83 protein-coding genes and 1 other RNA gene (1 of these 84 running past the window's edge) are annotated in these 115,343 nt (G+C 52.6%); 18 read left to right on the top strand and 66 right to left on the bottom strand.

The features are described 5' to 3' along the window. The 12 genes from ACTQ1N_RS00420 to ACTQ1N_RS00365 all read right to left on the bottom strand — a co-directional run. A protein-coding gene (locus tag ACTQ1N_RS00420; RefSeq protein ID WP_441953542.1) for an elongation factor G crosses the window boundary here: on the bottom strand, positions 1 to 1,150 show its 5' portion. It extends 929 nt beyond the left edge of the window; 1,150 of the gene's 2,079 nt are visible here — the first part of the coding sequence; it begins with the start codon at positions 1,148 to 1,150; its stop codon lies beyond the left edge, outside the window. A 215-nt stretch (positions 1,151 to 1,365) separates the two neighbouring features. Continuing rightward, positions 1,366 to 1,806, bottom strand: coding sequence for a 3-hydroxyacyl-ACP dehydratase FabZ (gene fabZ, locus ACTQ1N_RS00415; protein WP_441953540.1), 441 nt, complete (start codon positions 1,804 to 1,806; stop codon positions 1,366 to 1,368). A 67-nt stretch (positions 1,807 to 1,873) separates the two neighbouring features. Continuing rightward, entirely contained in the window at positions 1,874 to 3,115 is a 1,242-nt protein-coding gene (gene fabF, locus ACTQ1N_RS00410; RefSeq protein WP_441953538.1) for a beta-ketoacyl-ACP synthase II, read from the bottom strand. A gap of 78 nt (positions 3,116 to 3,193) precedes the next feature. Beyond that, entirely contained in the window at positions 3,194 to 4,036 is an 843-nt protein-coding gene (gene fabG / locus ACTQ1N_RS00405; RefSeq protein WP_441953536.1) for a 3-oxoacyl-[acyl-carrier-protein] reductase, read from the bottom strand. Positions 4,037 to 4,122: 86 nt separating this feature from the next. Then, positions 4,123 to 5,082 (bottom strand): ACP S-malonyltransferase, encoded by a 960-nt coding sequence (fabD, locus tag ACTQ1N_RS00400; RefSeq protein ID WP_441953534.1) that lies wholly within the window; start codon positions 5,080 to 5,082, stop codon positions 4,123 to 4,125. After that, complete coding sequence (locus ACTQ1N_RS00395; RefSeq protein WP_441953532.1) at positions 5,079 to 6,038, bottom strand: nitronate monooxygenase; 960 nt, start codon at positions 6,036 to 6,038, stop codon at positions 5,079 to 5,081. The genes fabD and ACTQ1N_RS00395 overlap by 4 nt, the downstream gene beginning before the upstream one ends. 110 nt (positions 6,039 to 6,148) lie before the next feature. Next, positions 6,149 to 7,132: a beta-ketoacyl-ACP synthase 3 gene (locus tag ACTQ1N_RS00390; protein WP_441953530.1), complete on the bottom strand. Its 984-nt coding sequence runs from the start codon at positions 7,130 to 7,132 to the stop codon at positions 6,149 to 6,151. After that, on the bottom strand, positions 7,129 to 8,829 hold the full coding sequence (locus ACTQ1N_RS00385) for an acetyl-CoA carboxylase carboxyltransferase subunit alpha (protein WP_441953528.1): 1,701 nt from the start codon (positions 8,827 to 8,829) through the stop codon (positions 7,129 to 7,131). The genes ACTQ1N_RS00390 and ACTQ1N_RS00385 overlap by 4 nt, the downstream gene beginning before the upstream one ends. A 44-nt stretch (positions 8,830 to 8,873) precedes the next feature. Then, positions 8,874 to 10,265, bottom strand: coding sequence for an acetyl-CoA carboxylase biotin carboxylase subunit (accC, locus tag ACTQ1N_RS00380; RefSeq protein WP_441953526.1), 1,392 nt, complete (start codon positions 10,263 to 10,265; stop codon positions 8,874 to 8,876). Continuing rightward, positions 10,265 to 10,783 carry an acetyl-CoA carboxylase biotin carboxyl carrier protein gene (locus ACTQ1N_RS00375; protein ID WP_441953524.1) on the bottom strand — a complete coding sequence of 173 codons (519 nt, stop codon included), beginning with the start codon at positions 10,781 to 10,783 and terminating at the stop codon, positions 10,265 to 10,267. Before ACTQ1N_RS00375 ends, accC begins: the two co-directional genes overlap by 1 nt. Before the next feature lie 13 nt (positions 10,784 to 10,796). Further along, positions 10,797 to 11,045 (bottom strand): acyl carrier protein, encoded by a 249-nt coding sequence (gene acpP / locus ACTQ1N_RS00370; protein ID WP_441953522.1) that lies wholly within the window; start codon positions 11,043 to 11,045, stop codon positions 10,797 to 10,799. 192 nt (positions 11,046 to 11,237) lie between these two features. Next, positions 11,238 to 11,714, bottom strand: coding sequence for a MarR family winged helix-turn-helix transcriptional regulator (locus ACTQ1N_RS00365; protein WP_441953520.1), 477 nt, complete (start codon positions 11,712 to 11,714; stop codon positions 11,238 to 11,240). Positions 11,715 to 11,949: 235 nt separating this feature from the next. Here ACTQ1N_RS00365 and ACTQ1N_RS00360 point away from each other — a divergent pair, with 235 nt between their 5' ends. Continuing rightward, complete coding sequence (locus tag ACTQ1N_RS00360) at positions 11,950 to 13,044, top strand: prephenate dehydrogenase/arogenate dehydrogenase family protein (RefSeq protein ID WP_441953518.1); 1,095 nt, start codon at positions 11,950 to 11,952, stop codon at positions 13,042 to 13,044. Positions 13,045 to 13,201: 157 nt separating this feature from the next. After that, a complete protein-coding gene (gene aroA / locus ACTQ1N_RS00355; protein WP_441953516.1) occupies positions 13,202 to 14,563 on the top strand; it encodes a 3-phosphoshikimate 1-carboxyvinyltransferase in 1,362 nt (453 codons plus the stop codon). 7 nt (positions 14,564 to 14,570) lie between these two features. Here aroA and ACTQ1N_RS00350 read toward each other — a convergent pair whose 3' ends face one another. The 25 genes from ACTQ1N_RS00350 to ACTQ1N_RS00230 all read right to left on the bottom strand — a co-directional run bounded on the left by ACTQ1N_RS00350 (position 14,571) and on the right by ACTQ1N_RS00230 (position 43,453). Beyond that, complete coding sequence (locus ACTQ1N_RS00350; protein WP_441953514.1) at positions 14,571 to 15,632, bottom strand: metallophosphoesterase family protein; 1,062 nt, start codon at positions 15,630 to 15,632, stop codon at positions 14,571 to 14,573. 18 nt (positions 15,633 to 15,650) lie between these two features. After that, entirely contained in the window at positions 15,651 to 16,466 is an 816-nt protein-coding gene (locus ACTQ1N_RS00345; protein ID WP_441953825.1) for an ABC transporter ATP-binding protein, read from the bottom strand. Positions 16,467 to 16,566: 100 nt separating this feature from the next. Then, positions 16,567 to 17,496: an ABC transporter permease gene (locus tag ACTQ1N_RS00340; protein WP_441953512.1), complete on the bottom strand. Its 930-nt coding sequence runs from the start codon at positions 17,494 to 17,496 to the stop codon at positions 16,567 to 16,569. Positions 17,497 to 17,722: 226 nt separating this feature from the next. Continuing rightward, positions 17,723 to 18,784, bottom strand: coding sequence for an ABC transporter substrate-binding protein (locus ACTQ1N_RS00335; RefSeq protein ID WP_441953510.1), 1,062 nt, complete (start codon positions 18,782 to 18,784; stop codon positions 17,723 to 17,725). A 293-nt stretch (positions 18,785 to 19,077) separates the two neighbouring features. Beyond that, entirely contained in the window at positions 19,078 to 21,189 is a 2,112-nt protein-coding gene (locus tag ACTQ1N_RS00330) for a polyribonucleotide nucleotidyltransferase (protein ID WP_441953508.1), read from the bottom strand. 218 nt (positions 21,190 to 21,407) lie between these two features. Further along, positions 21,408 to 21,674: a 30S ribosomal protein S15 gene (gene rpsO, locus ACTQ1N_RS00325; RefSeq protein WP_154525070.1), complete on the bottom strand. Its 267-nt coding sequence runs from the start codon at positions 21,672 to 21,674 to the stop codon at positions 21,408 to 21,410. A 192-nt stretch (positions 21,675 to 21,866) separates the two neighbouring features. After that, positions 21,867 to 22,751: a bifunctional riboflavin kinase/FAD synthetase gene (locus tag ACTQ1N_RS00320; protein WP_441953505.1), complete on the bottom strand. Its 885-nt coding sequence runs from the start codon at positions 22,749 to 22,751 to the stop codon at positions 21,867 to 21,869. Between the two features lie 67 nt (positions 22,752 to 22,818). Further along, entirely contained in the window at positions 22,819 to 23,736 is a 918-nt protein-coding gene (truB, locus tag ACTQ1N_RS00315) for a tRNA pseudouridine(55) synthase TruB (protein WP_441953503.1), read from the bottom strand. Beyond that, positions 23,736 to 24,722: a DHH family phosphoesterase gene (locus ACTQ1N_RS00310; RefSeq protein ID WP_441953501.1), complete on the bottom strand. Its 987-nt coding sequence runs from the start codon at positions 24,720 to 24,722 to the stop codon at positions 23,736 to 23,738. The genes truB and ACTQ1N_RS00310 overlap by 1 nt, the downstream gene beginning before the upstream one ends. Further along, positions 24,719 to 25,180 (bottom strand): 30S ribosome-binding factor RbfA, encoded by a 462-nt coding sequence (rbfA, locus tag ACTQ1N_RS00305; RefSeq protein ID WP_441953499.1) that lies wholly within the window; start codon positions 25,178 to 25,180, stop codon positions 24,719 to 24,721. Before rbfA ends, ACTQ1N_RS00310 begins: the two co-directional genes overlap by 4 nt. Before the next feature lie 27 nt (positions 25,181 to 25,207). After that, complete coding sequence (infB, locus tag ACTQ1N_RS00300; RefSeq protein ID WP_441953497.1) at positions 25,208 to 28,327, bottom strand: translation initiation factor IF-2; 3,120 nt, start codon at positions 28,325 to 28,327, stop codon at positions 25,208 to 25,210. 1 nt (position 28,328) lies between these two features. Further along, positions 28,329 to 28,664, bottom strand: a complete 336-nt coding sequence (locus tag ACTQ1N_RS00295; RefSeq protein WP_441953495.1) for a L7Ae/L30e/S12e/Gadd45 family ribosomal protein — start codon at positions 28,662 to 28,664, stop codon at positions 28,329 to 28,331. Further along, a complete protein-coding gene (gene rnpM / locus ACTQ1N_RS00290) occupies positions 28,654 to 28,923 on the bottom strand; it encodes an RNase P modulator RnpM (protein ID WP_441953493.1) in 270 nt (89 codons plus the stop codon). Before rnpM ends, ACTQ1N_RS00295 begins: the two co-directional genes overlap by 11 nt. Before the next feature lie 67 nt (positions 28,924 to 28,990). Next, positions 28,991 to 30,316, bottom strand: a complete 1,326-nt coding sequence (gene nusA / locus ACTQ1N_RS00285) for a transcription termination factor NusA (protein WP_441953491.1) — start codon at positions 30,314 to 30,316, stop codon at positions 28,991 to 28,993. 23 nt (positions 30,317 to 30,339) lie between these two features. After that, positions 30,340 to 30,816 (bottom strand): ribosome maturation factor RimP, encoded by a 477-nt coding sequence (rimP, locus tag ACTQ1N_RS00280; RefSeq protein ID WP_441953489.1) that lies wholly within the window; start codon positions 30,814 to 30,816, stop codon positions 30,340 to 30,342. A gap of 135 nt (positions 30,817 to 30,951) precedes the next feature. Next, positions 30,952 to 33,192 (bottom strand): DNA gyrase/topoisomerase IV subunit A, encoded by a 2,241-nt coding sequence (locus tag ACTQ1N_RS00275; protein ID WP_441953487.1) that lies wholly within the window; start codon positions 33,190 to 33,192, stop codon positions 30,952 to 30,954. Positions 33,193 to 33,272: 80 nt separating this feature from the next. Next, a complete protein-coding gene (locus ACTQ1N_RS00270; RefSeq protein ID WP_441953485.1) occupies positions 33,273 to 35,192 on the bottom strand; it encodes a DNA gyrase/topoisomerase IV subunit B in 1,920 nt (639 codons plus the stop codon). Beyond that, a complete protein-coding gene (locus ACTQ1N_RS00265; RefSeq protein WP_441953483.1) occupies positions 35,189 to 35,866 on the bottom strand; it encodes a UDP-N-acetylglucosamine pyrophosphorylase in 678 nt (225 codons plus the stop codon). The genes ACTQ1N_RS00270 and ACTQ1N_RS00265 overlap by 4 nt, the downstream gene beginning before the upstream one ends. 5 nt (positions 35,867 to 35,871) lie before the next feature. Then, positions 35,872 to 38,073 (bottom strand): DNA topoisomerase, encoded by a 2,202-nt coding sequence (locus ACTQ1N_RS00260; protein ID WP_441953481.1) that lies wholly within the window; start codon positions 38,071 to 38,073, stop codon positions 35,872 to 35,874. A gap of 25 nt (positions 38,074 to 38,098) precedes the next feature. Next, entirely contained in the window at positions 38,099 to 39,193 is a 1,095-nt protein-coding gene (asd, locus tag ACTQ1N_RS00255; RefSeq protein WP_441953479.1) for an aspartate-semialdehyde dehydrogenase, read from the bottom strand. A 97-nt stretch (positions 39,194 to 39,290) separates the two neighbouring features. Then, entirely contained in the window at positions 39,291 to 40,691 is a 1,401-nt protein-coding gene (gene argH / locus ACTQ1N_RS00250; protein ID WP_441953477.1) for an argininosuccinate lyase, read from the bottom strand. A 15-nt stretch (positions 40,692 to 40,706) separates the two neighbouring features. Next, complete coding sequence (locus tag ACTQ1N_RS00245) at positions 40,707 to 41,360, bottom strand: epoxyqueuosine reductase QueH (protein ID WP_441953823.1); 654 nt, start codon at positions 41,358 to 41,360, stop codon at positions 40,707 to 40,709. A gap of 4 nt (positions 41,361 to 41,364) precedes the next feature. Next, the gene (dut, locus tag ACTQ1N_RS00240; RefSeq protein WP_441953475.1) at positions 41,365 to 41,805 is read right to left on the bottom strand and encodes a dUTP diphosphatase; all 441 of its coding nucleotides are present in this window, start codon (positions 41,803 to 41,805) and stop codon (positions 41,365 to 41,367) included. 88 nt (positions 41,806 to 41,893) lie between these two features. Continuing rightward, the gene (locus ACTQ1N_RS00235) at positions 41,894 to 42,757 is read right to left on the bottom strand and encodes a YitT family protein (protein WP_441953473.1); all 864 of its coding nucleotides are present in this window, start codon (positions 42,755 to 42,757) and stop codon (positions 41,894 to 41,896) included. A gap of 102 nt (positions 42,758 to 42,859) precedes the next feature. Beyond that, entirely contained in the window at positions 42,860 to 43,453 is a 594-nt protein-coding gene (locus ACTQ1N_RS00230; protein ID WP_441953471.1) for a TetR/AcrR family transcriptional regulator, read from the bottom strand. Positions 43,454 to 43,653: 200 nt separating this feature from the next. Here ACTQ1N_RS00230 and ACTQ1N_RS00225 point away from each other — a divergent pair, with 200 nt between their 5' ends. The 6 genes from ACTQ1N_RS00225 to ACTQ1N_RS00200 all read left to right on the top strand — a co-directional run bounded on the left by ACTQ1N_RS00225 (position 43,654) and on the right by ACTQ1N_RS00200 (position 51,220). After that, positions 43,654 to 45,366 (top strand): L-lactate permease, encoded by a 1,713-nt coding sequence (locus tag ACTQ1N_RS00225; RefSeq protein ID WP_441953469.1) that lies wholly within the window; start codon positions 43,654 to 43,656, stop codon positions 45,364 to 45,366. Between the two features lie 142 nt (positions 45,367 to 45,508). Beyond that, complete coding sequence (gene deoD, locus ACTQ1N_RS00220; protein ID WP_441953467.1) at positions 45,509 to 46,216, top strand: purine-nucleoside phosphorylase; 708 nt, start codon at positions 45,509 to 45,511, stop codon at positions 46,214 to 46,216. Positions 46,217 to 46,394: 178 nt separating this feature from the next. Continuing rightward, the gene (locus tag ACTQ1N_RS00215; protein ID WP_441953465.1) at positions 46,395 to 47,507 is read left to right on the top strand and encodes a BMP family ABC transporter substrate-binding protein; all 1,113 of its coding nucleotides are present in this window, start codon (positions 46,395 to 46,397) and stop codon (positions 47,505 to 47,507) included. 148 nt (positions 47,508 to 47,655) lie between these two features. Next, positions 47,656 to 49,200, top strand: coding sequence for an ABC transporter ATP-binding protein (locus tag ACTQ1N_RS00210; protein ID WP_441953463.1), 1,545 nt, complete (start codon positions 47,656 to 47,658; stop codon positions 49,198 to 49,200). Then, on the top strand, positions 49,197 to 50,288 hold the full coding sequence (locus ACTQ1N_RS00205) for an ABC transporter permease (RefSeq protein ID WP_441953461.1): 1,092 nt from the start codon (positions 49,197 to 49,199) through the stop codon (positions 50,286 to 50,288). Before ACTQ1N_RS00210 ends, ACTQ1N_RS00205 begins: the two co-directional genes overlap by 4 nt. Then, positions 50,285 to 51,220, top strand: coding sequence for an ABC transporter permease (locus tag ACTQ1N_RS00200; protein WP_441953459.1), 936 nt, complete (start codon positions 50,285 to 50,287; stop codon positions 51,218 to 51,220). The genes ACTQ1N_RS00205 and ACTQ1N_RS00200 overlap by 4 nt, the downstream gene beginning before the upstream one ends. A 140-nt stretch (positions 51,221 to 51,360) precedes the next feature. Here ACTQ1N_RS00200 and ACTQ1N_RS00195 read toward each other — a convergent pair whose 3' ends face one another. From ACTQ1N_RS00195 to ACTQ1N_RS00185, 3 genes are all read right to left on the bottom strand, one after another. Beyond that, complete coding sequence (locus ACTQ1N_RS00195) at positions 51,361 to 52,302, bottom strand: PfkB family carbohydrate kinase (RefSeq protein ID WP_441953457.1); 942 nt, start codon at positions 52,300 to 52,302, stop codon at positions 51,361 to 51,363. A 169-nt stretch (positions 52,303 to 52,471) separates the two neighbouring features. Beyond that, positions 52,472 to 53,266, bottom strand: a complete 795-nt coding sequence (locus ACTQ1N_RS00190) for an SDR family NAD(P)-dependent oxidoreductase (protein WP_441953455.1) — start codon at positions 53,264 to 53,266, stop codon at positions 52,472 to 52,474. 6 nt (positions 53,267 to 53,272) lie between these two features. After that, entirely contained in the window at positions 53,273 to 54,949 is a 1,677-nt protein-coding gene (locus ACTQ1N_RS00185) for a M3 family oligoendopeptidase (protein ID WP_441953453.1), read from the bottom strand. A 274-nt stretch (positions 54,950 to 55,223) separates the two neighbouring features. Between ACTQ1N_RS00185 and ssrS the strand changes: the two genes are divergently transcribed. Further along, a non-coding RNA gene (gene ssrS / locus ACTQ1N_RS00180) (6S RNA) lies at positions 55,224 to 55,409 on the top strand. 135 nt (positions 55,410 to 55,544) lie between these two features. After that, a complete protein-coding gene (queA, locus tag ACTQ1N_RS00175; protein WP_441953821.1) occupies positions 55,545 to 56,576 on the top strand; it encodes a tRNA preQ1(34) S-adenosylmethionine ribosyltransferase-isomerase QueA in 1,032 nt (343 codons plus the stop codon). Positions 56,577 to 56,893: 317 nt separating this feature from the next. Here the strand turns inward: queA and vapC are convergent, their stop codons facing one another. After that, the gene (gene vapC, locus ACTQ1N_RS00170) at positions 56,894 to 57,292 is read right to left on the bottom strand and encodes a type II toxin-antitoxin system tRNA(fMet)-specific endonuclease VapC (RefSeq protein WP_441953819.1); all 399 of its coding nucleotides are present in this window, start codon (positions 57,290 to 57,292) and stop codon (positions 56,894 to 56,896) included. Between the two features lie 2 nt (positions 57,293 to 57,294). Next, entirely contained in the window at positions 57,295 to 57,528 is a 234-nt protein-coding gene (vapB, locus tag ACTQ1N_RS00165) for a type II toxin-antitoxin system antitoxin VapB (protein WP_441953451.1), read from the bottom strand. 241 nt (positions 57,529 to 57,769) lie between these two features. Here vapB and ACTQ1N_RS00160 point away from each other — a divergent pair, with 241 nt between their 5' ends. Then, positions 57,770 to 59,158, top strand: coding sequence for an MATE family efflux transporter (locus ACTQ1N_RS00160; RefSeq protein WP_441953449.1), 1,389 nt, complete (start codon positions 57,770 to 57,772; stop codon positions 59,156 to 59,158). 208 nt (positions 59,159 to 59,366) lie between these two features. On the opposite strand, the gene ACTQ1N_RS00155 is transcribed toward ACTQ1N_RS00160, so the two are convergent. The 3 genes from ACTQ1N_RS00155 to ACTQ1N_RS00145 all read right to left on the bottom strand — a co-directional run bounded on the left by ACTQ1N_RS00155 (position 59,367) and on the right by ACTQ1N_RS00145 (position 65,081). Continuing rightward, a complete protein-coding gene (locus ACTQ1N_RS00155) occupies positions 59,367 to 60,380 on the bottom strand; it encodes a glycoside hydrolase family 5 protein (protein WP_441953447.1) in 1,014 nt (337 codons plus the stop codon). An 85-nt stretch (positions 60,381 to 60,465) separates the two neighbouring features. After that, positions 60,466 to 63,321, bottom strand: coding sequence for an EAL domain-containing protein (locus tag ACTQ1N_RS00150; protein WP_441953445.1), 2,856 nt, complete (start codon positions 63,319 to 63,321; stop codon positions 60,466 to 60,468). 119 nt (positions 63,322 to 63,440) lie between these two features. Beyond that, a complete protein-coding gene (locus ACTQ1N_RS00145) occupies positions 63,441 to 65,081 on the bottom strand; it encodes an EAL domain-containing protein (RefSeq protein ID WP_441953443.1) in 1,641 nt (546 codons plus the stop codon). Positions 65,082 to 65,402: 321 nt separating this feature from the next. Between ACTQ1N_RS00145 and ACTQ1N_RS00140 the strand changes: the two genes are divergently transcribed. Together ACTQ1N_RS00140 and ACTQ1N_RS00135 are read left to right on the top strand one after the other, a co-directional pair. After that, positions 65,403 to 66,764 carry a sensor domain-containing diguanylate cyclase gene (locus ACTQ1N_RS00140; RefSeq protein WP_441953441.1) on the top strand — a complete coding sequence of 454 codons (1,362 nt, stop codon included), beginning with the start codon at positions 65,403 to 65,405 and terminating at the stop codon, positions 66,762 to 66,764. Beyond that, entirely contained in the window at positions 66,761 to 68,083 is a 1,323-nt protein-coding gene (locus ACTQ1N_RS00135; RefSeq protein ID WP_441953439.1) for an ABC transporter substrate-binding protein, read from the top strand. Before ACTQ1N_RS00140 ends, ACTQ1N_RS00135 begins: the two co-directional genes overlap by 4 nt. 86 nt (positions 68,084 to 68,169) lie before the next feature. Here the strand turns inward: ACTQ1N_RS00135 and ACTQ1N_RS00130 are convergent, their stop codons facing one another. The 9 genes from ACTQ1N_RS00130 to ACTQ1N_RS00090 all read right to left on the bottom strand — a co-directional run bounded on the left by ACTQ1N_RS00130 (position 68,170) and on the right by ACTQ1N_RS00090 (position 90,030). Continuing rightward, the gene (locus ACTQ1N_RS00130; protein ID WP_441953437.1) at positions 68,170 to 70,035 is read right to left on the bottom strand and encodes an EAL domain-containing protein; all 1,866 of its coding nucleotides are present in this window, start codon (positions 70,033 to 70,035) and stop codon (positions 68,170 to 68,172) included. A 277-nt stretch (positions 70,036 to 70,312) separates the two neighbouring features. Further along, positions 70,313 to 71,431, bottom strand: coding sequence for a diguanylate cyclase domain-containing protein (locus ACTQ1N_RS00125; RefSeq protein WP_441953435.1), 1,119 nt, complete (start codon positions 71,429 to 71,431; stop codon positions 70,313 to 70,315). 54 nt (positions 71,432 to 71,485) lie between these two features. Continuing rightward, a complete protein-coding gene (locus tag ACTQ1N_RS00120) occupies positions 71,486 to 72,637 on the bottom strand; it encodes a GGDEF domain-containing protein (RefSeq protein WP_441953433.1) in 1,152 nt (383 codons plus the stop codon). A 96-nt stretch (positions 72,638 to 72,733) separates the two neighbouring features. Then, positions 72,734 to 76,156 carry an EAL domain-containing protein gene (locus ACTQ1N_RS00115; RefSeq protein WP_441953431.1) on the bottom strand — a complete coding sequence of 1,141 codons (3,423 nt, stop codon included), beginning with the start codon at positions 76,154 to 76,156 and terminating at the stop codon, positions 72,734 to 72,736. Further along, the gene (locus tag ACTQ1N_RS00110) at positions 76,143 to 81,182 is read right to left on the bottom strand and encodes a diguanylate cyclase domain-containing protein (protein ID WP_441953429.1); all 5,040 of its coding nucleotides are present in this window, start codon (positions 81,180 to 81,182) and stop codon (positions 76,143 to 76,145) included. The genes ACTQ1N_RS00115 and ACTQ1N_RS00110 overlap by 14 nt, the downstream gene beginning before the upstream one ends. A gap of 145 nt (positions 81,183 to 81,327) precedes the next feature. Next, entirely contained in the window at positions 81,328 to 84,318 is a 2,991-nt protein-coding gene (locus ACTQ1N_RS00105; protein ID WP_441953427.1) for an EAL domain-containing protein, read from the bottom strand. Positions 84,319 to 84,615: 297 nt separating this feature from the next. After that, complete coding sequence (locus ACTQ1N_RS00100; RefSeq protein WP_441953425.1) at positions 84,616 to 89,307, bottom strand: EAL domain-containing protein; 4,692 nt, start codon at positions 89,305 to 89,307, stop codon at positions 84,616 to 84,618. After that, positions 89,307 to 89,489: a hypothetical protein gene (locus tag ACTQ1N_RS00095; protein WP_441953423.1), complete on the bottom strand. Its 183-nt coding sequence runs from the start codon at positions 89,487 to 89,489 to the stop codon at positions 89,307 to 89,309. The genes ACTQ1N_RS00100 and ACTQ1N_RS00095 overlap by 1 nt, the downstream gene beginning before the upstream one ends. Continuing rightward, a complete protein-coding gene (locus tag ACTQ1N_RS00090) occupies positions 89,479 to 90,030 on the bottom strand; it encodes a hypothetical protein (RefSeq protein WP_441953421.1) in 552 nt (183 codons plus the stop codon). The genes ACTQ1N_RS00095 and ACTQ1N_RS00090 overlap by 11 nt, the downstream gene beginning before the upstream one ends. Positions 90,031 to 90,331: 301 nt before the next feature. On the opposite strand from ACTQ1N_RS00090, the gene ACTQ1N_RS00085 reads away from it, so the two are divergent. The 5 genes from ACTQ1N_RS00085 to ACTQ1N_RS00065 all read left to right on the top strand — a co-directional run bounded on the left by ACTQ1N_RS00085 (position 90,332) and on the right by ACTQ1N_RS00065 (position 94,279). Continuing rightward, complete coding sequence (locus tag ACTQ1N_RS00085) at positions 90,332 to 90,874, top strand: helix-turn-helix domain-containing protein (protein ID WP_441953419.1); 543 nt, start codon at positions 90,332 to 90,334, stop codon at positions 90,872 to 90,874. Positions 90,875 to 90,909: 35 nt separating this feature from the next. Beyond that, complete coding sequence (locus tag ACTQ1N_RS00080) at positions 90,910 to 91,650, top strand: hypothetical protein (protein ID WP_441953417.1); 741 nt, start codon at positions 90,910 to 90,912, stop codon at positions 91,648 to 91,650. Positions 91,651 to 91,706: 56 nt separating this feature from the next. Further along, positions 91,707 to 93,113 (top strand): Y-family DNA polymerase, encoded by a 1,407-nt coding sequence (locus tag ACTQ1N_RS00075; RefSeq protein ID WP_441953415.1) that lies wholly within the window; start codon positions 91,707 to 91,709, stop codon positions 93,111 to 93,113. 71 nt (positions 93,114 to 93,184) lie between these two features. Further along, the gene (locus tag ACTQ1N_RS00070; protein WP_441953413.1) at positions 93,185 to 93,649 is read left to right on the top strand and encodes a hypothetical protein; all 465 of its coding nucleotides are present in this window, start codon (positions 93,185 to 93,187) and stop codon (positions 93,647 to 93,649) included. Continuing rightward, positions 93,650 to 94,279 carry an SOS response-associated peptidase gene (locus ACTQ1N_RS00065; protein ID WP_441953411.1) on the top strand — a complete coding sequence of 210 codons (630 nt, stop codon included), beginning with the start codon at positions 93,650 to 93,652 and terminating at the stop codon, positions 94,277 to 94,279. A 61-nt stretch (positions 94,280 to 94,340) separates the two neighbouring features. On the opposite strand, the gene ACTQ1N_RS00060 is transcribed toward ACTQ1N_RS00065, so the two are convergent. From ACTQ1N_RS00060 to ACTQ1N_RS00005, 12 genes are all read right to left on the bottom strand, one after another. Further along, on the bottom strand, positions 94,341 to 99,143 hold the full coding sequence (locus ACTQ1N_RS00060) for an EAL domain-containing protein (protein WP_441953409.1): 4,803 nt from the start codon (positions 99,141 to 99,143) through the stop codon (positions 94,341 to 94,343). A gap of 40 nt (positions 99,144 to 99,183) precedes the next feature. Further along, the gene (locus ACTQ1N_RS00055) at positions 99,184 to 100,701 is read right to left on the bottom strand and encodes an AAA family ATPase (protein WP_441953407.1); all 1,518 of its coding nucleotides are present in this window, start codon (positions 100,699 to 100,701) and stop codon (positions 99,184 to 99,186) included. After that, entirely contained in the window at positions 100,698 to 102,140 is a 1,443-nt protein-coding gene (locus ACTQ1N_RS00050) for an MSCRAMM family protein (protein ID WP_441953405.1), read from the bottom strand. The genes ACTQ1N_RS00055 and ACTQ1N_RS00050 overlap by 4 nt, the downstream gene beginning before the upstream one ends. After that, entirely contained in the window at positions 102,137 to 103,138 is a 1,002-nt protein-coding gene (locus ACTQ1N_RS00045; protein ID WP_441953403.1) for a MotA/TolQ/ExbB proton channel family protein, read from the bottom strand. Before ACTQ1N_RS00045 ends, ACTQ1N_RS00050 begins: the two co-directional genes overlap by 4 nt. 696 nt (positions 103,139 to 103,834) lie before the next feature. Further along, positions 103,835 to 104,290, bottom strand: a complete 456-nt coding sequence (locus ACTQ1N_RS00040; RefSeq protein ID WP_441953817.1) for a GGDEF domain-containing protein — start codon at positions 104,288 to 104,290, stop codon at positions 103,835 to 103,837. A gap of 134 nt (positions 104,291 to 104,424) precedes the next feature. Continuing rightward, positions 104,425 to 105,453, bottom strand: a complete 1,029-nt coding sequence (locus ACTQ1N_RS00035; protein WP_441953401.1) for a hypothetical protein — start codon at positions 105,451 to 105,453, stop codon at positions 104,425 to 104,427. Positions 105,454 to 105,473: 20 nt separating this feature from the next. After that, positions 105,474 to 107,360, bottom strand: coding sequence for a glycoside hydrolase (locus ACTQ1N_RS00030; RefSeq protein WP_441953399.1), 1,887 nt, complete (start codon positions 107,358 to 107,360; stop codon positions 105,474 to 105,476). A gap of 39 nt (positions 107,361 to 107,399) precedes the next feature. Further along, a complete protein-coding gene (locus ACTQ1N_RS00025; protein WP_441953397.1) occupies positions 107,400 to 109,238 on the bottom strand; it encodes a glycosyltransferase family 2 protein in 1,839 nt (612 codons plus the stop codon). Next, positions 109,235 to 112,414, bottom strand: coding sequence for a polysaccharide deacetylase family protein (locus ACTQ1N_RS00020; protein ID WP_441953395.1), 3,180 nt, complete (start codon positions 112,412 to 112,414; stop codon positions 109,235 to 109,237). The genes ACTQ1N_RS00025 and ACTQ1N_RS00020 overlap by 4 nt, the downstream gene beginning before the upstream one ends. A gap of 37 nt (positions 112,415 to 112,451) precedes the next feature. Further along, a complete protein-coding gene (locus ACTQ1N_RS00015; RefSeq protein WP_441953393.1) occupies positions 112,452 to 113,774 on the bottom strand; it encodes a nucleotide sugar dehydrogenase in 1,323 nt (440 codons plus the stop codon). Positions 113,775 to 114,128: 354 nt separating this feature from the next. After that, complete coding sequence (locus ACTQ1N_RS00010) at positions 114,129 to 114,470, bottom strand: diguanylate cyclase domain-containing protein (protein WP_441953391.1); 342 nt, start codon at positions 114,468 to 114,470, stop codon at positions 114,129 to 114,131. Positions 114,471 to 114,509: 39 nt separating this feature from the next. Then, complete coding sequence (locus tag ACTQ1N_RS00005) at positions 114,510 to 114,824, bottom strand: type II toxin-antitoxin system RelB/DinJ family antitoxin (protein ID WP_441953389.1); 315 nt, start codon at positions 114,822 to 114,824, stop codon at positions 114,510 to 114,512. Positions 114,825 to 115,343: the final 519 nt, after the last annotated feature.

The raw sequence follows: 115,343 nt of genomic DNA, 5'->3' as shown, positions 1-115,343 counted from the left end.
AAATGCTGTCACGGGTGTCGACATCGAGCTTGGAGAGCGCGCCGATGTCCCCGGCCATCAGCTCGGATACCTCGACCGGCCTGCTGCCCTCAAACACATAGAGCTTGCCGGCGCGGAATTCGTTCTGATTCTCCGTATCGAACAGCATATCGTCCGGGCGGATCGATCCGGAGGCCACCTTGATCATCGAATACTTGCCGATGAACGGATCGACGATTGTCTTCCAGACAAATGCACTCTTTGCCTTCGAGAAGTCGTAGTCCGCCTGGAAAACCTCATTCGATTTCAGGCTGACTCCGGCGATCTGGCGCTCCAGAGGACTCGGGAAATAGCTGATGATATCGTCAAGAAGAATCATGATGCCCTGAAGATTGACACTGGCACCCATAGTGACAGGCACCATGTCACAGGTAGAGACATTCGCCTTGAGCGCGGACACGATCTCTGCCTCCGTGAATTCTTCTCCGTTGAAATAGCGGTCCATGAAAGCCTCGCTCGTCTCGGCGACGGATTCCAGCATCGTGTCACGGTAGTTTGCGAGATAATCCTTCAGATAGTCTGGGATCTCACACTCTACCTTGTTCTGCTTGTCCACGTAGCGGCGCGCGCGCTGCTTGACAACGTTGACGTAGCCGACAAACTTCTCATTCTCACGAATCGGAAGGTACATCGGCGCGATCTTCTTGCCGTAAAGGTCGGTCAGCGTCTCGACGATCTTTCTGTATGAGGCATTGTCAAAGTCCATGTTGGATACGTAGAACATACGCGGAAGATGGTACTTTTCACAGAGCTCCCATGCCTTCTGTGTGCCGACCTCGACACCATTCTTGCCGTTTACAACGATGATCGCCGCGTCAGCCGCCGCGACCGCCTCCTCCACCTCTCCGATGAAGTCAAAATAGCCGGGGGTATCAAGAACATTGATCTTGCAGTCATTCCAGATGATCGGAGCCATCGAGGTATTGATTGAGAACTTACGGTTCTGCTCTTCTTTATCGAAATCGCTCAGGGTGGTGCCGTCCGCGACAGAGCCGAGCCTGGAAGTAATACCGGTCAGGTATGCCATCGCTTCCAGAAGGCTTGTCTTCCCTGCTCCACCGTGACCTAACAGAACAACGTTGCGTATTTTGTCAGTGGTGTAAACATTCATAAGTTTTTCCTCCGTGCTCGTATTGTGGGATGGTACCCATATGAACACATTGTACTAAAGCATATGGCTGTTTGCAAGCATTTCTATCCAATATTTACAGTATTGAACAAGGAATAAACAAGAAAAACGCATTCTCTGTTCGGCAACATGCCCATCAGAAGCAGATACAGGCTATTCTGTCTGCTGATAAGCAGCTGGCTTTCTGGCCTTCAGGGTCAGACCGAGGGGGTGTCTCCCACGATAAAGGAAAGCTCAGCTTCTGCTGCCCGCTCGCCGTTTACCGTTGCGGCGGCTGTCCCGAAGCCGACAGGACCTCTCATCTTTGTCAGCTCACAGTGAATGCTGAGGACATCTCCCGGCACGACCTGCCGCCGGAACCTGGCGTTTTTTATGCCGCCGAAGAAGACGAGCTTTCCGGCATTCTCCGGCATCGTGAGAAGCGCGACCGCTCCGGTCTGCGCCATCGCCTCGATGATCAGGACGCCCGGCATGACCGGATAGGACGGAAAATGTCCCATGAACTGCATCTCATTGGCGCTGACGCAGCGGACGGCATCCGCACTCTTCCCGGGCTGGCAGTCCGTTACTTTGTCAATCATAAGAAATGGATAACGATGTGGAAGGATCTGCTGAATCTGTCTGATGTCAAACTGCATCGGAAGACCTCCTTGTTTCTGATAATCATGCGTCTGCCCGGCATATGACGAAAGCGGCGGGACGGCTTCATGCTTTGTCCGCCCTGTGGAACGCCAGGCAGACATTATGTCCTCCGAATCCGAAAGATTCTGACAGCGCGTTGCGAATCGGGCAGGAACGGCCTGTCTCCGGGACATAATCCAGGTCGCATTCCGGATCCGGGACCCTCAGACCGATGGTCGGCGGGACAAAACCCTCCTCCATCGCAAGCAGCGTGATGACAGCCTCAACCGCTGCCGCCGCACCAAGCATATGTCCGGTCATGGACTTGGTCGAGCTGACCTTCAGATGGTCTGCGGCATCGCCGAAGACTGCCCGGATCGCCTTCGTTTCACAGGAATCGTTCATGTGGGTGGAGGTCCCGTGTGCATTGATGTAATCGACATCCTCCGGCGAAAGGTCTGCTTCCTCCATCGCCAGGCGGATGCATTCCGAGGCTTCCTCTGCGTCGGGATCCGGGGATGTGATGTGGTAGGCATCGCAGGTTGCACCATAGCCGGTGATTTCTCCGTAGAGGTGCGCGCCTCGCTTTCTGGCGTGTTCATAGTCCTCAAGGACAAGTACGGCGCCGCCCTCTCCCATCACAAAGCCATTGCGCTCCTTGTCGAAGGGGATGGAGGCCCGAGCCGGATCCTGCGAAAGAGAGAGCGCCTGAAGGGAGGTGAATCCGCCGATGCTCAGCGGCGTGACGGCAGCTTCCGAGCCTCCGGTCAGGCAGATGTCCGCGCGGCCTTCCTTCACCTTGAGATACGCTTCGCCGATGGCATTTGCGGAGCTTGCGCAGGCGCTCACGGTTGTCTCGCAGACGCCTCTGAGCCCGAAGCGCAGCGCGACATGACCGGCAGACATATTGCTGATGGCTCTTGGAATAAAAAAGGGATTGACCCTGTCAAAGCCGTGCTTTTCGCCCCGGACCTGCTGCTGCTCGATGGTCTCGATTCCGCCGATTCCGGTACCGAGGATCACGCCGCATCTTCGTCTGTCCTCCTGATCAAAGGAAAGGCCGCTGTCTCTTACAGCCTGGATAGCCGCACACAGCGCATACTGCGTGTAAAGATCCATTTTTCTGCCCTCGGACGGGTCAATGTAGGCATCGATCTTCAGGCCTTTCACCTCACCGGCAAGCTTCACCTTCTGATGAGAGGTGTCGTACCGCGTGATCGGAGCGATCCCGCAGCGTCCGTTCCGGACGCTGTCCATCACCTCCTCCGTTGAATTGCCGATCGGGCACACGATTCCGAGTCCCGTGACAGCCACCCTTCTGCTCATCCTGATTCTCCTTCCTAAGCTGACCTGTTTCCAAAAGTCCCGCAGTTCTGAATGCCCGAATTCAGATGCTTCCCTCTATCATGCGCCCATTCCGCCGTCTACACCGAGTACCTGTCCTGTAATATAGCCGGCCTGAGGGAGTGCCAGAAAATGGACGGCGGCGGCGACATCCTCGGGTCTTCCAGCGTATCCGGCTGGAATCCGGGCTTTCATGACAGACTGTGCCATCCCGGACATCGCCTCCGTCATCTGCGTATCGATCATGCCCGGGGCGACGGCATTGACGGTGATGTTCCGGGAGGCCAGTTCTTTTGCAAGTGATTTCGTCATGCCGATGATACCGGCCTTACTTGCGGCGTAGTTGGCCTGTCCGGCATTGCCGTGGAGCCCGACGATGCTCGAGATGCTGATGATCCGGCCGTACCGGGCTTTCAGCATATATTTCGCGGCTGCCTGGGAACAGTAAAATGCTCCGTACAGATTGACCTTCAGCACACGGTCAAAGTCCTCCACCTTCATTGTGAGGGCGAGGGTGTCCTTGGTGATCCCGGCGTTGTTGACCAGAATATCCAGCTGGCCCCAGACCTTGAAGGCCTCATCCACCAGTCTCTTCGAGGAAGACAGATCTGAAACATCCGCCTCCACGATCCTTGCGTCCGGACCAAGTCTGCGGCAGGCATCCGCCGTCTCCTCGGCTTCCTGCCGGTTGTGCCCGTAACCGATGACAACATGGGCGCCTGCCTTTGCAAGCTCCAGGCAGATGGCTCTTCCGATTCCGCGGCCGCCTCCTGTGACAACAGCTGTCTGGCCTTTCAGGCTGCCGAAGCTGTCCGGCAGCGTTTCCTGCCTGCCGTCGGCAGATGTCTGACCATTCAGACGGCTGGATTCTTCAGTCATTTCATCCAGATGATGATTCGCCATGATTCTGATTCTCCTCTCACTGACCCCGCTGTTTTCCCGTCCGCACATGGTTTTGCCGATGCATCCGAAGGGACGGCAGCCTTCCTTCATGAACGCCGGAAGGTTTCCAGTACCTGCCCAAGGTCTGCGGCGCTGTCGACTGTCATGGTTGTGACCCCGCTGACGGTCTTTCTGACAAAACCGGACAAGACCCTGCCGGGACCGATTTCGATGACGGTGTCGACCCCCTCCGAGGCCAGATAAAGGATGGACTGGGCCATCCGGACACCGTTTGTCACCTGCCGTGTCATCATCTCCTTCAGCTGGCTGTTCTGCTGCAGGGGTTTTCCTGTTACATTCAAGACAACCGGAATGCGCATCGGATGAAGGCTGACCGTCCAGAGATACTCAGACAGGGCTTCTGCAGCCGGCTTCATGAAATGGGTGTGGAACGCGCCGGAGACTCTCAGCTCCATGCATCGTCCCAGTCCTTCGCTGCGTATCAGCTCCTCGGCGCGCGTGACAGCCGCCGCATCCCCTGAGATCACGTTCTGGACGGGGGTATTGTAGTTGGAGATTTCAACCGTTCCGTTATTCTCATCACACACGCGCGCGCAGATCTTCTGCACGGTGTCAGAATCCGAACCGATGACCGCACACATCTTCGTCTTCTGGCCGGCTCCTGCCAGCTCCATCGCACTGCCGCGGAAGGAAGTCAGACGGATCAGTGTATCCAGATCCAGGACACCGGAGGCATAGAGTGCGCTGTACTCACCGAGCGAGAGACCTGCCAGATAAGAAGGGGTGATGCCGGCCTCCGAAAGCACGGCATACACGCCGGCGGCGTAGGCTGCAAGCGCAGGCTGCGTGTTCTGCGTCCGGGACAATTCCTCCAGGGGTGCCCTGAACATCAGATCCCTGAGGTCTCTTCTGTCAGGGTATTCTGCATGGTAGACATCGGCTGCCCGGTCAAGGGTTTTCCGGAATGCCGGATAGGCCTCATAAAGGTCGGCGCCCATGCCTTCGCGCTGGCTTCCCTGGCCGGCAAACAGAAAAGCTGATTTCATGATTTATATCCTCCAAGGCAGCGGAGCGTTTCCTGCTGCTTCATGATGACAGCCGATGCCTCCTCGGCAAGAGACCGGAAGATTTCTTTGAGCGGCCGGATTTCCTTCAGCTGTCCGCAGTCCTGGCCCGCCATCAGGGAGCCTTCATCGACATTGCCGTCAAAGACAGCCTTTCGAAGCGAGCCGAGGGTAAACTTCTCCAGCTCCATCTTATCGGCGCCCTGTCTTTCCAGCCGGATATAGTCCCTTGCCATCTTGTTCTTCAGAATCCGGGTCGGCGAACCGTTGATCCGCCCCGTCACGCACGTCCCATTGTCCTTTGCCTTCAGGAGGGCATTTTTATAATTTTCATGAATCGGGCATTCCTCGCTTACAAGCAGACAGGTTCCCATCTGAACGCCGATCGCGCCGAGCGCATAGGCGGCGGCAAGCTGCCGTCCGTCTGCAATTCCGCCTGCGGCGATCACGGGGACATCCACTCCGTCCACCATCTGCGGGACCAACGTCAGTGTCGTCATCTCCCCGACATGCCCGCCGCTCTCCGTCCCCTCGGCGATGATCATGTCGGCGCCTGCCCGGACAAGCTGCTGCGCCAGAAGGACGCTCGCGCAGACCGGAATGACCAGAATACCGGCCTCTTTCCACATCGGCACATATTTCTGCGGACTGCCCGCTCCTGTCGTCACCACCCTGACGCCGCTTCTGGCAACAAGCTCAGCCATCCTGGGGGTATCCGGGTTCATTAGCATGAGGTTGACGCCGAAGGGCTTGTCCGTCAGGGACTTGCAGATCCGGATATGTTCCTCAAGTTTCTCTACATTCATACCGCCTGAGCCGATGATTCCAAGCGCGCCGGCATTGGATACGGCGGCTGCGAAGGCGCCGGTCGCGACATTCGCCATTCCGCCCTGTATAAATGGATATTTGATTCCGAGTCGTTCATTCAGATACTGCATGCAGACCTCCTTCTATCCGGCATGCGAAACGGCTCCTGCTGGCGGCCGCGCGGACAGCGTCCGAAACCATCGTCATAGGTCTGTCGAGACGCTGCTGCAGCAGGAGCTGCTTACACCTTCAGATACATGCTGCCCCAGGTCAGGCCTCCGCCAAAGCCGACAAGAAGCAGCGAATCACCGGCCTTCAGCCTGCCCTGCCGGTTCATATCAGCCAGGGCGATCGGAACGCTTGCCGCCCCGGTGTTCCCGAACCGGTCAAGATCCATGAACAGCTGATCCTCTCTGAGATGGCGGGCCCTTTTCACATAATCCAGGATCCGGCTGTTTGCCTGATGGCAGAGGATATGTGTGATTTCATCCGGTTTGATGCCGGCTGCCTGATCCAGCTGCTCCATTTCCCCGAGAATTTTCGAGACGGCAAACCGAAAAACGGCCTTGCCATCCATTCTGAGTTTTCCGCCTTCGCACAAGAGCGCCTCGTCATTGCCTTCTGCGCCCAGGTGGAAATGACAGGGATAGCGGTCCTCATTGTCCAGCTTCATCACCGCAGCCCCTGCCCCGTCTCCGAACAGGACACAGGTGCTGCGATCACGGAAATCCAGGATGTCTGACATCGCATCTGCCCCGATGACGAGTGCGTACATTCTGCCGGCGGCAGCGCCCGACTGCAGGAGACTGAAGGCTGCAGACATGGCATAGATGAAGCCTGTGCAGGCGGCGTTCAGGTCGAGTGCGGGGGTTCCGGATGGGATGCCGAGGCGTTTCTGAACAAGACAGGCGGTCGACGGCATCGCCTCTTGGGGCGTCGAGGTCGCGCAGATGATCAGGCCGATGTCACAAGGAGAGATGCCCGCATCCTTCAGTGCGGCCTCTCCGGCCGATGCAGCCAGGGTCACCGTGCAATCCTCTGAAACCTCTGCCCCCTCCCCGCACCGGATCGATTCCTGCGGCTTATGGCAGAAATATCGGGACCGGATTCCTGTGCGGGGCCTGATCCAGGCATCTGATGTGTCAAGCCAGCCTGAAAAATCATCATTTGAAAAACGGATTCCCGGAACCGACATTCCGGTTCCAACCAATCTGAATCCTCTCATATGTCTGACTCCTGTTTCCGCAGGGATGCGGCAGAATTCTCCTCCGGCCCGGATGCAGCATCGTCTGCAGCCTTGCAGACGGGACGAAGGGTGCCTTCAAATGAGCGGTACTTCTGGTACCTGCGCTCTGTCAGTTCAGCTGCATCTGTTTTGCACATGTCAGACAGAAAGCTGCCGATCGCCTTTTTCATCCTGCTGTAGCAATAAGCCGGATCCTTCTGGATGCCGCCCTCCGGCTCCCCGATGATTCCGTCGATCAGGCCGCATTCATAGAGCTCCGGCGCCGTCATCTGCATGATTTCGCTGGCCTCGGCCGCCCGTTTGGAATCCTTCCAGAGGATGCTTGCGAAGCCCTCAGGGGAGAGGACGGAATAGACCGCGTTCTCCAGCATCAGGATGCGGTCGCCTGCCCCGATCCCGAGAGCGCCTCCGCTGCTGCCCTCCCCCGTGACGATCGACAGAATCGGAACGCGCAGCTCCGCCATCGCGGCCAGGTTCTCCGCAATCGCACTGCTGATGCCGTTCTCCTCGGCTTCCTTTCCGGGATAGGCACCGGGCGTGTCGATCAGGGTAATGACAGGCCGGCCAAACTTCTCAGCCTCCCGCATCAGGCGAAGGGCCTTCCGGTATCCGCCCGGTCCGGGCATCCCGAAATTATACCGCAGACTGTCCCTGAGGTTCTTCCCCTTCCGGTGGCCGATCACGGTGACCGGCTGTGAGCCAAAGAAGGCCAGGCCGCACAGAATGGCCGGATCCTCCGTTCCGCATCGGTCGCCGCAAAGCTCCGTGAAATCGGTGAAAAGGGCGTCTGTATAGTCGGTGATTTTCGGGCGGTCCTCCGCGCGGACAAGCCGGACACGCTCGTAGGCAGACAGCTGCCTGTCCGGCAGACCGGATGCCTGCTGGGGACATGCGGCGTCCGGCAGATCCTCCTGCAGCTGCGCTTGTCCCCCTTTTGCATGAAACCGGAGAAGCTGCAGGACTTCCTCCCGCATCTTCTCCGGCGCTGCGATGCGGTCGGCAAATCCGTGTTCCAGCTGAAACTGCGCCTTCTGGAATCCCTTCGGAAGCTTCTCATGAATGGTCTGGGCGATGACCCTTGGCCCGGCAAAACCAATCAGCGCATCCGGCTCCGCGAGGATCAGATCTCCGAGGCTTGCAAAGCTGGCAATCACCCCGCCCATCGTCGGATCTGTCAGAATCGATATGAACAGGCCCCCGTGCCTTTGGAAACGGCGGATGGAAGCCGCCGTCTTCTCCATTTGATAAAGAGCATACATGCCCTCCTGCATGCGGGCGCCGCCGCTTGCGGATATGATGATCAGCGGACACCCGTCCTGATCGGCTTTTTCCGCCGCCCGCGCAATCTTCTCTCCGACAACGCTCCCCATGCTTCCCATCAGAAAGGACGCTGAAAGCTCGCAGCAGATCACGGGAAAGGAGCCGATCGTGCCCTGTACGCACATCAGAGCGTCCCTGGCTCCTGTCCGCTGCTGGTTGTCTGCCAGCTTCTCCCGATATCCGGGAAAATGGAGCGGATCCTGCGTCTCCAGATCCTGCCACAGTTCCGTGACAGACTCCGGATCCATGAGTCGTCTGAGTTTTACCCCCACGTGAGCGTATTTCCGGCCGCGGGCACGCTGCTCCTTGTATGCGAGCAGGACGGCCCTCTTTCGTTCAAACGGATTTTCTCCCATGAGCCACGCCTCCTTTCAGACGGTGGACTGATCTGTCAGGCGGGTCAGCTGACCAGTCCCGCTTTTTTCCGGCATGCCTTCTCCCACCTCAGAATTTTCTCTGTGTTCTCTTCGATGAATGAAGTATCAAACTGGCCAAGCAGATAGTCTCGCTGAAACATCATCAGGTACAGATAGGCGATGTTTGTGCGGACGCCTTCTATGGTCAGTTCCTCGAGCGCCGCCCGCATCTTGTGGATGGCCTCCCGGCGGCCGGAAGCGTGTACAATCAGCTTTGCGATCATCGAATCATAGAACGGGCTGACACGTGAGCCGCAGTAGACGGCACTCTCAATCCGTACGCCTCCTCCACCCGGAAAATGCGCAAACGAAATGATACCCGGGGACGGTGCAAATGCCTGCTGCGGGTCCTCTGCATTGATCCGGACCTCGATCGTGTGTCCCGCCGGATGAATGTCCTGCTGCCGGATCGAAAGCTTCATTCCGGCCGCAATGCGGATCTGTTCCCGCACAAGGTCAATCCCCGTCTCCATCTCTGTCACGCAGTGCTCAACCTGGATGCGGGTGTTCATTTCAATGAAGTAGAAGTTTCCCTTCTGATTCACGACAAACTCGACCGTTCCGGCGCTGACGTACCCGGATGCCTTTGCGGCCGCGACGGCAGCTCTGGCCATCTTTGCCCGAAGCTTTGGTGTCAGAAAGCTCGCCGGGGCCTCCTCAATCATCTTCTGGCGGCGGCGCTGCATGGAACAGTCCCGCTCTCCAAGCTGGACAATGCTGCCATACCGGTCTGCAAGAATCTGAAACTCGATGTGGTGCGGGTGGACGATTTCCTTCTCAAGATACACAGAGCTGTCGCCGAAGGCAGCCTGAGCTTCTGCGCGGGCATCCTGATAGGCCGCCATGACTTCGTCCCTGCAGGAAGCACGCCGCATGCCCCGGCCGCCGCCTCCAGCCGATGCCTTGACCAGCACCGGATAGCCAAGGCTGTCTGCCACCCGGACGGCCTCTTCAGCTGTATCAACCAGACCGTCGGATCCAGGAACGGTCGGGATGCCGTTTTTTTTCATCAGCTCCCTGGCTTTTTCCTTGTCTCCCATCAGACGGATGGTTTCAGGATCCGGACCGATGAAGGCCAAGCCGTTTTCCCGGACAAGTGCCGCGAAATCTGCATTCTCAGACAGAAATCCGTATCCCGGATGAACCGCGTCACAGCAAGCAGCCTTCGCGGCCTCCACAAGGGGGGCCTGGTTCAGGTAGCTTGCCGAGGCCGCGGCAGGTCCGATGCAGACTGCTTCCGTTGCCATCTGGACTGGAAGAGAATCGGCATCCTCTGAAGAATAGGCCAGAACACTCTCGATTCCCATTTCCTTCATGCAGCGGATCAGTCTCATGGCGATTTCGCCTCTGTTTGCAATCAGAATTCTCCGGAACATCACATGCCCTCATCTGGCTGAATCAACATCAGAACCTTCCCGTACTCGCAGAAATCAGCGTCCCCGACTTCGACTGATACAATCCTGCCGCTTACGGGCGCTTTGATTTCGCTCATCATCTTCATGGCTTCCATCAGCCCGACAGTCTCTCCCTCCTGCACCTTTTTCCCTGGCTCGGCATAGATCAGTCCTCCATCCGGATTTTTCGCATGAAAGACGCCTGTGAGCGGGGCCTTCAGCGGAAGCGCCGACGCCCCATCCGCAGGCACATCCGGCTGGCTGGCTGTTTCAATGCAGCCGGCTTCATGCGTATGATTCGTCGTCTTCCCTGCACAGACCGCTTCAGATTCACTTGCGGAGTTCGAAGAACCTCCTGCCGCCGCCTGATGATTGACTGCGGTTCCGCCGGCTTTCTTCAGACGGAGCCGCTGACCGTTGTTCTTCAGGTCCAGCTCGGCAAGATCTGAACGCTCAAACAGGGCTATGATTTGTTTGATTTCTGTCAGTTCCAGTTCCATCGCGGCTCTCTTTTCAATTCTTCTGTAACTTCTTGTCAATGTATGTGACGATATCACCGACTGTCTCAAGGTTTGCCATGTCTTCGTTTGGAATCTCGACTCCGAACTTCTCCTCAAGTGCCATGACAAACTCCACACCGTCCAGCGAGTCCATGATCAGATCGCCCTTCAGCTTTGTATCCGTCGTCACATCCCCGCTGTATTTCAGCGTTTCATCGATGACTTCCTTCACTCCATCCAGCGTCATAACGGTACCCTCCATGAAAAATCCTCTGTGATAAGTCTTTATCTAAATATATTTATCTAAATACGCTGCTAATCATAATTCAATGAATCAGGTCTGTCAATCCGCGTACCTCAAAAAGTGCATGAAAAAAGCTCCAGTGCCATGCACCAGAGCATTCAAAAGGCCCGCCTGCCAGAAGGGATCCTGAAATCCGAATCTGTAAAACGGTCACTCATCTGATATGGAGGCCGGCAGATGTCCGTCCGGAAGCGGGGTCTCTTCCATCTGCTCGGCGTAGATCACCTCAAGGCTTCTGTCAAAGCCGTGGATCTCCTCAGGGGTCATCTTCTCCTGAACATGACCGATGACGTTGTTCATATAGGAAGTGCTGATATTGTAGTAATCCATGTAGCGCTGCGTCACCTCCAGCCGGTATTCCCGCTTGTCATCCGGACACTGAACCTTCTTCAGGTATCCTTTTTTGACCAGGTTCGCGATTTTGTAGGCCGTGTTCGGGGTCGAGAGCCCGATGAACGAGCCGAACTCGCTGATGGTCGGACGGCCAAGCGCATAGATGACTTCCATACAGAACGACTCCACTGTCGTGAGGGAGGTCTCCCGCCCCTGGATCTTGTGGAAGATTTCTCTGTAAAAGTGAAGTTTGAAGTTGTTGTAGACAAGTTCAAATTTTTCCTGAGTATTCATACGTCGTCTCCCTGTCTGATTTCCAAAGCATGTATGACGCGGAGATCGATAGGTCTCCATCTCAGCCGCTCCGGGTGCAATGAATTGCAGGATGCGGCTTATGGAAGATTCGATCTTTTTCTGCCTATTATACGCCTGAAGGGACCTTTTCAGAAGAGCCAACTTGATTGATTCCTCCGCCTGATTATGGCATACTAAGCGGGACACAGAATCATCTGACAGGAGTGATGATGCGATGAAGTACGGGTTTATCGGCCTGGGCCTGATTGGTGGGTCGCTTGCTAGGAATCTGAAGAAACTGGATCCGGCGTGCACAGTCTGCGCCTACACAAGGACACAGAAAACCTCCATGGAGGCGCGGGAGGCCGGGGTGCTTGATGAGATCTGCACATCGCCGTCCGACGAGCTGTTCCGCGGCTGCGACTATATCTTTCTGTGCGCGCCGGTCATCACAAACATCCGCATGCTTTCTGAGATCCGGACCGTTCTTGGGAAAAAGACCATTCTCACCGATGTCGGCTCCGTCAAGACGGGCATTCATCAGGAAGTCGAGCGGCTTGGGCTGGACAATCAGTTTATCGGCGGCCATCCGATGACCGGCTCCGAGAAAACCGGCTTTGAGAGCGGCAACGACCACCTGTTTGAGAATGCATACTACATCCTGACGCCGGGAAAGCGTGTCCCCGAAGAATGGACAAACCGCTGCTTTCAGCTTGTTCAGTCGCTGAAGGCCCTTCCGCTTGTGCTGGACTACCGGGAGCATGACTACATCACGGCGGCTGTCAGCCATCTTCCGCATGTCATCGCCTCCTCGCTTGTCAACACCGTCCATACGCTCGACGGGCGGGAGGAACATATGAAGATGATCGCTGCAGGCGGTTTCAGGGACATCACGCGGATCGCTTCATCCTCCCCTGAGATGTGGGAGCAGATCTGTGTCGACAATTCCGATAATATCGCGAAGGTCCTTGACGAGTTCATCCGGGAGATGGAGGAGGCGAGGGATCATATGGTGGCCGGTGACGGCGTCTACATTAATCAGATGTTTGCGTCCTCCCGGGACTACAGAGATTCCTTCAGCTTCTCTTCCTCAGGGCCGGTCAAAAAGATCTACCGGCTCTACTGCGACCTGATCGACGAAAGCGGAGCCATCGCAACCATCGCGACCATTCTTGCCGTCCATTCAATCTCGATCAAGAACATCGGGATCGTGCATAACCGTGAGTTTGAGGAAGGCGCGCTTTCCATTGAGTTCTATGAGGAAGACGCCTGCCGGCAGGCCGCAGAGCTGCTCAGACACCATCGCTACACAGTATGGGTGAATGAATAAACATTCTGAGGCTGACTTTGCCGCAGCAGGCAGGATGATAAAGCCGGATCAAAAGGCCGGTATGTGGATCAAAGAGAAACCTGACCGTCAGGGCAGATTATGACTGGGAGAATGGCTGTCCTGAGGGCCGGCCGGGCTTAGACGAGGAGAACGGAATATGAGCATCAGAGAAATTGAGAGGGCCGGCGCCCTTCACGGAGAGATAGAGGTTCCGGGAGACAAGTCCATTTCCCACCGCTCCATCATGCTGGGGGCGCTTGCAGAAGGAGATACGCGCGCCTCTCATTTCCTGATGAGCGCGGACTGCCTGTCGACCATCTCCTGCTTTCGTCAGCTTGGAATCGATATTGAGGAGGACCGCGAGGCGGACACCGTCGTCGTGCACGGAAAAGGTCTGCACGGGCTTCAGGCCCCATCAAAGACACTGGATACGGGGAACTCCGGCACGACAACGCGCATTCTTTCCGGGATTCTCGCCGGACAAACCTTCCAAAGCCAGGTCAACGGGGACAGCTCCATCCAGACCAGGCCGATGAAGCGTATCATCCGGCCGCTGACAGAGATGGGGGCCCGGATTATATCCCTGCGGAACAACGACTGTACGCCGCTTTCGATCAGCGGAGGACATCTGCACGGAATCGACTACCTGTCCCCTGTCGCGAGTGCACAGGTCAAGTCCTGCATCCTTCTGGCCGGCCTGTATGCAGACGGCAGGACCTCGGTTACGGAACCTTCTCTTTCCCGCAATCACACAGAGCTGATGCTCAGAGGGTTCGGGGCAGAGATAAGCTCACGGGCGGCTGATGAGTGTGCTGTCTCGGGGACAGCACGTGATGCGGCAGGCAGAAGCCGTATGGCCGGCATGACACCCTGGCGCGCGGAGGTCTGTCCGGAGCCGCGGCTCAGAGGACAGGAGATCATCGTCCCGGGCGATATATCTTCCGCCGCGTATTTTATCGCAGCGGGGCTGATTGTGCCCGGCTCTGAGATTCTGGTGAAGAATGTCGGCATCAACCCGACCAGGGCGGGCATTCTTCAGGCTGCGCGAGACATGGGCGGGCAGATTGAGGTGATCTGCGAATATGACCGGGGCGGCGAGAAGGCTGCCGATCTGCTCGTGAAAAGCTCTTCGCTGCACGGCACAACGATCGAAGGCGCACTGATTCCGACACTGATCGACGAGATTCCGGTGATTGCGGTGATGGCAGCTTATGCGGAAGGAACCACCGTCATCAGGGATGCCGCAGAGCTGAAGGTCAAAGAGTCGGACCGCATTGCGGCCATGACGGAGAATCTGAAGGCGATGGGAGCCGATATCGTGCCGGAAGAAGACGGGATGGTCATCCGTGGCACAGGTTCCCTTCGAGGCGCGAGCGTCAGGTCCTTCCTGGACCACCGCGTCGCCATGAGCATGGCTGTCGCCGCGCTTGCCGCCGAAGGAACAACCACAATCGAAGATGCGGACTGCGTCCTCATCTCCTACCCTTCATTCTATGAGGATCTTGAAAAACTGATCTGAACCGGCTTTACTGTGAATGTCCGGGGACCAGGACAAGCTCGTCGATCTGGTTCTGGAAAGCAGGATCCGCCGTGATGATAGTACTGGTTTCTGTAAGCGGACCGCTGTATGGAAAGTGCAGATGGCCGGAGGCTTCCAGGACAACCGGACTGTCCGCGGCCTGGATCAGATCCAGCGCCTGCTTCGTCGTGTCGTCCGGCCGGTAATAGCAGCCGCCGTCTCCCCACAGAAGCGCTCTTCCATTTTTCTGCTTCGATTCCTGCTCCAGCTTGTCCGTGACCGTTCCCTTCAGCGGGACGTGACAGAGAAAAAGGACCGGACTTTTTTCAGCCTTTGCTTCCTGAAGGTACGCGCTCAGGTCGCGAAGGCCTTTCTTTGTCATCTGCGCTGTGTTGTTGTCCCAGCCGATGATGGTCAGATTCCCGATCTTCTGACGCATCACCTTTTTACGCGGAGCCGTATTCTTCTGAAGCAGGATCGCATCCTTCTGCGTCTCATATGCCTTGCTGTACCATGCAGCGTAGTCATGGTCGCCCCGCACATACATCCATGGCGTTTTCAAAGAATCAAACCCTGCCTTCAGGCTGGCAGTGCTTGCCTTCGTGGCAAAGTCAACCATATCACCCGCAAACAGAATCATGTCTGCCTTCATGCTGTCCAGCTGGGATGGAAGCGTCTGCCAGAGCTGAAAGGCTGATTCCCCTGACGGCGTTCTGAACATCTGATTCAGCCGGCTTTCTGCGATATCCGCGCATTCCGGATCGACCTGCGGGTCGTCCGGAACGATGATGTGAAGGTCTGAGACCAGCAGCAGCCGGTATGTACGGTCCAGCCCATCGATGGAACATGTCTTCTTCGAGACGGAAACCGGCTGGTCCGGTTCCGGTTCGGTCTGTATCATGGAAACCTGTGCAGAATCTGCGGCAGCTTCAAAGAGCGATGCAGACATCCGGTCTCCTGCTGATGTGACAGCGGGGAAGGTCAGAATCACAGTATAGAAAAACAGGACAGCCGGGAAAAGATACCCTGCAGTCCTGTTCTTTTTCTTCCGGAGTGTTCTTTGATTCACGGCATTTTCTCCAATCTTTCAGCCTTCCACCTTTCCGGACAGGAGGATCCGGTCATTGTCCAGCTCCTTCCCTGCCTGGACGCTGAACTGTTCCAGCAGGTCATCGACTGTCATGTGGGAGCGCTCCTCCCCTTCCTTGTCGAGGATGATGGTGCCATTGTACATCATGAGTGTCCGGTTTCCGACGTCCAGCGCCTGGTGCATATTATGGGTCACCATCAGACAGGTGAGGTGGTTGTCCGCCACAACACGCTTCGTCAGATCCAGCACCTTCTCGGCCGTTGCCGGATCCAGGGCAGCCGTATGTTCATCGAGCAGCAGGATCTTCGGAGTGACCATCGTCGCCATCACCAGCGTCAGGGCCTGCCGCTGCCCGCCCGACAGAAGGCCGACCGGATTGTCCATCCGGTCCTCCAGTCCCATATGAAGCTGCGAGAGCTTGCTGCGGAAGAAAGCCTTGTCCTTTTTGGTGATGCTTGAGAACAGGCTCTTTCTGTGGTAGGAAGCCTTCAGGTACGCCAGAGACATGTTTTCCTCGATGGTCATGTGAGGCGCTGTTCCCATCAGCGGATCCTGAAACAGGTGACCGATGTCACGGGAGCGCAGGTGTTCCTTCTTGAATGTGATGTCCTCTCCGTCCAGGCAGATCCGTCCGCTGTCTGTGAAGAACGCACCGGTGATGGCGTTGAACAGGGTGGACTTGCCTGCCCCGTTGCTGCCGACAATCGTTGCGAAATCCCCCCTCTTCAGATTCAGGCTCACATTCCTGAGAGCCGTCTTTTCGTTAACCGTTCCGGGATTGAAGGTTTTTGTAACATGGTCGATCTGAAGCATATATTCCATGATGAATCATCCTATCTTTTACACTGCAATCTTTTTATCTGCGTGAAGCGTGTCTGCATAGTGCGTCTGCGTGAAGCGCCTGAAAAGGCGGTCATTTTCCGGCCAGGTTTCCTCTGCCCATCCGTCTCCTGTAGAAAGCCGCCTTCTCCCTGATGTATGGGATGACGATGGCTGCCGTCACAATCAGAGCAGATGCGAGCTTCAGAAATTCGGCCGGCATGTTAAACTTCATCGCGATGGCGACAATCAGGCGGTACAGGCAGCTTCCCAGGATGACACCGATTGTACGCCTGAATATGGATCCTCTCCGGACGAGCGTCTCACCGATCATCAGGGAAGCCAGCGCAATGGTGACCTGTCCGGTCCCGAAGTTGATGTCGCAGGACTTCTGATACTGCGCAAGAAGGGCACCGGACAAGGCAGTCAGGGAAGAGGAAATGCAGAGGCCGACCGTGATCGTGAACGCAGGGTTGACAGACGAAGCGCGGACCATGTTTTCATTGTCACCGGTCGCCCGGATGGAAAGCCCGAGGGTTGTGTTGAGGAACCAGTGCAGGATGAAGCAGATGACAAGGACGATACACAGAAGGATCAGAAGCGTGAAGAGCTTTCTGTACCATCCGGCAGAGCTGACACCCTTTGCGAGAGAGAATATCGTGTCCGAACCAAAGATATTCAGGTTGGAGGAGGATCCCATCGCCAGAAAGTTGATGGTATAAAGGCCGGTATTGACAATGATACCGGCAAGAATTGACTCCACACCCAGTTTCGTCTGAAGAAAAGCCGTCACATACCCGGAAAGGATCCCTGCCGCCATAGCTGCCGGGAGCGCCAGAAATGGATGTTCCGCGACGGTCATGCTGGCGCCGACGGCGCAGCCGAGCGTAAAGCAGCCGTCCGTTGAAAGGTCGGCGATCTTCAGAAGGCCGAATGATATATAGAGCGCAAGGGCAACCAGACCGTAGAGAAGCCCGAGCTCCATGGATGTCGTGAACTGAGTGCCGGTAAAAAACTGCAGCATATAAAAACCTCTTCAGACAAAAAAAGGCGGGCTGTCATGTGAGTGGTCACAGAACAGCCCGCACAGGATCATGGATTGTTTGAGTTGTTGTGCCGGGGAAGCGTCCCCGACGCCTATTGTACTGAAAACAGACCGATCTGGCAAGTATCGACGGCATCAGCACGCAGCTGCCGTCTCCGTCCGGGCAGGAAGCTTCAGCTCTCCGCCTCCGTCCGGGAACGGAGCCTCAGCTCTCCGCTTCCGTCGCTGCCTCCGTCTGGTCGGAGAACTCCTTCGCGGTCTTTGTCTCGACAACCTTCTCACACATCCCCTTGAACATGCTGTAGTCGATGCCGATGGCCTCGGCGGTCTCCGTGTTGACGGTCGCGATTCCGTTGTTCAGTGTCCGGACAGGTGTCGTTGCCGGGTCAGCGCCGCCTGCGAGAATGTCCGAAACCATGTTCGCCGTCTCAGTGCCAAGCTCTGCGTAGTTGACGCCGTATCCGCAGAACGCACCGTTCAGGGCAAATGAGTCAGCGCCGCAGTACTGCGGAATCTTCGCATCGATGAAGTCTTCGTAGATCGAAAGCTCCGCAGTCATGACGGTGTTGTCGGTCGGGGTAAATGCCGCCTCAACGCCCTCTCCGATCAGCGCCTGAGCCGCCTGGATGATCTCATCTGCTGTCGTGCCGGTCTTCTCGACATACTCCAGACCATTCTTGTCACAGTAAGCCTTTGCCTCCTCGATGGCTTTCTTCGAAGCATCCTCAGACTTATTGTAGAGGAGACCGACCTTCTTCAGATTCGGGTTTGCAGCCTGCATCAGCTTGAAGACAGCTTCTGTGTCCAGTGCATCGGAGGTTCCGGTCACATTCGCCCCGGGAGCATCGTTGCTCTTGACAAGTCCGGCCGACTCAGGGTCTGTGACGGCTGAGAAGACAACCGGAATCCCCGTGTCCTCAGTCGCCGACTGCATGATGACGGCTGCCGGCGTCGCGATCGGGACGATGCAGTCCACCTTCTCGTCGACGAGCTTTGAGGCAAACTGATTCAGTGTCGTGGAATCCGCCTGCCCGTCATACTCCGTGTAGTGGAATGTCACGCCCAGCTCGGCAGACTTCTTGTCGAGCTGCTTTTCAATATTCGCCTCAATCTGGTTGAGGGATGCGTCGTCGACATACTTGACAATGCCGACTTCAAAGGTTTTTCCGGATGCTGCCTCCGTCTCCCCGGCAAACGCCGCAGGAGCAATGACACAGCTGCCTGCCATGAGAACCGCAGAAAGCGCGGCCAGTGTTCTCTTTTTCATGATAAACCCTCCTCCTGGACAACGAATCAACCAGCCCATTTCTTTTGAAATGAAACTTTAGTAATTATAATACAGAAGATCGGACAGATCAAGAAATGATTTTGTGTATATCGGCTGATTGCTTTAATTATTGCGGAATAATCAGATGCAAACAAAAAACAAACAGAAAACCCCCGCCTGGTTTTCTCAAGCCAGGCGGGGGTTCAAACAATCACAATCTTCTGTTGACTGCAGTGTAAATTGCAGCTGCATTCACCTGAATATCTGGCAGCTTCCGGGTGATTCAGACCGTCTCACGCAGACTGGTAAGGTCCCTGCTTGACATCCTTCATGGAGAAGGACATTCTGCCCATCTTGTCCTTACCAAGGCAGACAACCGTCACCTTGTCGCCCAGTGTCAGCACATCCTCAACATGGTCAATTCTGTGCTTTGCGATCTTGGAGATGTGAACCATGCCTTCCTTGCCGGGTGCAAATTCGATGAACGCGCCGAAGTCCTTGATCGAAACAACGGTTCCCTGAAGGATCTGTCCTTCCTCGAAGTCGGTCGTGATGATCCGGATCATGTTGATGGCGCTCGCAATCGCATCCTTGTCATCGCTCGACACAGATACATGGCCGTCATCATCGATGTCGATCTTGGCGCCTGTTCTGGCGATGATCTCATTGATGGTCTTGCCGCGCTGACCGACCACATCTCCGATCTTGTTCGGATCGATCTGGATCTGCTCGATCTTCGGCGCGTACTTCGAGACTTCCGGTCTCGGCTGAGCGATGCACGGCGTCATAATCTCATTGAGGATATACTCCCTTGCCTGCTTCGTGCGGGCAATCGCTTCCTCAACAATCGGACGGGTCAGGCCGTGGATCTTGATATCCATTTGGATCGCCGTGATCCCGTCATGCGTACCTGCGACCTTGAAGTCCATATCCCCGAAGAAGTCCTCAAGACCCTGAATATCGGTCAGGACGATGTAATCGTCATCGGTATCTCCGGTCACGAGTCCGCAGGAAATGCCGGCAACCTGCTTTTTAATCGGAACGCCGGCAGCCATCAGAGACATTGTGGACGCGCAGATGGATGCCTGAGAGGTGGAACCGTTCGACTCAAAGGTTTCGGAGACGCAGCGGATCGTATACGGGAAGTCTTCCTTGGACGGGATCACCGGCAGAAGCGCTCTCTCAGCGAGCGCGCCATGCCCGATCTCACGACGTCCCGGGCCTCTGGACGGCTTTGTCTCACCGACGGAGTAGGACGGGAAGTTGTACTGATGAATATACCGCTTCTCCGTGATGTTCGGATCAAGCCCCTCAATCTTCTGAACCTCGGAGAGTGGTGCCAGTGTTGTGACGGTGCAGATCTGCGTCTGCCCGCGGGTGAACATTGCACTTCCGTGAACCCGCGGAATCAGGTCAATCTCGGCTGAGAGCGGCCGGATCTGATCAATCTTTCTTCCGTCCGGTCTCTTGTGATCCTTCAGGATCATCTTCCGGACCGTTTTCTTCTCGTACTGATACATGGCGTCCGCAAGGTACGCAAGATAATCTTCCTGATCGGCCCATGCTTCCTTCACCCGGTCTGTCAGAACGGCGATGTTGGCCTCACGCTGCTGCTTTTCATCCGTGAAGACAGCCTTTTCCATCTCCTCCTGCGGGACAAGCTCCTTGAGTGCCGCAAAGACTTCATCCGGAACGGCATAGCTCTGATAGGTGAACTTCTGCCTGCCCTCCGCTGCAACGATCTCATTGATAAAACGAATGATTTCCTGGTTGACATCGTGCGCCTTATAGATGGCCTCGATCATCCTGGCTTCCGGAATCTCCTTTGCGCCTGCCTCGATCATGATGACCTTTGTCGAGGTGGATGCGACAGTCAGCTGCAGGTCCCCCTCATCCCACTGCTTCTGGGACGGGTTGATGATGAATTCCCCGTCGATCATGCCGACCTGGGTCATCGCGCATGGTCCGTCAAATGGAATATCGGAGATGCAGGTCGCAATGGAGCTGCCAAGCATGGCGACAAGCTCCGGACGGCACTCCGGGTCGACCGACATGACCAGATTGTTCAGGGTTACATCGTTGCGGAAATCCTTCGGGAAGAGCGGGCGCATCGGACGGTCAATGACACGTGCGGTCAGAACAGAGTTCTCGCTCGCCTTGCCCTCTCTTTTATTGAAGCCGCCCGGAATCTTGCCAACTGCGTAAGCCTTCTCCTCAAACTCCACAGAGAGCGGGAAGAAGTCGATGCCTTCTCTCGGTGCGTCGGAAGCAGTCGCTGTAGAGAGAACCGTCGTATCGCCGTAGTGCATGAATGCAGCACCATTCGCCTGGGCCGCGACCCTGCCGACATCGACGCTGAGCGTGCGGCCGGCCAGTTCCATGGAATATCTTCTGCCTTTTTTCATCTTGGAAACTCCTTTGTACATGCGACCCCATCCCCGAATCAACTGCAAGCATGACCTGCCGTGTCTGCCATCATTCTGCGCGGAACAATCCCCCTGAACCCGGACTGTATCTCTTCACTCAGATCAGTCTTGCAGTTGCCTCGGCATGATGAAAATCGCGTCTTCAATTACACACAAAGCACCCCGGAACCAGTCCAGGGTGCTCTGCAGATGCCTCATTACTTGCGGATTCCGAGCTTTGCGATCAGTTCACGGTAAGCGTTGATATCCTTCTTTGCAAGATAAGCAAGAAGTCCTCTTCTCTGACCTACCATCTTGAACAGACCTCTTCTGGAAGCGTGATCCTTCGGGTTGGCCTTCAGATGCTCGGTCAGCTCAGCGATCCGCTCGGTCAGGATTGCAACCTGAACCTCCGGCGAACCGGTGTCGCCCTCCTTACGGCCATACTTGTTGATCAGCTCTGTCTTCTTTTCCTTCGTAATCATGAGTCAGTCCTCCTGAGACTAATAATGGGCGTGCCGGATCTTCGGCACAGTCATCTGCATCACACCGTTTTGTCATGAGACCGCCCGGCTGATCCAGTCGTATCACCAGATACACGGGATTCGCCGGAGGCGGCGGGATCCTGAGTACCGGTTCAAAACACTTGTGCAGTGTAACATCATTATGAAGACGCGTCAAGTTTTCGAAAGAACACCGCGCGTGGAAAGAAACAAAAGTCCCTGCCTGGCATCATCCTTCATCTGCGTCGTCAGCTCCTCGAGCGAGGAGAATACCTCCTCCCCCCGGATCATATGGTAGAATCTTGTCTGAATATCGGTACCGTACAGATCCTCCGAGAAATCCAGAAGATAGGTTTCGACCGTCCGGTCATTTCCGTCCGAGATGGTCGGATTTGTGCCGATGTTGGTGACACCCGGAACGTATCTTCCATCCTGAAGCTCCGTGACCGTTGCGTAGACCCCATCAGGCGGGAGAAGCTTGCGCGCCTGTGGCAGCGTGTTGACGGTCGGGAAACCGATCGTCGAGCCGAGGTGTCTGCCATGAACAACCCTGCCGGAAACCGGGTAAGGCCGTCCCAGAAGCGCTTCTGTGAGATCCATGTCTCCCGCTTTCAGAGCCGACCGGACCCTTGTAGAGCTGATCTCGCTGCCCTGATAGCATTCCTTCGTCTCGATGACTGCCTGATAGCCATACCGCTTCTGCCTGTCCAGCAGCATCTGCGCACTTCCTGCCCTGCCATAGCCGAAGCGGAAATCCGACCCGACAACCAGGACAGATGCCTGCAGGATTTCCTTCAGCACATGGGCGATGAAAGCCTCCGCCTGCATCGTCATCAGTTCCCTTGAAAATGGGCATTCAATCAGAACGTCTATTCCAAGGGATGCAACGTATGACGCCCGCTCCTGCTGAGTCAGGATCTGCTGCCCGCCGGAATCAATGGCAAACATGATGCCGGTAAGACCATCCTGCTGGCGGCGGAGTACCTCCGACAGCAGCTTCTGGTGACCTCTGTGAACTCCATCGAATTTGCCGAGTGTCACCGCACTTGCATGCAGCAATAGATCGCCTGACAGACATGCACTTTGAAATTCGTGTATTCCGTGATAAATCAACATGCTTTTTCGCTCATTCCCCGGACGGCCGGAGCATTCTGTAGGGACGGTAGGTTCCGGCAGACGGAACCTGTCTGTATACGGCATAGAACGTTCCTTCAGAATCACAGACGCGGATCATCTCCCCGCCGCCGCGCGGCGGCAGGCCAAGCTCTCGCATCGTCAGCTCATTGCCGTTCAGAAGCTTCCGGTCTGCCTCCGGAATTGTCCGGACCCTCAGGCAGTCCAGAAACATCTCCTCGCATGGAATGACATACGGGGCAAGCGCTCCGGATTTGGAGAGTTCCTCGATCTGCCCAAGCGAAAGGCTGTCGCCTATCAGGAAACCGCCGACACGGAGCCGCTCGAGATACTCCATCGCACCGCCTACGCCAAGCCGTTCTCCAATATCCGCACACAGTGTCCGGATATAAGTGCCTTTGGAACAGTCAATCTTCAGGGTCACAAGGGGAAGGGAAATCTCCTCAATCTCAATCTTCGGGATTTCAACGTGGACCGGTTTTCGTTCGACAACCTTCCCTTCCCTCGCCAGGTCATACAGCCTTTTTCCGCCGATCTGCTTGGCGGAATACATCGGTGGCACCTGATCATAGCCACCCTGAAAAAAAAGCGCAGCCTGAGCGATTCCGCGCTCAGACAGTGCCTGAAGCTGCGCCTGCCCGGCTTCATTCAGAACCGTTCCAGTCATGTCCTGCGTGTCAGTTGTGACCCCCAGTCTGAGCACAGCCCGATAGGTTTTATCATGATCCGTCAGATATTCAGAGAGTCTGCAGGCCGTTCCGAGGAGCACCGGGAGAACGCCGACCGCAGCAGGATCCAGGGTTCCGGTATGACCGATCTTTTTCTGCCTCAGGATGCCGCGCAGCCTGGCAACAACATCGTTGCTCGTATAGCCGGCCTCCTTGTAGACATTCAGAAGTCCGTTCCACATCAGGATACTGTCTCCTCTGTTCCTTCGGAAAGTATGTGCAGCTGCTCCGCCACCTTTGCGACAACATTGTTCACTACATCATGAACACCGCCGTTCATCGTACAGCCGGCGGCACTGACATGCCCGCCGCCCTGGAAGAACTGGGCGATCTTTGCCACGTCAACCTTTCCGTTCGAACGCATGCTGACCTTGAACTGCCGGATCCCGCTTTCGTAGAGGAAAATCGCGACCTCCACTCCTTTTGTCTCTTTCAACATAGACGAAATCGGCGAAAGATCCTGGGGACCGACCCCGTAGAAATCCATTTCCTTCTGGTGGATGACAGAAAAGATGACCTTCCCGTCCAGCATCAGCATACTCTCGCTGAGCGCTTTTCCGATCACATGCGTCTGTGCGTAGGTCTTCTGATAAAAGGCCACATCGCATATTTTTGAAAAATCAATTCCGGTATCCATCAGCCATCCTGCAATTTCCATCGTCCGGCTGCTTGTGCAGGAATAGCGGAAGACGCCGGAGTCGTTGATCACACCCAGATACAGGGGTTCGGCGATCTCCTTTGTCAGGCGGTCTTTGCCGATCAGCAGCGTGACCAGCTCACTCGTCGAGCTGGAATCCGGCTGAACTTCATTGACGGCTCCGAAAAGAGGATTGCTGATATGGTGATCGATCACAAGCGTACGCCTTGCCGCATTGAAATACGGCAGGGCACTTCCAAACCTGTCCAGAGCCGAAACATCGAGCGATATGAACAGGTCAACCGGTTCGATCTCCGGATAACTGGTGATGATTTCGTCTGTATGTGCAACGAAGCGGAACGCATCTGAGAAATTACCCTCCAGGTAGACATGTGCATCGATCTGCGGATAATACGTCCGGAGGAACAGGTACATTCCCATACAGCTCCCGAATGCATCTCCGTCCGGCCTCACATGCCCGGCAATGGCGACCGTGCGTACGTCCTTCAGCTGCTCATCCAGATTGATCATATATCTGCTCCTTCCCCGTTGTCCTCATCCGTTCTGATGCTGATATCGTCCGTCTCATCTTCAAAGCCTTCAAACACACGCCCTGTCATCTCACGGGCTTCATCATCATGACGGATGACGTCGTCGATCTTCTTCGACATGCTGACGCCGTACGCGATGGAATCATCCGCGATGAAGCGGATTTCAGGCGTATTTCTCAGGTTCACGGTCCGCGCGAGCTCATGCCGGATGAAGCCTTCGGCTGCCCGGAGCCCTTTGACAGTCTCCTTCAGCGCATCCGCATCGCCAAGAACGGATATATAAGCCTTGCAGGTTTTCAAATCCGGGGCGACCTCGACCCCCGTGACGCTGGTCATCGGATGTACGCGCGGATCTTTGATCTCACGCTGGATGATGGCCTGCATCTCACGGCGGTATTCTTCATTGATTCTGATATTCTTGATACTGTTTTTTCTCATATCCTGTCTGTTCTTTCGCGTGACTGCTCAGGACTGCTTCTTTGCGGCAGCCTTCTTGTCAGCGGCCTTTTTTGCCTCAATCTTATCGCGCGGAACCTCGACCATCTTGTAGACCTCAACCTGGTCGCCCTCGGCGATTTCGTTGAAGTCCTCAAAGACAAGACCGCACTCATACCCAGCCTTGACGGACTTGACATCGTCCTTGAAACGCTTCAGGGATGCAATCTCGCCATCGAAGATCTGCCTGCCCTCCCGGGTGATCCGCGCCTTGCTTCCGCGCTCTACGATGCCGTCCAGGACATACGATCCGGCAATATTGCCGATACCGGAAGCCTTGAAGATCTGACGGACCTCGACATGACCTGTCACCTGTTCCTCGTAAACCGGTTCGAGCATGCCCTTCATCGCGTTCTCAACATCATTGATTGCATCGTAGATGACCTTGTACAGCTTGATCTCGACGCCTTCTCTCTCCGCAGTCGACTTTGCAAGCGCATCCGGTCTGACATTGAAGCCGATGATGATGGCATTCGATGCGCCGGCCAGCGTGACATCGGACTCGTTGATGGCACCGACCCCGCTGTGAATAATCTTGACAACCACCTCGTCGTTAGACAGCTTCAGCAGGCTCTGCTTCAGGGCTTCGACGGAACCCTGGACATCTGCCTTGACAATCAGGTTCAGTTCCTTCAGGCTGCCCTCCTGGATCTGGCTGAAGAGGTCGTCAAGCGACATTCTTGACTTTGTCTCCGCAAGCATCTTCTCGCGTTCCACAGAGATGAAGGTCTCTGCAAATGACTTTGCCTCCTTCTCTGTCTCGGGGGAGACAAGGATCTCGCCTGCCTGAGGGACACTTGAGAATCCGATGATCTCCGCCGGGAAACCTGGGCCTGCTTCCCGGATTTCTCTTCCTCTGGAATCGACCATACCTCTGACTTTGCCGAAGCTGGATCCGGCCGCAACCGGATCTCCGACATGGAGCACGCCCTTCTGTACAAGAACAGAGGCCACAGGTCCTCTTCCCTTGTCAAGCTTTGCCTCGATGATGAGGCCCCGTGCCCGGCGGTTCGGATTGGCCTTGAGTTCAAGGACATCCGCCGTCAGGAGGATCATCTCCAGAAGGTTGTCAATTCCCTCATGCGTCTTGGCGGAGACCGGCACCATGGTCGTGCTGCCGCCCCAGTCCTCTGCGATCAGGCCGTACTCGGTCAGTTCCTGCTTGACGCGGTCAATGTTGGCGCTCGGCTTGTCGATCTTGTTGATCGCCACGATGATCTCGATGCCTGCCGCCTTCGCATGATTGATCGCCTCGATCGTCTGCGGCATGACACCATCGTCCGCAGCGACGACAAGGACCGCGATATCGGTAGAGTTCGCGCCTCTCATACGCATTGCGGTGAAGGCCTCATGGCCCGGCGTGTCGAGGAAGGTGATCTTGCGCCCATTGTAATCGATGACAGACGCACCGATGTGCTGTGTGATGCCCCCCGCCTCGCGGTCGGTGACATGGGTGTTGCGGATTGCGTCCAGAAGGGACGTTTTACCGTGATCGACATGTCCCATCACGCAGACAACCGGCGGACGTGGGACAAGCGAATCTTCCGGATCCTCCGTATCCTTCAGAAGCTCGGCAATCAGATCCTTCTTCTCCTCATGCTCGCACAGGATATCGTAATCCATCGCGATATTCTCTGCTTCCTCGTATGTCAGCTCCTGGTTCAGCGTCACCATCTTCCCCTGCAGGAAGAGCTTCTTGATCAGCGCTGACGGCTGGAGCTTCATCTTGTCGGCAAGATCACGGAGTGTGAGAACGTCCGGCAGGGTGATGGTCTTGATCTGTTCTTCCTGCACGGCAGCAGCCGGCTCCGGCTTGTGGAACGCGCCGGCGCGGTTCGGATCCTTTTTCTTTCTGGATGTGACGACCCTGTCATCCTGGTCAAAACGATTGTACTTGTCCTTGGACTTGTCACGGTCGTTCTTTCCACGGGCGCTTCTCTGCCTGTCCGTGTTTTTGCTGTCAAATGCAGTTTTCTTGTCCGCACCTTTTCTGCCGCCGAAGCTCTTGCCCGGTGCGTCAGAGTGTCCTGCCCCCGGAGCCGCGGCGCCTCTTTGTGAATAACCGCCTCTTGAGCCGGCTCCCTGACCGGAAGGTCTGGACGTGTTCCTGTCGCCTCTTCCGGCTGCCGGCGCCCCATCCCTGCGCGGAGCAGAGGAGCCCTGGCGGGCAGGCGTCCTGCCGGAGGCGTCTTTCCTGTCACCGCCAAACGACTGTCCCTGGCGGGTACGCTGTGTGCTTCTGCCCTGACCGGCGCCGGCGTCACGGCTGCTCTGACCGGCTCTGTGCACAGGAGCCGCGGCCTTCTGCTTTTCAGCTTCAGCCTTTGCCCGCTCCTCATCCGCTTTTCTTGCGGCCTCAGCAGCGGCACGGACAGCCTCCGCCTCCGCAGCCTTTCTTGCCGCTTCCTCCGCCGCCTTTGCGGCAGCCTCCTCGCGTGCCTTCTGGGCTGCGATGCGTGCTTCTTCCTCAGGTTTTCTGGTTGCAGATTCGCTGAGCGGGCGCTCATCCGCCTTCATCTGGGCCCGTGCCTGCTGGGCTGCGATTGAGCTGCCGCCCTCCTTCAGAAGATCCTCTGCGGTTGTCGATCCGGTCAGCGCGCCGCGGAAATGTACCCTCGGCTTTGGTGCCTCCGGTTTTCTGACGGCACCGGAGCGGCTTGCGGCCGGCTTTGCGGCGCTGCCGTGCACAGGAGCTGCCGGTCTGCGCTGCGCTGTTCCGGTTCCCTTCTCAGAAGCGGGTGCTGTCTGCTCAGGCTTTCTGTGCGGACGGGCAGCGTGGTCCCGCTGGCTGTCCGCCGCGCCGGATCTTCCCTTCATCATGCCGCTTCTTGAATTCTGCGGCCGGAAGACTGCGACAATACGTTTCTTCTTCGGAGCGGCCTCCTGACGGGATTCCTGCCCGGGCCTCTGCTCTCCGTCTGAAGCGGGCTGAGCGGAAGGCGAAAACTTTCTGCGGATCTTCGCGCAGGTCTCCTCATCGACCCCGCTCATGTTCGTTGCTTTCACGCCCATGGCTTCCAGTGCCGAGAGAACCTTTGAAGTCTCCACACCAAGCGATTTTGCAAGTTCATGTACTCTGATATTTCCCAATTCAATACCTCCGCTCCCTGTCGGTACCTGCCCCCAGGGTTTTCTCGATGACTGCCGCAAAACCGGTATCCGTCAGCGCCAGGCATGCACGCTCACTGCAGCCGATGCTCAGCCCCAGCGCCGCCCTGTCGGAACAGACAACCATCCGGGCATGATGCCAGTCACACATATTCCTAAATTTTTTCTTTGTATTGTCAGAAGCGTCACCGGCAATCAGCACCAGCTCTGCTCTCCCTCTCTTGATGGCTTCCTCCGTCTGAAATTCCCCGGAGGCAACCTTTCCGGCTCTTTTCGCAAGGCCCAGATAAGCTAAAACTCTTTTGTCTTTATCCGCCATCCAGCTGCCTCCCGATTTCATCATAGACATCAGGCGGGACGGCACACTTCAGGCTCCGCTCAAGAGCCCGGCTTTTCCGCGCCTTCTGCAGACATCCGGTATCCCGGCAGAGATAGACGCCTCGTCCGTTCAGCTTTCCGGTCTGATCGATCCGGACTGTGCCGGCTTCTGTTTTTACGATCCGAACCAGCTCTTTTTTTTCTTTCATAAGTCCGCATCCCGCACACTTACGGAGCGGTTGTTTTCTGACCTGTGCCATATTCCCCCTGTTCCGGAACCCGTTCATCATCTCTCCGGCGCTCTTCAGCCACAGCCTTCAGCAGCCGTCACTCAGCCTCGCCGTTTCCCAGGCTGCCGTCGCTGTTCTCATCCGGTGCCTCGTTTTCAGCCGGCGCCTCGTCCTCATCCGGTATATCCTGTCCGAAAGAATGGTCCTCATCCGCTTCAGAGCTGCCGTACATCGCGTCGTCATAAAGCGCCGCCGCGTCAGCAGAAGCCTCATCGTTGTAGAGATCGTCTGAATCCTCGCCGTAGGAACCGTCATCCTCCGCGGAATAATCTCCGTTCCCATCGTCATAGTACTCGTTCTGGAACTCTTCAAGCTCGCCGGACTCGATTGCCTGTGTCTCGGACTTGATGTCGATCTTGAAGCCGGTCAGCCTTGCGGTCAGCCTTGCATTCTGGCCTTCCTTGCCGATTGCAAGAGAAAGCTGGTAATCCGGAACGACAACCTTCGCGGAGCGCTCATCCTCGTCAACCAGAACGGTGACAACCTTCGCAGGGCTGAGAGCGTTTTCAATAAAGTATGCCGGGTTTTCATCCCACGCGACGATGTCGATCTTCTCTCCGCCCAGTTCGTCGACGACGGCGGCCACACGGCTTCCGTTCTGGCCGACGCAGGCCCCGACAGCATCCACGTTGTCGACATTGGACCAGACCGCCATCTTCGAGCGGGATCCCGCCTCGCGCGCAATCGCCTTGATCTCAACCGTTCCATCCGCGACTTCCGCGACCTCCTCCTCGAAGAGCGCCCGCACAAAATTCGGAGACTTTCTGGAAAGCACGATTCTCGGGCCCTTGGTTCCGTTCTCCACACGAACGATATAAACCTTGACCCGTTCATTCGGATAAAATGTTTCCCCGTGGATCAGCTCGCTTTCCGTCAGCATCGCATCGACCTTGCCCAGATTGATGATCACGTTGCGGCCGACATAACGCTGAACTTTTCCGGTGATGACCTTATTCTCCTTGTCAAAGTAATCCGCATACAGGCTCATGCGCTCAGCCTCGCGCACCTGCTGCATGATGACGTCCTTGGCGCTCTTGACCGCGATGCGGTTGAACCCGCGGGAATTGACTTCCTCCGGAACAATATCTCCAAGCTGGTACTTTCCATTCCGCATCTGCGCGTCGCCAAGGGAGATCTGCGTCAGCGGGTCCTCGACATCTTCCACGACCGTCTTGTCAAGGTAGACACCGAGCGTGCGTTTGACCGGGTCCATCCGGACAGAGACATTCGTCAGCCCCTGCCGTTTGAAATTCTTCTCGCAGGCGATTGTCAGAGAGGATTTGATCGCATCCATCAGCACGTCCGCCTTGATGCCTTTTTCCTTCTCAAGTAACTGCAAGGAATCGAATAATTCGTCGTTCATAATTTTTCCCTCAACCTCCCGGATTACCAGTCAAATGCTTCCCTGATCAGGGCAATATTCTCCCTGCTGAAAGTAACGTCCCGTTCAGAGTCTGTCCCCTGGTCCGTCAGCAGTGTAATGGTTTGTGCATCCCAGTCTGAAAGGGTCCCCTCCCAGTTTTTCTCATGCTCCTGCGGACGGAACAGTCTGATCTCGACGTCCTTCCCCCTGTTTCTCACAAAATCCTTTTCCTTTTTCAGCGGTCTGCCGAGTCCGGGAGAGGAAATCTCCAGGATATAGGGCTCTGCGATGAAATCTTCTCTGTCCAGCTCAGCCTCCAGCGACCGGCTGACACGCTCACAGTCATCCACCGTCACTCCGCCAGGCTTGTCGATGTAACCGCGCAGATACCAGCTGCCGCCTTCCTTCACAAACTCTACATCGACCAGCTCATAGCCTCCGGCCTCTGTAATCGGGAGAAGGAGCTGCTCCGTCTTTTCTTCATAAACGGCCTTGTTCATGTTTCCCCTCTACACGAAAGAAGAACGGGTTTTTTAACCCGTTCTTCGTCGACAGTTATCTGATACTCTCTGTACTCTACCACTACAAGATATAGATTTCAAGTCATTTGGCATCAATTTCATGTAAAATCCGGCTCATTTGCGGAGCTTTGTGCCCTTCGTGCCCCGCTGGGAGATCTTCAGATGGTTCAAAGCAACGGTTTTCTCCTCAATTACAGCCTCCGTCGGCGCCCCTTCCTCCAGATACCAGACATTCTCAACACGGTCGGACTCCCCGAGCAGGATGCCGCGCACACCGCGTGCATTTTTTTTCTGCAGCGGGATATCGTCCTCGTTCATCCGCAGAAGATACTGATTGGCAGTGTGGAGCACCATCGTCGTCTGGAAATGAGCGAGATGGACGGACAGAAGCCGGTCGCCTTCATCCAGCTTTGTTGCCGCAACCGTCTTCTTGGCGACGTCAAATTCCGAGCCCTCCACCTGCTTGACAAAACCTCCCTCCGTCACGAAGATCAGCCGCATGTTGACGATGTCGGAAAGCGGGATCACATCGATGTAGAGTTCGTCCTTCGAATCATAGTTGCAGAGGTTGTCGATCGGTGTTCCCTTGTCGCGGAACTTGCCATGGGGAACATCCTCGACTCTGAGAATATGCTGCCGGCCAGTGTCCGTGTAGATACAGAGCTTCGCGTCACTCATCGTATGCACGACGATCCGGTTCTCGGAATCCGCCGCTTCCCGGTTTTTCTCATATACAGACTCGTCCACCGTCCGGGCATACCCGAAGCGGTCCATCAGGAAGACGCACGGGTATGCCTCCGCCTTCTTCTCCTCGATCACAACCGCACCGGCATTCGTGATGACCGTCCTGCGCGGACGCGCATAGGCCTTCTTATAGGACAGAAGCTCCGAGATGATCACATTGGCCATTGAGTCGTAGCTGTTCAGAATATCGGTGTACGCCGCGATATTCTTCAGCGTCTGATCATAGTCCGCCTGGAGCGAGTCAAGCTCGAGACCGATCAGGCGGTAGAGCTTCATCTCCAGGATTGCGTCTGCCTGCGTCTCTGTAAAGTGCAGCTTTGAAGCCGCCTTCTGTGATTTTACCGTTTTGAAGCGGATTCCCTCTGTCGTTCCTGTCACAAGGCAGTCCTTTGCCATCTTCCGGTCCTTTGAGCCGCGGAGGATCTCGATGATCAGGTCAATCACATCGACCGCACGGATCAGGCCTTCCTGAATCTCCTTCTTCTTCTCCTCGCTTTTCAGCAGGCTGGTATATTTCCGCGTCGCGATATCGAACTGGAAATCGATGTGCGCTTCCAGAATCCGGCGGAGGGAAAGCGTCTCAGGACGTCCGTCCGCGACCGCAAGCATATTGACGCCGAAGGTATCCTCCAGCCGTGTCTTTTTATAGAGAAGCTTTTCGATATAAGACGGATCCGCCCCCTTGCGGAGATCCAGCACGATCCGGATGCCTTCCTTTGAGGACTGGTTTGAAATATCGGCAATCTCGCTTCCAAGCCGGCTGTCGGCAAGCGCCGCACAGTCGTTGAGAAACTTCCCGATTCCCATCCCGATCATTGTGTACGGAATCTGCGTCACAACCAGCCGCTGGCGTTCGGTGCGCGGAATCTTTTCGACCTCGACCTTTCCGCGGATGCGGATCCTGCCGGTTCCGGTTCTGTAGATTTCAGCCAGCTCATCCTGGTTGACGACGATGCCGCCTGTCGGGAAATCTGGTCCCTTCACGATGTCCATCAGCTTTTCATCCGAAAGGTTCTGATCCCGGATCAGGGCGATGGTTGCATCGATGACCTCGCCGAGGTTGTGCGGCGGAATGTTTGTCGCCATGCCGACGGCGATGCCCTCCGAACCGTTCACAAGCAGATTCGGGATCCGCGCAGGCAGCACGACCGGTTCCTTCTCCGTCTCATCGAAGTTCGGAACAAAGTCCACGACATTCCGGTCGAGATCGGAGAGAAAGACCTCCTGCGTCATTTTCTGGAGACGGGCCTCTGTATACCGCATGGCAGCGGCTCCGTCTCCCTCGATCGATCCGAAATTGCCGTGCCCGTCCACAAGCGGCAGTCCCATCTTGAAGTCCTGCGCCATCACGACAAGCGCGCCGTAGATGGACGAATCTCCGTGCGGATGGAATTTACCCATCGTATCTCCGACGATCCTCGCACTTTTTCTGTAGGGCTTGTCGTACCGGGTTCCGAGTTCATACATGTCATACAGCGTCCGGCGCTGGACTGGCTTCAGCCCGTCCCGGACATCCGGAAGCGCCCTCGCCACGATGACGCTCATCGCATAATCGATGTAGGACTTCTGCATAATCTCGCTGTACTCAGTCTGAATGATTTCCTGTGCCATCTGTTTTTATGTTCCTTTTATATTCCTTAACAAGCGTTCAGAGATCTGATGATCTGCTTTTCATGTGCGTGCCGGAAGGCTTACACATCGAGCGCCGCGTCGCGTGCATGCTCATGAATGAATTCCCGTCTGGGCGGGACGTCGTTGCCCATGAGAAGCGCGGTGATATCGGAGGCACTCCGTCCGTCCTCGATCTCGACCCGCCGCATTGTGCGCGTCTCAGGGTTCAGCGTCGTCTCCCAGAGCTGTTCCGGATCCATTTCGCCAAGTCCCTTGTAGCGCTGAAGCGTGAAGCCGGACTTGTGGTGCTTCCTGTAGCGCGCCAGCGCCTCATCATCGAAGAGGTATTCTTCCTTCCCCTTCTGCGGGATCGCCTTGTACAGCGGAGGCATCGCAATATAGACATGTCCCTCGCCGATCAGATCCGGCATGAACCGGTAGAACAGGGTCAGAAGAAGCGTACAGATATGCGCGCCGTCGACATCGGCATCCGCCATGATGATGATTTTGTCGTAGCGCAGCTTTGTGATGTCAAAATCATTCCCGTAGCCTTCTGAAAATCCGCAGCCAAATGAATTGATCATTGTCTTGATCTCTTCGTTCGCCAGCACCTTGTCGATCGAGGCCTTCTCCACGTTCAGGATCTTGCCGCGGATCGGCAGAATCGCCTGGAAATTCCGGTCGCGGGCGGTCTTGGCCGAACCGCCGGCGGAATCTCCCTCGACGATGAAGATCTCGCACTTTGAGGCGTCCCGGCTTTCGCAGTTTGCCAGCTTTCCATTGGAATCGAAGGAATACTTCTGCTTTGTCAGAAGGTTTGTCTTTGCCTTTTCTTCGGTTTTCCGGATCTTCGCCGCCTTCTCCGCACAGCCCAGCACTTCCCTGAGCGCGCCGAGATTCTTGTCGAAGTACCTGGAAAATTCATCTGAAGTAACCTTCGCGACGGCCCGGGCAGCATCGGCATTGTCGAGCTTTGTCTTTGTCTGCCCCTCGAAGCTAGGATCCGGATGACGGATGGAAATGACGGCCGTGCAGCCGTTCCGGATGTCTGCCCCGGTGAAGTTGGCATCCTTCTCCTTCAGGATTCCAAGCTCCCGTGCGTAGGTGTTCATGACGGTGGTAAATGCAGTCTTGAACCCGGTCAGATGGGTACCGCCTTCCGAGTTGAAGATGTTGTTGCAGAAACCCAGAATATTCTCATGGAATTCGTTGATGTACTGGAGCGCAACCTCTACCTGGATTCCGTCGCTGATCCCCCTGACATAGATGGGCTCGCAGACAGCTTCCTTGTTCTTGTTCAGGTCCCGTATAAAGCCCAGAATTCCTTCCGGTTCATGGAAAGTCAGCTCCTCGTCCCGTCCATCCCTCTGATCACGGAACACAATGGTCAGCTCCGGATTCAGATACGTTGTCTCGTGGAGTCTGCTTTTGATCTCGGTGGCGGAAAACCTTGTGGTCTGCTCGAAGATCTCCGGATCCGGCAGGAAGGTGATGGTGGTTCCTGTCTCCTTCGTTTTCCCGATGACCGGGAGGAGACCCTTTTCAAGCGCAAGGTCCGGCTTGCCCCTCCGGTACCGGTCATGGAAAATCTTCCCTTCTCTTTTCACCTGGACATCCATCCACTCCGAGAGGGCATTGACAACAGAGGAGCCGACGCCATGAAGGCCGCCGGAGGTCTTGTAGGCATCGCTGTCGAACTTACCGCCGGCATGGAGCGTCGTGAAGACAACACGCTCCGCCGAAACGCCCTTCTGGTGCATGCCGACCGGAATTCCGCGCCCGTTATCGCCGACCGTGCAGCTGCCATCCGCGTTCAGCGTCACATCGATTCTGGTGCAGTACCCGGCCAGGTGCTCATCGACAGAGTTGTCGACAATTTCATAGACCAGATGATTCAGCCCGCGCCGGGAGGTACTGCCGATATACATGCCAGGTCTCCTCCGGACCGCTTCCAGTCCTTCGATGACCTGTATGGAACTTGCGTCGTAATTTTCTGTCATGCTTCAATCTTCCTGACGATATTTCCGGCCGCCTTGTAGATGCTGTGCGCCGGGATCACTCCTCTGACACTGTTCACCGGATAGATGTTCGTATATCTGCCGACCACGGTCCCAGGATTCAGAACGGTGTTGCAGCCCACCTCGACATGATCTCCCAGAAGGGCTCCGATTTTGCGAAGTCCTGTCACATACTCATGCTCTCCATCCCGGATCACGATATTCTTGCGGTCCGCCTTGATATTGGAGGTGATTGCGCCGGCCCCCATGTGTGCATAGAAGCCAAGGACGGAATCCCCTACATAGTTATAGTGCGGAACCTCCACGTGGTTGAACAGTACGACATTCTTCAGTTCCGTCGAATTGCCGACCGTCGCGTTCTCGCCGACGATCGCACATCCGCGGATGAAAGCACACTGGCGGATCTCCGCATCCCTGCAGATGATCGCAGGCCCGTGAATATAAGCGCTGTCAAAGACGACGGCGCTTTTGTGAATCCAGACATCCTCTCCGTACTGCCTGTGCGTGTATTCCTCCGGGTCCAGCGTTTTCCCGAGCTCGAGAATAAAATCCCTGATCTTCGGGAGAACCTCCCACGGATAGGCTGCCCCCTTAAAAAGGTCCTTTGCAATGGTCTCATTGAGATCATAGAGTTCTTCAATCCTGCACGGTTCCATCCTTGTTAACCTCCATCCTGATCAGATTTCCTGTCTGACTGCCCGGCTGTCCTTCCGGAAGCCTTTCCGGACAGTCCTTTTGCAGCTTTTGCCTTTGTTTTTCCCGACGTCCTGCGTTTTCCGGAGCCGCCTGCATAACCTGTGACCGTTCTTGCCTTGTAGAAAGCGGCCGCTTCATTATACATCGGAACCATCTGTGATTCATTGTGAACACCTTTGACATAGTTTGTCCACTTTGACACATACCCGTCCATCGTCTCCGTATACTGCTCAGGGGTTACCTTTCCGTCGGCTACATAGCCCAGCCCCTTTTCCCAGCTGGCTGTCAGCGCCGGGTCAAGCAGTGACCGGATCGAGCAGCGGACCACATCGTAGATCATCTCGCCGAGGAGCGTCGGTGTCAGAATCTGCGTCTTGCTGCTGAGGGCGATGTAGCGGTTGTTCACGAGCTTTTTGAGAATTTCAGCCCGCGTCGCGCTTGTCCCGATGCCGGTTGAACGGATCTGCTCGCGGAGCTCCTCATCCTCGATCAGCTGACCGGCATTCTCCATCGCGAGGATCATCGATCCCGAATTGTACCGCTTTGGCGGCGAGGTCTTTCCCTCCCGGATCTCATATCTGCTGACGGGAAGCTTCTCTCCCTTCCGGAGCTTCTCCAGAACTTCGCCAAGCGCCTGGTCTGCAGCTTCCTTGTCTGAAGCTTCTTTGTCCGCAGCCTCCTGGACAGAAGCCTCCTCCCTGTCATCTGCCCCTTCCTTCCCGGCAGCGGCCGGATTCCCCTGAGCGTCTTTTTGTTTTTTCATGACGGCCAGATATCCTTCATCCTCCAGCACACGATAAGAGGAGAAAAATTTCTCGCCCTCCGCGTCCAGCGTCAGGGAGATCTTCCGGTATATGGCCGGTGGATAAAAGATCGAGAGAAAGCGTCTTACAATCGCACAGTAGACGCCGTATTCTGTTCCCTTCAGACTCCTCAGCGCCCCGAGCCCCTGCCCGGTTGGAATCAGCGCATAGTGGTCGGTAATCTGCTTGTCATCGACATATTTCGTCTTTGCGATCGTCTTCCACTTTCCGTCATCCAGCGCCTTTTTTGCGTATACAGCTGCCGGCTGAAAATTCAGAAGCCCTTTGATGTTGCGGTCAATTTCCTTTGAGATCGCGGTGGAGAGGACGCGCGCGTCGGTTCTTGGATAGGTGACGAGCTTCTTCTCATACAGATCCTGAACATAATTCAGAGTCTGATCCGGGCTGATGTGGAACATCCGGCTGCAGTCATTCTGAAGCTCTGCCAGATTATACAGAAGGGGCGGGTTCTTCTTCTCCGTCTTCTTCTCGCACTTGTCCACAACGGCTTGAAGAGGCAGGTTTTTTGAAAGATCCCGGACAAAGGCTTCCGCGTCCTCCCGCTTTCTGAAGCCATTTTGTGCGTACAGAAGCGGTGAATTCTCGTACCTGGAGCCTTTGACAGCCCGCCATTCGGCGGAGAATGGAGAACCATTCTTTTCCGTCAGCAGGAAAATGCGGTAGAAGGGCGTTTCCTGAAAGCAGCGGATTTCCCGCTCCCGCTTCACGACCATGCCGAGAACACAGGTCATCACCCGCCCGACAGAGACCACGCAGTATTTTTCACCGAGATAGGCGGCCATTGAGCGGCCGTACCGGAGCGTCAGCGCGCGTGAAAAATTAATTCCCATCAGGTAGTCTTCCTGTGCGCGCAGGTAGGCGGAGGACGCCAGATTGTCGTAGGCACTGAGCGGCTTTGCCTCATGGATCCCGCGCCGGATCTCCTCCTCCGTCTGCGAGTCGATCCAGACGCGGCGCTCATCCTTGCCCCTGACGTCTGCCATCTGACGGACAAGCCGGTAGATGTACTCTCCCTCACGCCCGGAGTCGGTACAGACATAGATCCGCTCCACATCCGGTCGGTTGAGCAGTTTTTTCACCACAGAAAACTGCCTGCGGGCAGAGCCGATGACTTCATATTTGTATGTGCTCGGAATAAAAGGAAGAGTATCCAGGCTCCACTTCTTGTACTTCTGGTCGTAGACCTCCGGATAACTCATGGTGACCAGATGGCCGAGACACCAGGTCACGACAAGATGTTCGGATTCCTGGTATCCATCGCCCTTGGACATGGATTCTCCAAGCGTCGCGGCAAACTGCTGCGCGACGCTTGGCTTTTCAGCGATAAACAGATATTTTCCCATGCTGGTTCTGAACGTTGCCTGAACTTTACTTGCGGGCGATGTAGCCGAGCGAGACAAGCGTCTCTGCACAGAGCACAGCGCCGCCGGCAGCCCCCCTCAGAGTATTGTGCGCCAGGCCGATGAACTTCCAGTCATAGACGGTATCCTCTCTCAGCCTGCCGATCGAGACTCCCATTCCATGCTCATAATCGACATCCAGCGTAACCTGAGGCCGGTTGTCCTCCTCCAGATACTGGATGAACTGCTCCGGCGCAGACGGCAGATGATGCTCCTGCGGATAGCCGGAGAAATGGACGAGCCGGTCGATCAGTTCCTCCTTCGACGGATGCCTGCGCATCTTCAGGAACACAGCCGCCGTGTGGCCATTCAGAACCGGCACGCGGACACACTGACAGGTGATGACCGGTTCCTTTGCCGGGACAATAACGCCATCCTCAAGCCTGCCGAGGATCCGGAGCGGCTCCCGCTCGCTCTTCTCCTCCTCGCCGCCGATGTAAGGGATGATGTTTCCGATCATCTCCGGCCAGTCCTTAAAGGTTTTTCCGGCGCCGGAGATCGCCTGGTAAGTCGTGATGACAGCCTCATAGGGCTCATATTCCTTCCATGCAGCCAGAGCCGGCGCATAGGCCTGTATCGAGCAGTTCGGCTTGACGGCGATGAAGCCTCTCGTGGTTCCGAGCCGCTTTCTCTGGAACGGAATCACATCAAAATGGCTGAGATTGATCTCCGGAATAACCATCGGGACGTCTGGTGTCCAGCGGTGCGCGCTGTTGTTGGAGACGACCGGTGTTTCCGTCTTCGCGTACGCTTCCTCGATCTTCCGGATCTCATCCTTCGTCATATCAACTGCCGAAAAGACCATATCGACCTGCCCTGCGACAGCCTCGACATCCGAAACATTCATGACCTTCATGTTCCGGACAGCATCCGGCATCGGTGTATCCATCTTCCATCTTCCGCCGACTGCTTCCTCATATGTCTTGCCTGCGCTTCTTGCAGAAGCCGCGAGGACTTCGATCTGGAAATACGGATGATCCGAAAGAAGCGTTACAAAACGCTGGCCGACCATGCCGGTCGCTCCGAGAATTCCGACCCTGAGTTTTTCCATCTTCATCTCCATTCCGCCGCCCTCCGGGCAGCATCATCTTTGCTTCCAACCGGTTTTTAAAACTCTAAACCGAATTGTTCATGCTGTCAAGGCTGAGGAGCGGTGCCCGTCAGATCTCCAGACTTTCGTCCGCTTCTCCCGAAAGATACGCACGGCAGGCGGCAATCTCCCTGTCCATTGAGCGGGCGGACGGAGCACCCTCCGTCAGACGCTTTTCCACGCAGGTTCTCAGACTGATGGCCTCGTAGATATCCGCATCAAACCGGTCAGAAAACTGTCTGAATTCCTCCAGAGACAGGTCATCCAGTGCCTTTTTATGATCGATGCAGTACAGAACCATCCGGCCGATGATTCCATGCGCATCGCGGAACGGCACCCCTTTCTCCACCAGATAGTCCGCCGCATCTGTTGCATTTGTAAACCCGTGTTTTGCGGAAGCTTCCATCACATCCGGGCGGAACTGGCAGGTGCGGATCATGTCGTCGAACAGCGGGATCTCGATCTTCAGCGTGTCAATCGCGTCAAAGGTCAGCTCCTTGTCCTCCTGCATGTCCTTGTCATATGCCAGCGGAATACCTTTCATTGTTGTCAGGAGGGAGACGAGGGCCGCATAGACACGTCCCGTCTTCCCGCGGACGAGCTCCGCGATATCCGGATTCTTTTTCTGCGGCATGATCGACGAGCCTGTGGAATACGCGTCGTCCAGCTCCACAAAGCGGTACTCGTTGCTGTTCCAGATGATGATTTCCTCAGCGAAACGGGACAGGTGCATCTGGCAGATTGCCAGCGCATCCAGAAACTCGATCAGGTAATCTCTGTCAGATACGCCATCCATCGAGTTCCGGCAGGGGCCGTCAAAGCCAAGCTCTCTGGCTGTGAAGTTCCGGTCAAGCGGGTAGGTCGTTCCGGCCAGCGCACCGGAGCCAAGCGGACACAGATCCATCCGCTCCCGGATGTCTGAAAGACGCTCGCGGTCACGGCGGAACATCTCAAAGTAGGCCGCCATGTGATGGGCAAGCGTGACCGGCTGCGCCTTCTGGAGGTGCGTAAATCCCGGCATGAAGGTCTCCTTGTTGGCCTCCATCACGGAGAGCAGCGTCTGCAGAAAATGTCTGAGCAGTCTGCTGATTTCCCCGATTTCGTCCCGGATGTACATCTTCATATCCAGCGCGACCTGGTCGTTCCGGGAGCGCCCTGTATGCAGCTTTTTCCCGGCGTCCCCGATCCGGTCAATCAGGTTGGCTTCCACGAAGCTGTGGATATCCTCGTAAGCATCCGAGAACGCAAGCCTGCCGTTTTCGATGTCCTCCAGAATGCCGGAGAGTCCGTCCACAATCTGTCTCATCTCGTCGTCTGTCAGGATGCCCTGCTTCCCGAGCATCGTGGCGTGAACGATGCTGCCCCGGATATCCTGCCTGTAGAGTCTTCTGTCATATGGAAGAGAATCGTTGAATTTCTTTACAAGATCGTCCTGCTGTTTTGTGAATCTTCCGCCCCAAAGCTGTGCCATTGAGATGCTCCTTTCTCAGACCTCTGCCTGCCGCTTTTCCCGCTCACGCTGCGTTTTTGAATATACACAGCCGCAGAAATCCTGCCTGTACAGCTGGTGCTCCTGCGACAGCTGCACAGACCGCAGATAACCGTTTTTCTTTTTAAAATCGGACGGCAGGTGCCGGACACCGTATTCTGCCTCCAGTTCCTGCCCGATCTCGTTGATCTTCTCCGCGTTTTTCAGCGGAGAGATGGAAAGGGTTGTCGTGAAATAATCGTAGCCGCCCGCAGCCGCAAGCTTCGCTGCCTCCTCCATCCGGAGTCTGTAGCAGATGAAGCACCGCTCTCCTCCCTCCGGCAGAGACTCCAGGCCCTTCACCGCACGGTGAAAGATGGAGGGGTCATACCAGCCCGGAAGGAAATCAATCGGATAGCGCGGCTTCATTTCGGAAATGAGGCGCATCAGCTCTTCTTCCCGGAAGCGGTACTCTTCCTTCGGCTCGATATTCGGATTGTAAAAGAAATCTGTAATCTGAAAATAATCGCTCAGATATTCGAGGACATAGCTTGAACACGGAGCGCAGCAGCTGTGAAGAAAGAGCCTTGGCGGCTTCCGCCCGGCTTCATTGTCCGCCTCAATGTGTTTCAGCAGAGCATCCAGCTGCCTCTGGTAATTGATCCTGTTCATCTTCTCAAGCCTTCCCGGTGTGGCCGAAGCCGCCATCCCCGCGTCCTGTCTCATCGAGCGTCCCGGCTTCCTCAAATTCAGGCGCAAGGTACGGCAGAATCACAAGCTGCGCGATGCGCTCTCCCCGCTCGATGACCCGGCTCTGGGATGAGTCATTGTAGAGGGCGACCTTGACCTCCCCCCTGTAGTCCGAATCGACGACGCCGACGCAGTTCGACGGCCGCAGCCCCTCCTTCACAGACAGCCCGGAACGTGCAAAAATCCCGCCGAAATAGCCGGACGGAACGGCCATCGAAAGGCCTGTCCCAATCAGCTTTGTCTCCCCCGGAGCCAGCTCAATGCGTTCCTCATCCATGCAGGCACGCAGGTCCGCCCCTGCAGCCTCTGCGGAACCGCGCGCCGGAAGGACAGCGTCCTCCCTGAGTTTTCTGACTGCAATCTTCATATCCATTTCTCCCAATTCTTCCCGCAGTCCTTCAGTCTCTCCCTGCGCGGGAAAAACTGCAGTCTGCTGTCTCTCAGAACAACCGGCCTTATGCGGACAGGCGCTTTTCAAACTCGCCGAACACACTCGTCCTGGGGTTGCTGAAGATAAATGCGGCCGGATCGATAGTCTCCGCTTCTTTTTCAAGAAGCCCCAGCTCGTATTCGGAGAGAACCGCCACGACAACCTTGCAGGGCTTCCCGGACCAGGCGCCCTTCGCATCGATCACCGTCGCGCCGCGGTCCAGCTTCACATTGATGAACTGTATGAAGGCCTCATTGTGTTCCGAGATGATGTTGACCGTCACCAGGTTGTTCTGCTTGTGATAGCGGTCAATCATAATGGAGGCAAATGCCTCCGCCACCAGGCTGTAGACGGCTGTCTGAAGCGAATACCGAAGACCGGCAAACAGATAGACGCAGGCGTTGACAGCCAGATTGACACGGCCCACCGACAGCTTCCGGTACTTTTCCGTGAGCATCATCCCGAGCAGGTCCGTCCCGCCGGAAGAACCGAAGCCCCGGAACGTGATCGAGGTGCCGATTCCCTCCAGACACCCTCCGACAACCGCCATCGCAAAGACGTTGTCAAGTACCATATGGTCCGGAATCGGAATGAAATTCATGAACAGCGTTTCCACAAGGACAATCAGGAATGTGAACGCGATCGAGGCTTTCCCAAGAATCTTCAGCCCGATCAGAAAAAGCGGAACATCCAGGCAGAAATACACAATCGGCTGCAGATTTATCCGGATATGGAAAACAGACGCAAGCCCGCCGGCCACCAGCTGGGAGATCCCGACAAACCCGCTGGAATACATATGGGCCGGGACGATGAATGTATTGAACGCGATGCAGTAGATGAGCGAGCCCATCAGACAAAGCATCAGATTTTTCGGTGTCAGATGTTTCATACGATCAGAACCTGGCTTTCATCATGTGCAGGAAGTCAGCAGCGCGCAGGGGCGCCGAATGCATTGTATCCCGCCCATCTTAACGCAGATGACCTTCCCCGGTCAACACGGGACATCGGGCTGCGGATTCTGCAGAATATGCTGTACACCGGTAAATGCGATCTTCGATACGCTGTTCGAAAGCTCCTCCAGGGAGCAGGGAATCTTCCCCTGCATCCAGTCCCGGTAGGCGGCGCCCGCCCCACCGACAAAGAACCGCACCTGAATACGGAGATTGCTCACCGGAAGGGAGGAATGTCTCGCATAGATCTCTGTCAGGACATCGACCGCAGTGTCCTGCGCTGTATTCCAGAAAAAATCAAGGTCCGGGCTGCAGGTCACCATCTTCAGAAAATCAAGATTCTCGGAGACGAGCGAAACAGCTTCCTTCGTGAAAATCTGCCTGTCAAATTTCAGCGAGAAAAAACTTCTGAGTGTCAGACGCTTCAGAATGTCCTTCGTCTTTGCCGCCGTGAACTCGCGGATCAGGTCCTGGACAGACGTATAGTGAAGGTAAAAGGTCTTCCGGTCAATGTCCGCCTCGCGCGTGATCTCCGCGACGGTGATCTTCTCGGTTCTTTTTTTCTCCAGAAGCCTGAAGTAGGCCTCCTGGATGGCTTTCTTTGTCTTCCTGACTCTTCTGTCTGTCTGAATCATGCTGTCTGCTTCTCCCCGGTCTGGCTGAATCTGTGGAAAATCATGCTGTTTGCTTCTCCCCAATTTGACTGAATCTGTGGAATAAATCCCGCCTTCGGAATTTCTGACCATTGAAAGAACACGCTCACGCGTGAATAATACCACATGTGTGGATATTTGCACAGAGGTCCAGTCCAATATGATCAGGGAGGGTAAAGCACATGAAAACAGCTCAGATTGTCTGCATTCTGGCCGCGTCAGCGCCGTTTCTGGCCGCGCTGGTCCTGATGGCCTTTTTTAATTTCACATCCGGGAAGGCACTTTTGATTTCTTATCTGATGGCTGTCTTTTCGGCCCTTTTTCTATGGAAGATGGACCTTGCCGGCATCGCTTCCGCAAGCCTGTACGGCGGGCTGAAGGCCCTTGATCTTCTGCTGATAATCGGCGGGGCCATCCTCCTGCTCAATGCGCTCAGGGAAACCGGCCTGATGGCCGTCATCTCCAGTGTCTTTCAGCGGATCAGTCCGGACAGGCGGGTTCAGGCGCTGATCATCGGGTATCTGTTCGGCGCTTTCATCGAGGGAGCCGCCGGATACGGCACACCGGCCGCAATCGCCGCGCCTCTTCTCGTCGGCCTGAGCTTTCCTCCTGTTGCAGCCTGCTCGGTCGCGCTCATATCCAACAGCACCCCTGTCCCATTCGCCGCTGCGGGAACCCCCATGAACAGCGTGATGGTGAATCTGGAAGCGCAGCTGCGTCAGAACGGCGGAACGGTCGCGCGGATGACGCAGGAGACAACGATGAAAACCGTGCTCTACCTCGGCACAGCCGGCATTCTGGTTCCGGTGATGGTTGTCGCCGTTCTTGTACTGTCCTGCTCCAGGCACCGGAGACTGGCATCCATTCTGGAAATGCTTCCGTTCTGCGTCTTTTCCGGACTTGTGTTCATTGTTCCCTACATGCTGCTCGGCTGGTTCGCCGGTCCTGAATTCTGCTCGATTGCGGCCAGCGCGTTCGGGATGGCAGCCGCTTCCCTGGCAGCCCGCAGACATTTTCTGACGCCTCCGTCCGTGTGGACGTTTGAAGAGAACGGGCAGGCCGCAAAACCGGCTTCCGGCTTGCGCGATACACGTTCCGGCCAGCCAGGCCTGCAGAGGCCAGAGCGCCTGACCGGCCAGCCAGACCTGCAGAGGCCAGAGCGCCTGACCATCCGGAAGGCCTTCCTCGCCTGGCTGCCGTACATGGTGATTGGCACTGCCCTCCTCCTGACAAGGATTCCGGCTTTCGGTCTCAGAAAGCTGCTCTCCTCTCTCTCCTTCACCATACGCCATGTCGGCGGCCAGGCAGATCTGGACTATCAGTTTGCACCACTCTATAACCCCGGTATCTTTCCGTTTCTTGCGACGGCCCTGGGAACAATCTTCGCCTGCCGGAAAAAACTGAAACGGTCGGCCACAGCGCGCATCTTCTCGGGTACCGGAAGGCAGCTTCTGAAAATTGCGATTCCGCTTGTCTGCGGGATGTCGATGGTCCAGATTATGACCGGATCCTCGGACAACGCAGCAGGACTTCCCGGAATGCTGACGCTGATCTCACAGACGCTTGTGAATCTGTTTGGAAAAGCCTTTCCTGTGCTGTCTCCGGCGCTTGGTGTTTTCGGCGCATTTGTCTCAGGCTCCTGCACGGTATCCGGCATTCTGTTCGGACCGCTTCAGTATGAAACGGCGCTGGCCCTGAACCTTTCGGCCCCCTCGATCCTGGGCCTTCAGATGGCCGGCGGGGCGATCGGGAATATGGTCTGCATCCACAATGTCGTGGCTGTCTCCTCCACAGCCGGCGTAACCGGGAAAGAAGGGGCGATCATTCGGAAAAACCTTCTGCCCTGCGCGGTCTACACCGCTGCCGTTCTGCTTGTCTACGTCCTGCTGTCCTGATCAGGCGGCTCCTCTGCATGCCATTTGTGTGAATCTGACAGATTTTTATTCATGCATCCTTTCTGTATGGTTGATTCTGTTTATAAGTATGCTATAATTTAAACAACTTTACCAACAACATTTACAAAGGAGGCATGATCGTATGTCTACTCCCCACAATAGTGCTGCACCAGGTGATATCGCCGAGTCGATTCTGCTCCCGGGTGATCCGCTCCGGGCAAAGTACATTGCAGAGCATTTCCTGGAGAACCCGGTTCAGTTCAACTCTGTGCGCAATATTCTGGGCTATACCGGCACCTTCGAAGGGAAAAAGGTTTCCGTCATGGCAACCGGGATGGGCATCCCGTCGATCGGGATCTACACCTACGAGCTGATTCATTTCTACGGTGTGAAGAATCTCATCCGGATCGGCTCCTGCGGCGCAATGCAGCCGGACCTGAAGCTCGGTGACATCGTGATGGCGGAGGGCGCCTGCACAGACAGCAACTATGGCGCGCATTTCAATCTGCCGACCCAGTTCTGCGCGGTGGCATCCTTCCCGCTCCTGAGACGGGCCGTCGAGATTGCGGATGAGGAGAAGTTCCGCTATCAGGTCGGCCTGGTCAATTCCACCGATGTCTTCTATCGGAAGAACGATCCCTGGAAGGCGATGGCGGAGATGGGGGTTCTGGCCAGCGAGATGGAAAGCTACGCCCTCTACTGCAATGCCGCGGAGGGACATGCGAATGCACTGGCGATGTTCACCGTTTCCGATTCCATGGTGACCGGTGAGTCGATGTCCGCTCAGGACAGACAGACAAGCTTCCGGGATATGATGAAGGTCGCGCTGAGAACGGCCGTATCCGTATAAAGTCCCGATCCCACTGATAAGCCTTGCCGGCAGGGGACATTCCGCATGAACACGCCTGCCGGCTGTGTCTTATACAAGTACCGTTTCCCGCAGAAAGGAAACGGCATTCCATCATGTACTGTCCCGCCTGACGGGCGGCACACACATTTTCGTCTCATATTAAAAAGGAGGAACGGATATGAGAAAAGCAAACAGAGTATGGTTGGCAGCAGTTCTTGGAGGAGCGCTCGCAGTCACATCCGCAGCGGCTGCTTTTGCCGGCGAGACCGAGGCATCCACAGAACCTTCGACAGAGGCTACTGCTGACTTTACCGGTTCCGGAAAAGTCGCATATGTCTGCACAGGACTCGGCGACATGTCCTTCAATGACTCCGGCGAGGTCGGCATGAATGTCCTCCGCGCAGCAGGTTATGATGTCAATACCATCGAGACCGGCGAGGATGCCTCTACCTACGATCAGCTGATCCAGAACGCTCTGGAAGACGGATGCGACTACATGGTTGTCTCCTCCACCTACCAGGACAACGTCGAGGCGATCGCGGATCAGTATCCGGATACCAAGTTCATCCTCTTCGATATCAACTCCGATTCCGAAGTCGCGGCGGACAACATGCTCTACATCTACTTCAAGCAGAATGAGTCCTCCTACCTGGGCGGAATCGTTGCAGCCGGCCTCTCCAAGACGGGTGCGATCGGTGCTGTCGGCGGCGTCGAGAACCCGGTCATCAAGGATTTCATCACCGGATACATTGATGGCGCACAGGCGCAGAATCCGGACATCAAGGTCTCGACCGCATGGGTCGGCGACTGGTCCAATTCCGCTAAGATGAAGGAGCTGTGCGAAACCCAGAACTCCGCAAAGGGCGTCGATGTCTTCTTCCCGATCGCAGGCGGCGCAGGAACCGGTGCCTTCGAGGCAGCGAACGAAGTCGGCGATATCTGGACCCTCGGCGTAGATTCCGACCAGTACAAGGCATTTGAGAAGGATAACCCAGACTATGCGAATGTCATCGCGACCTCTGTCACGAAGGAAGTCGGCACCATGCTGGTCAATGTATTCAAGAACATCGACGATGCAAAGTGGGGTACCCTTGAGGCAATGGGCGTCAAGGAAGGCGCTGTCGGCATCGCGGACAATGACTACTACGAAAAGGTTGTCCCGCAGGATATCAAGGACGCAGTCAAGAAGGCTGAGGCAGGCATCGCGGACGGCAGCATCACACCGAAGTCCTACTTCGACTTTGCTTCCGATGACGAGTATCAGTCTCTGATTGACTCCGTCAATCCATAAAGCGGACACAGTCAAAGCACAGCGAAGAAGCAGTAGATAAAGCGTATCAGGGCGGGAAGATGGCGCTCCATCTCCCGCCCGTTTCGCATCAGATCAGGTAGGCTCAGGCAAGCCGTCTTTTGAGGCTGTCTCAGATGAGGAGATTTGCATGGAAGCCCTGAAAATGGAAAATATCACGAAGATCTATCCCAATGGCTTCGTGGCAAACAAGGGGATCACTTTCTCTGTCGAGGAGGGAGAGATCCACGCACTTGTCGGTGAGAACGGTGCCGGCAAGACAACCCTCATGAAGGTGCTGTTCGGTATGGAACAGCCGCAGGAGGGCAGAATTTTTGTCGGGGGAAAGCAGGTTAAAATCACCTCTCCCCTCGATGCAATCGCAAAGGGCGTCGGTATGGTACACCAGCACTTCATGCTCGTGCCGTCGATGACAGTTGCCCAGAATGTAACCCTCGGAATCGAGCCCAGAAAGCACGGGCTTGTGGATAACGAAGCCTGCGTGAAGATGACGCAGCAGCTTTCAGACAAGTATCAGTTCGGCCTTGATGCCTCCGCGACGGTCAGCGAGCTCTCCGTCGGCCTGATGCAGAAGGTCGAGATCCTCAAGGCACTTGCGAGAGGCGCAAAGGTTCTGATTCTCGACGAACCGACGGCAGTCCTGACCCCGCAGGAGACGAAGGAGCTGTTCGAGCAGCTGAAGCTTCTGAAAAAGAGCGGGCATTCCGTCATCTTCATATCTCATAAGCTCGAGGAGGTCATGGAGCTGTGCGACAATGTCACGATCCTGCGGCACGGCTACTGCAATGGCTCCTACCCCATCTCCGAGCTTGATGAACGCAAGCTTTCCCGCCTGATGGTTGGCAGAGATGTCATCCTGAAGATCGAGAAGCCGGACCCGAAGCCCGGAAAGCCGGTCCTCGAGGTGAAGAACCTGGAGAAGCTCTCCGATGAAGGAAAGGTTGTGCTTGACCACATCACCTTCACCATCCGGGAAGGGGAAGTCCTCGGAATCGCCGGTGTCGAGGGCAACGGACAGAACTATCTTTCCGACTGCATTTCCGGCATGCAGGAATATGACAGCGGCGATGTTCTGCTGAATGGAAAGAGTATCTCCGGCAGAAAGATCAGCGATATCCGGAGAAGCGGCATGAGCCACATCCCCGAAGACCGCATGACGGTCGGCTGTGTCAGCACGATGTCCATCATGGACAATGTGATGGCGGACCGCTTTGACCGCCCTGAAAACATGAAAGGGCTTTTCCTGGACCGGCAGAAGGCCATCGCCCAGACGGACGCCCTGATTAAGGAATTCGAAATTTCCTGTGATGACCGTTCCGAGGAGATCCGGCTGCTCTCAGGCGGAAACATCCAGAAGGTCGTCGTCGCACGTGAATTCACGTCGGGAGCGAATTTCGTTCTGGCAAACCAGCCGACCCGCGGCGTTGACGTCGGTACCGCGGAGATGATCCGCAAGTACCTTGTCCGGCAGGTCCGTGAGAAACAGATCGCTTCTCTTCTGATCTCGGCCGACCTGAACGAAGTGCTGGAAGTCAGCGACCGACTCCTCGTCATAAGACAAGGAAAGATCGTGGCCGCATTTTCAAAGGCATCCATGGTATCCGAGGACGAGCTCGGCGAGTACATGCTCGGGATCAAGACCATGACGCCGGATGAGATGGAGGGGCTGCTGTGAATAAGACAAAGAGAATTGAGAATACCTTCGATGTGGTCAGAATTCTGATCGCAATCCTGCTGGCTTACCTGATTGCGCTGATCATTCTGGCGCTGATTTCAGACGACCCCTGGAATGTCATTTCGCTGTTCATCATCGGGCCGTTCAACTCCAGGAAGCACGTAGGCGATATCTTCACGCTGATGATTCCGCTGGTCTTCACCGGTCTTTGCATGTGCTTTGTATACGCAATCAACAAGTTCAACCTCGCCGGAGAGGGCGCGGTCAACCTCGGCGGCTGCCTGGCTGCCTGTGTCGCGATCGCGCTGAGAGACACCGCGGTTCCGGGATGGCTCGCGATTATCCTCTGCATCATCGTCGGCGCGCTTGCCGGTATGCTGTCGGCCGCCATCCCCGCGGTCGCGGATCAGGTTTTCCACGCGGATGTCTGCGTCATCTCGCTGATGCTGAACTACATCCTGCTGTACTTCACAACGTACATCCTGAAGAATGTCATCAAGGACCAGGGTGCTTCTGTCACGGCCTCCTACAAGCTGGGCAGGAAGGTCAAGCTGGCAAACCTGGTTCCGGGCACGCAGATCCACATCGGTCTTCTGATCGCCCTGGTCTGTGTGGTCTTTGTGGCCATCCTGTTCTACAAGATGCCCTTTGGGTATAAGATGCGCGCCGTCGGCGTCAACCCGTCGTTTGCAAGGTACATCGGAATCCCGGTCGGCTCCACCATCATCCTGTCGCAGGTCATCGGCGGCGCATTTGCAGGGATGGGCGGCAGCGTCCAGATTCTCGGGATGTTCCCGCGCTACAAATGGGAAAGCCTGACAGGCTACGGCTTTGACGGTCTGATGATCGCGGTGCTCGCGAGGAAGAATCCGGTTCTTGTTCCGCTCTCCGCGTTCCTGATCGCGTATATCCGAACAGGCGCAAGCCTGGTTGCGACCAAGACGCAGATCCCGCCGGAATTTGTCTCGATCATCCAGGGGATCATCATCGTCCTGGTTGCCGCTGAGATGTTCCTGTCCGGCTGGAAGAAGAAGCTCATCTTCAGCGCGGCGAAGAAGAGTCTGAAGGAAAAGGAGGCGAAGGCATGAGCGCACTGCAAATCGGATCATTTTTGTATTCTGTGCTGAGGCTTTCCACTCCTCTGATCTTTGCGGCACTGTCCGCAGCGATCTGTGAGAAAGCCGGACTGTTCAATATGGCAGCGGAGTCCATGATGCTCTGGGGCGCCCTGATCGGCGTCATGGTCAACGGCTGGACCGGAAGCGTCTGGCTTGGATTTCTCGGAGGCTGCTGCGCGGGCGTCGTCACAGGCCTTCTGATCGCCCTGGCGACCGTCAAGGGAAAGGCCGATCTCATGCTCGCACAGATCGCGATCAACCTCGCCTCGGGCGGCGGAACCATCTTTATGCTCTATGTGGTGACAGGTGACAAGTCCACTTCCGCCATGACCATCAAGTCCCAGTCTCTTCCGAAGATTGCGCTTCCGTTCTTAAAGAACGTCCCGGTCATTGGAAGGATGCTCAATAACCAGAATCTGCTGACCTACGGGGCCATTCTTGCCGCCATCCTCCTGATGATCTTCATCAAGAGATCCCGCACCGGTGTCCATATCCGGGCGGTCGGCGAGAATCCGAATGCGGCTGAATCGGTCGGAATCTCCGTCTCAAAGACATATTTCCTGACCTGGGCCATCTCCGGACTGCTCGGCGGGATCGGCGGCGTATTCATGTCGATGGGCTACACCTCGGCATTCACCAAGAATATGGTTGCCGGGCGCGGATACATCGGTCTGTGCGCATCCTCCATGGTGCACGGCAACCCGATCGGCGCGATGCTGTGCGCGATGGTGTTCGGCGTGTCCGATGCCATTGCCAACCAGCTCCAGCTGACCAACGCGCCGGTTGACCTGGTCATGATGCTCCCCTATGCCGTCACGATCATCGTTCTGATTATCATCTCCGTGATCAAGATGAAGGCACATGTCAGAAAGATCAAGAACAAGGCATCCCAGGTCGTCTGACATCAGACTTGCAGAATCCCGCTCTTGAAGCGGCGATGCATCTTCCTGGATAAAGCAGAAGAAAGACCAGCCGGGCATCTTCCGGCTGGTCTTTCTCTGTGTCTGCCGATTCTCTTTCCTGTGTCTGCCGATTCTCTTTCTCAGCCTGCCGATGTCACGCCGCCCTCTGTCTGAATCAGATGAAGCCGTTCAAACTGTTCGTCTGACAGAAGGGCGCCGTCTGTGCAGACCACCTCGGCCGAGACCCGGTTTGCCAGCCTGACCGCTTTCCCGAAGGAAAAGCCAAGCTTGCGAAGGGCAATGATACTGCCGATGTGGCTGTCTCCCGCCCCGATCGCATCGCCTCCATGCTCTTCCGCAATCGGAACAGCCGGAATCAGTTCATAGTTTCCATCCGGATAGGACAGATAGCAGCCCTTCGATCCAAGCGTGATGATGGCGAGGTTTCCGGTCTGATCGGTCAGCCTGCTCCCTGCCTCATGCAGGGTATCCGCTCCGGTAAATCTTGACGCCTCATCCAGGTTGAGGTGCAGAATCGGATGAAGTGCCAGGAGCCTGTTCATTTTTCCCTCCGGAATATTGCAGATCCGGGCGCTCGGCGCAAAGAAGATGGTATATTCCGGATGACGCTCCAGATACTCGATCATGTTGATTCCCGTCGGCTCCTCGACTTCCAGGCCGCACAGATAGACCGTGTCGATCTGTGAAGCGTCCAGCCGGTCAAACCACCCCGGCTGAAAGCGGTACTCTGCCCCATGGTAGCAGATAAAAGTACGCTCTCCGTCCGGCTCCACCAGACAGTAGCAGCAGCCATTCTCCTCCGCCGGAGACGGGGCCGCTGAGACAATGCCGCGATCCTTCAGCTTTGCCCGGACGAAATCCCCATACACCCCTGTTCCGATCGGATAAAATGGAATAAACGGCACACCAAAGTGTCTCAGGCAGTCCGATACATTGTAGGCACAGCCTCCGAGCGACATATCCTGCCCGTATACATTGATGTCTTCCCCTCTTTTCGGCAGATGATCAACATGGATGACAACATCCACCACCGCCGATCCCGCTACAAGTACCTTTTTCACACGAGCCTTCCTTTCCTGCTTCATCCGATCATTCTGTTTTATTCGATCATACAGTTCCGGACATCTGCCGGATACTGATGATCCTGTCTTATGTTCCAGCCGCATCCCGCAGGCCGTATCTCGCAGGACGCATCCTGCAGACCGTGTCTCCCAGACCGCGCCTTACGGCTCAGATTCTCCGGAGCAGGGCCCAGATACCGGCCATCAGTTCATTCGGAATGATTTTGCCGAAGATCCTGTGGAGCGTGCAGACCGGCCCCGGGGTGGACACCGCAAACCGGTTCATGGTGTCTGCCATAGACCATCTGGCGACGGTTGAGCGGCTGGATGCCAGTACAAAGTGGCGGATACAGGAATGCGTATCCGCCTCCTGTGCGACCGGAATGAATTCTGTATCCTTGATCCAGTACGGACAGACCGCGGTCACAGAGATTCTTCTGCTTAACAGCTCCACCCTCAGCGACCTGGAATACCGATACAGAAAGGACTTCGATGCACAGTAGATTCCGAAATACTGAAAAGCCGAAAAAGCTGCCGTTGAACAGACATTCAGAATCCTGGCGCCTTCCTGCATATACGGAATGGACAGCTGGCACATGAGAACGGGCGCCTTGCAGTTCAGATCAACCATGCGCCCGGCATCCCGCTCCGATATATCCGCATAGCTTCCGATTTTTCCAAAGCCGGCGGCATTGATCAGAAAAGCAATGTCCGGCTTCTCCGCCTCGTAAAGGTGCCTGATTTCTGATTCGAATGAAGGACTGGTCAGATCAAGCGGGACCACCCTCAGCGGGATCCTGACGTCTCCCTGGAGGGCCTCCAGCCTGTCCCTTCTGCGCGCGATCACCCAAATCTCATCCAGTTTCTCCTCCGGATGCGCGGCCAGGCGCTCATCCAGCAGCCTTACATACTCTCTTCCGAGGCCGCTGGAAGCCCCGGTGACAACTGCAATTCTTTTCAACATCCTACCTCACAGGTTCATCCGGTCTTCGAGCTGTCTGACAACGCTCTTCAGGCATCCATCCTCAAACGGGTTCACAAGCCCTGCTTCCTTCACCAGCCCCGGGAAGAAATCCGAAGCGGACAGCCTGCACAGCTTCAGATAACTGCTCCAGGCACTCTTGTAATCCCTGTCCATCCAGACCTTGTACTGAAGTGCATCCGTCTGAGCGATACAGTAGTCGATGTAGTACAGCGGACAATCATAGATATGATGCTGCTTCTGCCAGAAGCCGCCCTGCTCATAGTAGTCATTCCCGGAATAATCCAGGTGAGGCTTGTACTGCCGCTCCAGGTCCCGCCAGACCTCGTTGCGGGTCTTCGGGTCAAGAGACGGATCGTCATAAATGATATCCTGGAACTCGTCGACCATCGTCCCGTACGGGATAAAGCAGCAGCTGTCCTCAAAGTGCATGTCCACATAGTCCTTCGCGCGCGCTCCGAAGAACAGATTCATCCAGGGCTCGGTGAAGAATTCCATCGACATGGAGTGCGTTTCAGCCGTCTCCATCGTGATATCCGCATGCTCCCGGATCGGATCATCGGCGACAAGCCAGCCCTGGAAGGCATGTCCGCACTCATGCGTGATGACATCCGCATCTCCGGAGGTTCCGTTGAAGTTCGCGAAGATGAATGGAGCCTTGTAGTCCGGCAGGTACGTCATGTAGCCTCCGGTCTTCTTTGTCCTGCGCCCGATTACGTCAAACAGATGATTGTCGCACATGAAGTCCATGAACTTTCCGGTCTCCGGTGACAGCTCACGGTACATCTTCCGTCCGGCTTCCAGGATCTCTTCCGGTGTACCAACCGGCGCCGGATTCCCGTTCTGAAAGTAGACTCCCTCGTCCTCAAAGTGAAGGCTGGAGAGGCCGAGGCGCTGTCTGCGTCTTTCATGGAGCTGCTCCGCAAATGGGACAAAATCCTGCTTCACCTGCCTGCGGAACTCTGCTATATCACTCCGTGTGTAGCAGTTGCGCATCATGCGGCAGTATCCGAGGCCGAGATAGTTCTTATATCCCATCTGTTCCGCCTGTTTCGTGCGGCACTTTACCAGCTTGTCGTAGAAGTCGTCCAGTTCCTCCTTGTGAGCAGAGAAAAAGGCGGAATACTTCTTCCATGCCTCCACGCGCACTGCCTTGTCCGGACTGTGCAGATACGGGTTCATCAGGGAAAGGTTCAGGGTCTCGCCATTCCAGTCAATCTTCGCGGTTGCAAGAAGCTGGTTGTATCCGCTCTGAAGCTTATTCTCCTCCTGCATCAGCGGCAGAATCTTCTCGTCCACCGACTTCATCGCGAGTTCGATGTTCTTGAACGCAACCTTGCCGATCTTCTCCTCCAGGTACGGTCTGAACTTCGAATGGAAAAGCATCTTCTGATAACGGACGTTCAGGTTCTGGATGTCCGGCATCACGGCATCATAAAAATCCTGCTCTCCCTTATAAAATTCATCTGTCATATCGATATCATGCCGGATCTCCGCCAGTGTCGATTCTGTCATGATATGGCCGATTATCTTATAATAGTCTTGATGGACCGCAAACTGCTTCTCTCCGCTGTCCGCCTCCGTAAAACGCTTCTCCAGATCCGCAAAATCCTTTCTTACAGCTTCCATGTCGATGCGGCTGTACGGCATCTCCTCGAATTTCATTCCTGCCTCCGTTCTCTTCTCACTATCAGATCATCTTCTGTCTGCGGGCTCCGCCCTTTCGAATGTATGTCCATGATAATACGTCGAAACCGCATTATCAAGCCGCTCTGCCCGGGATTCAGAGACCGCTTTGCCGGATCCAGCGCCCGCTCTGCCCGGGCAAAGCACCCGGCTGATCTGCGCCAGAATCATTTTCCGGATGCTGCCGACATGGTTGACATCTCAAAAAGCCAGTGCCATAATGTTCTCAGACAAACACAGCAAACACAGAAATCTTATCCTGGGGTGTGCGGCAGTTCCATCTATTTTTGAACCTACATTGACGTGAAAGGGTTCCCTATGATTGCCGTGCGGATGTCAGGCCTCCTTGCAGAGGAAGGCTGAAGTACGGCTGCGGTTACCCACCTTGGCTTATGAGCTAGGGAGTCAAAAAGTGGGGCACCGGCATTCTGGGGGTTGAGATCAAAGGGGACGTGGCGACACGTCCCTTTTCATTGAATTCACGAGACGTTGTTCGCGCGGCCTGTCACTGTGCCGGCGATGGATTTGAAAGGATGTCCGGGACGAAAGTCCCGTGAAGGGAGAATATATGCAGCTGAAGACAAGTGATTTTTACTATGACCTTCCGAAGGAACTGATTGCGCAGGATCCGCTCACGGACCGCGCCGCTTCCCGGCTGATGGTTCTGGACAAGAAAACCGGCGAGGTGGAGCACCATATCTTCCGGGATGTCATCAACTACCTGAATCCGGGCGACTGCCTTGTCATCAACAACACAAAGGTGATTCCCGCGCGGCTGATCGGAACGAAGGCTGATACAGGTGCCAGCATCGAGGTTCTTCTGCTCAGGCAGCTCAAAGACCGTGAGTCAACCTGGGAGACGCTGGTCCGTCCTGGGAAAAAGTGCAAGGTCGGGACGAAGATATCGTTCGGGGATGGTCTTCTGACCGGCGAGGTTGTGGACATTGTCGAGGACGGCAACCGCTATATCCGGTTCAGCTATGATGGCATCTTCGAGGAGATTCTGGACAAGCTCGGGCAGATGCCGCTCCCGCCCTACATTACCCATACGCTTCAGGATCGCTCCTACTACAATACAGTGTACGCAAAGTTCGATGGATCCGCGGCCGCGCCGACAGCCGGGCTTCATTTCACGAAAGAGCTGCTGAAAGAAATCCAGGACAAGGGCGTCGGCATCGCGCAGCTTACGCTGCACGTCGGGCTCGGCACCTTCCGCCCCGTCAAGGTCGACAACATTGAAGAGCATCACATGCATGTCGAGCACTGCATGATCAACGAAGCCACGGCAAAGCTGATCAATGACACGAAGAAAAACGGCGGACGGATCATCGCCGTTGGAACGACTTCCTGCCGGACCCTGGAGTCCATGGCGCAGGATGACGGAACTGTCCGCTCCGGAGAGATGGACACGGGAATCTTCATATACCCCGGCTACAAATTCAAGGTGATGGATGCGCTGATCACGAACTTCCACCTGCCGGAATCGACACTGATCATGCTTGTCTCCACCCTTGCCGGCAGGGAAAATATCCTGAACGCTTACAAAATCGCTGTCCAGGAGCGCTATCGCTTCTTCTCATTCGGGGATGCCATGCTCATCCAATGAAGCCTCTGGCATCTGAAGCTCCTGGCATCGTACGCTTTCACTTCCAGCCATCCGGTTCTTCCGGATGGCTCTTTTCTTCTCCACGAGCTGTCTTCCTCCTCATTCACCGCTCACCTCCCTATTGACATTCATTCTTCCTGGACTCACATGCCTGATGAGCAGCAGACCCGCAATCTTTATTAATGATGCCTATTTTGACAGCCTCATGCGGAAGAACTCTCACTACACAGAGGAGATCATGAATATTGCTGCCGTACAATCAATCTCCTTAATTTGTCCACAGATCCTTTGCTTCTTACGATTCTGTTACAGGCTCCTTATGCCCAGTTATCGAGCTTCAATCCTGACACTCTTGCAAACTCTTTTGTATTATTTGTCACCACAGTCAGATCCAATGCCCTCGCGTGTGCGGCGATCAGCATGTCATTGGAGCCGATTGGTGTGCCTTTCTTTTCAAGCTCTGACCGGATATCGCCATATTCCACAGCCGCACCGGCTTCAAACGGCAGCACAGCAATGTTGGACAGGAACGAGGCAAGTGCCAGCTGGTTTTTCTCCGGTTTGCTGCTCTTGTTGACCCCATACTGCATCTCTGCAAGCGTGATCGCCGAGATACAGAACTCTGCCGGGTCATACTGCTGAAAGTGTTCGAGGACAGATTCTGGTTTATGCCTGATGATATAAATCACCATGTTGGTATCGAGCATGAACCTGATTGTCATAATGTTTCCCTCTCCTCTGTCTTAAGATCCCCGCGGCCATCTTTCATGAAATCGTCCGTGAACATATCAAGCGACTGGAGCAGGCCTGCCCATCTGTTTTCTTTTGGGACGAGTATCACAATTTTTCCAATGCGGTTCACATCCACTTCATCCGTATCAAACCTGAAATCTTTCGGAAGCCTGACTGCCTGGCTCCCTCCGTTTGTAAATACTTTTGCTGTTTCTACCATACCTATCACCTCCTGTTACTTTAAGTATATACATAAATATATACTTATCAAGATGCGAATCAAGAATCTCTTCTTAAAAACTGGCGTCTCGGATTACAACTCAGCTTCTTTTTTGCAATTGAAAAATCTCAATTCATTTATAACATCTGGGTATTCCATATATTCTGTGTTAAAATAAAAGACCGTGCCATCAATCATAAACTGGATCGCCGATAAAAAGAAAGAGGGAGTACTTTTCATTATGGAACAAACAACGATGAATGTTCAAACTGGCAATAAGATGGGTGTCATGCCCATCCGGAAGCTGATCGTCAACATGTCCGTTCCCATGATGATTTCCATGCTGGTGCAGGCTCTCTACAACATCGTGGATTCCGTCTTTGTCGCGAAGATCAGCGAGAATGCACTGACAGCGGTTACGCTTGCTTTCCCCATGCAGAATCTCATGATCTCTGTAGGGGCCGGCACCGGCGTCGGCATCAACGCTCTGCTGTCCCGGGCGCTCGGTGCCAGAGAATTTGACAAATCAGACAAGGCGGCGAACAACGGCATCTTTCTGGCCTTCCTCAGCTTTGTCGTCTCCACAATTCTCGGACTGACAATCACGGGGCCCTTTATCAGGAGTCAGACATCCTCCGCGGATATTATTCAATACGGCGATGCCTATCTCGGTATTGTGATGACGCTCTCCTTCGGACTCTTCATGCAGGTCACCTTTGAGCGGCTGATGCAGTCCACCGGAAGAACCATGTTGAGCATGATTTCGCAGCTTACAGGTGCGATCATCAATATTTTCCTTGATCCGGTTATGATCTTCGGCCTGCTGGGCTGCCCGAAACTCGGAGTGGCCGGTGCTGCATACGCAACGGTCATCGGTCAGACCGTCGCATCGGTCCTTGGCTTTCTGATGAACCTGAAATTAAACCGCGAGATCCATATCAGCGCCGGTGCTATTCTTCATCCGGATATAAAAATCATCGGCAGAATCTATTTTGTCGGCGTACCGTCGATCCTGATGATGAGCATCGGTTCCGTCATGACCTACCTGATGGATCTGATCCTGATCGCCTTCTCGACAACCGCGACGGCTGTTTTCGGTGTGTATTTTAAACTTCAGAGCTTCTTCTTCATGCCGGTATTCGGTCTTAACAACGGCCTGATCCCGATTCTGGCTTTCAACTACGGAGCCAAGCACAAACGGAGAATCAACAAAGCCCTTAAATTTGCCATGCTGCTTGCGATCTGCGTGATGCTCTGCGGAACTGCCACCTTCGAGGTGATTCCCGACAGACTTCTCGATCTTTTCAGCGCTTCTCCGGAAATGAAACAAATGGGTGTTGTCGCGCTTCGGACGATCGCCATCCATTTCCCGATAGCGGCTATGGGTATCGTTATGAGCTCCATCTTCCAGGCATTTTCAAAGAGCTTCTATTCTCTCTTTGTCTCCCTTGGAAGGCAGCTTGTCATCCTGATCCCGTCCGCGTGGCTTCTCGCAAAGACCGGAAACGTCAACAACGTCTGGTGGTGCTTCTTCATTGCGGAAATCGCTTCCTTCATTCTGTCACTGATCTTCTTCCGGAAAGTTTATCAAAACGATGTTTCGCCCCTTCCGGATGACGGAGTAGAATGATCACGTCTGATAAATACCATAAAAACCGGAACACCATATAGCGGTGCTCCGGTGATAACATCATTTCCCTCCAGAATCAGGCTGCTGCTGCCGCGATCAGCGCGCAGCAGCTGATCGCATGACCAGATGAGCCTGTGGATTTTGTGTTTTAGTCTCTCATTTCAGATTTCCGTATGTATCGATGGACATATTTTTTCATCCAGTACGTTCAGTCTGTCATCATCTTCTTCAGCCACATCCCGGTCTCTGACAGGTCCTTGTCTGTCCATCCGCCATTTGCTTCTGTAACATCCGGTTTCAGCAGGGAAGCCGCCTCGTTCTTATTGCAGAGGCTCCAGCCAGCGTAGCTCAGATGATATGCCTGGATCAGATCCTCCCACTTCTGCGCAGAGTCAAGGTCGATGGAGCCATTGCCGGACGCATCACAGATGCTGAACTCTGAGATAAAGACCGGCGTTCCTGCCTGATGTGCCTCCACAAGCTTCTGGCGGAGGTCATCCTTATGCGTTGCTGCGTAGAAGTGGAGATCATACATGAGATTGCCGCCCTCCGTGATCGGGTCCTCCGCTGCCTGATCAACATCCTGGCTCCAGTTTGGCGTACCGACCAGAATTACAGCATCAGGTGCGTGCTCCCGGATGACCGGAATTACTTTCTCAGCGTATTGCTTGATCTCCGCCCAGGTTGTTCCGCCGTTCGGCTCATTGCAGATCTCGTAGAGAACCCGTCCGTTGTCCTGATACTTCTCCGACATCCGGCTGAAAAAATCCAGTGCCTGATCCTCATATTTCAGGGGAGTCAGATCGTGAAGGACATGCCAGTCAATGATCACATACATTCCAAGATCGGCCGCAGCCTTCACGCCGGTGTCAATCGTCTCCTCCAGCTTTGTCCGGTCTCCGTCGGTGCAATAGCCGCCACTTTCATCCGTGTACACGGCCAGACGAACCAGGTTGGCATTCCAGTCGTCCCGCAGCGTCCGGAATGCCCCCTCATTGACATACTGGGGAAACCAGGCAATACCGTGTGTGCTGACCCCCTTCAGCTGGAAAAGATTCCCCTGCTGATCCACCAGATCTGTTCCGTTTACCGAGAGTTTTCCATGGATGGCATAGGGTGTCTCAACCGCGTCCGCCCATACGATTTTCTCTGGACTTTTCCACATCCAGGAGAAGGCAATCGTCCCAGCCAAAAGAATGATTGCTGTCGAATGATATTTCATCACATCCTCCTTCTGCAGCTATCGGGACGCATGGTGGATGCTCTTCCACCTGCACATATCCTGATCTGCCATCTGAATATACTTCTCAAGCCATCTTAAGAACAAAGTTTACCAGATACAGTACATAAGAAAGCCTTCCGTGCTCCGTGTCTTCCGACAAACAGGACAGCTGGCCGTGAAGTTTCTGCCGGTTCAGTTCCGCCTGAAAATCGTATACCTTCTCTCCGCTCCTGATCCGTTCTACCGCGTTCCGGATCACGTCCGTCAGGATGGAATTCTTCTTCAGGACACAGTCTGTCCCCTCGATCACAACAGAATCCCGAACCAGTTGCTGCATCTCATCATTCATCCGGAGAAAAAGCGTCCTCCCGTCCGGCGTCCACTCAAGTACCGCACCGAAGATCCGTATGGCCTCGCCCATTTTTGAGATATAATGCCTGGAATATACATCCGTAAGGTTGACTTCTGCCGCAGCCTGATAGAACTGATCCGTACTGTCATCCGTCAGATTCCGGATAAAGGAACTGGCCAGCAGTTCCTTCAGCGGCAGCGGCTTGCTGAAGTAGAAGCCCTGGATATAATTCACGCCCCACTGCCGCGCATACCAGAGCTGTTCCCAGGTTTCGATCCCTTCCGCGATCATCATACTGTTTGTCTCGTGACTGAGATCCACAATACTCCGGATAATAATACGGGTCTTCTGATTTGAAAAATCCGCAAAGAATGACTGATCCAGCTTGACTCCCTGTACATCGTAATTCCGGAAGGATGAAAGGGAAGATTCGCCTACCCCGAAATCATCCATCCACACACCGTAACCCAGAGTCCGCAGGTTTCTGACTGCATCCTGAAGGAGTCCCTGGTCTGCGAAAGCAGATTCCGTGATTTCAAACTGAATCTGGTTTTTTGAAATCTGATAGCGGGAGACGATTTTGTCAACCTCCTCCGGTATATTGACAAGTTGAAAATCAACCTGGGACAGATTCACATTGACAAACAGTTTCTCCGGAAAGTGGTCTTTATTCGCTTCAAGATCTCTGCAGACCTGCTCCAGCAGGCAGAGGTCCAGCCGGTAAACTTCATTCATCTTTTCCAGATACGGAATATAATCTCCGGGCGGAATGAGTCCCTTTTCCGGGTCGATCCAACGGCTCAGCGCCTCAAATCCGCAGGTCGTCCCGCTCATCGATCCGACGATCGGCTGATAGAAGGGAACAAAACAGCCCTGTTTCAAAGCAGAAAGAAAGTGATGATGGACATATGATTCCTTGGTTCTTTCCTGGTTCATCTCCGCATCATAGATGCAGAAGTACTGACTGCCTCTGGTGACATCATCTGCTGCATCAGATGCATACTTTGCATTATACATCCCTGCAAGAAATTCCATCGGCGCATCGGATGCGTGATGATGAAAGATGCCTGCCCGAAGAATCAGCCTGCGCTTGGTCTCTACCCTTGAGGCTTCCGACTGTATATTCCGGATTCGATGTTCAAATTCTTTTTCCGGGACGGTGGAGTACAGCACAAAATGATCCACCTCCCGGTTGATGAGAGACGCACCTGGAAAATAGTTCAGAATGATCCGGCTGATTTTCTCCAGCACATTCCGGCCATCCTGGTATCCGACTTCATCAATCAGTTCAGCATACTGGTTGATATTCAGATAGGCAATACTCCAGTCCTTCGCAGGAAGGCCATTGTGGTCAAACAGTTCAGCAGCCCCATCCAGGCTCCGGAGGGTATCCTGAACAGACATCTGCTCTGCCATCAGCTGAACCGCTTCCTTTTCCGCAGGAGAAAGGTTGCCTGCTATCCTGCCTTTTCCCTCTCCCTTTGCACGGTACAGATAGCTGTCCGCGATTTTAAGCAGTATCCGGAGCTCTTTTTCCGAATGTGCCGTCCCGCAATAGTACCCGATACTGACAGAGGCCTTGATCCCATCCTGTCCTTCTTCGCATGCGCTCTGAAATTCCGACAGCTTCCGGTAAAACAGCGTGGAGTCATGACACAGGGACAGAACCAGAAGTTCATCCCCTCCATACCGATAACACTGGTCTTCCCCGTCATGGAAAATCGCCATCAGGCTTGCACTGTCCTGCTTCAGTACACGATCCCCATAGGCATGGCCATAGGTATCATTATATTTTTTAAAAGAGTCCAGATCGATCAGCGCAACACAGATCCGCTGATCCAGATACTTCGTAAAATCCTCTCTCAATGCAGAGCGGTTGAGGAGTCCGGTCAATTCATCCGTCCGGCTCTTTTCATAGAACCGGTTTCTCTGGTCGCTGATGGAGTACTTGATCGCCTCCGAGCGGTAAAAGATGCGCCACCATACCCAGTTGACAAGGCCGCAGATGATATAAAGCAGAACCGTATCGACCAGATCCTGCCAGGCTAACTGGTGATGAACAACATCCAGGACAACTGCCATGGAAAGGATGTTCACGAGGGTCTTGAATACGAATGGGAGAACCTCTGAATTCGGCACCAGATAAGTGATCACAGTAACGAGGATGTATTCAAAGAAAAAACTGCTTCCCCTCTGGGTGGTAAAAAAAGTCAGGCTGGCAAGAACCATATTGATGCCTGCAAAACAGCTGAATATTGCCCCTTGTCTCCGATCTGTCTTCATCCGGAAGTGCCTGATCTCCAAGTGAAACAACAAGACAAAGACAAAATTGACACAAAATATGAGGATGTATACAAGCGTCCCGTTGACTCCCGGAAAGATGAATCCCCCTGATGACAGCTCTCTTGTGCCGAGCGCCCCGATAAAAGAAAGCATACAAAGCAGGAGTCCTGCTGCCAGCCCGAAATAGAGAATACTATAATAAAAGTCGTCTTTCAGTCGGGGATCATCCTTTGACAGGTAAGTGTCCGAATCTGTAATCGTTTTCAGACGTTCAGAAATCTCCTTTATATTTTCAGAAGCATCCATAATGCGGTTCTCCTTGTTATTTTTTATGATCATGCCCTGCAAAGGATGGCTCCTTCATGCTTCCTGGAGTTTCTTATCCGCATACAACGCCGCATCAGCCCGTTCCTTCAAGTTCCTGATCAATTTGATTGATTCAGAGGGGTCGGCGCAGATCGCATATCCGGCTGAAACCATGGAAGATCGTAAGTTGGTTCAGCGTTTTTAATGCAGGAAAGCACTCTCTTATTCTCCGATCCGGGTATGATCAGAAGATTGAACTCTTTCCAGACATAGTTCTTCTCCCCATCTTCTGCCGGAAGAAGGACCCGGAAATAGTCGCGCTGAACGCCATCTGAAGTCTGGCGTATACGGTCAATCATCGTATCGGGATCCGCAAAAGCCCGGTAGCGATCCCGGTCTTCCGGATAAATCATATGTTGGCAGAAATGACGAAGACCTCTGCGAAGCTTGTCGTGGTTCGCAAAGCCTCCCTCGATACCGAAATTGTTGATCAGGTTGTCCGCTGTATCCTGCTCCGGATTCAGGACGTGCACATCATCGAACAACAGTATAATATCGGAGATCGACTTGTTCAGCACCTCTCCGATCTTCTGCGTCCGGTCATCCGTGACGTTGGTGATCGACATCAGGAATACACACCGGTCCCCCTGCTTCACGATCATCCTCCCGATAAAGCGAAGAAAGCAGGAATTGTCCGAAACATACATCGTAACCGTCTCTCCGGTCTGAATGGCATGTTGATAAAAATCCAACAACCTGACATGCAGCGGATTGTTCCGGAGATTCAGGATAAATTCCGAATCCTCTCTGTGCATGCGGCCGATGCCGCGCAGCTGCTCCTTCTCATTGCGGTTAATGAACAGATAATGAATATGATCCTGTGTGATGTCATACTCCATGACTGCCCGGGGCGTGTCACTGTTCACGACGAAGGTATCCGCCTGGTCATAGAACGTCTTCCATTCAATCGGCTCCGCCGACATGCTCATGCTCTGCACGTAGCTGTCCATATCCCGCCTTGAGAGCGGTCTTGAAAAATAATAGCCCTGCATCATGTCGCAGCCGATTTCTTTCAGGAAGCGAACATGTTCCCCTGTCTCCACGCCTTCTGCCAATGTACGGATTCCGAGATTCTTGGCCATACTGACAGTGCTTCGCATAATCTCCATCGAAGTATTCGTGAACGACTTCAGAAAACCCATGTCCAGCTTGATCAAATCCAGCGTGTAATCATTGAGAAAGATCAAGGAAGAGTACCCGCTCCCGAAATCATCCATCCAGACCGGGAAGCCTGGCGACCGGAGCTTCCTTACGACCGTTGTCATCTTATCCTTATCCTGGACAAGCAGACTTTCGGTCAGCTCCAGTGCAATCAGATCCTTGCGGATGCCATACCTGTCTGTCAGCTCCTGCGCATACGAAACCATGTCAACCTTATCGAAATCCTGTCGTGACAGATTGACCGAAATGGGTCCGACGGGCAGACCGGCATCGATCCGCTGCCGCTGCACCTTTACCGCTTCTTCCAGGATGAAACAGTCAATCCTGTAGATCAGACCGGTTTTTTCCAGTACCGGTACAAAAATATCCGGCATCAGGCATCCGTATTCCGGATCCATCCAGCGGGCAAGTGCCTCAGCCCCGGCAAAACTGTTCGTTATAGTGCGGACAATCGGTTGAAAAAAAGGCACGATCCACCCTTTTTCAAGCGCCTCATCCAAGTGAGAGACAATATATTGATCCATACCATGTGTCTTCATATCCTGCAGTCCTTCGTCAAGGGTGCTAACCTATGCCATAACGCCCATATTGTACACCATCGAAGGCTTTCTGAGAATGAGAGAGAGCAAGCGAAAAGGATTAAATAGAGCAAAAAAATTGACACATGTATAATGGAGTGATAGTCTGATTTTATTTAGATGTAATATTCAACAGATAACCTTTATGAACGATTCTGCTTTTCAAAAATGGGTAACGAATTCAAAAAAATACAGCTGCGTACTATCATCCTTTTCGCATCGCTGATCCTGGTGATCACGCTGTATATCATTGTCCTTCTCACTGGAAGATCCAATATATTCATGCGGGAGAACGCGGCAAGTCTTGTCAGCGCGAGTAACCGCCAGATGGAACTGAACATCGATTCTTATCTGACCAAAGTTGAAAAGGCCTCCGCACTGCTTTTTTCCGACAGTACCAGTTATACCTATGACCCTTCAGATGAAAGCGTTGACGCCTATACGAAGCTCCAGATATCCAATCAGATCAACGACAACATCACAGATCTGGGTCTTCTGGACAATTACGCCGATTTTGCCGTCATCTACAGCAATGACGACGTCATCGGCTCGCTCTCGAAGGTCACAAAGGACATGTACGCGAACGGCGGGATGTATGATGCCTTCAGCAAGATTCTGGAACAGGAAGGTGACCGCGATGCCTGGGTTTTCGGACTGAACGGCGATACTGAACACATCTACTACTTCGAACAGTACAACGGCCATGGTATCATCCTGATCTCCTTCTACTCCCGTGAACTGAAAGGAGTCTTTCAGATCCCGGAACAGCTGAATGGGATGGAGGTGTCTCTGGTCAACAGCGACAACCTGGTCCTCTATTCCAACGATGGCGGAAAAATCGGCTCAGAGCTTCCGGCGTCTACAGTTTCACACCTTGGCAGCCTCAGGAACGGCAGCGTGATGGCGGACACGGTGCTGATCACAACCGATGAATGCAGCAATGGATGGCGTGTTATCTGCACGGTACCGGCGAGCCTGATTATTCAGGACAACACCCGTTTCATGGAGAGTACTATATTCGTCATCCTGGCTGTCGTGGCCGTCATCCTCATCTTCGGCGTATTCGAAACAAGCCGGATGAATATAACCGCCAACAATTATGTTGATACACTGCAGGAAGAGGCACAGCACGACCGCATGACCGGTCTGTACAATCGTGAAGAATTTCACCATATGGCAGATTCCTTTATGAAAGAAAAGCCTGAAGGCAGAACGATGAGTTTCTCCATCTTTGATATGGATCATTTCAAGTCGATCAATGACCATCACGGCCACCTGGAAGGCGACGACGTTCTCCGCCGTTTCTCGAGGCTCCTATCTGACACATTCGGGTCAGAATTCATACTTGGAAGGCTCGGCGGCGATGAGTTCGGCGTTTTCGGCTGCATGGAGATTGCGGATGAAGAAGGGGCCAGAAAAGAGCTTCAAACTTACATCAAGGCATTGCGGAACCGTTTCACTGAGAGCCTTGGCAGAGATTATTCCGCCGACAACCTCTCCTTCTGCAGTGGCACTGCGATTGTGCACGAAAACGACAGGGATTTTTCCACCGTTTTCAGCAGGGCTGATACGCTTCTCTACAGAGGAAAGCAAAATGGAAAAAGCCAGGATCATTTTGATGACAAGGAAAGCAGCGCGTCATGATCAGGTCAGGAAAGAAAAAAACAAGGAAGAAAAACAATGCAGGCCGTTTTATCATCGGCATCTTACTGCTCTTGATTTTCTTCGGCATTAACTATTATTTTGTTGTCTACAAACCAGGAACCCATACCGTCGTCACAGACACAAAGAAGAATACCATCATCACCTTCGGCTGGTGGGGCAATGACGACAGACACCTGTATACCCTGGCGGGCGTCGATCTGTTTGAGAAAAAGCATCCGAACGTCGAGGTGAACTGTTCATACAGCGTATGGAACGGCTATGAACGGCGCAACCGCGTGTACATGCTCTCAGGCAAGGAGCCTGATGTCATGCAGATTAATTTTAACTGGATCCGGGAGTACTCTGCCGATGGCTTAGGCTATTATGATCTGGACAAGCTTTCCGATATCATCGATCTGAGTGCCTACAGTAAAAAGGATCTGAGTTATGGCATGTCCGGCGGCGTGCTGAATGCCGTCCCGATTGCCTATAACGCCGTGGTCTTCTACTACAATCAGGATATGCTGGATCAATACGGTTTGAAAGTTCCTGAGACCTGGGATGATCTGTTTGCTGCAGCATCTGTCATGCAGAAGGATGGCCGCTATCCGCTTCATCTGAGTGACAAACATCTTTTTCTCTTTGTTGTCGCTCACTATGAACAGGAAACAGGGCAGACGCTTTTCGATCAGGACGGAAAGTACACTGGCGGAACCGATGCGGCAGGAAAACTGCTGAAATTTTACAAGAAACTCTTTGACGGGCAAGTGATTTGCACGGGCGGCAAAAGTAACGACACGGATTTCAGTAACGGAACTTGCGCGGGCGTTGGTATCTGGGCAAGTGATGCCGATAACTACTGTACACAGCTGCAGGCCAACGGTGCATCACCGGTTCTTGCCAGCCCTCCCCGTATCTCCGAACACGACGCCCTTTACGGATGGTATGTAAAACCAGCCACGATGTACGCAATCAGCAACCACACCAGCCACCCGAAGGAAGCTGCAAAACTGTTGAATTTTCTGGTCGATAACAAGGATATGGTTCTCCTCCAAGGCACGGAGAAAGGAATTCCCGTCAGTGCCAAGGCCCGCAGGATCCTCAAGCATAGCGGTACGCTGAATAGCTACGATGCGGAAGCCGGAGATTACGTGTTTCGCAACCTGAAGCATTTTGAAACAATGGTTCCATCCATTGAGAATGCAGATGTCATCACAGCCTTCCGGGATGAAGCAGATAAATATGCATACGGCATTGCAAATCTGGACACCTGTGCGCTGGAACTGACTGCCAGCTGGAAGGCAACGCTCAACAGCTGAAGCAGAGGTGCTGCAGCAGAGTTAATGGCGGAATCTCTGTCAGTGGGAAAGCCCGTCAGCGTTCTTCACGATCCTTGCCATTGTGATTAGTTTCCAGTTTCGGGCTTCTGTAAGTACTTATGGACAAATTCTTCCTTTGGAATAGGTCGGGAATACAGATACCCTTGAAAGTATGTGCACCCCAAAGCGCGAAGCCTGTCCGCCATTTCCTTCGTCTCAATCCCTTCTGCTGTCACCGGAATATGCAGATACTGCAGCATCTGCATGGTCGCTGAGAGAACGCCTCCCTCTTTCTTGTAGTCTTCCCAGACAAGACTCTTGTCGATCTTCACACAGACAAAATTGCTCCGCTGCAGTCTTAGAATGCTGGAATTTCGGCTTCCGAAATCATCCAGGACGAGCTGGAAGTCAGCATGAACCAGCGCCTGCATCTGCTTTCTGAAGATCTCCGGAATGACGAACGCCTCCTCGGTGATCTCCAGACGGATTTTTGAGGGCGGCAAATCATATTCTCTCAGGATCTGATTGTATTCCCTGACAAGATCTCCATCAAGAAACTGAATCGGAGACAGATTCACGCATATCCACTGAAGAGAACTCTCACGAATGTCCGGCCGATTCAGAAACTGAAGGGCCTTGCGAAACATCTGCTGCCCCAGATCTGAGATGAGACCGTTCTTTTCCGCAAACTCTATATACTCATCCGGATAATAGTAACCGCCGTGTCTATCCGGCAGACGGACAAGAGCCTCCGCACCGATCATATTCTCTGTCGCGGAGCAGACAATCGGCTGCAGAAACATCTCCAGACCGTCATGGCGGAGCGCATCAATCAGCCGGTCATGAACCTGTTTCTGGTGACTGAATGTATCAAACACATCCTGATTCAGTACTGCAGTGCAATCCGGACTGTTCTCTGCAAGCTGAAAGCCTGTGGAAATCAGACCATTGAGGTCCTCCTCGTTCCTGACCGGCAGGCTGTCCAGCCTGGCCGTCACAAAGGCTGCAGTCAGGTACAGATTGACGTTCTCGTGCTCATCCGTCCAGGGCATCTGAAACCGGTTACGGATCTGACTCACGATCCTTCCTTCATCCGGTTCTCCGTGTAAAATCATCGCGAAGCGCCCATTATGCAGATAATAGATGTAAGAATTCGGGAGATGGTTGGTCACCCACATGGTGATCAGCTCCGTGCCCTTGAGCATCTGCCGGTCTCCGAACTGTGCCCGTTTCTCGTTGTAATTGATCACCTCAAATGAAATGAGTGTGAGCTTTCGGTTCATCCGGCGGGAAGGCCAGGTGAGAGCTTCATGCATCCGGTAATTCCATTGCCAGAACGTGAAGAAACCGGATCTGGCATCCGGGAGAAAGTACGGCTCGACATAGAACAGGAACAGCCAGAGGATCTGAAGCGCTGTAAACAGGCTCAGCATGTCAGACTTAGGCTGGAACAGGCTCAATATAAATCCACATGCCTGAATGAAAATCGCCAGGAAGACTCCTTTTGCATGAACCGCGCTGGTATGGTGAATCTGCCAGGCGCCAGCCAGGCTGACAAGCATCGTCGCGACCAGGTGAATGGCATATATGACATGCCAGGACCCGAACGCAATTCTTCCCCAGCTCAGGTTAAACACCTTGTCCGTTCCGCATTGCAGCAGGGGAATCAGAATGCAGAAGACAGTAAAGAGCCTGTACCCCTTGTGGAGAACAGAAAAGCTTTTTTGTACTTCTGATGCAAGATCCTGCACAAAACTGACAAGAAAGGCATTCGCGAGAAAAAACAGGATGCTGGCGATGGTGATGAATATCCTTGTATAACATGCCGGATAAACGGCAAAATCACCATGATTGTCTTTCACGTCCACAGTCCACTTGAGGATCACGGCAAACAGACTCAGAAAGATATACCACTTCAGAGACAGCATCGCTTTGACCGGCAGAGTTTTCATCCGGAAACTGTATAACAGCAGGATAACGAATATGATGTTGGTTGGAATAAAGAAAGATGTTTTCCACATATTTTCGCCCAAAACATACAGATACAACGGAATGGCGTCATTATATCACAAAGTACATTTCCATATTTGTACTTTTATGTACTGGATTTTTCTTCTGCAGCCACACACTTCCCATGCAGTCATCCGGATGGATCTGTCCAAAACTGCAGTCTGAACCGGATCATCGGATTTGTTTCCCGATGTCATCGGACACACATCGTTTGCCGATTCAGGATGACTTATTTATATAAGGGTCCAGAACAGGGGATTCTGTTCTGTGCTTGTATGCATACATCTCTTCATCCGCCCGGTCATAGAGCTCTTCGTCTGCTTCGCCGGCTTTTCGGGCAGCCATTCCGTACGCGAAATCAAGAGGAAAGTCTCCAAATTCCGGATCACACTTTTCCTGATCATGCAGATTCTCCAGAACTTCTTTCAAACCATCAGGCTTTGAAAAGGACACCAGACAGAATTCGTCGCCGCCGACACGGTAAAGTTTTCCATAGGTGGCCAGCTTTCTTTGCGCCGTCTGCGCGAATGCCCGTAGATACTGGTCTCCGATGGGATGTCCGTTTGAGTCATTAAAAACCTTCAGATGATTCAGATCGAAGGAGACAAGTATGCGGGGCTTCCTCCTCCCGCGAAAAAAAACTTCTGTAAAGGCATTCCTGTTCGGAATACCGGTCACCTGATCTGTCTTGTCATACAGCCGCCTCAGAGCGAGGAAAAAGAACAGATAGACAATCGAATAGCATTCCCAAAGTGACAGGACATCTCCATAAAAGAAAACGCCAATTGTTCCCAGCGAAGCGATGAGCAGCGTGAAGAAGATCAGAATGCCATTCTCAAAATCCAGATGCTCATGTGTTACAAAATCATGGATCATGATTGATCCGAACAGGATGATCGCACCAATATCATATACGGCTGCAATCGGCCCCATCCTGACACCTTCATACTCATCCAGAGAGAAGTAGACCGGGAACCAGATATTCACAAGAAGCACCGTAAAAAGTGAAAGATCTGCCCCAAGCTCTATACTGTCCAGAAAGTCCCAGCTTTCCCGGTGATACATCAGAAGGAAGAAAAACGATACCGGCACGCATAGAAATTCCACACTGGCAATCGAATGAAGAAGCTGGAGAGATGCTGAAGAAAAATCGGAGCGCTCATAAAAGTACTCCCAGATATGGTCCAGGACAACCGTGAAGATCAGTGTCATGCCGATATTCCGAAGCTGCAGAACCGCCCGCCGCTCCAGTACAGGCTCCAGATACATTCTTGCCCACACATAAAAAACAATTGAAACGCATATTAAGTCAGAGATGATAATCGGTAATGAAGTCATGATGAGAACCCTGCCCTCCTGTGCAATGTTTCCCAATTCCTATATACATGTGCTTTATGGTACACTGTATTCTTCTGTCTGGTGCTTTTCTGCAACGCGCAGAGCATGGTGAGATTCTTTCTCCCGATACATCAGATGATCGATGTGGTGGAAAAACTGCTCGATCTCGGGATAGATCTCAGGAGAATAGAAGGCATACCCTGCCGAAAAGGAGAGCCTGTAGGTGCGTGCACCTTGATGGTTGAAATCGTCGCACCGATTTCTCAATTCTTCCAGCCTCTTCTCTGCCTGCTGCGTGTCATGATCAAATGAAAGGATGACAAACTCATCTCCTCCATAGCGTCCGATTTTGGCATTCCTTCCGAAGGTGTCCCGAAGAAGTCCGGAAAGCCTGATCAGAGCTTCATCCCCCGTCTGATGTCCGCTGATATCATTAATCTGCTTAAAGAAATCCAGGTCAATCAGATAGACAAGAAAGGGATGATCCTGATGATAATGGCTGCACTGATATTCCAGCTCGCGCACAAATCCCCTTCGATTCAGAAGACCAGTCAGATAGTCATCGTCGATGTTATGCGCCTGCACCTTCAGAAACAGTAAAAGACATGCAAGCACAGACCCGGCATACTCATAGGATGCTCCACCGACGAATACCTGCAGAAATCCGGAAGCCAGAATGATCAATGGAAAAAAGACCACGACAACCTTATAATTCGTACGGATCTGGGATCTGCGAAGGAAGATGTACAGAGAAATAATGGCGCAGAAGCCCATGTTCAGCACGCCCCGGGCAACAAACAAGCTGCCGCGTGAATACATATAACCGTGATAATCGTAAAACCATCTCAAATCGAAAAGAGCACTCACGGTTACCAGCGTCAGGTTCAGGAATACATAACCGTAGACCATGCCGTACAGGAACCTTTCTGCGCGGTCTTTCCTGCCTGAAGTCCAGGAATCGATATAGATCAGGGATGCCAGATAGCCGACTGGATCGCCTGAAAAGATAAGATAGGTTCCCGCCCTTTTCACCCAGAGGCCGACAGGACCTGGCAGATACAGCTTGCTGAGGGAATCAGCAGTCAGCAGAACCAGAATAACGGAAAGTATGAAAACAAAGCTCCGATCCTGACGGGTATAGGCTCCGCCGCTTACCGTTATGCTCAAAAGCATAACCGCAATAATTGCCACATATATATTTAACATGATCCAGCCTGGTACGCTCATGCTGATCCTTTCTCTTCTGACCTGTCTATCTCTCCATGAAAATACGATGGACGTCCCTTATGCAGAACCATCCCTTCAGAATTCTTCACAATCCCTGCTGTTCAGGATGGTGCTGGACAGGACGCTCAGATAGGAACTCCGGTCTCTGCTGAAATCGTCCGTATAGGAAACCTTGATCATGGCACTGCAGTTTCCACTCCACTGCCCAGCTTTCCTCACAGTCTCTATGGCTGTCCGGATTTTCCGGGCAACGTTCCGTACGTCTTCTTTCCTGCTGAACTTCATCAGCATACAGAAGTGACTCTCCTGGACTCTCCCGGCTACGCAGCTCTTTCCTCCGCAGTTTTTCAGGGCTGTACCGATTACCGCCAGAAGGCGGTCTCCGGAACTGTCTCCATAGAGCTTTACAACTTCCCCGTATTCCGGAACATATACCTCGATCATGGCAAAATCCGATCCTGTGCGCCAGCGCTCGAGAAGATAGGAATAAACACCGTCCGAAATGCCACGCGCATTGGCCAGACCGGTGACAGGGTCTGTGGAGGAACACTTGTTTCCCTTTTCAAAGAGCCGCTGCGCCTCCTCTGTGTCGACAATTGTCCCCAGAAGTCCTATAATTTTTCCATCTCGATACACCGGAATCTTGCTGGTAGTGATGTACCGGTTCGTACCATTGATAATGCACGATCCGTTTCTCAGATAGAGCTTTTTCCCGGAGCTTAAGACTTCCTCCTCGTCCTTTTTGAAAGGATCCGGATTGATATGCCACCCTACATCCTCGTCCGTCTTTCCGATGAGTTCCTTCTCCGACTGGAAGCCGAAATACTGGAGAAAACGATTGCTTGCCCCGACGAATCTTCTCTTTTCATCCTTCCAGAAATACATACGTTCTGCATTCATCGCCAGATTTTTCCAGAGAACCTCGCCTGTCATCTCTGTACCCGTCTTTTCAGACGCACCATCGGTCAGCGAAAGCGCGATCTTTTTCAAATCCGATTCCTGTAATCCGGTATTGACCGTAACATGAAGCGCCTTGCTGAAATCTGACCGCTGCATCGGTGTGATGATATGGAGGAGCCATCGGTACTCTCCGGATGCCGTCATGCTCCGGAACATGCCTGTGAGAGCATGATTCTCATTCTGCTCCAGACGGGATTTCATCGTAGAGACATCAAGAAATTCCGCAAGCCGTTCCCGATCCGGAAGATAGCAGTAATTCATCTTCCAGGCATTGATCACCGAAGACATATCCTTCAGCTCAGTTCCCTCTCCCATCGGCTGATCCGACAAGGAGGATTTTACGCCCTGAACTGTGTCTTGCTCCAGGTCATAGATGGCGATATCGTTGCACATATAATACAGGTCGCTCATCGTCTCCATCCTGGTCTGCTGGAAATCTATGACGTTTATCTCCACATACTGGATTTGCATTACATAAAGATAATGGTCATCCTGTACGGCTTCCACAGAACCAGTGAGCTGCATATAATGATCCCCGGAAGGGTACGCCGTGGTCTGCGGTCCTTTCAGCTTCCTCAGCTGCTGATCGGCATACTGTCTGTGGAAAAGATGAATCGGATCCCCCGGTGTGTTGATCTTACGCTCCCAGTCTTTCAGGTCACGCACATGATCCCTTCTTAACACCTCCCTGTAAGCCTGGTTGGCAAAGAGAATGTTCATCCGGATACCATCATCATCCACCACACAGAGCGTTTTATCCGTCTGATAGTCGATGTGGCTCAGCCTGGACAGATAGGTTCTCCACATTGACGGTTCCGCTGTGAGTCCTTTGCGCTGGCAGTAAGGAGCCAATTCTCTGAGTGGCATAGGCTTCGCGAAATAATAGCCCTGAATCTTTTCACATCCGATTTCTTTCAGGAAGAGATACTGCTCTTCTGTCTCAACACCCTCTGCAAGCGTAGAAAGATTCAGTACCTTTGCCATCCTCACGATGGACGTAACGATCTGTCTGGACTTTTCGTCAAAATCCTGAAGGAAGGATATGTCAAGCTTCAGCTCATCAAAGGAATACTTCTTTAAAACACCCAGCGATGAATATCCGGATCCGAAGTCATCCATCCACACCCTGTACCCCAGACGATGAAACTGCCTGATATACGGATCAACTTTATCTGCATTCCTGACGAATGCACTTTCCGTGACCTCCAGAATGGTGTATTCTCTCGGCACTCCATACTTCCGGGAGATTCTGTCAATGGCATCCGGAAGATCATCGTGCAAAAAATCCTTGCGCGACAGGTTTACCGATACCGGAATCGGACTGCTCCCGTCTTTCATCATCTGTGCACCGTCTCTGCACACCTGCTCGAACACATAGAGATCCAGCTTGTAGATCTGGCCGGTTTCCTCCAGAATCGGAATGAACCGGCCCGGGGAGATCATGCCGTACTCAGGATCAACCCATCTCACCAGCGCCTCGCAGTTGCACACCATTCCCGTCATGGAGCGGATAATGGGCTGGTAGTAGACAACAAGCCATCCATTCTCCAACGCCTTTTCAAAATTCCGGATGATATGGCATTTCAGGGCGGTACTTTCCAGAATAGAATTGTCAAACCATGCATAAGCAGATGATGACGTCCGCAGAATAGATTCACATGCCAGTCTGGCTCTGTCGCAGGCATCGGTCAGCCTGGTGCCATCGTGGTCGAATCTGAAGATTCCTGTCTTTACCTCCAGATTGTTTCCGCCGCCGGACTTTCTCATCTTTGAACAAAGAGCATCCAGCTTTGATTCAATCTGATCGTTTTCCGCATATGCGACGAAGTGATCGCTCTCAAAACGTGAAACCCTGTCCCGGTCAAAATAGGTTCCGATCAACTCTGCGAGGGCGCAGATCTGCCTGTCTCCGGACTGAAGTCCAAATCTGATGTTATAATTCTTCAGATTGCACAGATCAAAGTACAGGATGACGGGAGTCTTGCCCTTTGCCCAGATCTTCCCGATGCCTGCCATCGCACAATCAAGAAAATGCGTCATATTCTGCAGACCCGTCAGACTATCATAATGCTTTGAAAATTCCGCGCTTTCTGACGCGGCCTGCCTGTCAGGCAGGGTGTTCCGTACCGCTCTGGCCACCTGATCATGGTCCGCATCCGTTGTCTCATCGGTGTACATGATAAAGGCAATATTCGCATCTCCAACTGCAATGTGTCTTCCCGTCCCGTGAATCAGATGGTATTCTGACTGGTCCTCCCTCTTGTTTCGGAAAACAATATCATAGTCCCCCTGATGCGTGGCAAAGCTGTACGAATACTGTTCCATCCGGGCAATGTCATCCGGATGGACATTCCTGTACAGGTCTTTTCCCAGGCCGTAGACAGCTTCCTGAGCACTGCTGTACCCGAAAAATTTCAGATATGCCTTTGATACCAGAAGCGGCTTGATCTGATCGTCAGCGTATTGATACACAGCCAGCGGAGCCGGGATATTCTCCAGCAGGGTCCGCGTATCAGTAGAAAACTCATAAACTTTCATCTTCTCTGCCTTCTGCATTATAATCGGTTACAATCTGTGTCTTTGTATGTTTCTTTGCCAGATACATATACTGATCGGCCCGGTTGATCAGAGAATTCATATCATCATCTTCGCGTACAACCGTGATGCCAATGGCAGCCTGGCAACTGACATTCCTGCCGTTATACTCAATTTCACATCCTTCTGCTACTTTTTTCAGTCTTCGGGCGGCACCCTCGATATCATGAGGCTGATTCAGCTGCAGGAGGCCAACGAATTCATCCCCGCCCCAGCGGCAGAAACGGTCAGCCTTCCGCCCATACTTTTGCAGCGTGAGACCAATTTCCTTGAGCATGGCATCTCCGGCTTCATGTCCCAGTCTGTTATTGATCTCGTGGAGGTAATCTGCATCAGCAAAAAGAATGGCGAAAGGATTCTTTGTGCGGTGGAAGCTCTCCAGTTCATCTTTGATACACTTCTCCATGAATTTCCGCCCGGGCAGACAAGTCAGAGGGTCACGGGTTGCGGTCTCATAAAGGGTCTCAACCATCAAAGTGTCGTAGTCTTTATCTACCAGAGGAAAGAAGAAAGACATCAGTTCCGTGACACGTCCATCCTTCTGTTTGAGCGGCATCAGGATATTCCGCACCAGGAGGTCATTACCATCCTTTTTCCTGAAAAACATCTGCATGGAACAGGGCTTTCCGGTACGGAAGGCGACTACGGCAGGACAGAATTGCCTTTGTATGCGGGTTCCATTCACAAAGGAACAGCCCAATGGCATATCGATGCAGGTCCGGCCGCACATCTCTTCAGAGGAGAAGCCGAGCAGATTTTCTGCTTCCTGGTTCCAGTAGAGAACCGTATGGTCCGGTTTCAATACATAGCAGCCGATTGGCATCTCATTCATAAGTTCCAACAGAGGCTGTTCTTCTGCAGGGATTGGTGAATCGGTGTCAGGTGAATGCCCATCTTTGCCTCTGTCATGATGATCACCCGGATTCAGCAGTGACAGAATCCGATCACTCAGAAGCATGGCTTCCTGGGCACTGCAGGTTGTTACGCTCGCAAAGAGCGAGCAGGGAATCCCCTGTACCTCATGAATCGCATTGATTCCATCCCGGATCTGATCAGCCTTCTCCTGCAGTTCCTTTTTCTCCTGCAAAGACAGAATGACGCCAATCAGTCCAACCTCCAGATTTGCGTAGGATCCTGTATTTTGAATGACTTTGGAAACCACATCCGTACAGGCAGATTGGATGGACCACATCTCGGCATGACCAAATTGTTTTGCAATTCGTTCCAGCTCCGGAATCTCTATATAGAGAACGCCAAATTCTACCTGATTCAGCTGATAATCCGTCTTGTAGGCGGTCAGCACATCAAAAAAGTGCGAAGTAGAAGAAAGGTCTGCCTGAGTCTGGATAATTGTATCATCATTGACCGATGTCTGCATATTTCGGATCAGGTCTGCATCCAGAAAATAGCCCATGAGGCCGGAAACACGGCCATCCTGAAAGACCGGCCACTTGGTCGCATAGGTCTCGTGTACAATGCCTTTTGCAATACACTTGCCCGGAACATTCCGCCGGGCTTTTCCGGTCATAAGAACCTCTTGTTCAACCTTCTTGTAATCCTCATTGTTCGGATGCCAGCCGATCTCTTCATCTGTTTTCCCGAGGAGTTCATTCACAGAGGAAAAACCGTAATAATCCAGGAAGGACTGACTGACTCCAAGAAAGCGGCGATCCTTGTCCTTCCAGAAAAGAGGCAGGGGGACATGGCGTATCATGGAATCAAAAAGCCGGGCATCTTCCCTGGTTCGGATCTCCCTGTCATATTCATGATCTGCACGACTGATATTGCCTGCAGGAACCATAGCTGGTTCTGCCGGATCAGGTATCTCAGACGGCAGATCAGTCGTACGGATCAGGTATAGAATCTTCTTTTGGTTCATATTGGGAACCAGAAGCAGGCGGTGGGCCATCCAGATATAGGTGCCATCGGCTCCTTTGGTCCGAAAGACATCGCGGATGATGTTATATTTTACCCCGGCCAGGCGGTCAATCAGAGTTGACGGATCCAGAAAGGCTTTATAGCGCTTCTGATCCTCTTCGTAAATCTCCGGTAGCCCCGGGGAAAGCTGTCCCTGGTTCATGACCGGACCTTCATCCCCTTCCACCAGGGAATGGTTATTGAAGCGAAGATTCCGAAGGGTCATATGGTCTGCATCGATCGAATAGAGATAGCGGTAGAGGTAGGAGATACTCATCAGAAGCTGGTCTCTGATTTCGTCCTTTTTGTCAGAATAAGGACTGTAAATGTTAGTAACGAAAAGACGCGTATCATCAAAGCTGCCGATCATCTGATAGTGCATCACCTGTTTGATTCCATTAAAGTAGGTCGTGATATCGCCATATTCATCAACCGTCTGCACGGGGCGGATGGCTTCGGCAAGTTCCCGGCTGGCGATGTTATTCCTGTCATTGATGGAATCTGCCATGGCTTTTGGATCAGAAAAGCCATCCAGATGAATCTGGCGGAGAGCCGGGTCATTGGCAAAAAGAATCCTTGCCTGATGATTTTCGACTTCCCATACTAAGATGGGAATATCGGTCATAAAGTTGATCCGGCTTAATGCATCATAGCAGATCTTCTGCTGGGCAGATTCCACGCCGATGCCTCTGGAAAGGCATCTGTCCAGTGCCTCCTGAAAAGGCATGGGCGGTGCGAAGTAATAACCCTGAAGCTTTTCGCAGCCGGACTTTCTCAGAAAGTCTGCCTGTTCTTCTGTTTCGACACCTTCTGCCAGGGTTCGAATACCCAGCCTCTTATCCATATCGATGATGGATCGAATGACTTCATGTGAACGGTCGGAATCCTTGCGGAGGAAGACCATGTCCATCTTTAGAAGGTCAAACTGATAATCCTTCAGAAGGTTCAGTGTCGAATAGCCGCTTCCGAAATCATCCATCCAGATCTCATAACCGGCTTCCCGGAAAGACTGCAGGGCCTTCAGGGTATCATCTTCATCTGACATCATAATGCTTTCGGTAACTTCAAGATGAAGCATCCTTCGAGGAATCTTGTATTCCCGGACCAGATTTTCAATTTCCTGATAGATGTCACAGCAGAGAAAGTCCAGCCGGGAAAGATTGATGGAAATCGGAATCTCCGGCTGATTCTTGTGATAACGGTCTGCAATCTGTTCCACCACCTGGCGAATCACACAGAGATCCAGTTTGTAAATCAGCCGGGCTTCCTCCAGAGGTTTGATAAAGGAGATGGGCGGAAGGAGCCCTCTTTTGAGATCTTTCCAGCGGGCCAAAGCTTCCATACCACAGATCTGCCCGGTCAGAGCCCGGACAACCGGCTGATAATAGACCAGAATCCATCCCCGGCTGATGGCTTCATCGATATGAGACACGACATAGACAGCCGTCTGCAGGACGTCACCGATTGCCTTTGAATAATAGGAGAAATGCAGACCAATCTTCTTGCGGCTTTCATCTGCTGCCGCTTTGGCCCGGTTGCAGACTGTCTCCACATTGAGTGAATGGTCATTCCAGACACAGGCACCCACAGCACATTCCACGTTACCGGTCAGAAAACTCTTTATCCTTTTGACCGCATCCCCAACCCGCTTTTCCAGATCCAGCGTATTGGTCAGGATGACAAAATGATCAACATCCCAGTGGGAAACCGGATCGTTTTCAAAGCAGGACTTAAGACACCCGCCTATGTTGCGAAGGACATCATCGCCATAGGCCATACCGTAAAGCAAGTTGATCATCCGAAAATTGATGAGATCAAAGTAGAGAACCACCAGTTCTCCCCCGGTCGAAAGATCTCTTTCCCTTATCCGCCAGCTGCGCATGGTTTCCAGAAACGTACGGATATCCATAAGACCGGTCAGCGTATCTCTTCCGGTTTGACTGGAATCCGTATTTGCGGAGATTTCCGCCAAACCGCCTGTTTTGAAAAGCCCCTGCCGGCTGCCCCCATCGATCTGTCCATGACCCGTTTTTTTCGCCTGATATAGATACTGGTCTGCATCTCTTATCATCTCTCTCAGATCCTCCTCGGACTGAGGAAGGTCCGACCAGAAACCGATCGAGCAGGTAATCTCCATGTCATCCTGACTGCTGGCGCAGAGCTCCTGGAGTTTTTCAAGTCGGCTGCGGAAGGTTACCGGGTCTTCGCTCTCTGTAATGATCAGAAATTCATCGCCGCCGTATCGATAGCAATGATCGTTTTGACCATGGAAGATGTCGCGGATGTAGACGCCGATCAGCTGAAGGACATTGTCCCCGTATTCATGACCATAGGTATCATTATAGGTTTTGAAGAAATCCAGATCCAGAAGGGCAACTGAGATGGGCGAATTGAGAAATTCAGCCACATCTGACTTCAGAGCAGTTCGGTTGGACAGGCTGGTCAGTTCGTCCGTCCGGCTGTCATGATAGAACTGATCCTTTGTCCTCTCGTCGGAAGCCTTCTGCTTTTCCATAGAGTAAAAGCTGAGCCGCCTGAAACGATTGATGATGGCACAGATGATATGGAGGATCGATAAATCCACAATATCCTGCCAGGCAATCTTATGACTGGAAGAAAGCAGCACGACACTGACAGACAGAATATTGATGGTCATATTCCGAATCAGAGAGAAGGATCCCATATTTGGCAGCAGATAGACGATGGCGGTAATCAGGAGATATTCAAAGAAGAAACCGCTTTTCTGCTGGGTCGTAAAAAAAGTGAGAGCCGCGAGGGACATATCGATGCCGGTGAACCAAACGAGAAACCCTCTGAGGCGCCGCATGGCCATGATCTGACAGTGGACTTGAACATAGTGAAAAACGAGAAGAAAGAAGAGGTTACATGTGAAGATGGTCAGATAGACAAGGGCTGCACTTACGACGGGAATGACAGCCCCTGTCGAGAAGGGAGCATAGCTGCCCAGAAGACCTGTCAGGGAAATAGTACAGATCATCGCCGCAGCTATCATGCAACGCCTGAGATTATAGGCATAATAATCTCTAAGCATGGTCTCATCCCAATTCGAAACGCGCAAATCATCACTCCGGAAAAAAGTTCGAATGTTCTGAACTATCTTCTTTAAGAAGGCTTTCATCGTATGCTCCCTGTTTTGCCAGTGATCCTCTTTCATTGAATCCCGGGATGACACAATCCTATATCGTATAGGTCTGGTTTTTCCCGTTGTGTTTGGCAAGATACATAGCCTGATCCGCCCGGTTGATCATATCCTGACAGTTAATGCCGTTCTTCGTAACTCCGATGCATGCGGTCAGCGGTATATCTGCGTCGCCGCAGACGACATGGAGTTTTCGTATCTCGTTGAGCAGGTCAGATACCAGAGTGGCGATATCCGCATCGTGATTTCGCACAAGACCGACGAATTCATCCCCTCCGAAGCGGTAGAAATCAATGGTTCTGGACACTCCGAAGTTCAGCAAGGTCCTGCCAAGCGCACTCAGACACTGATCCCCGGCAGCATGTCCGTATTTGTCATTGATCATCTTAAAATCGTCCAGATCCAGCATCATCACTGCCGAGATCTGCTTCGCCGGTTCCGTATCATCCTTCTTGAGAAATTCATATAGAGTCAGCCGACTGTATATGCCGGTCAGAAAATCGTAGCGTCTGTCATGATCTGCTTTCGAGTACATCTCCATGGCAGCCTTGACCTGCTTCTTAAGAATTTCCTTTTCCTGTTTGCCATGCAGACGCTCCATCTCCAGCTCTTCTACGTGCTTCGCCTCTCTGGATATATCCACACCGTAGAGAATGCTTTCCACATGTCCGTTTGAAGGATTGTCAATCAGATGGGTGGTAATCCTCGACCAGCGGATCGATCTGTCATCATAGTAGGATTTGGTTTCGTGCACGATCTGATGCTGATGATTCAGATACGCCTTCAGCTGTGCATCCCGGCAGAAAATCCGGAAAAATTCTTTCTGACCTTCCGGAGCAGGCACGAAGGATGCAATTCTTCGAATGACACTGTCGACATCCTCCATATTCTGAATATCCCGGGCATTCTGCGCATGCCCGCCGGAACTGATCCATTTATCCGCCGTCAGATCCATATGGAAGACGCCCTGTCCGTCCGGAAGCGCTTCAAGAATGGAGCGGATCTGACCGGTATACCGGCTCTGAGTGAGCTTCGTGTCCGTAATATCTCTGCCGTATTCTATAAAGACTTTCTTGCCGTTCCACATGGCTATCCGTGCCTTCAGCCGGAATACATGCTCTCCGTCATCCGTTTCGATCTCCTTTTCTGTTTTGTCCCCCATCTTCTTTAACGGGCAGTGACCGCAGGGCGCATTCAGTCCGAGCATATACTCGTAGCACTTTTTCCCCTGGTACGGCTCATTCGGGTGTCCTGAAATGTTCAGGGTCATCTCGTTCGCGTAGACCATAGAGTAATCCTCCGGATGACACACCTGAATGAACTGGCCCGAATGGTCGATCAGATCCAGAAGATTATAGAGATCAGTCTTTGATCCGGCAGGCATCTCCACCGCCCTGCTTTCCGGAATCAAAGTCTCCTGTGAGGAAACAATCAGGTTTCGGTAATCTTCCTCGCTCATCGGATGATAAAAATAATAACCCTGGGTATAATCACAGTTATTTCTGCGCAGAAAATCCACCTGCTGTTCTGTTTCCGTCCCCTCCGCGACAACCTTTACGCCTAACCCATGACATACATCGATGATCGCGTGAATGATGCTGCGTGTCGCCGGCTGACTTTCGATCTGGTCGATAAAAGATTTGTCAATTTTCACGATATCAATCGGGAAGTTTCCGATCATCCCGAGAGAAGAATATCCTGTTCCGAAATCATCCAGCAGAATACTGGATCCATTCTTACGGAACTGTGACAGATAGTAAGAACAGTTCTCCCTCAGAACCGCTACGGAGGTTTCGGTTACCTCGTAGTGAATCATTCCCTTCGGCAGGATGTTCCGGAGTCCGAAACTGAAGATGTCATCCATCATCTTGTCATTATAGAAATCCTGCCGCGACAGATTGATAGAAACCGGCACATACTTCAGCCCGGCCTTCTGCATGGATTCCTGAAACTCATACACCTTTTTCAGAACAAAGTGGTCAAGCTGAGAAATCAGTCCGTATTTCTCAAGAGCAGGGATAAAATCGCCTGGTGATATAACCCCCATATCCGGATGCTTCCACCGAATCAGCGCCTCTGCAGAACAGATCCTGCCGTCGGAGCAGCGCACCACCGGCTGAAAATACACCTTCAGTTCATTCTTCTGCATACTGCTTTGAAAATAAGACAGAATGCCGGCGCGGTTTACATATGAAGTCTGCATCTTCGAATCGAATATCGCAAAGCTTCCGGTCTCCCGCTGGTCTGCAGCGTCCTTTGCGAGAATTGTCCGGTCTATCATCTTTGTGACAGAATCGCCGGAGGACTCAATCGCATATATTCCACAGCGAAGTTGAAGATGAACATTGCGAAAGCCATTCGTCCACTGAAGATTCAGAAGATCTTCCAGCCGGCTCAGGTCCAGTACATTCTTCCGTACAAGGAAAATAAACCAGTCCGATTCAAGCCTTGCGGAAACGGCAGGGTTCAGCCAGCTGTTTTTCAGGGTTTCGAAAATATACAACAGGATCTGGTCACCGGATTCAAAGCCGAAAATCTCATTCATCGCCTTGAAATTCCGCAGATCAAATATGATCATCGCAAAGTCACACGGATCTTCCCGGTCAAAAAGCATCTCCGTTTCACGGATAAACCCCTTCCGCGAATATCCGCCGGTCAGAGAATCGTAATATTCATGCTCCAGAAGGCGGTTCAACTCCGCGCGGGATTTCGGCAAACTGACAGATACCGTTTCACTCTCTCCGACGGTACTCAGTACAAGCGCATGTCCGGTGCTTCCATCTTCCAAAACCATCTCCACGGCATCAACCGTCTCATAGATTCCACGGATCGGATCCATATACGTCTGCGGTCCGTTAATGTGATTCGCCACAGGACACGGCGGACAGGGAGCGTCAAGATTCATGAGACACTTGTAACACTTTTTGCCCTTCTGCAACTGCGGATAAAGCTCAAGAATCGTCTGATTACAGCTTACGATGTTATAGTTTTCATCGATCACATAAACACCGGATGATTTATTGCTCATAGTATTTCAATTCCATTCCAACCTGTTCAGATTCTATAATTCCAGTTGTACGAGATGCATAGAAGATATCATTGTAATTCCGCATCTATTATTATAATGATATTGAACGCAATCAACAAATATTTTTAGAACGAACATGAATCTTCGATCTCTATGGACGGTATTTGATTAAATCAAAAAAGATGAATTGATAATATATCCTCAGTGTCAAAAAACTTTCGGAAGTACCGGTAACTGGGCATTGCCCGATATTCGCACACTCTGTACGCTTTGCCGCCCGGCAGGGAGCTTTATCTCTTAGAACGCTTCACTCGATTGCTCATGATGCCGGTCACTCCAACGGCGATGATAATGGCGGCCTTTGTCCTCATACATCGACTTATCCGCAATCTTCAACACCTCATCAATATCATCCAGACTTCCCTGATGCACCGCATAGCCCAAAGAGATACTCATCTCCTGACTGTGACACATATCCTTGATATTCTGAATCAGCTGCCGCGCCCCTGTTTCATCCATGCCTTCCCGGATCACCAGAAACTCATCTCCGCCCATCCGAAATACATGTTCTTGATCTGCATTCTTCACCAGCACATCGGCAATCCGGCACAGAAGTGCGTCGCCCGCCAGATGTCCCTTCGTATCATTCGTTTCCTTGAGACCATTGACATCGCCCATGATCAGGGTCACCTTTTCCGCCGGCTGCCGCGCTTTGATATAAGCTGTAAGCCCTGCACGATTGCCCAGCCCCGTCATCGGGTCCTGCTCACTGCGCGCGACCACCGCTGCAAGATTGTCACGGTTCTGAATCATCACCGAGATAAAGTCCGTCAGCGTATACAGGACATAGCCAACCCGATGAAAAGCCTCATCATTGACATTCACAACCAGTGAAAACCCAATCGAACGGCCTGATATCATCAGATGACCTGATATGAAATTCCGGATCCCTTCCAGCGGGAGCCAGAAATCCGGATTCTGACGGCAGTGTTTCGCATAATCCTCAATTGTCACGATTTTATTATCCTGAAGCAGCCTGTACAGCGGTGTCAGCTTCGACAGCAACACGCTCTGCAGCTCCTGCTTCACAGGCATCTGTCCCCGGGAGCACCACTCGTACGTACAGCAGATCGTCCCGTCATCCCGCTCTTCAAAGATCAGCAGCCGCTCCGACTGAAGGCTCCAGCCGATCTGATTCACCGACTTGGCAATACCGACATCCGGATCCTTCTCCGCCATCCCCGTCGTGATGACCTGATTGGACCAGATCTCATCATTGAGCAGATCATTCAGCCTCGCCTCGCCAATGTTGTCCGATACCGGTGTCCCCATAGTCAGCCGTGCCGCCCGCCCCTGCCAGCGGATCAACACTTCTCTGGTATTGTATGTCTCCCCATTGACCAGAAACTTCTCCAGCCGGTTCACAAACCGATCTGACGGCAGGGTACTGTTCGGACAGAAATCACAAGGGGTATCCCGCCCCTGCAGCATCGCATAGCACTTCCTGCCCTCGAAGCTGGAATCCTCCAGCAGATGTAGATCACGCTTCAGCGTCTTGTTGATGAACAGCAGATCATGATTCTCCGTATCCACGATCATGATCCGCTCCGGTGACGAATCCAGAAGAGTGGGAGAAAGCGTCAGACAGCGTCTCAGATCCTCAAGCTCCTTTATCTCATCGACAGCGATGCTTTCCTTCGAACTTCTTTCCTCCAGCAATCTCAGCAGCGAACCAAATCCTGTCGCCTCTGAGCCGTACGCCAGACTGAGATCCAGCGTCAGATGACAGGCTACTCCGTCAAGCTCATCCATGCGCTGGACATCCTGCTGCACCTGCCGGGCGGCGTCAAACAGCATCTGTCCATATGCCTGCCTGCCAATCAGGATAAAACGGCAGCCCAGCAGATGCGCCGCTGTTGCCCCCTCCGGCAGACTGGATGCCCGGATGCGGTCCGCTATGGCGCGCACCACCCGGTTAAAGAAATCTGTCCCATACATCCGGCTTACATGTGCCGCATCATGAAGTGCCAGATACAATACTTCATATTCCTGTGCACCGCTGCGATAGGCTGCGTCATAAGCATGGCCGGCCATGTAAGCTCCTGAAACGCCCAGAAGCCCCGTAACGACGTCTTTTGCAAACAAATCTCTCTTTTCTTTCTCCCAGACATGTATAAAGCCGGCGGTTCCCCCGATCTGGTTGCCGTCATACCAGGGGAACACCGTCACCGGCATCATCCGGGAAGTTCCGCCAGCCGCCAGCACGGGACTATAGTACACGGTCTCGCCACGCTCAAGCACACGCTTCTGCACCTGATGAAATTCCTCCGCATCAATCAGAGCACCGAGCTCCTGCGGCGTACGGCCCAGGACCTCTTCCTTCGTCTCCCTGCCAAACCAGGTCAGAAGCTCATCATTGAGGCCGGCATATCTTCCTCTTACATCTTTCCAGAACATCGGAATCCCGGCACATCTGAAAAACGCCCGAAGCACACTCGATGCCTTCGCATTTTGCTCATCCTGATCCCGCATCCGGAACAGATGCGGTTCCAGCGATGTAGCATATGATTCCAGAATCGCACGTCGATCTCTGTGTTTTTCAAACACCGACTGCCTTTCATACAGAAGCAGCCCCGAATGCCCGTCTGTCTTTACCGGAACCGCTATAAACAGCGTCCAGCGAAATACTCCGTCATCCCGCCTGATCCGAAACAGTTCCTGTACATACCCATATTCCGAGCGCTCCGCCTCACCCAGCAGATGATCCGTGTCAATATAATCCAGAAAACGCTGCTGATCAAGTGTATGTACCATATCATGGCAGTATGTCAAAAAAGACTGACGAATTCCATGATACACCGTTCCCAGCTTCACCTGTGAATGGACACAGGCCGCCACCTCAATCTGATCCTTTTCAAGATCCAGGCGATAAACCCCATCAAACAGCAGCAACGCACTGCGCATCAAAACATCCTGCCGTTGGATCGATATCTCATCTGTACTGATGTTCGTCAGATGCACCTTGCCAACCCAGAAATCACGAACGCCGGCGACAAAGGAGGCCTGCAGACGCATAACCGCTCCGTTCTCATTAAACGTCTCCGTCCCCTGGCCGTGGTCAAACACTCCTTCCAGAAACCGTACAAAATGCCGGTGCTTCAGTGTCTTTTGGGTCGACATCTCCCGGACTGTATCCAGAGCCGCCGCAATCCCCATATCCATGACTTCCCGCTTCAGGGTCTCACTGTACGCAAGCAGCCGGGCCGTTCCATTCTCCATCAGGAATAAACACGCAGGGTCCTCCGACAGCAGATCCACCAGTCCGGCCTTGTTATAGATCGAAGACTCCAGACCGCTCTCCAGCTCTAGTCCGGCCTGATTCAATTCGTTCCGGATTGCATAGCCCGGCAAAGGCCTGCCATAGAAAAATCCCTGAAACCGCTCACACCCAATCCGTTTCAGATAATCAATCTGTTCCTGATTCTCAACCCCTTCCGCAAGCGTATGCATGCCAAGCCGCTTCGCCATCAGCACAATGCTGGCCGCGACCTCCTGGTTCTGTGCAGCAAAATCCTTAAAAAATCCCAGATCTAGCTTGATCAAATCAAACGAAAAACGGCTCAACGACTTCAGACTTGAATACCCTGAGCCGAAATCATCCAGCCATACCTCATATCCATCCGCATGAAAGTTCTCAATCATGCGCACCATCCGGTCCTGATTCTCCGCCAGCACCTTTTCAGTAATTTCTACATGAAGATAGGAATGCGGAACATGATACCGATCTGTCATTTCGTTGAGACACTTCAGCGGCTGAATCAGGTCAAAGTCCAGCTGCGACAGATTCAGCGAAACCGGCACGGCCCGCCTGCCGCTCTCCAGAATCGCATGCTGATACCTTACCACATGCTCAATCATGTACTGATCCAGCCGTCCGATTTTCCGCGCACTCTCCAGCACCGGCACAAAAACGCCCGGAGGAATCATGCCCTTCTTCGGATCTTCCCACCGCGATAGTGCTTCACATGAACTCACTTTATTCGACAAAGCCCGCACCACCGGCTGATAATAAATCTTGATATATCCCTCTTCCAGCGCCTGATCGATGTGATCCAGGATATACCGCCGCATCTCCAGCTGCTCTTCCATCTGCTGTGTGAAGATCGCGTAGGAATGTTCGCCGTCATTCTTCACATTGTCGCAGGCAATCTGTGCCATGTCGAAGGAATGCTGCACCGTCTCCTCATCCACCGCATGTTCAAACATCACAACGCCGGCTTTCAAGGTATAACTGCGCCGCCCCAGATACAGATTCATCAACGAACAGGCGTGATCGAGCTTCTCACGAATATCCTTCCGGTTCACAAGCCCCAGGAAATGGTCCGCCGCCGTCCGGGTAAAGAATCCATCCGGGAAGATCCGCCGCAGTACCGTGCCGGTATAAGCGATACAGCGATCGCCTGCATTCACCCCATTTTCTCGATTGAACCCGCGAAAATTGGCTATATTAAAGCATACCGGACACAACTCTTCAAATGTCCCGGCTTTCATCCGTTCCATGGCGGTCTTCAGCGCCCGCTGATAGAAATCCTGCGCGCATGGGAACCCTGTCAGGTGGTCTTCCGCCAGATCGCTCTGCATCAGACGCTGATTCTCCACTTCCAGCAGATAGCACACTTCATCGTCCACCAGTACCTGTTTCATGCGGACATCTGCCGTGCGCATATGCCGTTTTGCTGTGAAAAAACGAAAGTGAAAAACCTCTGTTTGATGAGAAAGCAGGATCGTATCTCCCGTATACATACCGCTGAACAGGCCCGACGTGTATGAAAGAAAGGCCTCCTCCGATGCACAGTCATACATCGAGATCAGCCCCTGATTGGCAAATAAGATGGTTCCCTCTATATCTGCCTTCACAAGACAGATGCCCACGTTCAACAGATCATAGCTCCGGTGAAGTTCCTCACGGTCTATATGCAGCGCTTCCATCAGCCGGCCTCCTCAGCGTTTCGGTTTTCCGCTCTTCTGTCGTACTCTTTCCCGCAGTAAAACATTCTCTTCTGCCGATACATTGCCTGCTCAGACAGGCGGATGAGCGCAGCCAGATCAAGGTCTTCCTTCTGCGCGGATGCCTCCCCGGCAGAGATCTCGTAGCCCCGCTCACGAAGCACCTTCTGTGCTCTGGCGAGCTTTTGCTGAACCTCTCCTTCCTCTACATCCGGAAGGAGCGCAACAAACCTGAACAAAAAAGTAAAGAATAAGATCCAATATTCCCGTGACCACATACAGATTTCTGAACGGAAATATAGCATGTATAAAAAGCGAAAGGGCAAAAAGGATCACGAAGTAGAGGGAGGATATACGCACCGCGATCAAAAGCCCTCTGTGGTTTGTTTCGGATATGCGAGGCTGAATCGCCTCCGCTGTCTGTTTTGTAATCTTGAAGTCAAAAAATGACCGGGCTCTCGAAAATAGCGCTGTATTGAACATATTAACCTCTTTGTTTCTGCTCCTTCGGAAGGGAGCTTCCGTGCCGTCCAGACAATCTCCAGGATGATCTTGTTTGACAGATTCAGATATTTCATCATTATTATAACGCCGCAATGTTAAAAATCCGCTAAAAATTACCTTATTTTGCCTGGTTTTTTCTGCGTAAATTAAAATCCTTTCATACGGCTTGCATTTGTTTTCCTTTGCTGATTCCTTTTCCAAACTGAGCGCCCCTAAACAAAATCATCAGATGCATTCTTTATGTGTGATATTTACACGAATGTGATATTATCTCGTTGACACAAACGTGATTACGCTGTATGATCGTGTCATAAAAGTCACAAACGTGTTATGACGATGGTTAATATACATCCCTTATGTATATCTTATCCATATAATATGTTCACACTCGTGTTTTTGCTATTATATATCAACTTCACGAACATCACATTTATCTGAAGCCGCCCCAGTCAAACGCATTCAGGAATGAGGATACGCTCGTGAACGTTTCAAGGAGGTAACTATGGCAGGCAACCCGAATCATGTCCCCTACGAGGATTTTGGTAAGAAACTGATGGCGTTACGGAAAAAGGCCGGTATGTCCCGAGCAGAATTAGGCGAAATCTGTGGAGTAGCTCCCAGCACCATTGTGAACTACGAACGCGGAACCCGGATTCCCTACGCGGATACCGCTGTGAAGATGGCTGATTACTTTCATATCTCAGTACATGATCTTCTAGGCGTGGATGACCCGGAACTTGTCATGGCACAGGCGCATGCATTGAATCAGATGTACTCTATCAGCGGAAAGAAAGGCGAGGACCGGTTAAAGGCTGTGTATCAGGAAGCAGCGAATCTCGCAGGTGGTGATCTTTCCGATGATCAGCTTCTTGAATTTTCTCTTGAAATGACCAAAATGGCACAGCTTGCCCAGCAGCGACTTTCAGAACGCTATTCCAATAAGAAATACCAGTCTACGGTCGAGGCAAAAGCAGAAAAGACCGCTGAAGCAGTCAGGGATATTGACAATACAATTGTGAATCTCACCTCTGGAGAGAAACAGTAGGACATGAATATCCACATTTTTTGGAGGTGGGTTCATTGGAAGAAGATATCTTTTCTGTTGTAAGGCAGAAAATCACAAAGGCCGGTACGGATGATCCAAGGGAATTTGCGGATTATTATCATATCCTGTGGATTCCGCTGAAGGGAACCATCACCGGCTACGCTGCTTCGTACAGCGTGATTGCCGCCATTGGGATTAACGAAAGACTGACAGGGACGTGGCTTCGATTTGCTGCATGGCATGAACTGGGACATGTGCTTGCAGGGCATATCTATGAGCAGGGCAGACTCCTGGATAACGGCTTCTTCACGCAGGAAGTAGACAGCCGAACGATTCCAAGGCATGAAAATACTGCAAACCTTATTTCTGCGGACGTCTGCGTAAGGGATGATGATGTGCTTCGTGTATCAAATTACAACAGTGACACCATCCGGGCTTACAGGAGAATGAAAGCCTATCAGGATCGTCTTGTCCGGGATTTTGAGACCCTGCGGCTTACTTATAACAGAGAAAACGCTTCGCCGCTTCTCGAAACACAGATGCAGAATCTAAAGCATAAAATCAAGGGAGTCAGTGAAACGCTGAATGATATGGAAAGTGAAATGAATGCCTTGAATTTCTGCAAGACATTTCACGACATGGCGGACGAACTCGGGATCAGCGAGCGCATTCTCCGGTATAAGCTGGAAGCCATGAGACGAAGAGGACTCGATATCGACAGGCAGGAGCTTGAAAACTACGGCAAAATGTTTGAGGGCGTATTAAATAATGCCTGACAAGAGGTGCTGTTAAGGGCGCTCTATAACCACTATTAGAAGGGAGAACTACTAACATGGGCAATGAATCTCATATCTATATCGCCATTGATATGAAGAGTTTCTACGCCTCTGTAGAGTGTGTCGCAAGAGGCTACGATCCGCTGAAAGCTCGTCTTCTGGTAGCGGATGAGTCGCGCTCAGATCAAACGATCTGCCTTGCCGTTTCTCCTGCACTCAAAGCTATTGGAGTGCCCGGACGTCCCCGGCTTTTTGAAGCGAAACAGGCAATAGCCAGGTACGAACGATCTCACCACACGAAAGTGCAATATGAAATCGCCGTTCCCCGCATGGCACTCTACGAGCAGACATCCGCGAAGATCTATTCTGTGATCCTCCGCTATGCAGCTTCAGAGGACATCCATGTGTATTCCGTTGATGAATGCTTTGTTGATGCAACGCCTTATCTGCACTTCTACCAGGAGGAAGCCCTGAAGACCGATATACATCCGGCACACGTGATGGCAATGACGATAATCCGGGATGTGCTAAAGACTACCGGTATTACGGCAACCGTTGGCATCGGAACGAATCTCTATCTGGCAAAAGTAGCGATGGATATCGTAGCCAAGCACTCCCCTGCCGACAATGACGGCGTAAGAATCGCAGAACTGAACGAGGACAGTTATCAGTATCTCCTTTGGGATCATCGCCCTCTCACGGATTTCTGGATGGTCGGGCCAGGCAAGGCAAGAACGCTTGAGAAGAATTATCTGTACACGATGGGGGATGTGGCTGAAAGAGCTGAATGGGACGAGGAATTTTTCTATAAAAAGTTTGGCGTAGACGGCGAGATCCTGATTGATCATGCCTTCGGGATTGAGCCGGTCACAATGAAGGATATCAAATCCTATCACTCTGACGTCTCTTCGCTGTCGCAGGGGCAGGTGCTCCCAAAACCATACAAATACAAAGAAGCCAGGAATGTCCTTCTGGAAATGATCGAGATGCTCTGCAGTGACATGTTCTCGAAAGGGATTGTGGCAAAGACATTCACATGGCGGGTATCGTACGATTATAAAAGTCTGGAAGCCTGTCCGAACTACGACGGTCCGGTTGTCATCGACTTCTACGGTCGGCTCCACCCGAAGCATAACAATGGAACAGTAAGAATGCGAGAGAAAACAAATAACTATCATACCATTGCTGACGGTATTCTCTCATCCTTCGATCAGAAAACGGATCACCGTCTGCTCTACCGCCGTCTAGGTGTATGCGCAGAGAAGACCGAAATGGATGACGGAATGTACCAGATGGATTTTTTCACCGACTATGGTGTGCTGGAGAAAGAACAGAAACTTCAGGTCACTATGGGAGAAGTGCGACAAAAATACGGTATAAACGCTATTTTCAAAGGTAACAACATGCTTAAAGGAGCAAATCAATTGGAAAGAAATAAACAGATTGGCGGCCATCGATCCTGATCTTTTTCCTACCTGTTGATGAACTCCGCAGAGCCGACAACGCGCGAGTACACCGCAGAAAGGGAAATCCGATGATTACAATACCTTTAAATTGGAAGTATAAGAATGCGCACCTCAAAGGGCGCCCGCGTCATGAAAAATACAGCGACTTCTGGCGCAGGCATATTCCCATGGATCACACCCATCGGGCAAAGATTTTCACCGCATTCGATGCCCTGAAAGGATTTGATGAGGCCATCGAAGCAAAGGAAGTCCAGTATGTAATGCATAAGCTACGGCCAGAAGAACAAATAAATGATTTAATCCGCCGGCTTAAAATCGCATCCGAAGCGACCGTGCGTTACTTCGTTCCCTGCTCTGACCCGAATAATGATGCTTTTGAGGATGGCCTTGGAACCTATCAGACTGTGACCGGAACCGTATGGCGGGTTGATTCTGTAACCCAGACTTTGGAGATTGCAGACCAGATGATCTGTTTTGAAGATATAGATGATATTATCCTTCCCTATGCGGGAAGAATGGATGAGGTGAGTTAAATGTGTACCCGTTATTTCGTAGATCTGTCTCCGGAATTAAAACCATATATCGATGAAGCGAACCATTCTTCTCTTCGAGCGAAGATGGTGACCGTGCTCGGAAAACCCTTCAAGGATCAGGGTGAAATAAGGCCGACCGATATGGCCGCAGTCATCGCACCATCAGTCACAGGTGAGAAAAAATCCTTTCCCATGGTCTGGGGGTATCGGATTGAGGGAATCAACGGTCCTGTAGTTAACGCAAGGGTGGAAACAGCCAAAAACAAAAAGAATTTTGCTTCCGACTGGCAAAAACATCGCTGTATCATTCCTGCTTCTTACTACTTTGAGTGGAAGCATATCCCGACATCTTCCGGCAAAATGAAGACCGGCCAGAGGTATGCTATCCAGCCCAAAGGAGCTACAGTCACCTATCTCGCCGGGCTGTACCGAATTGAACAGTTCCGGGATCTCCATTACCCTGTCTTTACCATCTTGACCAAAGAACCGACGGAACAGTTGGCGAAGATCCACAATCGGATGCCGGTTATCCTGCCGGAAGAGAAAATAGATCTCTGGATACAACCAGACGCAGATCCGGAGACTGTCTTAAAGAGCGCCCTTACGGATATGATCTGTGAAACAAGCTGACGTTAAAGTACAGTCCCTGACACATCAGCCCTACCACAATGCCTTGCCGGAGCAAAAAATCTCACGCTTTCAATTTAGCGATAGCGTCCTCAATGCTAAGCCCCTGTTCATTGATTACAGATACGACTTCATCGATTCTCTGCCCATTCAGCTCATCTTCCAGCCTTCTGCGGAAGCTGTGTCCTTTATCCCGGTACATGTTAAAATCCGCCTTTGTCAGCAATGCGTCAAAATCAGACACTTTCCCACGAATCCATGCATATCCAATTGCCATACTAATACCATTGATGTTTGCGCTGTCCCGCATATTCTGGATCAGAAGAAGGATGTCGCGTTCCTCCAGATCTTCTGTCACAACGACGAACTCGTCTCCACCCGTTCGAAAGACGTAGTTCTCACCAGCGCATTCCATGAGAATCCGCGCGGTTTCACTGATCATCATATCGCCCGCGTGATGTCCTTCGGAATCATTGGTGTTCTTCAGCCCATTCAAATCTACCGAGATCACGCCAAGTACGCCATCCCCCTGCCATGCCTGGATCCGTCGCTCCAGTGCCCTGCGGTTTCCCGCACCGGTCAAAGGATCAATCGTGCTCTCTTTCTTCAGTGCTTGCAAAATATTCCGATTGCGAACCATCACCGCAATGAAATCGGTCAGTGTCGAATACGTAACGGTTCCGCTCCGAAAGCTTTCTTCAGACGGATTGATGACCAGCGTAAAGCCTTCCGTCTGGTTCTCCAGCAGCAGCTGACCAGAGATAAAACTGCGCACGCCGTGAATCCTCAGAGAAAAATCCGGATGTTCCTTCTGGAACACTTCCATATCTTTCACCATGACCATTCCCTTTGAGACAAACCGTATATACAGCTCCCGCAGTTCTGTTTTCGGAATACTTTGCAGCTCGTCCTTCAGCGGAACCACCCCAGATGCCGTCCATTCATAGGTTGCGCTGACCGTTTCGTCATCGCGTTCCTCAAATATCAGGAACCGCTCCGGGTGTATGTATTCCGCAATTCTTGTCATCGTCTTTTTCACTGCTTTTTCAGGATCCTTTTCCTCCATCCCGCTCGATATTGCGTCATTTGCGGTCATTTCCTGATAAAGCAGGTCACGATCCCCCGCCAGGGTATTGATGTATTCATTCACATCAAAGGCAACTGTCATCTTCAGCGTACGTCTCTCCCATAGGATCAAGAAAGAACGAACCATCAGCTTCTCTCCGGTCTTGTGATTCATACGGATCTCAGGCAATACGCTGTCCATCCGCAGCATCATATTTGGACAGTCCTGGCACGGCTCGTCAAAGTCTTCCAGAACCTTATAGCAATGGCAGCCCCTCAGACCGCTGTCAGCAGAAAATCCAAAATCCTGCCGGGCGGCCTTGTTCAGATAGACAAGCTCATACGTTTTCGGATCACTGATAATGACATATTCCGGAATACTGTCCAACACATCCCGTCTTACATAGATGCGATCTTCCGTGTATGGTTTTTCCCCATATACCGCTTTTTCAGCGCTGTTCATTCTGCGGATCAGAAGCTGAAGCATTTCATCAAGGCTCATCACCTCCGAACCATAGGCGGTTGCATGGGTCAGCAAAGGATTTGCCTGAATGCCCAGTTGTCTCCATAACAGAGGCAGGGTTCCAGAAACAGCCGCCAGCTTTTCCTCAACATTTTCCGCTGACTCTCTCTGGGTGAAACAGAGGAAACAGCAAAGCCCGATCCTGGCAATCGTCCAACCCGAAATAAATGTGGTTCGAATCGAGTCCGAAATCTTCCGGAGAATCTCTCGGGCATTATCACGACTGTCCTGCATCACATCTGCAAAGGCAGGAACATCGATCAGAAATCCGACATAGTCGTGTTTGTACAGACGATAATCATCCGCGAAAAGCAGGCCGGCCTCGATTGCGCCGCGGAAGCTTAAGAATCCTGTCTCCTGGTCGACAAGTCCGAGACGGGATTCCTCATCATTGTCTTTCCGTCCGGCTTCATCTACCATGACCAGCGTTCCAGCAATCTCTTTTTCAAGATACCAGGGCCTGCGTTCAACGCTCACTTCCCGGATTCTTCCGCCTACCAGAGCAAGCTCCTCTACCCGGTAAGAAGAATCTCCCGTCTGCTGCGGCTTTTTCTCGTTCAGTCGCAGCTCATCCGCGTTGAAATGACAACCAATCTCCTTCTCTGTTTTACCCGCGAACTCTGAGGCATCATGAACCCCTTCTACTTCCTGAAGACTCCTGCTTGCGCCGAGAATTCGTCCTTCTTTGTTCTCCCAGTAAAACAGATACGGCGAGGTTTCACAGAGCATGCGGAAAAGACTGCTTTCCGCCAGCGTCTCCGGTCTGGCCGTTCCAATTTCTGATAATCCAAAAGACTTGCAGAACTCAGGAAGAAGTGTGCCCCTGTCACTTTTTTTCTCCCAGACATTCTTTCGTTCACAGAGAAGGATATCCTTTGTTGCGCTTTTATATAGCAAAAGCGCCTCGAATACTTCCCACCGATATGTGCCATCCACGCCTTTGATACGAAGAATCTCCGCTGCAGAAGCTCCGTCTCCGCTTTTTGCCGTTGCTTCTACATTCTCCGGCCGGATAAAAGACAGAAAACGCTCTCTGTCATCCGGATAGACGAGATTTTCTGAAAAGAAGCGGATAAAAGCGTCAATTCCGTAGGGCGTCCGCTGTTCGAGCTCCGAATGTCTCGACCGCAGAGCCACCACTTCCTTCTTCCCGCGTTCCAGCAAGTAAAACCCGTCATAAAGCTGGAAGATATCGCGCAGCGTACGGTCCAACATCTTCGACTGCTGAATTGCCTCGTTGTTGCTTATGTTGTAGAGATGAGCTTCACCAACCCAGTACTGTTCATCTCCCGCAATCCAGCGGACACTGGTCCTCATATACTGCCCATAATCGGCATAAGTAATGGTTTCCGGAGCTTTTGAACGAAACGCCTTCCACATGAGCTGCTGAAATCTTCCTCGAAACGGATATCCTTGATCCATGAGGTTCGCATTGGCCTCTTCTCTGCCCTGTGTTCCGGCACTTCTCAATTCCCTCTTATAGGCATCATTTTCGATAAGGAGCGATACGTTCGTCCCGTCGAAGCTGAAAACCGCTGTCGGAGAATCCGAGATGATGTTGACACTTTCCGCGGCAGCCATCAAATGAGCCTCCTCCGGGGTCTCCAACTGGAGTCCCCTACTATAGATGAGGGAAATGGTATCATCATACTGCATGGGCTTTCCGTAGTAGTAGCCCTGGATCCGGCCGCAGCCGATTTTTTTCAGGAATGCGACCTGTTCCTTTGTTTCCACCCCTTCTGCCAGCGTCTGCACTCCCAGCATTCTGGCCATCATTACAACCGAAGTGATGATCTGACGGCTTCGGAAATCGAAATGACTGAAAAAACCCATATCGATCTTTATCACATCGAAGTGATAGTTGTGGAGTGAATTGAGCGAGGAGTATTCGCTTCCGAAATCGTCCATCCACACCTGATAGCCGGCCTGCTGGAACTTATGAACCGTATTCGGCATACTGATATGGTTCCGGAAAACCACGCGTTCGGTAATCTCGAAGTGAAGCACGGTTCTCGGGATCTTGTAACGCTTCACCATCATTTCAATGGTATCAAGCGGAGTGGCTACATCAAAATCATAAGACGAGAGATTCATCGAGATAGGAACCAGGGGCAGACCATTGTCCAGCCGATCCCGGGTCATCCGGCAGACCTGTTCCAGAACATACCGGTCAAGACGGTGAATCATCTGGGCCTCTTCCAGCACCGGGATAAAAACATTCGGGAAAATCATTCCCTTCTCCGGGTCTTCCCAGCGGGCCAGCGCTTCAAAGCCGCACAGTTTTTCCGTCAGCGTCCGGATGACCGGCTGGTAATGCACTTTGATATAGTGTTTTTCCAGTGCCTCGGTAAAATGCCGCAGAACGTAGGTCTTATTGGCAAGGGTCTCGCCCATCTCCGGGCGGTAAACAGCAACGCTGCTGTTTCCATCTGACTTGATGCTGTCACACGCGATCTTGGCCGAGTCAAATCCATGCCGCAGATCATCCATCGTGTCCTTCTCCGATGGCCTGTAGATACCTGCCTTCAGCTGGATTCCGTCGTCACCGATATAGAAATTCACCTCGTTGCAGACATATTCCAGCTTGGACTCCAGTTCCTCTGATGGCAGAAGCGCGGCAAAATAATCTGCTGTCATGTGGCCGACCAGGGCGCCCGGGAAGCATCCGGTAATGGTTTTGGCGACATTTTTCAGACAGAGATCTCCCTGATGCATGCCGTGCATACGGTTGTATTCCTTAAAATTGGTCAAATTAAAGCTGACCGGACACAAGGCCCGCACAGAAGGGAGCGTCAAACGCTTCCTGGCCTCAAGAAGCGCGGTCTTGAAGAAATCATGCATACCAAGCACACCGGTTTTATCCTTGACCTTCATATCGCTTGATATCTGCTCCGCTGAAAAAAGCAGAAGGACATACGTCAATCCGAATGACGTCTCCTTCAGAGTACCGGTTCCCTGTGCTCTCCGAAAATGGCCGTTTCTTGTCTGGTATTGAAACGAGAGAGGGATATGCTCTGGATTTCCACCGGCAGCCTCAGCAAGTGGCACGTAATCTTCCTCGGTCATCAGGTTCTGATACTTGGCCGAGCAAAACTTCAGAAAGGATTCTGCGTCCTCGCACTCATAGATAGACGCGACTTTTTGATTGGCAAAAACAATCCGCTCCGTTCCGTCCGCGAGTACAAAACAAACTCCGCCATCAATCAGAGCAAAATCCTGTTGGTAATGTGTCAGCGGGTGACGCTCCTCACCTGATCCATTCGTTATTCCTCTAGCCATGCGAACACCCCCTTGCTGCTTCCAGTCAAATTCTTCATTTTCACTTTTCCCCGTTGTCCTGCTGACTGTTGTCCTTGTGCCAGAAGGTTTTCTTTTTCTTCTCGACGCTTGCCATTTTTTCCCGATACACTGACTCCGATTCCGACACCGAGAAAGCAGGCTGCAGCGCTCTGCCATAGAGCTGGTTGTAAAGCGGGCTCTTCTTATCCGTGCGGTTCACGATGCACCCGAGTATATGAATGCCGACCCTCTCCAGGTTCCGGAGATTTGTTTCAATATTCTTCCGGTTTGTGGCATTCTGCCGGATGACATAAACCGCCTGATCTGTCAGGCCGGACAATGACAGCACATCCGACACCATGTTCACCGGCGACGCATCGATCACAATGTAGTCGTACAGGTCCTCCACCTCACGAATCTTGTGAAAAATGTAATCATTCAGCTTCAGCGGCGCATCCTCTACCCTGCAGGGCAGAAGATCCAGATACGATGTCAGAGGAATGACCGCATCCCGCACTGTGACCTCATTTGCATAGACCGCATTCAGCGTATTGCGGTGATGCACCTCCTTCATGAAAAGCCTACCGGCCTCCGGACTGCTGAGACACATATCCACAAGCAGCACCCGGGGATTAAAATAGGACAGCTGGATTGCCAGATTTGCAGCAACCGTTGTCTTGCCCTCTTCTTCAAAAGAGGACGTCACAAAGAAGCACTTCCTGCCCTCTGCCTTCAGCTTATAGGCGATAAGATGCGCCAGAAAAGACATGCTCTGCTGAAATTCTGCGTCAAAAAAATTCTGATCATCCAGGATCAGCCGGCTGTACATATCCGGCTGCATTTTGGCACAGGGCACCTCGCCCAGAAGCTCCTCGTGAAGATATTCCTGTACGTCCGTCGGATTCACTACCTTCGGATCCGTCAGCACCCGGAAAATAATGATCATAACGCCCAGCAGCGCTCCCAGAAGCGTCATCAGCACGACAGACTGCGCCCGGAAGCTGCCCTGTGAAGACGTAATCCTCGCGTCATCAATTACAGAAATATCCCCAACCTTCATAGAGTCGTTTAAGGTCTTGGACGCGCGGCGAATGATTTCATTCAGGATATCAACCCCTTCCGGACCATTGTCCCAGTTGAGAGTGGCCTCCAGGATCGGCGTCTGCCCGTACTGCTTGACCGTAAGGCACTTCTGCACCTCCTGCGGATCCACATTGACAAGGCCCAGCTTGTCAATAACCTGGCTGATCACATCCTCACTTTCCATCACGTAGATCGCTGATTCTGCAATATCCGGACTGATCCGGACCTCGTCCGGATCCGGCGCGGTGCCGCCATTATAGAACGTTCCGTCCGTCTGGCTTGCCACAACGGATACCGATGCCGTAATGACATTCTGCTTCTGTATATAGCTGATCCCCTTCAGCAGAAGTCCAATGGCCAGGCCCAGAAACGCAAGGCCCAGAATCAATTTTCTGCCTTTTATTACCGAATAAAGGATATCCAAAAGATCAATTGTGTTTTGATCATCGCCGGGATGTCGTTTCTCATTATTCATCGTCTGTCCATACCATCCACTCTTCTGTCTTTGTGCTTCTTCTTTCTGCGCCTTGCCGACCGGTATAACAGAACTGCCGCAATCAGCAGCGCCCCGATTCCGGCAAACAGCAGGACAATCGGCGGAAACGGCAGATTCTGCCATACAATTTCAGTCCAGGTCTTCTTCACCGCCGCATTTTCAACGGCGAACGCCGCACTGGTTTTGCCATTGATATGGCCATTGCCGTCCACCGTAAAGCTGACCGGATCTTCGGCCGGAAGATACCCGTCCGGCGCAGTCGTCTCCGTAAGCTGATATGCTGTATTTTTTGCAAGCGGGCTGATCTCAATTTTGCCCTGCTCATCGGTCTGATACGTATCAATCTCACTTCCTGAGGAATCTGAAAGCGTAAAGACGGCACCGGCCAGCGGTGTTCCCTGTCCCTGTTTCGTGAGTGTCAGCGTGACTCTGGTTTTGGCCGCCTTCAGCTCCACCTGCTGCGGCTGCTCCGGCGTGCTTTCCTTGACGGTAACGAGGCTTGTGCTGTCCGGAAGCGCATACGCATCCGAGACCGTCGTCTGCCGGATCTGATAATTTCCCAGATACAGCGGATCGCTTGTCGCATTCCCCTGCGCGTCTGTGACTAGCTCCGCGCAGACATCCCCGGACTTCACCCTGGACGCATCAAGATCCTCCGCCGCAATCACCTGAAAGCTCACGCCTGCCACAGGATCTCCCGTATCCTCGTCGGTCAGATGCAGCTGCAGAACGCCTGTCGCCTCTCCAAGCTCCACATTGACTACAATGGGATCCGACCAGTCATGTCCCTCCTCGACCTGAAACGGAATATCCGCGCTGAGACCGTAGCCCTTGGCCGCGGTCAGCTCATGCAGAAAATAGCTACCCGCGGAGAGCTTTTCCGGCAGATAAAAGCTCCCGTCCTGCTCCGTCTCGAACTGCTCATAGCTGACAAGCTCCGGATAATAGGTATGCAGCACCATCTCCCGGCTATCGGAAGTATAGAGAGCAAAACGGACCCCGGCTTCCTGGACCACTTCTCCGGAATCCTGATCCACAATCTTCACCTGAACCGCCGACGTGTTCCCGGGCCCGGCCTCTTCGGTCTGCTGACCGCCTCCAGAATTCTGACCGCCTCCTCCGGACGCGCTCTGCCCGTTCCCTCCGGCATTCTCATTACCATTCCATCCATTCCCGTCCCTTGTCTTTGAATTATCCGCATGGTACGGACCAACATCTGATTGCCCCGAATCGGCCGTCACGCTGGAGGACGTGTCAGCCGCGCGGTCGCCGTCATGCCAGGAGGAAAACGCCGCGATCGATGCCAGCAGGATAAAGATAAGCAGCGTACAGGAAACCACATCCGCCATGGACTGCCAGTAATGAACCGGCCGTTCCTCACGCCTGTCGCGGTCTGATTTGCGGTCTGATTTCCTCATAACAGTTCTCCCTCTTCCGGACCGGCTGGCTGCTCCGTCTGCTGCGGAGATTCCGACGGCCCATGAGACTCGTTTTTATCCGATTTCTCTCCATGGACAGTGGCATCCGAAGCAGAAAAATCCGCTGAAGCTCTTTCCGAAACAGAAGAATCCGCTGAAGCACTCTCCGAAACAGGAGAATTCGCTGAAGCACTCTCTGAAAAATTCCCAGATTCTTTCCCGCCATCCCTGCTGCGTGCCTCAAGGATTTCCACAATCCGATCCAGGCGCATGGCAAGCCCGCGCTGATGCCGAAGCTGCTGCTCCCGAAGCAGAACCTCCGAGCTCTGCACCACATTTCTGTGAAATGCGGCATAGAACCGGTCGAGCTCGGCTTCCAGTCTGCCCCAGAGACGGCTGTAAAAAATCGTAAAGATAATGGAGAAAATGACGCCGGCGACCGACGTGTAGAACGCAGTCCGCACACCGGAGAGCAGGGTTTGTATGCTCTCGATGGTGCTGGTCTCCGAGCTGAATCCGAGACTCCGAAGGCCGACCAGAAGGCCCAGAAAAGTACCGAGAATACCCAGTCCGGTCAGCGTTCCCGGAACCTGCTGCATAACCCCTCGCTGCGTATGATGATAAAAAAGGGAATCATTCAGATAATCCTCCACGTCCTCCGTAGGGATCTCCCCCTTCCGGTACGCCTCATCCACCTGTATGCAGTACTCCCGGAAAACATCGTCCATGTCCTGCCTGCCAAAAAAGGTATCCATTTTCCGGATAACAACCCAGATATTCTGCGCGTCCACCTTTGCCGCCTTCTCCATATTGCGCTGAGAAAGCCGCAGCCCGCGCAGATACTGCATCACCGGAAACAGCCCTATGATGTATGCCGTAAGAAGCAGCACACACATCACCACAATGATTCCCGTCGTAAGCAGATCCGGCGAATACATCAGCAGTACTGCCGCGCTGATCGCCAGTAAAAGCGTACCTGTTATTCCTTCTCTATCCATCACATCTCCTCTGACACACTCATGTGTACTTCTCATAGACACACCCCTGGGTGCCCTCTGCTGACACACTCCCGGGCGCTCCCCGCCGACACACCTCTGGGTACTCTCCGCTGACACACCCTGGGCGCTCTCCGCTCATTCATATCTGCATGCATGAAGAAGCCCTCCAGACAGCTCCGGAGGGCCATTAAAGTGATTAAATTAAATACAATATTTCCCTGCTTTTTCCATTCAACGACAGCAGCGTCATCTTCTGTTGTATAAGGTTCGACTGTAGCTTTTTCAAAATATTGTCTTCTGCGTCATCTCTACAGCAGATTAATTATATCGTAACGCTATTACCCGACAATAGTCAATCATCAAATTATTCATAGCCAAATTCAGATGATTGATCTTATTTGTCCCTCGCATTGGAGCGTATCCGGAGATTGTACCGACTTGTCAAGGTCTGACAGCTGTAAGGAATATGGATTAACATTGAGATGGGAAACTGGCAGTATAGATTTGAGATATAAATCAGAATTCTTACGATTAAAAAGGCGCACGACTGAACAGGGTACGGCTGAACGGAGCATGGCTGAACAGAGCACAGCTGAACATAGCAGGGCTGAACAGCACACATGATATGTGAAAACCTTTGAAGCCAACGCCTGCCGTCCATCTGTTCATAGATTCGCAAGGTTTCCGGATCACGAATCACCTCTCCGTGAAGTCCGTCACAATCTGATTGCCAACGATCTTTTTTGCCTCATACATATACCGATCCGCGCGGTCGACCAGTGACCGTATGGTGTCATCGTCCCGGACAACGGTAATGCCGATGGCGGTCTGACAGGAAATTTTCCTGCCCCGGACCTCGATTTCACATTTCTCTGCCGCCGTTTTCAGGCGAATCGCCGCACTTTTAATGTCCTCCGGCTGTTTCAGCTGCAGAAGGCCGACAAACTCGTCACCGCCCCATCGGCAGAAACGGTCCGCCTTACGGCTGTTTCTGCGCAGCATCAGACCGATCTCCTTGAGCATCTTGTCTCCTGTTTCATGGCCATGGGTATTATTGATTTCATGCAGATAATCCACATCTGCAAAGAGCACGGCAAATGGATTCCCTGTGCGTTTAAACTTTTCCATTTCCTCCTGCAGACACGCTTCCATATACTTCGTACGCGCCATAATTCTTTACGGACGGAGCGACATCCGGCATAAGCCGCATTTCTATTAACGTAAAATTTGAGGTTTCAGTGTTATGAATCAGAAACCTGGCACAGGCGCGGAATTAGGTCCATCGGTTAAATACGCCAAAGGCTGACAGAGATCTTTTTCCCCGCTGCTGTCTGGAGCACCTTCGTCCATCGCACGAGGGTCTGCTCATCTGCATACCACACCGTATGCGACCCATATTGAAAATAGAGGGCTCCGCTTTTCCTATCTCTTACCGATTCTTTTCCATACCGGAGAAGCAGTTTTTCCGCATCGTCATATGTGACGGACTTCGCATCACCTGATCCGTCAAAATCAAATCCTCCGTTCGCCAGTGCATACGAAATATGTTTTAGTCGGGCAAATTTTTTGACCATTTTCTTCAGAAATTCCGTATCTGCCTTCGGACCTGGTTCTGACCCGGCTCCATGGAGATTATAACACATCACAACATACTCCGGCTCCTGAGGAAGCCGGATGTCCTCAACAGGTGTAGATGGCTCCAGGACAATCCTCAGCCTCAGCCCCTTCTCCTGACACAACCTGTAAAGCTGTTCTTCAAAGCGGATAAACTGGTTCCAAAGATTCAGATCACTCCGTATCTTTTCAAAATCCACCTCTACTCCGTCATAATGATATTCCTCCGCCATCTGCACAATAGCAGAGGCCGTTTTTTCACAGGAAGTCTCATCATCAAGCAGCATTGCCGTCAGATCCAGGTTTTTCTGTTCGCTTTCCGTATCATTGACGACTGTAAGGTATCGGAGTATCTCTCCGGTTTTCTCCGAATGGGACAGCCTCACACTTAACTGCCGGGTCTCTTCCGGAAGCGTCAGCTCACCATCCTCCGTATAATAGGCAGCAAAAGTTCCAACCGATGAAATTGAATCCGCATCCGAGTAGATCGTGCGGAATGCGCGTTTTGCATCCCAGTAAGCTGTCCATACAAAAACATCCGCCCCCTCACTGTTCATCGCAGAGATTTCCGTATGGTCATAAGAAAGAGACTCCGCGTTTTTTTCAAAACTCCCGCTTTCTCCATGCCGGCACGCCGACAAGAACAGACACACAGCCAGAAGAAAGGGGATGCTGATACTGTGACGGCTCAGATACTTCATATTCTCTCCTCGTGTAAGGATCAGAGATTTTCTATGAACCAGTCTACGACATGGTTCCAAAATTCAGAAGACGCTTCGGTGAAGGCACTCCATCCGTGCAGCGAGTTGTCAAAGTATGTCTTTTTACCATCAGCTGATGTGATCTTCAGATGACGGAACGCTGCATCAAAAACATCATCCGCGATATTCCGCTGGCTCTTTCCGAAACCACCGAAAGCGCTTTTCAGCGTGATGCCACCGGCAGGAAGGTCGTGAATCCTGAGATTGTCAGCAACCACAATTCCATCTACCAGAAGGCGGAGAGAAGATCCGCTCAGCGTCAGATCAATCTTCACATGGCCTGGATCAGAGATCTGAATCTCCGGAATGTATTCTTCTGCACCATCAGCCACGCTTCTGACGTGTTTTTTCGATTCCTGGAAAGCCTTCAGCCCATACAGGCCGGCAATGGTGTTGTCGGTTGCAAACTTCCCCCGGACCTTCAGCTCGGCAACGAGCGCCTTTTGGCTGTCCTCCTCTACAGACACCGGATTTGTATCGTGAAGCTCAAACAAATCTTTCTTCAGAAGAGTTTGTTCCCTCTCTGACACCGTTTCCCTGACGTACAGAACATTATTTTCCACAGAAACAGTCAGTGCGTTTTGGAATCCCTTTTCCGCGTTTCCCTTCGTTCGCAGACAGATGAATTGCCCACCGATCTTGTTGCCTTCCAGCTCACACGTCAGATGAAGATTCTTCACCAATGTATCCTTCAGGGAAACAATTCCCGTCGATTTCGACTGGGATGTCAGCGCAATCACGTCCTTTCGGAATTCGACGGCGCCTTTTTCAAGAGACCATTTCCGGTACTCCTTTTCATTCCCCCGGACGAACCGTATCCCATTTTTCTCTTTCTCCGGAAGATCGTCGCGTATGCGCATCAGAAGATGGTTGGTGTACCACCATGCCTGGGGCTCAAGCCGTGTCAGGTCGAAGACAGACGATTTCCGGTTATTATAGGAATATCCTTCCCGATTGACGTTGAGCAGGAACATGCCCTCCAGGTTTTCCGCATTCGCGTCAGAGACATTCGCATTATCCCCGTAGCGGCTTGTGTTGGAATGCATGATGCAGTACAAATCAGGCAGCTTCCCCAGTCGCTTCGTATAGATCTGTTCCATCAAATCATAGTCCCGGGTGATACGGTCTGACATCTCTGCAGTGCTTTCAGTCGGGATGCCATGCTTGTCCCGGATATAATCCATCAGATAATGATTGTAATTCCTGTCTATATACTGGTTGACTTCCACGAATTCCCTGGAATCCATCTGCCCGATGAATCGATTGTACCGATCGAAAACATTGATATAGGACAGACGGTATCCATTCGTTCCGAGTTCCCAGAAGCCCTCTTTTTCAAGCTTTTTTAGATCCTCCGGGGATACGAACTTCTGGTCGTTCCGTTCAAACTTCTCTGCATAAGTCAGAATAGATGCCTTATAGTTCAGCTTTTCCAGCAGCTTCTCCGTGAACAGCACAGTATCCTTTCTGCCATCTTCAAACATGAGAAACAGGGACTTTTCAGGCAGCTTCTTCCCTTCGTAATAGTAATCTTCGAGATCTTTCTGGGTAACTGTAACATAACCAAGCTTCTTCAGAACGGTCAATTCTTCTGTCAGCCGTCTGAGCGAAATCAGCGTGTCCGTCCCATCCCGGTCCACGCCAAAGTATGACAGGGCAATAAAGCCCGGATCATCCGTGTCTGTCTCCATGTTCTTCTGTGTCTGGTACGGCTGATATTTCTTTGTCACGAGCAGAGCCCGCAGTACCAGGACAGTAACCAATGCAATCACAATATATTCTAGGATTGTCCGGATCAGCTTGATCCTGTCTTTTTTCGTCTGGATTGTATATCTATGCGGAACCATATGCCTTTTGATCCCTTCTCTGCCTTTCCCGCTCGTCTGTCACACGCCAGCACCCTTGGTGCCTCGTTTTTTTCGCTTTTCCTTTCTGCTGTTCTCTGCCTTCACATCACTTGGCGTCATACGCGTTCCCCACGTGGACTTCCAGAACGTAAACCAGGCGATCGGCATCTGCCACAGAAGGATCAGCTCATAATAAACACAGAACCAGAATCCGAACAGCCAGGTTCTGCTCTTTCGAAGCAGAAGCTGTGTGACAGACATCATCAGCGACATGAGAAGCAGTCCGACCAGGAATGTCTTCGGGAAAATGTGCTGTGTGAACGGGACATAGAGCAGATTATAAACCACGACGACTGGAGCCAGGATGGGAACGATGATGCCGATGTAAAAGTTGACCGCCGCAAATGGCTCTTTCCTCCACATAAACTTCCCGGCCATCAGAGATTCCCTCAGCCAGGACCGTTTCCATCGCATCTGCTGCCTGAGGAAAACCTTGTGGTGTTTTGGCACAATCGTTGAGCAGACCGCTGTATCCTGATAGGAACAGCGATGGTGGCTCAGGACAAAATTTGTCATCGCCCTGTCATCCCCGAAGGTCGCCTTATGCCCCAGGAACTTCTGATTGATCCAGGCATCCTTGTACTTCATCACAATCTCCCGTCGATAACAGGACAAAGGCCCGCTGAGGCAAGTAACTGCATCGAAGATTCCCTCCGCCGCTTTCATGATACGGAATGCGATGTAATAGCGGACCGACTGCATCTTTGTAAGTGAATTCGTGTAGGTATTGGCAACATCACACCTTCCGGCGCAGCCTCCCATCTTCGGATCCCTGAACGGCTGCACCAGATTCCGGACCGCATACGGATCAAGGAAAGAGTCTGAGTCGACAAACATCACCAGATCCGTATCCGTATTCTCCACACCCCTGACAAGAGCTGCCCGCTTTCCGGCATTTTTCTCCTGCACGAAGTATTTCAAACGGCCTCTGACATGATAACGGGCATCTTCTTTTTCTGTCAGTTCATCGATGATCTCCCTGATCTTATCGACAGAATGATCGGTTGAACAGTCGTCCACCACAATGACCTTCAGCTTTTCAGCCGGATAGCTCTGGTCAAAGCACGACAGAATGGTCGTCTGGATCCATTCTTCCTCATTGAAGCATGGGATGATCACCGTCACCGAAGGCGTAAAATCCGGGTTGATCGGCACAGGCCGGTAAAACGCCCCAAACAGATACCGCGTCAGAAGGAACATCGCCGCGATGATCGAGTATGAATAGAGAACAGCATTGTATTTGAAATAGATGACAGACTCCGCTCTCATCAGGACGATGCAAAGGCTGATAAACGCCAGACAGACTGCCGACATGAGCAGCAGATACCGGTCTTTACGGCGGCGCATGTACGCCATCAGGTCTTCTGTGAATTCAAACGCAACCTCTCTTTCGTCTTCTCTGGAGCGCACGACCTTCCCAGTCATCCGGTATCGATTCTCATGTCCTTCCGGCATCACCCCTTCCGGGATCCTGAAGGTGAGTCTGACGCTGTCCATCTGCCGGACCTGTTCAAATATCTGTGCATCCTCAAACCGGGCAAGAATGCCAGTATCCGAGATATTGACGCTTGTCCCTCCCAGAAAGTGACGGTTCCTTTCCCCGTATTTTTCGATTCTGACCGGAAAACTGCCGCGATAACGCATTCCCAGCTTGCGCTCCCGCGCCATGGAGGACAGGTCTCCCTCCTCATCGTCCTTTTTCCCTCTTCGGTCAAATGAAGACCGTTCGCCTGTCGGATCCGGAATATAGGAAAGCAGCCTTCTGTCTTTTTCCCGATTCAGAAGAATATCCTGATCCGCCTCATTCTTCCGTTTCATTTTGTCTCTCTCCGCTGCGTATACTGGTCTGTATACTGGTCTACTCTGGCAAATGAGTACCCCTCTGCCTTCCAGATCGGAATCATTTCATCCAGAACCTGTGCGGTATATTTCGCATTTTCTACCATATGCATGACGATGACGCTTCCGTTTTTCACTTTGAATCCATCCTCATCGGAAGGAGACCCGTTTTTCATCTCGTCCAGATACTGATCAAAATTTTCCTTCTCATAATCGTTCGTCGAGACATCTCCCGATATGATATGGCTGAAACCCACATCATAAACCTCATACATTCCAGCGCGGCTGATTTCCAGCGTTGGCGGCCGGAAGTCCAGCGACAACGCTTTTCTTTCATCTACGCGGACATCTCCGATATACTTGAAAAGCTTCTGGTAGGACTTCACCAGATCCTTTCTCATGGCGGCAGACTCGGCCTTCGTCAGCGAAAAATATTCCGTATGGTCTGTGTTGGCGTCCGCAAGCGGCTTGTGAGTATCCGAGTGGCTGGCCACCTCGTGCCCGTCCATCGCAATCGCCCGCAGCAGGTTCGGATTCGCGTCAACATGCTGCGTCAGTACGAAGAACGTCGCCTTGACATGGTATTTGTCCAGCACATACAAAATTTTGTTAACCGACTCATCGGTTCCCCAGTCATCAAACGAAAGGAAAAGCACTTTGTCGTTCGTCAGCCTTCCGTCTTTATCCAGTTTCCGGATTTCGTTCTTCGAGAAGCCCGGCAGTTTCTCTTTGGTCGTCACAAAATTGCTGCCTACATATCTGGCCTGCATATAGTCGAACTGTTCTCTGTGATTTGACAGATTGGTCAGGACATCCCGGGTCATTGTGATCTCCTTCTGCGTCTGGTCAGCCAGCCGGTAAACCAGGCGGGAATGCATCAGTGCACTGATCGTTTTGAGTCCGTATGCGCTCTCCTTTTCAATCTTTCCGGATCGGTGGGAGCGGAAGGCAATGCTGTCCAGATGCTCCGTGAGCATTGCATCCACCATATCCCCGGCAACGGTGCTGTCCCCGACTCTTTTCCTTCTGTCCTGGTTATAATACCCGATATTAAAATAGACAATTCCTCCGCGCATAAACCGGGCCGATTTCAAACCGACGACAGCCTTCTGAAGGTACTCCGGTGTCAGATCCTGTGTTCCTTCCTGACAGACCTCTATGGAAGATCCAACGGCCGTCAATCCGAAGGCCTGAATAGCCTCCCGTACCGGTTTGCCGGCATTATTTTTGGAGAGGTACACCACTTTCGGAGAATAATCGAACCGCCACTTCATGTAAGCCTGCACGTCATGGAGATAATTCACACAGCCATCAAAGTCGGCAGGATAGTTGCTGTCCGGCACATAGGTAACACCAATCTCCTCGCCCGTCGCGATTAGTTTTTCGATGGTTGAACCATAGGTCCGAAGCTCGTCAAAGTCGGCAAAATAGGTCCCCTTGAAATTCCTTTTTTTCAGCCGCTCTGCTGTATCAAGAGTCGCCGCTTCCGAGCTCAGGTTGCCAAACGTGAAGGCAAGTGCTTTTTCTGTTGTGGAAACATATCTGAGATACGCAGACTTCCGGCCACCGTTTTCTTTCCTGAGTGCTTCTGCCTCCCCGTCAGCCATAGCCGGAATTGTCCCGTTTGCCGCAATGGCCTTGACGATGCTGCAGACCTTGATATCCGCCTTCTGCGAACGATTCAGAAGCTTTTCAATCGCGGAAAGATCATCCGTCCCGCAGAGGTAGTAGGATCCTGCGGAAAACTCCGGCGGGGTCTGCGGAAGCACCGGACACAGGCCTGCGGAAAAACAGGCTCTCCTGACCGCTTTCAGATTCTCCTTGCCTGCCAGGCAGACGCTGGCTTCCTGTCCGAGCGCTGCAAGCTTTTCTTTTTCCGCCAGCAGGTACTGCAGAAGGGCATCTGCACCGGTCAAATCTTCGTCCGTTGTCATCATGGACTTCAGAGAGGCGGTCTCACCGGTACCAGTAACATCTGCATGCCCATTAATCTGGACATCATATCCATCGGCTATGATCTGCCTGATCAGCGCGTCCGGAACGGAAGCATCCACAAAGAACGTTGCTGCTGCCCGGTATTTTTTCAGCAGCCTGTGAACCTTCTCATACGCATCAAGACTCTCAGGATCAGGGATACACAGTGCGACAAGCGGCTGGTCTGTCAGCGAATACCGGTAGACAATCGCCTGATTGTCCTCCTCTTTCAGCGCAGCTGATGCATATTCTCCCGGCCGCTCTGTCTTCATACTGCCAAGGGATACAAGATCGATACCACTGTCCTTTATAAGCGCAGACAATAACCAGCCGGTGATATCCCCGATATCCGGGAGCTGATCCTGCTCCGTGCCCTCCGTCGTATCCGAAAGATCAGCCTGTTTGTCAATGGCAGGTAGGGCTGCCGTGACAGCCGGTTCCTGATGGACGTTATCAACCGAACCATCCAGTCTGATCGCCAGGATCTGTTTTCCCGTAATATTGGACACATATGACTGCGCATCCGCTTCTGTAAGAAAGGATCGAGAATCAATCTGGTTCTGATCCTCTACCGCAACCATCTCCTGATAGCCTGCTGTCCCTGCCGCCTTCAGGACTGCAGTACTATACACCGTTCCGGGACAGCAGAGTCTTCTTACGTTCCCAGCACTCTCCGCATCCAGAATCTCCTTAGACAAGGAAAACGCATCGAGCAGCTTCTTCGATGATGTCTTTTCCAAACCGGCCTTCCCGTCTAGCCCATTACTGAGGATCTCGATATTGGCCTTCCGAAGACGGGAGACTAACCCGTCATTCTCGCGGGCATGAACAGCCGGGATTGCAAACGAAGCCGGAATTCTGTCCTTTTTGATGAGCTTCAGGACTTCCTCATTGACCGTCTCACTCTCATTAACCCCAACAAAGACAATCGCAACCTCCCGGCACTGGTTGTCCGTCGTGCTGACGATCACATCCGCCGGAGTGCTTTGGCTGAAACGGACATCAGAATTGGCATCCTCTTCACTGCTGACTTCGCTGATGGTACCGTCCACCCTCACATTAACCTTTTTGCTGAGTCGGTACACCCGGATCAGGCGAACAGCAGATATCAGAATCAGTCCCAGGGCAACAGCAAGGACAATACCCAGAACAGCCATCCCGGTGCCGGATCTTTTTTTCATGTCTGTATTCCCTTCCGTATCGGTCATCACGCTTTGATTAGAGTCTCCAGTAAGTATATCCCATTGCGGACACCTCCCTGATCTGGAAAATTCCCTTTACATCCGCAAGGATCCGTTCATTTTTCGGCAGCTTCTGATCAAACAATCTGTCCACATCCTGCATGGTCATCGAGCGGTACTGCTGATGCGAAACCGCGAAAATCACACAGTCCAGATTTAATAAAGCCGCAAACGGCTGGAGTTCAATGCCATAGACCTCCTTTGCTTCTTCCGGGTCCGCGACCGGATCCGAAAACTGCGGATGAATTCCGAATTCTCTGAGCCTTCTGGCAATATCCAGTACTTTTGTGTTCCGGATATCCGGACAGTCCTCCTTGAATGTAATGCCTAAAATGGCAACTCTGGCATCCCGGACGACCTTCCCGGACAGTGAAATTTTTTTCAGTACACAGTTTCCGATAAAGTCGCCGACTCCATTGTTGATGCGCCTCCCGGCTGTTACAATCTGCGAATGATAGCCCAGCATCTCGGCTTCATATGCAATATAATAGGGATCCACCCCGATGCAGTGTCCGCCGACCAGTCCCGGCCTGAAGCCCAGCGCATTCCACTTTGTGTTCATCCCATCCACAACTTCATTGGTATCAACGCCCATGCGGTCGAACAACATTGCCATCTCGTTGATAAAGGCAATGTTGATATCCCGCTGACTGTTTTCGGTCACCTTGATGGCTTCTGCTGTCTTGATGGAAGAAACCGGATAGGTTCCCGCCTCGATAATCAGATCATATACAGACTTGACCTCTTCCGTCGCCGTTTTGTCCGTTCCGGAGACAACCTTCGTGACGTTGAACAACCGATGCTTCCGGTCACCCGGATTGATCCGTTCCGGTGAATAGCCGACCTTGAAATCCAATCCGCACTTCATACCGCTCTCTCTTTCGAGAATCGGGATACAGATTTCCTCCGTCACCCCTGGATAGACCGTCGATTCGTAAACCACAACAGCGCCCTTCTTCAAGTGTCGCCCCACAGTCTTCGAGGCGCTTCTGACGGGCCCAAGATCCGGCGTATTATCCCTGTGAACAGGTGTTGGAACTGCAATGATGACAAAATCCGCCTCATGGATCAACGATTCATCGTCTGTAAAACAAACCGTACTGTGAGACAATTCTTCTGATCCAACCTCATGGGTATGGTCAATTCCCCTGCTGTACTGATCAATACGGCTGCTGTTAATATCAAATCCGATGACATCCACCTTTTTCGCAAATTCCACCGCCAGTGGCATTCCGACATATCCAAGACCCACCACACACAGCTTTGACTTTCTCTTCAAAAGTTTTTCCCTGATTAACATTCCGATTCTCCTATCATCTGCATAATCATACGCTCAAACTCTCCCATCGGCTGTGATTTTCTGGTCAACTTTCTCTCCGTAAAGAATGCCAACAATACAATCATCCATCGCAACCCTCAGGCCATTCGTTCTGGCAATGGTTTTCACTGCTTTAAAAGGAGGAGCCGGACCGGGCAGGCACTTCTGTTGCTCATCTTATGCAAATGACCTTTCTTCTGCTGACACAGTACATTCTCCAGAATTTATTATAACCGATTTGCCATCAAACTTCTTAATCCTGCAGGTTACAAATTCATGCCTCCAAATCACCATATCTGCCGCGTGTCAAAATCATGCTATAGATCGTGTCAATTATCATTTCTCCGGGTTTCCGCAGGCAAGACCCGCCCACAGTTTCTGCAGACTCCTTATATAGATTTCTCTGCTGGAATTATGCTGGTTCATTCCTGTTACCTGAACCTGGGCTGTCAGAGCACATTGCCATTTTCCAACTTTGCGGAGCCGGCTGATGGCTTCTTCAATTCCGGAACGAATCTGATCCATATGCTGCTGATCCGCATCCTGCACCAGAATCGTGAAATAGCTGCCAGTCAGTCTGCCGACGGTGCAATCCTTCCCAAAAATGCCGCGCAGCCTATGACCGATCGATTGCAGCAGCTTTCTTGTATCTTTTTGTTGTCTGCTTAAGGGGCTCATCACCTCTCTGAAAAAAGGCATGAAAAAACCAGAGCACCACTATCTGGTGATGTTCTGGTCTATTGGAAAACTCTTTCGAACATCCTCTACAGACGAAACTTCTCCTTTATCCGCTTGACGAAGGCCTTCTGCCATTCTCACATCAAATTCCTCGCGAGTCATCTCGCTCAGTGCCTTGGGAGCCTGCACATTCTTTGATGGTTGAAATGGAAGGCCATTGTCCGTGATAATCTGTCTATAGAACATGTTGATCGCTACGGAAGATGGGATACCCATACCTTTTAGGATAGTTTCCGCCTTTTCTTTGACTTCTGGTTCTACCCTTGCAATGACATTTGCCGTTCTTGCCGCCATACAATCAACCTCCTTACATTCTTTCTATAAGGAAAATAGCATATCGTATATCGTTTCGCAATCGTTTTGAATACATTTGTCAGAAGTTTCTATGAGACAATGGTTCCATCCAATGAGAATGGCTGAGTTGTAATCCGAGACGCCAGTTTGTAAGGCGAGATGCTTGTTTGTAAATTGAAAACTGCATATTTGTAAACGAAACGCCAGTTTTGTACACCAGATGCCAGATTTGTAAGTGAGATGCTGCGTTTGTACACGAGATGCAGCCTGTTCAAGGCCTTTCTTTTCGTGTATGATGACCTTGACAGGCACGCCAAAAGGAGGTCGACTCCCTCTCGATTTTTTTGTAATCGGAGAATCCACCCCTGCTTTGGTTGGTATGGTTTTGTGGTGTTGGCGGCTCTGTCGCTAATTATTTTTTGAGAAGAGAGGGCTTCAGTAAGATGTCTTCAGTGGCAACTGGAGTGCACCCCAGAAGCCTTAACACCTCTTCTCCGTAGTGAAAGCTGAACGTTTCGT

The organism is Porcincola sp. LCP21S3_C12 (assembly GCF_052118625.1).
In the GTDB taxonomy this organism is placed as follows: domain Bacteria; phylum Bacillota; class Clostridia; order Lachnospirales; family Lachnospiraceae; genus Porcincola.
The sequence above is the reverse complement of the archived record's forward strand: the minus strand, read 5'-3'. Positions and strand labels throughout refer to the sequence as shown.

What these genes read in the sequence shown, in the direction of transcription:
- ACTQ1N_RS00150 (WP_441953445.1), bottom strand. Translation starts at nt 63,321, where the DNA reads ATGGATGCTTCTGAAAATATAAAGGAGATTTCTGAACGTCTGAAAACG.
- ACTQ1N_RS00145 (WP_441953443.1), bottom strand. Translation starts at nt 65,081, where the DNA reads ATGAAGACACATGGTATGGATCAATATATTGTCTCTCACTTGGATGAG.
- rbfA (WP_441953499.1), bottom strand. Translation starts at nt 25,180, where the DNA reads ATGAGAAAAAACAGTATCAAGAATATCAGAATCAATGAAGAATACCGC.
- ACTQ1N_RS00295 (WP_441953495.1), bottom strand. Translation starts at nt 28,664, where the DNA reads ATGGCGGATAAAGACAAAAGAGTTTTAGCTTATCTGGGCCTTGCGAAA.
- ACTQ1N_RS00390 (WP_441953530.1), bottom strand. Translation starts at nt 7,132, where the DNA reads ATGAGAGGATTCAGATTGGTTGGAACCGGAATGTCGGTTCCGGGAATC.
- ACTQ1N_RS00010 (WP_441953391.1), bottom strand. Translation starts at nt 114,470, where the DNA reads ATGAGCCCCTTAAGCAGACAACAAAAAGATACAAGAAAGCTGCTGCAA.
- fabF (WP_441953538.1), bottom strand. Translation starts at nt 3,115, where the DNA reads ATGAGCAGAAGGGTGGCTGTCACGGGACTCGGAATCGTGTGCCCGATC.
- ACTQ1N_RS00100 (WP_441953425.1), bottom strand. Translation starts at nt 89,307, where the DNA reads ATGGAAGCGCTGCATATAGACCGTGAGGAACTTCACCGGAGCTATGAT.
- ACTQ1N_RS00230 (WP_441953471.1), bottom strand. Translation starts at nt 43,453, where the DNA reads ATGATTCAGACAGACAGAAGAGTCAGGAAGACAAAGAAAGCCATCCAG.
- fabG (WP_441953536.1), bottom strand. Translation starts at nt 4,036, where the DNA reads ATGGCGAATCATCATCTGGATGAAATGACTGAAGAATCCAGCCGTCTG.
- ACTQ1N_RS00200 (WP_441953459.1), top strand. Translation starts at nt 50,285, where the DNA reads ATGAGCGCACTGCAAATCGGATCATTTTTGTATTCTGTGCTGAGGCTT.
- ACTQ1N_RS00265 (WP_441953483.1), bottom strand. Translation starts at nt 35,866, where the DNA reads ATGGAACCGTGCAGGATTGAAGAACTCTATGATCTCAATGAGACCATT.
- ACTQ1N_RS00275 (WP_441953487.1), bottom strand. Translation starts at nt 33,192, where the DNA reads ATGGCACAGGAAATCATTCAGACTGAGTACAGCGAGATTATGCAGAAG.
- ACTQ1N_RS00385 (WP_441953528.1), bottom strand. Translation starts at nt 8,829, where the DNA reads ATGGGAGAAAATCCGTTTGAACGAAAGAGGGCCGTCCTGCTCGCATAC.
- ACTQ1N_RS00085 (WP_441953419.1), top strand. Translation starts at nt 90,332, where the DNA reads ATGGCAGGCAACCCGAATCATGTCCCCTACGAGGATTTTGGTAAGAAA.
- ACTQ1N_RS00310 (WP_441953501.1), bottom strand. Translation starts at nt 24,722, where the DNA reads ATGATCAATCTGGATGAGCAGCTGAAGGACGTACGCACGGTCGCCATT.
- ACTQ1N_RS00065 (WP_441953411.1), top strand. Translation starts at nt 93,650, where the DNA reads ATGTGTACCCGTTATTTCGTAGATCTGTCTCCGGAATTAAAACCATAT.
- ACTQ1N_RS00050 (WP_441953405.1), bottom strand. Translation starts at nt 102,140, where the DNA reads ATGAGGAAATCAGACCGCAAATCAGACCGCGACAGGCGTGAGGAACGG.
- ACTQ1N_RS00115 (WP_441953431.1), bottom strand. Translation starts at nt 76,156, where the DNA reads ATGAAAGTTTATGAGTTTTCTACTGATACGCGGACCCTGCTGGAGAAT.
- ACTQ1N_RS00130 (WP_441953437.1), bottom strand. Translation starts at nt 70,035, where the DNA reads ATGAAAACTCTGCCGGTCAAAGCGATGCTGTCTCTGAAGTGGTATATC.
- truB (WP_441953503.1), bottom strand. Translation starts at nt 23,736, where the DNA reads ATGTGGAACGGACTTCTGAATGTCTACAAGGAGGCCGGCTATACGAGC.
- ACTQ1N_RS00330 (WP_441953508.1), bottom strand. Translation starts at nt 21,189, where the DNA reads ATGAAAAAAGGCAGAAGATATTCCATGGAACTGGCCGGCCGCACGCTC.
- fabZ (WP_441953540.1), bottom strand. Translation starts at nt 1,806, where the DNA reads ATGCAGTTTGACATCAGACAGATTCAGCAGATCCTTCCACATCGTTAT.
- ACTQ1N_RS00345 (WP_441953825.1), bottom strand. Translation starts at nt 16,466, where the DNA reads ATGCTTCAGATCGACCATGTTACAAAAACCTTCAATCCCGGAACGGTT.
- fabD (WP_441953534.1), bottom strand. Translation starts at nt 5,082, where the DNA reads ATGAAATCAGCTTTTCTGTTTGCCGGCCAGGGAAGCCAGCGCGAAGGC.
- ACTQ1N_RS00395 (WP_441953532.1), bottom strand. Translation starts at nt 6,038, where the DNA reads ATGCAGTATCTGAATGAACGACTCGGAATCAAATATCCATTTATACAG.
- dut (WP_441953475.1), bottom strand. Translation starts at nt 41,805, where the DNA reads ATGAAGATTGCAGTCAGAAAACTCAGGGAGGACGCTGTCCTTCCGGCG.
- ACTQ1N_RS00335 (WP_441953510.1), bottom strand. Translation starts at nt 18,784, where the DNA reads ATGAAAAAGAGAACACTGGCCGCGCTTTCTGCGGTTCTCATGGCAGGC.
- ACTQ1N_RS00070 (WP_441953413.1), top strand. Translation starts at nt 93,185, where the DNA reads ATGATTACAATACCTTTAAATTGGAAGTATAAGAATGCGCACCTCAAA.
- nusA (WP_441953491.1), bottom strand. Translation starts at nt 30,316, where the DNA reads ATGAACGACGAATTATTCGATTCCTTGCAGTTACTTGAGAAGGAAAAA.
- ACTQ1N_RS00215 (WP_441953465.1), top strand. Translation starts at nt 46,395, where the DNA reads ATGAGAAAAGCAAACAGAGTATGGTTGGCAGCAGTTCTTGGAGGAGCG.
- acpP (WP_441953522.1), bottom strand. Translation starts at nt 11,045, where the DNA reads ATGGAGGGTACCGTTATGACGCTGGATGGAGTGAAGGAAGTCATCGAT.
- ACTQ1N_RS00055 (WP_441953407.1), bottom strand. Translation starts at nt 100,701, where the DNA reads ATGAATAATGAGAAACGACATCCCGGCGATGATCAAAACACAATTGAT.
- ACTQ1N_RS00125 (WP_441953435.1), bottom strand. Translation starts at nt 71,431, where the DNA reads ATGACTTCATTACCGATTATCATCTCTGACTTAATATGCGTTTCAATT.
- ACTQ1N_RS00135 (WP_441953439.1), top strand. Translation starts at nt 66,761, where the DNA reads ATGATCAGGTCAGGAAAGAAAAAAACAAGGAAGAAAAACAATGCAGGC.
- ACTQ1N_RS00245 (WP_441953823.1), bottom strand. Translation starts at nt 41,360, where the DNA reads ATGAACAGGATCAATTACCAGAGGCAGCTGGATGCTCTGCTGAAACAC.
- ACTQ1N_RS00040 (WP_441953817.1), bottom strand. Translation starts at nt 104,290, where the DNA reads ATGGAAGCGTGTCTGCAGGAGGAAATGGAAAAGTTTAAACGCACAGGG.
- ACTQ1N_RS00340 (WP_441953512.1), bottom strand. Translation starts at nt 17,496, where the DNA reads ATGCTGCAGTTTTTTACCGGCACTCAGTTCACGACATCCATGGAGCTC.
- ACTQ1N_RS00235 (WP_441953473.1), bottom strand. Translation starts at nt 42,757, where the DNA reads ATGAAACATCTGACACCGAAAAATCTGATGCTTTGTCTGATGGGCTCG.
- ACTQ1N_RS00365 (WP_441953520.1), bottom strand. Translation starts at nt 11,714, where the DNA reads ATGAATACTCAGGAAAAATTTGAACTTGTCTACAACAACTTCAAACTT.
- ACTQ1N_RS00005 (WP_441953389.1), bottom strand. Translation starts at nt 114,824, where the DNA reads ATGGCGGCAAGAACGGCAAATGTCATTGCAAGGGTAGAACCAGAAGTC.
- aroA (WP_441953516.1), top strand. Translation starts at nt 13,202, where the DNA reads ATGAGCATCAGAGAAATTGAGAGGGCCGGCGCCCTTCACGGAGAGATA.
- ACTQ1N_RS00035 (WP_441953401.1), bottom strand. Translation starts at nt 105,453, where the DNA reads ATGAAGTATCTGAGCCGTCACAGTATCAGCATCCCCTTTCTTCTGGCT.
- ACTQ1N_RS00025 (WP_441953397.1), bottom strand. Translation starts at nt 109,238, where the DNA reads ATGAAACGGAAGAATGAGGCGGATCAGGATATTCTTCTGAATCGGGAA.
- ACTQ1N_RS00210 (WP_441953463.1), top strand. Translation starts at nt 47,656, where the DNA reads ATGGAAGCCCTGAAAATGGAAAATATCACGAAGATCTATCCCAATGGC.
- ACTQ1N_RS00260 (WP_441953481.1), bottom strand. Translation starts at nt 38,073, where the DNA reads ATGGGAAAATATCTGTTTATCGCTGAAAAGCCAAGCGTCGCGCAGCAG.
- ACTQ1N_RS00075 (WP_441953415.1), top strand. Translation starts at nt 91,707, where the DNA reads ATGGGCAATGAATCTCATATCTATATCGCCATTGATATGAAGAGTTTC.
- rimP (WP_441953489.1), bottom strand. Translation starts at nt 30,816, where the DNA reads ATGAACAAGGCCGTTTATGAAGAAAAGACGGAGCAGCTCCTTCTCCCG.
- ACTQ1N_RS00155 (WP_441953447.1), bottom strand. Translation starts at nt 60,380, where the DNA reads ATGAAATATCATTCGACAGCAATCATTCTTTTGGCTGGGACGATTGCC.
- rpsO (WP_154525070.1), bottom strand. Translation starts at nt 21,674, where the DNA reads ATGATTACGAAGGAAAAGAAGACAGAGCTGATCAACAAGTATGGCCGT.
- ACTQ1N_RS00160 (WP_441953449.1), top strand. Translation starts at nt 57,770, where the DNA reads ATGGAACAAACAACGATGAATGTTCAAACTGGCAATAAGATGGGTGTC.
- rnpM (WP_441953493.1), bottom strand. Translation starts at nt 28,923, where the DNA reads ATGGCACAGGTCAGAAAACAACCGCTCCGTAAGTGTGCGGGATGCGGA.
- argH (WP_441953477.1), bottom strand. Translation starts at nt 40,691, where the DNA reads ATGGCACAGCTTTGGGGCGGAAGATTCACAAAACAGCAGGACGATCTT.
- ACTQ1N_RS00140 (WP_441953441.1), top strand. Translation starts at nt 65,403, where the DNA reads ATGCGGGAGAACGCGGCAAGTCTTGTCAGCGCGAGTAACCGCCAGATG.
- ACTQ1N_RS00360 (WP_441953518.1), top strand. Translation starts at nt 11,950, where the DNA reads ATGAAGTACGGGTTTATCGGCCTGGGCCTGATTGGTGGGTCGCTTGCT.
- ACTQ1N_RS00120 (WP_441953433.1), bottom strand. Translation starts at nt 72,637, where the DNA reads ATGTTAAATATATATGTGGCAATTATTGCGGTTATGCTTTTGAGCATA.
- ACTQ1N_RS00185 (WP_441953453.1), bottom strand. Translation starts at nt 54,949, where the DNA reads ATGAAATTCGAGGAGATGCCGTACAGCCGCATCGACATGGAAGCTGTA.
- accC (WP_441953526.1), bottom strand. Translation starts at nt 10,265, where the DNA reads ATGTTCCGGAGAATTCTGATTGCAAACAGAGGCGAAATCGCCATGAGA.
- ACTQ1N_RS00375 (WP_441953524.1), bottom strand. Translation starts at nt 10,783, where the DNA reads ATGGAACTGGAACTGACAGAAATCAAACAAATCATAGCCCTGTTTGAG.
- ACTQ1N_RS00020 (WP_441953395.1), bottom strand. Translation starts at nt 112,414, where the DNA reads ATGAAAAAAAGATCCGGCACCGGGATGGCTGTTCTGGGTATTGTCCTT.
- ACTQ1N_RS00110 (WP_441953429.1), bottom strand. Translation starts at nt 81,182, where the DNA reads ATGCTTAGAGATTATTATGCCTATAATCTCAGGCGTTGCATGATAGCT.
- ACTQ1N_RS00225 (WP_441953469.1), top strand. Translation starts at nt 43,654, where the DNA reads ATGAAAACAGCTCAGATTGTCTGCATTCTGGCCGCGTCAGCGCCGTTT.
- asd (WP_441953479.1), bottom strand. Translation starts at nt 39,193, where the DNA reads ATGGAGATGAAGATGGAAAAACTCAGGGTCGGAATTCTCGGAGCGACC.
- ACTQ1N_RS00060 (WP_441953409.1), bottom strand. Translation starts at nt 99,143, where the DNA reads ATGGCTAGAGGAATAACGAATGGATCAGGTGAGGAGCGTCACCCGCTG.
- vapB (WP_441953451.1), bottom strand. Translation starts at nt 57,528, where the DNA reads ATGGTAGAAACAGCAAAAGTATTTACAAACGGAGGGAGCCAGGCAGTC.
- ACTQ1N_RS00190 (WP_441953455.1), bottom strand. Translation starts at nt 53,266, where the DNA reads ATGTTGAAAAGAATTGCAGTTGTCACCGGGGCTTCCAGCGGCCTCGGA.
- deoD (WP_441953467.1), top strand. Translation starts at nt 45,509, where the DNA reads ATGTCTACTCCCCACAATAGTGCTGCACCAGGTGATATCGCCGAGTCG.
- ACTQ1N_RS00270 (WP_441953485.1), bottom strand. Translation starts at nt 35,192, where the DNA reads ATGACAGAAAATTACGACGCAAGTTCCATACAGGTCATCGAAGGACTG.
- ACTQ1N_RS00015 (WP_441953393.1), bottom strand. Translation starts at nt 113,774, where the DNA reads ATGTTAATCAGGGAAAAACTTTTGAAGAGAAAGTCAAAGCTGTGTGTG.
- ACTQ1N_RS00105 (WP_441953427.1), bottom strand. Translation starts at nt 84,318, where the DNA reads ATGAGCAATAAATCATCCGGTGTTTATGTGATCGATGAAAACTATAAC.
- ACTQ1N_RS00045 (WP_441953403.1), bottom strand. Translation starts at nt 103,138, where the DNA reads ATGGATAGAGAAGGAATAACAGGTACGCTTTTACTGGCGATCAGCGCG.
- ACTQ1N_RS00030 (WP_441953399.1), bottom strand. Translation starts at nt 107,360, where the DNA reads ATGGTTCCGCATAGATATACAATCCAGACGAAAAAAGACAGGATCAAG.